The following is a 115343-nucleotide window of genomic DNA, read 5'->3' as shown; positions in this document are numbered from 1 at the left end:
TCAAAAATTTGCGACATGAGCCACCAAACTATAGCAAGCAAATAGCCAAAATACCCCGGTTACTAGCTTATTTTGAGGAAAATAACGAATTTTACCTGGTTCAAGAATTTATTCAGGGACATACCCTCAGTCACGAACTGATTTCCGGTCAGAAATGGACTGAAGGACAAGTGATTTTAATGCTGACTGAAATACTGAGTATTTTAGAAGTAATTCACCACCACGGGGTAATACATCGTGATATTAAACCTGACAATATTATTAGGCGCGAATCTGATGGTCAATTAGTGCTGATTGATTTTGGTGCAATTAAACAGTTACGAAGTCAAACAGCAATTGGACAGGGACAACAACGAGTGACAATTGCTATTGGTACTCCTGGTTACATGCCCTCCGAACAAACCCGACGTTTACCTCGCTCAAGTAGCGATATTTACGCTTTGGGTATGATGGGTATCCAAGCAATTACTGGAGTCAACCCCCGTGAACTTCAGGATGACCCCAATACAGGGGAAATTTTGTGGCAACATCTAACTCCTGTGACTCCAGGATTAACTACGGTTTTGACCAAAATGACTCGCTACCATTTTAAAGACCGCTACCAGACAGCCACAGAAGCACTGCAAGCGCTACAGGAATTGCGGAATTTAGTTGAAGCGCCTACTGTCACCCCCATCACAGCCACACCAATTACAGCAGCAATTAAAACATCAACCAACGAGCCGCAAAACTACCATACGCTGCATGAGTTGACATTGGAATGGCACGAAGACGGCGAAATTAGGACTTGTACAATCGAAGAAAATCAACAAAGTAAAAATTTTGGTCGTATTAGAATTGGACGCGACCCCCAAGTATGCGATATTGTCATTCCCGAAGCAACAGTATCAGCTTTACATGCCGAAATATTTTTTAATGGTTCCCAGAATCGATTCTATATTCGCAATCTCCGCCAAAAAAACCCTCCTATTATTGATGGACAGATGCTATTGGCGGGAGAAATGCCCCTGATATCGGGTAGTCATTTGCGTCTAGGTAGACAAAGATTTATAGTCAGCAACATTAAGATTAAGCAAGTCCCGGTTGAGCGTGTTTACAGCAGCGACAACCAAAATTTACCAGTTGCATCAGCTTCCGAACCCATTACTAAGACACTACCTCCACAACAGGTAATTTACTCCCAACGCCAACGAGTCAGAGCCAAATCAAAACCATCAGTTATTTTACCTATACCCCAACACAAGCCTTTTGTTATGGGAATGGGAATGGCTGCAATTATTAGCATGGTGGGTGGTGTCATTTGTTTGCAAACGGGTACTGTGGGTAAAACTAGCTATTCCGAACAAAACTTTATTGCCCAACAACCAAAACTCTGTCGGGTAATTTCCCCAACAGGTGGTAATTTCATGGCAAAACTACGTCCCGAACCACAAACAGAAATTGGGGCACTCAAACAACTGAGTCCGGGAGAAAAAGTCCTATTTATCAAAATTCGCGGCGATTTTGTGCAAGTGAGACTAGCTGATGGAACCCAAGGTTGGGTATTTGGCGATCAAATACAGCGTTGCAATACTTGAGTCAGGATTTCCAGGAGAAATACGGAGCAATTTGATCTATTGGCACAAAAATTATTATTTACTTCTCAATTTTTATCCGTAGGATACCCCTTGACTGATGAATAATGAATTGTCGGAAGTAATTCTGGACAAAAATGTGACTTTGAGAAGACACAAGATCATAAATTCATCAGAGGGGAATTATGTCTTTAGAACAAGTTGATGCTTTCTATCATGTCGTAGCGTCAGACACAGGAATTTACGAGCAATACTATAATAGTTGCTGTATTCGTGGTTTTTTCGGGATTTGGAATTGGGATACAAAAAAGATTGTCAATTTTGCAGCTTCGCTGGGTTTTGAGTTTACAGAAAGTGACCTAGATATTGCATTATTTGAAAGTGGTGCGGGAGTTGTTCAACGTCCTACAGGTTCGTCTAGTTATGAACATGCCCATAGTTATTGATATTTAGTTGTCAAGCTGTGGGAAAAGATAGACTTTTATATTAGGTTTGCCTCAATCATGACGATAAAACAGTCACGGAAATAGAGGTATAGGGAAGAGACGGAGAAAATTAATGGTGACTGATTAGCCGAACTTGATATCATCGGTTGTTTCATCGATACAACATAATATTGGGAATTATTTAGGGATGTTACCGAGTCGCATCTCGAATTTGTTGTTTTGATTTATATTTCTGAAGACGAACTTAATATAAGGTTAGGGTATTAACCCTAGATGAACACAGATTCGATCGCATGAATGATTTTTTCCTAGTTAAGTATGCACCGGAGATTTTCCAACGTACTGGAGAACATTTATTTTTGGTAGTGGTTTCAATTGGTGTGGCGACAGTTGTGGGAATTCCCTTAGGTATTTTGATTACTCGCAAAGATAGTCTCCGGCAGCCGATTTTAGGAATTGCCAATATTTTACAAACGATTCCCAGTTTAGCTTTATTTGGCTTGTTGATTCCTGTGCCTTACATTGGGGGAATTGGTGCGACTCCGGCAATAGTGGCATTGACTCTGTATTCTCTATTACCGATTATTCGCAATACCTATACAGGTATTACAGGAGTTGATGCGGCGATAGTTGAGGCTGGTAAAGGAATGGGCATGAGCGATCGCCAACTGCTTTTGCAAGTAGAAATACCCTTGGCAATGAGTGTAATTTTGGCAGGTGTACGGGTAGCCACGGTGATTGCAATTGGGATTGCCACAATTGCTGCGGCTATTGGTGCGGGGGGTTTAGGAGTATTTATTTTTCGGGGAATTGCGGTAGTTAATAATAATTTACTGTTGGCGGGTGCAGTTCCCGCAGCTGCGATCGCTTTATGTGCTGATTTGGCGATCGGTTGGTTAGAAAAACGTTTGACAGTGCCGGGGAAATTATTTTAGATGTGATAATAGAAAAGTAAAAATATACTGGTGTAATTATAGAATCAGCGCTGGTATTTCGATTTTATATTAATAGAAAACTGGTTCTGCTGACGACACTAAAGTAAAAATAATTTTTATGATTCAGTTATTATTTCATTCTTTAAAAAAATTGTTTATTATTTTTTTGATTACTTCTACTCTTATTTTAACAACTGCTAGCTGTAATCAGAATCAAACTAGTAACAATAATAGAGATATAATTATCGCTTCAAAAGACTTTACCGAACAAGATATATTAGGAGAATTAATCGCTCAACAAATCGAGACGACCACAAATTTAAAAGTAGAACGTAAACCACGTTTAGGTGGTTCTTTTATTTGCCACGAGGCTCTCATTAAAGGTGCGATCGATGGATATATTGAATATACTGGCACTGCATTTACTAGTATTCTCAAACAACCTGTAATCAATGATCCAAAACAAGTTTATCAACTTCTGAAACAAGGTTATGCCCAAAAATTTAATCTTGAAGTTATGGAACCGTTGGGCTTTGAGAATACCTTTGCGATGATTATACGTGGTGAAGATGCGAAAAAATATAATATCAAAACCCTTTCTGAGGCTGCCAAATATACTCCCCAATGGCGCGGTGGTTTTGGTTATGAATTTACTGAACGTGAGGATGGTTTTCCGGGTTTAGCTAAAACCTACAACTTAAAATTTCGTGAAAGACCAAGTACAATGAGCCTAGATTTAATTTATCGTGCCCTCACTCAAAGACTAGTCGATATGGTTGCCGGAAATTCGACTGATGGGCAAATATCAAGATTGGGTTTAGTTGTACTCGAAGATGATAAAAAATATTTTCCTCCATACGAAGCTGTGCCAATTTTTAGCCGAGAAACATTACAAAAATATCCGCAATTATCTCCAGCCATATCCCAACTAGCCGGAAAAATTACAGCAGATGAAATTCGACAATTAAATTATTTAGTTGAAGGCGAATTACGGGATGTTAAAGAAGTAGTGAGTGAGTTTCGCCAAACCAAAAACTTAAAAGGCTAACTTCAATTGTAAGATTAGGATATGCGATCATCGCCACGGAAGTTGGAACCATATTCCAGTTAGGAGAAGTCTCTCACTATTTGGGAATTAGTTCTGTTGCCAACTTGAGTGGCTGACATACAGATTGACTCGCAAGGCTATAAAACGGTGATTGACTTGATTTATGTCCTGCTCCAAAGGGGAATCAATTCGATGAATCAAAGGTACCTGGAAATCGACGCTTGAGACTTTACAAACCTTGCCCAATTAACAATAAAGCGCGGAGATAAAAGTGTGGAGATAGGAACCTAGCATATCCAAAAAACCGACCTTGATCAATTGGCGCTCCAGCATACAATTATTGTGTCAGGAAAAGCAATCTCGGCGACGTTGCTCCTGAATTCTTAGCCTCGTCACCGGCTGTCCCTGCCCATTGTGATTAAACGTGATTCAAACAGTGAACTTTAGGAGGTTAAACATATGGCACTTGTTCGTTGGCAACCCTTCCGGGAAATTGATACCCTACAACGGCAAATGAACCGCCTATTTGATGAAATTCTGCCTATTACCACGGAAACACGAGATGGTATTACCTTTGTGCCGTCAGCAGAAATCGAAGAAACACCAGATGCAATTCATCTAAAATTGGAAGTTCCAGGTATGGATGCCAAAGACTTAGATGTACAAGTTTCCGCAGAGGCAGTTAGTATTACCGGAGAACGTAAGTCGGAAAGCAAGACTGAAGAAAAAGGTATGACTCGCACCGAATTCCGCTATGGTAGGTTTGAGCGTGTAATTCCTCTATCTACTCGCATTCAAAATGATAAAGTGGAAGCTGAATACAAAGATGGTATTCTCAAACTTACTTTGCCCAAGGCAGAAGCAGAAAAAAACAAAGTAGTAAAAGTTAACTTGGGTTAATGGTTATCTAACCAAAAAAATAGCCTGAACTCGCGTAAGTAGTTTTAAATAGTTATTTGTAGATAAATAAGGGTAAATTTGGCAAAGTCAGTATTGTTTTAGAGACTACTGCCACTTACCCTTTTTTTGAAAAACTCCCTGAATATTCAGAGAATTTGATCACCTGCATTTCCGATTTAATTGGGAATGGCGCGTTAAGCTACGCTAACAGCATCCTACTTTTGCGCCTGATTTCAAAATTTCTTCCTTCGCTTAACCTGCGGGAAACTGCGGGACAGCTTACTCAACCCATCCCTGCTTATTTTACCCTCATAATTGCTTATTTCCCTGTGAATGAATCTAATTTACCTCAACCAACGCCAATTACATTGATTCCATTCATAAATGCCATTAATTTCGTATTCTGTACCGTTTTGGAAGCGAACAATACAGTTAGCAAAACTATCTTCACCATCATTAGTTTCATAAACTTGAATGACATCGCAGGGAAACCATTCGCGCTGACAAGGGCTATTATCTTGCACCCATTCCCATAATGCATTGCAAACTTCGATGCGATCGCCCACTTTTAACCGAATGACATCAAAATGATAGTGTTGGAGTCTGTCTAGCCACTGTACCCCGTAACGCTGGCGAATAAAATGCACCTCACCAGAATCTTCACCATGTAACCAATCGTTAAGTAATTGTATTTTCCAAGGTATATTCTGGGCTTCTTTGGTTTTTACATATCCCAAAAACACCTGCAATTCTTCTGAAGAAAGTTCGTGAAGTGGATTTTGCTCGTAACCATCGTCATAACCATCAAGATGAGAGATTCCTCGATTTTGCTCGACCATTTGCAGTAAAATTTGCTTTTGTTGGTCGGTGAGTGGACAACTTGCTACATCACAACGATTAAATGCTGCTTGCAGGGCTGATTCAATCTCATCTGGTGCCATAAGTTAATTAGTTACTGGGTAAAATTTGACGATGGAAATTGATGGTGAAATTTTACTGAAATTTTACTAAATATTAACGTTATTCTGATGGGAACTAACTCTACCTCTTTTGGGTTCAAAAAGCCTAAAAAATCCAATTTTTGAATATAAAGTAGGACTTTTTAGCCTCTCTCGGCATTTTTGACGAAGTCAGATTTCTCTGCAAATTTGTATCTATCCTTCTATAAAGGTTCCGAAGAGTCATCGTCGCCAAATGCTCCCCATCTGTGTCGGTTTACGCAGAGTTAAGCCGAAGAAGCGCCTTGTTCCCGCAAATGTACTTACGTTAATATTACAAAAGTGCAACACATATATCCAAATCCAAAGGAGTAATTTTCCCGGTCTTGATGGCGGTAAAATTTATCTATTGCTTGGATGTATGATGGTGTTTTATGCAGTTGCGATCGCGTAGACGCAAAGCGACTAGTCTCTCGACATCGCTTGTAGTTTTCCTGTTTACTTGCCTATTTGCTATGCTATCGTGGCTATTTAGTCCTTCAGCAATAGCGCTGACACAAATACGGCTATTTGATATTTCCTACGAGAAGTGCCCCTCCGAACTCGCACAGGGTGCGGTAACAAGCGGTGGTTCTCCAATGGTAGCAAACTGCTTTCTCGTAATTGGTAAAGCTGAAAACGGAACCAATAAATACGTCTATGATGCGGATATATTTGGACGTATATATGATGCCAATAATGATCCTGTATTACAAAACCGAACCCGTCTAGGTTCAATTCCCGAAGTTCCCCCAGGTGTCAGCAATTTTCAACTCAGAATTTCTGTAGCTGCAAATCAACCAGAACCATTGCAACTCAAACAGTTTAAAGCGGCTGGGTTTTCGGCACAAGTGCGAAAGTAAAGTTGGGAAGGAGGGATTGTTTTTATCCCCCCTTTGATAGATGACAAAAGTTAGTCTTTGTAGGATGGATACATATAACTTTGCTCATTGCCTCTCTACAACTAGCAAGATTATGGCTGGGAATTTCTCAAATCTAAGCCTAAATAATCTGAGCCAAAAGTTGCAAAACCAAAATCGCTAACATGGGTGAAAAATCCATTCCACCCAATGGGGGAATAATCGAGCGGAATATGTTTAGATAAGGGTCTGTAATTTGGCTCAGAGCCGAGAATGGTTGATTGTACCAATTTACATTTGGGAACCAAGTTAAAAGAATCCTGATTACCAATAAAGCAATGTAAATACTGAGAAATACTGACAGAGTATTAGTGAGAAAAAAAAGGGTATCGGCTTGAAAAGCAACTGGTGAGGAACTCATAGATGGTTCAACTTCCTGCGAAAATATCGACAAATCTCTTGTAATCGATTGTAAACGAGTTGATATCGTAGTGTGTGGTTAAGTTTTCCACACTTACGAACAATTCATACTATTGTTTCGGCTAGTTTGGCAATTGGGATTGGTTATTGGTTATTTAGTTATTCCTCTTGCCTTTCGCCTTGTCCCTCTTGATTCCCCACTCCCTACAATGAAGTCCGCTCGGAGGAACTAGGAGATGGAGTCCCATTCACACTACCCAACTGCTGCCTGACTTCGTCAATGGTAGCATTGAGCTGGGCAATCTTATCTTCGAGCGATCGCCTGGCAGTTTCCATGCTCTCCGTATCGCTCAATTTCATGGTACGGCGTGAATTGGGGGATTTTTTTGTTTCTGGGGGACGGCTGGCAAGTTGCTGCATTTCTTCTTCGTCGATTTCCTCGCGGCGAGTGGCGATGATTGCACCCAAAACGCCACCAACTACACTACCGACAATTGCTCCAGCTAAAAAGCCTCCAGCAAAACCATCACGTTGACTCATATCTATACCACCTTACAAAACACTGCGACTTCAGCCAAACTAAATTTATCGCCGCTATGATGCTCTAGCTGCATGGTAGCTTATGTCCCGAAGATGCGATCGCCCGCATCTCCCAATCCCGGCACGATAAATCCTTGCTCGTTTAAACCTTCATCAATACAAGCAGTGTAAATAATCAAACCAGGATAAGCTGCACTTAACTTTTGCAAAGCTGGCGGAGCAGCTACCACACTTACTATTCGTGTCAGCGTTGGGTCTATTCCCCGATGTGTCAATTCAGCCATAGCCGCCATAATCGAACCACCCGTTGCTAACATCGGATCGGTAATCAACACCCTTGTCTGGGGATCAAATTTTTCTGGGAGCTTGTTCAAGTAGCATAACGGCTCCAATGTGGCTTCATCCCGTACCAATCCCAGGTGGTAAATCGATGCTAATGGTAGCAAGCCTTGCGCCCCTTCCAGCAGTCCTAAGCCAGCCCGCAAAATCGGCACCACAGCAACCGGAACCTCTGGATTAATTAAGGTTGCTGCTGACTCCGCCAAAGGCGTTTGTATCGTCGTATCAACTGTTGGCAACCATTCTCTGGCTGCCTCATAGGTTAACCATTTCCCTAACTCCGCGATCGCGCTACGAAACAAAACGGAAGGAGTGGAAGCATCGCGAGCAACAGCTAACCAATGCTTAATTAGAGGATGGGGGGGTACATAAACACGTAGTTGTTGTAGCGTCATAGCAGCAAATCTAGCAACTCCTCATTTTATTCGGACTAAAAACTAAGAACTAAAAACAACATCATACTCTTTCCTGCGTACCCCTGACAGCTAAAAACAATACCTTCGCAGTTATCTCCAAATTATTGCCAATAATTTTCATTAGTAGTTGACATTAATTCTCAATCAAGTTATATTATTTTTCAGTGTTCTCCTCTCTTTAAGGATCGGCAGACGGGATTAGCCTCAGCAAAAGTAGGCTTGTCCCGCTTTTTATTGAGGGACTTGTCAATGAAAAATAGCTAAATGATTGCCGGGGTATTGAGAAAAGAAGTGACTTACTTAATTCTGGAAGTTCCGTTAGAAAATAAGGAAATTACGAATTCCGAATTGCAAATTTATGCCTCAATTTGACGCAATTATCATCGGTTCCGGTATCGGTGGTTTAGTCACTGCCACCCAACTGGCGACAAAAGGTGCAAAAGTTCTCGTTCTTGAACGCTATTTAATTCCCGGTGGTAGTGCTGGCTATTTTGAACGGGAAGGCTACCGTTTTGATGTGGGTGCGTCAATGATTTTTGGTTTTGGAGAACGAGGAACAACTAATTTACTCACTCGTGCTTTGGCTGCTGTTGGTGAAAATTTAGAAACAATTCCTGACAATGTACAAATTCATTACCATTTACCCAATGGATTGGAACTCAAGGTAGAACGGGATTATCAGCAATTTTTAGAAAATCTGACTGCACATTTCCCCCACGAAAAACAAGGTATTCGCAGCTTTTATGATGAATGCTGGCGAGTATTTAACTACCTTAATAGTATGGATTTGCTGTCCTTGGAAGAACCTCGCTACTTACTGCGAACATTTTTACAGCATCCTTTGTCTTGCTTGGGTTTAGCCAGATATTTACCGCTAAATGTCGGAGATATTGCCCGAAAATATATCAAAGACCCCAATTTACTTAAATTCATCGATATTGAATGTTATTGTTGGTCAGTGGTTCCAGCAGCCATGACACCAATGATTAATGCGGGAATGGTGTTTTCTGACAGGCATTATGGCGGAGTCAATTACCCCAAAGGTGGTGTCGGACAAATTGCCCAAAGGCTTGTCCAGGGCTTACAAAGATTTTGTGGTAAAATTATTTACCAATCTAGAGTGACGCAGATTTTGCTAGAAAAGGGTTGTGCTGTCGGCGTAAAGCTGGCAAATGGGGATATTTACTACGCCAGAAAAGTGGTGTCAAATGCAACACGCTGGGACACATTTGGGAAGTTACTCTCAGCACCACAAATACCAATTAATGAAAGTAAATGGCAACAAAAATATCAAAAATCTCCCAGCTTTTTAAGCTTACATATGGGAGTCAAAGCTGAAGTTTTGCCTATGGGAACAGAATGCCATCATATTTTGTTGGCAGATTGGCGCAAAATGATGGATGCAGAGGGGACAATTTTTGTCTCAATTCCCACATTACTAGACCCAGATTTAGCACCAAAAGGACATCATATTATTCATGCCTTTACCCCCCATTGGTTCGCTGATTGGCAAGGATTATCCCCAAGTGATTACCAACGCCAAAAAGAACGCATTGCCGCAGGCATAATTGAGCGTTTAGAAAAAATTTTCCCAGGTTTAGATGCAGGATTAGACTATCTGGAAATCGGAACTCCTCGTACCCATCGCCGATATTTAGGGCGAGAAGATGGTACATATGGTCCAATTCCCCGGCGAAAATTATATGGTTTACTGGGAATGCCATTTAATCGCACCGCCATCCCCGGACTTTATTGTGTGGGAGATAGCACTTTTCCGGGACAGGGTTTGAATGCTGTGGCTTTTTCGGGATTTGCCTGTGCCCATCGTATCGCCGTAGATTTGAGGTTATGATATTTTTTTAGCAAAAAAAATTGCGTAACCGAGTAAAAACTGATTTATTCTTTTGGATTAATCTGACACAATACTATAGGCAGTACACTGCTCGGTATTTACAGAACCAGAGGTGAAAAACTAATGGGGCGATTTGAGAACAATCAGTCGAGTCAGCGAGAGAATGGCGAAATTTCGCCAGATATTAGTAATGCTCAAAAGAAAATAATTGAAGAGTTACAGACTCTCCAGCAGAATGTTCTCAAGTCGTTGCAGGAGGATATCACGCAACTGCAAACCGAGAAGCATCGTTTGGCTGAAGATGTGCAAAAATTGCGATCGCAAAAAAATTATTTGCAGCAGGAACAGTTAGCAACTGAACATCAAGTTTTGTTAAGGCAGTTGGTGCAAGTTCTGGCAAATCACGTTTCGCTACAGCTACAGTCTTCCCTGGAAAAGTTGTTTGCAGATGTTGTTTTTCGCACTTCTACCAATAGTAATACGAGTAATGCTCTGTCTGCCGATGAAAGTGCCTTCACAAGTTCATTGATTACACCCGATGCCAATCTCAACCCAACCGAACATTTACTGGCTACCTTTAACGGTAAAATTCTAGCCACTTTTGAACAACTGCAAGCAGAATTAAGCAACTATCAAAGTCATGTTTCTCAGCAGCTTGCTCGCATGTATAGCGAGCAGGAACAAGGGGAAGCCATTCTCGCTGAGTTGGTATTGCGTCTGCGTCGCGAGTTAGAACAATCTACTTCTGTAAACCCGACTGCACAACTTGAGGAAGTTTCCCCATCTGCATCTCCAATTAAATCGGAGGTTGAATCTCCAATTAACCTGGAAGAAATATTTGAGATGGAAAGTAGTGTTTTTCCTCCAGAAAATGCTGTCGAAGCCGTCGAATCTACAGAAATTGTCGTTGCCCATCCCCCCAACCCAGAGGCAGCAGCAGAGGAAAATCCTTTCGTCGAAAAAACTGCAACTTCTTATCGTTTCCCCGATACTGTCATTCCCAATCCCTTAACTCGCGCTCAAATTGACGCTGAGTTAGAAACAAATGAACCAGCACAAGAGCCAAATCTCACTGCAAATCCCGTTCCCAACTACCCAACACGCGCCAGAGAAGCACAAAATCGCCGACAGCTAAATCCCCGACAAACAGCAAACTCTTCCTGGTTCACCAGTGGCTTAGTCATCGTTGTCCTATCGCTTGTCGCTTCTGCACTTTATAATGTCTCCGTAAGAGCCATGTTTTTTCCGAAATCCCAAATTTTAGGGGTTTTCGACGTACAGCAACTAATATCTCCAACTATTGGAAATTGTTTGTTAATTTTAATGCTGAGAATGCTAGTAGTTGTACCGTTAATGCTAGTATTAGCGCCGATAATGCATTCTGGTATTTGGCTTGATATCAAGGCGTTGAGCGACTCACTAAGTCGTCGAAGCAGACGACAAAATCGACAATCATCCAATAATCCGACACAAAATATTACCAAACCATTACTGATACTTGCCGTCACCAGTGGATTTTTCTTATTTTTATCCCAGTTGCTAATTTACCTTGCCATTGGACAGGTAGCAACTGGAGTTGCGATCGCACTTTTCTTTATTTATCCTATCGCCAGTGGCTTCTTAGCTTGGTTACTATTCAAAAGCGAACGCCAAGAACCTCCGACATTATTTAGAATAAGTGCGATCGCTTGTATCTGTTTTGGTGAGTTACTAATTTTTAGCAGTGGGGGAAATGGGAATATAGCTGCTGGGGGAACTACGGCAATCATGTCAGGCATCTCCTTCGCCATTTATATTATCCTTACCCGTATCTGTGCCGCTAAAATCCATCCCGTCACATTTACCTTACTTAATTTCACCACGATGCTGGTGTTCTGTTTCATCGGCTTGATTTTACCTTTACCTAGTAACCTAGGCGTACAAATAAATAACACAAACCTAATAGAATTGATTTTAAGCGCCTTTATTTTAGGTGTACTGACATTATTTGGATATATTCTCAATCACCTGGGTGTGCGTAAATTTGGAGCCAATCGTTCAGCAATTATTGGCGCTACATTACCAGCAATGACAGTAATTTTTGCTGGTTTAATTATCCAAGAAAGTCTGCCCATGCTTCAGGTAATCGCAGTATTGATTGTGACATTAGGAGCCGTAGCCTTGAACTTAGAAAAAATTCGCGATCGCTTGAAAACCCAGAGAAATAATTAAGAGAAACACTTAGGTGATTTGCGAAAAAGAAATTACCCAGCCTACAAATACTAAGGTGAAACTTAAAAACGGTGAAAAGAAAGGCATAGTAATCACATGAGGATTTTGAGCATTGACCGAATGCTGGGACTAAATTGTGATGTAACTGTTACAAAGTCATGAATGAGAATCAAGTAGAGAGACTTGCCCTAATGTATACAGATTTTACCAAATAACAAATTAGGCATAAAATCCTCTAATCTTATCTGTGAAGGCAATTTACAAAATTAAGACTTGGTATATTTACAAGAAAATACTGATAAATTTTTGCTCAAGACTACCAATAATAACCATGTTTAACGCATAATATATTATCTCAAGTGAACACATTGCCTTCAGTCGGGTGTATACTACTTACTTTCATATAACTGAAAACTTGTAAACGTGCTATTCATCTGTCTGTAATATGAGTAACGACATCGATCTGATCAAACGTTTAGGCCCCAGTGCAATGGATCAGATCATGCTTTATCTGGCTTTTAGTGCCATGCGGACGAGTGGGCACAGGCATGGGGCGTTTCTAGATGCAGCCGCAACCGCAGCCAAATGCGCTATTTACATGACTTACTTGGAACAGGGGCAAAACCTGCGAATGACAGGGCACCTACACCACCTGGAACCAAAGCGCGTCAAAGCGATTGTCGAGGAGGTAAGACAAGCACTAACTGAGGGGAAATTGTTGAAGATGCTGGGTTCACAGGAACCACGCTATCTGATTCAATTACCCTATGTGTGGATGGAAAAATATCCTTGGCGACCAGGGCGTTCTCGAATTCCGGGAACCAGTTTAACTAGCGAAGAAAAGAAGCAAATCGAGCAGAAATTGCCCGAAAATCTACCCGACGCTCAGTTAATCAGTTCTTTTGAATTTTTAGAATTGATTGAGTTTTTGCACAAGCGATCGCAAGAAGATTTGCCATTGCAGCACCACATGTTGCTGAGTGAAGCCCTAGCCGAACATATCAAACGTCGTTTACTCTACTCCGGTACTGTCACGCGGATTGATTCGCCTTGGGGAATGCCTTTCTACGCCTTGACTCGCCCTTACTATGCACCTGCGGACGACCAAGAACGTACATACATCATGGTAGAAGACACCGCTCGGTATTTTCGGATGATGCGTGACTGGGCAGAACGTCGTCCCAATGCCATGCGTGTTTTGGAGGAATTAGATATTCCCACCGAAAAGATGCAGCAAGCAATGACAGAATTGGATGAGATTATCCGGGCTTGGGCTGATAAATATCACCAAGAGGATGGTATGCCGATGATTTTACAAATGGTTTTTGGCAAGAAAGAAGACTAAGTAATCAAGTTAAATTTAACCATTAGCTTGACATTAGTTCCCAATAGAAAACTATAACTAACTTTATATATCTAGCCCGAATCCAGCCACGGATTCGGGTTTTGCACTGGAAATTCAATACTACTTGCTGCCGCGAAAAAATTAAAAGTTGAAAAAGCACAATCCTTGTTTGATTAGCATGGGAAGCATTTCCCGTCGTGCTGCTTAATTTCTTTGAGGCACAGGGGCTGGTTGAGGTTGAGGTTGAGGTTTAAGAGGAGTAGTCTCGAAAGTCCGGTTAAATTCGTTTGTGGGCTGGCTAGGAGTTTCAACTGGAGTCTGATTAGCTGGGATAAATGGAGGTAACAAACCCCCTAACTTATCGCTGCCATCGATACAAGTATCCATCGCTTGAAGTGCGGAAAAATCAACCTCACTCCGCAAACCAACTACACATTGAGCAAAACGCACAGGTAATAAACTGCGATTACAGTAGTTTAAAATTGATGGGTCAAAAGCTTCTTTTTTACTCGCGCTAATCCCAACCACACAAGTTCCCAAGTCCTCAGGACGACGAGCCAAACGACAAGAAGGCAAAATGTCAGCAGCAGCTATTTGAGTTTGTTTTTGAATCCGAGTGACGCAGGTGGAAAATTCCCGTGGACGTAATACCTGAGCGCAAGCTTGGGAAGCGTCTTCTGCATTGATTCCTAAGCGTAACAACCTGCCAGCACAGGCACGGTAGTCATTACTCCAATAACTAACTTGGGCGATCGCAGGTAATGACGGTAATGTTAAAGTCATTCCTAAACACCCACTTATTCCGAAAACTACACCAATAACACTTGTATATTTAACTTTTCTCAACATTTTTAATATCTCCAGACACCACAGTAATGCTACCGCATCTTTCATGAGTTATTGGGAGTTATTAGTCAATGGTTCATTTGTCTGAATATCGAGTCTGGTAAGTCAGTTATTATGAGTTTTTCCTCGCGTCCCTCTATCTCCCCATCCCCGCGTCAGTTTTATCCCTCGTATTCAGGCGGACATGATATTACCAGTAGGAGCAAAGGATTGAAAATTTGAAATTGAAAATTTGAAATTCCCCATTAACAATTACCAATTAACATATATAATTAAATGTCTGAGTCAAATTTAAACAGGACTAAAGTAGGAAAACCATGTCCCGATACAGAGGACCCCGCTTAAGAATAACCCGTCGTCTAGGTGAATTACCCGGATTAAGTCGTAAAAGCGCTCGTCGTGCTTATGCTCCCGGACAGCACGGTCAGAACCGCAAGAAGCGTTCTGAATATGCTATCCGTTTGGAAGAAAAACAAAAACTTCGTTTCAATTATGGTGTCAGTGAGAAACAGTTACTACGCTACGTTCGTAAAGCACGTCGTGTAACTGGTTCAACCGGACAAGTGCTATTGCAATTATTAGAAATGCGGTTAGACAATACCGTTTTCCGTTTGGGAATGGCTCCCACCATCCCTGCTGCGCGTCAATTGGTTAACCACGGTCACGTTTTGATTAACGGTCGTGAGGTCAATATTGCTAGTTATCAATGTCGTCCCGGAGACCAAATTGCGGTGCGTAATAACGATCGCTCGAAAAAACTAGTTGAAGCAAACTTGCAGTACCCCGGTTTGGCAAACATTCCTAGCCACTTAGAGTTTGATAAAAATAAACTCGAAGGTAAGGTGAATGGTGTGGTTGAACGTGAATGGGTAGCACTACAAATTAATGAGCTATTGGTTGTTGAGTATTACTCACGTCAAGCTTAAGAAAGTGTTGAGTGTTGATTAGTGAGTATTCTTAACTCATAATTCACAACTCATCACTGCTAATTTAATTATTTTTATCCTCCAATTTGCGACATGGTGCGGCTGTAATTCCCTGTCGTAGTCCCGGAGTAACGCTGTTTAAAATTAATCTCAGATTTTACCGTCAATAATTCTTGTAACTGCTCTCGCAATGTGGTCATACTGACTCCTTGGCGCAGAGCAGTTTTTAAGTCTATTTGCCCTGTTTCATTCAATAAACAAGGACGCAACCAACCATCGGCACTCAAACGCACACGGTTACATTTGTCACAAAAACATTCCGACATTTGACTAATAAATCCTAAAGTGCCTTGTGCCCCAGGAATTTTAAAGATATCCGCAGGACCATTTCCACACACTTCTGCTTCTGTTAATCCCCAGCGATCGCGAATTTGTTGCCGTATTTCTGCGGATGCTATCCAACCTTTGCCAGTAAATAATTCACTGTTGCCAATCGGCATAAATTCAATAAAGCGAACGTGCCATTTTTTGTGGATAGTTAATGCCGCTAAATCTAAAATTTCACAGTCATTAATCCCAGGAATCACGACTACATTTAACTTTAAAGGGTCAAATCCAACCTGGTAAGCTGTTTGAATCCCATCCCAAACATTTTGCCATTGGGAACGTCCCCGATGATCAATCTTTTTATTCCCAATAATTTGATTAAAGGTGTCAGAATCGAGGGAATCTAAACTAATATTAATTCGCCGCAAACCTGCATTGTAGAGATTCTGTGCTACTGGTGCCAGTAAAAATCCATTGGTTGTCATTGAGATGTCTTGGGTTTCTGGAAGTGAAGCCATAGCCTCAACTAATTCCACTAAACCAGGACGCAATAACGGTTCACCTCCAGTTAAACGGAAGCGAGTAAAGCCGACGGGAATAAAGACTTCTTGGATGAGGGTAAGTAATTCTTGGTTCGTTAAGAGATTTTGTTTGAGTATGTAATCTAACTCCGTACCTTCCGGCATACAGTATTGGCAACGGAAGTTACAACGGTCAATCAAGCTGATTCTTAAATAATCTACTTGGTTCATTTTTGGCGATCGCTATGATATTCTTCGCTTTCACGAAGTTGAATTTTTGTCAAGATATCAATATTGGCTCTTGATACAATTTTAGTGTGCAATCAGAAAAAATACTGGCAATATCATGGGAAATGCGATCGTCTGGAATTGCTATTATTAATTTTTATCTTTCTTCTTTTGCTTATTTTTCTTGTGAGAAGTTTTTTCTGTTTCCGTCAATGCGCCATTAATTAATCCATTAAAACCATATACTTGACGACTTCCCACCAAAGGGATTAAAACTACTTCTTTTTCATCACCAGGTTCAAATCTTACGGCAGTTCCCGCAGGTATATCTAAGCGCATTCCTCGTGCTTTGTCTCTCTCAAAATGCAATGATGGATTAACTTCAAAAAAGTGAAAGTGAGAACCTACTTGAATTGGTCTATCTCCTGTATTCGCGATTTTTAAACTTATAGTAGTGCGTCCTACATTGAGTTCAATTTCGCCTGCTTGAGTAATAATTTCACCTGGAATCATAAATTTAGCTGAGTAATTACTGAAAATTAAAGAATAATTGAATGATTAAATATCATGCCTGAATTCGCAAATTTTGATTGTTGTCATTAACTTTTTGAAAAAGTTACTGAATAGGATTATGTACAGTTACTAATTTAGTCCCATCAGGAAAAGTCGCTTCCACCTGGACATCATGAATCATTTCCGGTACGCCTTCCATGACATCATCCCGATTTAATAAAGTAGTACCATAACTCATGAGTTCTGCAACTGTTCTTCCATCTCTTGCACCTTCCAAAATCGCAGCAGAAATAAAAGCCACAGCTTCAGGATAATTTAATTTTAAACCTCTTTCCTTGCGTCTCTCTGCCAATAAAGCAGCAGTAAAAATTAATAACTTGTCTTTTTCCTGCGGCGTAAGTTGCATTATTTAATCCTTTAAACCTAATCCTTTAAACTTAACCCTTAAAACCGAACCCTTTAAAACAATTCGCAATTCGCAATACTCGCTCCGCGAGAAGCTAAAGCTACGCAATTCGCAATACTCGCTCCGCGAGAAGCAAGCTACGCAATTCGCAATTGCGTTTTGTGACGGGGATTTTACCCCAACACAAAACAAGCTGTCTGTAGAGACAGGGGAATTAAACCCCAGGCTTTGTTAAATTTGCCAAACTCTTGGTATGCAATCAGAACGTCCTAAAAAAGATTGACGTACTAAATGCCAGACACTAATAAACCAGTGTCGCACTTCAGTGGTGGAGTTCCCCCGATATCTACACAAAAATCCATGTTCTAATCGTGTAACACCTGTTTCACCTACTCCTGTCCATAAACAACGTGCTTGTGTGATAATGTCGGGCGATACAGGATTGCCAATATAGACTAGAGTAGCTGCGATCGCATTTCCTGCCAACCCGTGAGGACTGTGAAATACTTCTTCGTTACCGGGTATCCATTGTCTATCTATCCATAATGGTTTACCTTCCTGGGAAATCGTGGTGTGGCTGCGCCAGTCCCCTTGTAAAAACTTTTCACCTCTGGCACTGCGTCCAAACCTAGTTATTTCCCAACCAATAAATGTACTACTTTTAGCTAATTCTATTTCTGTATCTTGGCGATAAATTGCACCGTCAAATACAATTGTTTCTTGTGGTAAATATTCTAAACAACCACCGCTACAGACTTTTATCTGAATATTTTGCTGTGCTTGCAAGCCGTTACTACGATAAATTTTGCTGGCTGCGGCTGTAGTGATTAATGCTTGCGAATCCTCTTGCAAACAAAAACTAGAAGATAATTTGTCTCCTCCCACAATCCCGCCAGCAGTATGTAAAATGACGCTATGGCAAATCGATTTTCCTTCTGGATAAAATGGACGTTGGATATTGAGTGGGGCTTGATGGTGGCTATAAATTAGTTGTGTTTTATTCTGACGATACCCATAGATTAAATTTAGTTTGCCGTGCCAGTTCTTGGATGCTTGTATTGTTTCCAGATAGTCAGAAGACATGTTATACCAATTCTCCAAAATAAATTAACAGATGGTGACGCGGAGATGGAGAGACACGGAGATTTATGTGATGTGTTGCCAGATTGTGGAGAAACAATATTAGCGATGCAGAGAGTATATGCTTAGTTTTCCCTACATCTTGTCACATGTGCGTGATAATTAATATTTTTTATAATATTTGTTCCTGGGGCAAATTTTCATCTTGCCTTTGTATTGATGCTAAATACTTATTCGGTAATAATGATGGTGGGATAATGGAAAATCCTGATTAATCCACTGGAAACCATATGAAAAACTTTTTATTAACCTGGATAGGAACCGCGATCGCTTTAATTATAACTGCGAATATTGTTCCTGGATTTTTTGTTACAAGCTTTGTTGCGGCTTTAGTTGCTGCGATTGTGATTGGTTTGGTAAATGCGATCGTGCGCCCAATTTTAGGAATTTTAGCATTTCCGATCACCTTAATCACCTTCGGTTTATTTTCATTTGTCCTCAATGCAATAGCATTGATGATTGCTAGTGCTTTGACTCCTGCCTATGGTTTTAGAATTGACGGCTTCATTGCTGCTCTTCTCGGTTCAATTGTACTATCTATTGTTTCTAGCGTTATTAATCATTTTGTCCGCATCGTGGACTAGTGGTTTGCCTGCTTCTTAGAATCCATATTGTTGATAACCAAGACTTGGGAGATGTTGGGGATTCTACCCCAACATCTCCTATGGGGAGAATGTTCTTCCGTATAACTTCTCATTCCAACTCCAAGATATATTATTGTTTGGCAATCGCAACTGCAACTGTCACATTACCTTGAAGTTTTGAATTTACAGAAGAAAATTTTTGTTTAGGAATTAGAAGATAATTCATTGACTTTTCTAGGTTACTTCTGTAGTTAAGTGAATGATCAAAATAATTTTCCTGATTTGCTGGGAATATGTTCTTTCCGGCATTTTCTATTTCTTGATGCAACTGTACATGAAAAGAATCATAACTAGCAAGAATTGCCGCAGCTTCAGCAACACTAAAAGTTTCCATTTGAGCAGCAACAAATTGTGAAGGATTCGGTACGATAATATTTTGTAAAAGCTGCGATGAGAATAATTTTAATAATAAATTATGGGTTTGACAAAATTGAATTAAACCAATTTCTGACACCTTACTATCGACAGTAGCAATACCAACGATCGCACTTTCTAATAATCCATGTTCTCGAAAAATTTGAGCGATCGCAAACTCAATCAATTCCTGTGAAGTACCTCTTGTACAGCCAATACCAACCCACAATTTATAAATGTAATCCACCGGAGTTACTACTTATTTTTCCGAAATATATTCATAATTTTATCACGCCATAAAGCTGGACTATCTTCAGGGCGATATGTGGTATTGAAGATGGATAGCAATAACGGAAAACCGCCAACTTTTGCACTCATTAATAAATGAAGTGCCAGAGCTAAAATTATGACAGCCCAAGCAATTAAATGCAATGCATAAGCAACATGATTAAAATCACCTAGCGGTAGCCAATTTTCATCTTGAAATTTACCGGAAATAACTGAAAATAGTGCCGCTACAATCATTAAAGTATTAGTAATTCTTTGCAATGCGTACCACCAAATAGGTGTGCCAAAATTACTGATTTGTTGAAAAGTATCTGCTTGTACTAAACGCTTTCTACCCGCTTGCCAACAATAAATTAAAAATAAAGGTAAGGCGACATAAACAATAAAAAAGCCAAATGTACCGTGAATATCAATTAAACTACGATTTCTTGTAGTAATAGATAAAGCGCCAAACCTCCCATCCCAACTGTCATAAACCAAAAAGCCTGTAATTGCCGCACCAATAATTAATAATGCATTAATTCCATGAAGCAAGCGTAATAAAAATGGTTGGTATGGTTGAGAACGAGGCATAACTTTATTTAGCCTAACTTTGATAAAGTACATTGATTCAAAAAACCACATCCTATGAATCTAGGTATTATGAATACAAATATTACAAATACCAATATTACAAATATGGATATGTGGAGTTTTTACTTGTACTTAGTGTAGCAACTTATCAGGATAGTCAATAGGTTATGCTAGTTAAAAATATTGATTGCAGGTTGTGTCCTTGGAGAATATTAGGTAGAGACATTATAGATAACGTCTCTACAATATTTTGGGGATTTGAGGCAGATTCTATAGATATAATTGGGAATGAAATCAGCAGAAATCAGAACTGCATCAATGATTGAAAGCGTTCATCTTGGCGGATAATGTCAAATTCCGAACAGGATTGGATAATTTTGATGTATTTTTCAGGACAAAGACTAATTGCTTGACGTAAATTTTCAATTGCCCGATCGCAATTATTTAATAGTACATAACAACGGGCAAGATTGTAGCAAACAATATCACTATTGGGCACTAATTCCAAGGCTTGAGTATAAGCAAAAATCGCATTCTCGTAGTTTTTCAGTTGTTCCCAAGCAACAGCTTGATGGAACCAAGCTCGATGATATTGTGGTTGAATTTTCAGAACCCGTTCAAAACTCAGAATGGCTTTTTTGTAGTTGCCCCATTCATTTAAATTGATACCTCGATAATACCAAGCTAAAATATTTTTAGGATTAAATTCGATGGCGCGATCGTAACTATTTAACGCATCTTCATAACGTCCTAATTGTTTCAACGCATTTCCCCGGTTGTACCATGCCCAGTAAGCATCCGGTTGTAATTTTAAAGTCCGCTCAAAGCTTTTAATGGCTTTCTCATGCTGCCCTAAATCGCATAAAGTCAAACCACGATTGTGCCAAGCCGTTGCCGCATTGGGATTAAACTCGATTGCCCGCTCAAAACTATTAAGCGCTTCCTCATAAAGCTCCAGTTTGCCAAGAGCGATAGCCCGGTTGTGCCAAACCCAACAATCATCCTGCTTTAACAGTAACATTTCATCAAAGCAAGCGATCGCCAAAGCGTGTTTTCCTAAAGAACCCAGTGCAAAACCTTTCTGAAACATAGCTTCGGGGTATTCTGGCTTACATCTTAGCGCTTTATCGAAACTTGCGATCGCAGCTTCAAATTTTTCTACCTTGTTACGACGCAATCCTTGCTGAAAGAAAAATTCTGCCTCTAGATTTAGAGTAAGCTTAAATGAATTTGGCATCATACCTTAGGAGGATTTTTTCAATTCACATTCCCAAAACAATACCATGACTTCATAGTTAAATTTCTATTAGTCAATAAAAATGCAGAGGTTGGACTAGATAGTTACAATCCAATGTTCTCTGTATGGTAATCATAAGCATTTCCAGGGAATAATATATACAGCTTTTGTAACAAGTCACTTTTTTCATCGATTACCAGTTGTGTTTCGATTACATTCAAAATAATTTATTTTATGCAGGAAAATACTTGCCACAATTCAAAACCACTTCAAAACATCACAGAATCCGAATTATTGGTGAATAATCCCCAAATTTTCCAAGCTATTTGGGCAGCGATGGATTGTGGGATTTATATTTTGGATGTTGTCGAAGCTGGTACTGATTTCCGGTTTGTTGGTTTTAATCCTGCATTTACACGTATGATTCCTGTAGCAATGGAAACTTTGCTTGGAAAAACCCATGCAGAATTATTCCCCGATGAAATCACCAAAATATATTGTCAACGTTATGCTGAGTGCTTTATATCAGGACAGAATATTCGTTTTCAAGAACAATTTTGTGTTAATGGTAAGATTACTTTCCTGGCGGTGACAGTTGCACCTTTAATAGATAAAACTCCAATCCAGCAACTGGTCGCTACAGTTACGTATAGTAGTGAACCAAATATTAGTGAATCAAATATTAGTGAAGTATGTTCACCAAATCCGCAATCACTATTTCAAGTTTTACTCGATAATTCACCTCCAATTATTGACATTAAAGATAACCCTCCAATTATTTCTCCAAAAGCACAAATACCTCAGGCAGATGCGATTCATACATATTTAAATTCAAAATTAAATTTGCAATCAAATTTGCAATCAAATCTGCAATCAAATTTACCATCAAATTTAAGATTTTCCCTCCCAGAAACAATTGGCAATAATCCTCACATCATTAATAGTCAAGATATTAAAGAACATCAAATTTTAGAACAACTACGTGCAGAAGCTGAAAAAGCCCTACAAGCGACTGAAGAACGTTTGCAAACAGTAATTAGTTCTGCTCCTTTAATTTTATATGCACTCAATTGCCAGGGAATATTTACCTTTTCTGATGGTAAAGCTTTGGAGGTATTGGGTTTAAAACCAGGGCAAGTAGTTGGATTATCTGTTTATGAACTATATCAAGACTACCCGGAATTGTTAGATAATATTCGACAGGTTTTAAGTGGTCATGAGTTAACTTGTACTACTGAAACTCTAGGAATTACTTTCGAGCAACATCTTGTGCCTCAACGGGATGAATCAGGTAAGATAATTGGTTTAATTGGAGTTGCACTTGATATTAGCAAACGTCAAGCAGCAGAAATAAAATTACAAGAACAAGAAGAATTTTTACGTACAGTATTTGAAGGTGCAGATAACCCAATTGTCGTAGTCGATATTCACGATGATGGAGAAGTTTACTATAGTGCTTGGAATAGTTCCACGGAAAGAGTTACAGGCTTAAAAAGAACGGAAGTAATTGGCAAAACACTCAAGCAAGTACATGGTGAAATTGAAAGTTTAGCAATGTACAAAAGAGTGACAGAATGCTTACGAACTGGGAAAACAATTTTCGATGAAGAATGCTTAACTTTTAACAGCCAGGTACTTTGGAGTGCAATTACTGTTAGCCCTGTACAAAATAATGATGGTAAAATTCATCGAATTGTTGTCACAACATTGAATATTACTCAGCGTAAACTGATTGAGACTCAATTACAAAAACAAACTGAAGAATTGCAACAAGCCCTGACAGAACTTCAACACGCTCAAGCACAACTTGTTCAAAGTGAAAAAATGTCATCTTTAGGACAACTGGTTGCAGGAGTCGCTCACGAAATCAATAACCCCGTCAGTTTCATCTATAGTAATTTAGAACCAGCAGCAGAATACATCAAAAATTTATTTAACTTACTACAACTTTATCAAGAATATTATCCCAAACCAGTTGCACCAATCCAAGATGAAATTGAAGCAATTGATTTAGAATTTATAGTTCAAGATTTACCAAAATTACTCTCATCAATGAAAATGGGTGCAAATAGAATTAAACAAATTGTTCTCTCTCTTCGCACTTTTTCCAGGATGGATGAAGCTGAATATAAAACAGTGAATATCCATCAAGGAATTGATAGCACTTTGGTAATCTTAGAACATCGGCTCCGAGAAACTAGTTATAGACAACGAATTAATATAATCAAAGAATATGGCAACTTACCAGAAGTTGAGTGCTATGCAGGTCAATTAAATCAAGTATTTATGAATATTTTGAGTAATGCGATCGATGCTTTGGAGGAAAGAATTAGTAATCAAAATATCATCAAAGAAGAAGAGAAAAATTTTATGCCGACAATTTGGATTCAAACTCAAATAATTAATCCAGAAAATATCAATTCAGAAAATATCAATTTAGAAAATATTAATTCAGAACATAATAATCCAGTAAATCCCTCTAATCTTGCCCCAATTATGATTCGGATTGCTGATAATGGTTTCGGGGTTCCAGAATCAGTTCAAAAGCGGCTATTTGACCCATTTTATACAACCAAAGCAGTTGGTAAAGGTACTGGTATGGGTTTATCGATTAGCTATCAAATTATTACCGAAAAACATGGCGGACAATTAAAATGTATTTCCTCTCCCGGTAAAGGAGCAGAATTTATCATTACAATTCCCCACAAACAAAGTAAAGTCACCCATGCTTAACTAAAACCTGTTGATTCTGACTCCGAAATTATGCTAATTTTTGTCAAAATGTAATTAGAGAACATTTATCGAGCAATAATTACCCATGACAACAGCGACTTGGAACGGTGCAGTATTAGCAGAAAGCAATAATACAGTAGTTGTTGAAGGCAATCATTACTTCCCTGCTGAAGCAATTAACAAGCAATACTTCAAAGACAGCGACACCCACACCACTTGTCCTTGGAAGGGAGTGGCTAGCTATTACAGTATTGAAGTAGATGGACAAGTCAACAAAGATGCAGCTTGGTATTATCCCAATACCAAAGAAAAAGCAAAACAGATTGAAGGTTATGTCGCCTTTTGGCGCGGTGTCAAAGTCGAAGCGTAAAAGGACGGAAAATTTAGGTACTTGAAAACAGGGGAATATCTCACATATTCCTTTATTTTCTTCTTTTCCCACTCACTCTCACTCTCTCACTCTCCGCATCTATTACTTACCCACACCAGCGAGGGGAAAAATAATATCCTCCAAAGCTCGTAATAATTCTTGTTCGTTATAGGGTTTTGAGAAATAGGCACGCGCCCCCAATTGTATTGCTAGCTGTCGATGCTTATCACTACTACGTGATGTCAACATAGCAACAGGTATAGCCTTAAAATCATTATTAGATTTAACGCGACCTAAAAATCCATAACCATCAATCCGAGGCATTTCGATATCACAAATCACCGCTTGCACTCTTAAACCAGCTTGCAGTTTTTCCATTGCATCTTGCCCATCTTTGGCTTGTTCGACTAAATAACCAGCCTTTTCCAAAGTTAAAGCTAGGAAACGGCGCACATTAATCGAGTCATCAACAATCAAAATAGTACCTTTTTGATTTCTGGGCGAGGATTCTGGTTTTTCCTCTGGGGGTGTCAGAAAAGCTGTCTTCAAGCGCGTGGAAGATAGTTGTTGTTTCTGAGGATTCGCTTCGTTAGTGGAATTTGGCGAAGTCATCGCACGGCTTATCGCATATAATAATTCCCCGACATTCACCAATGGAACAACACGTCCATCACCAAGAATCGTACAATTATTAAAGCCCGCAGGTAGAGGAATATTCCCCTCAACCAAACGAATTGCAACTTCCTGTTCTCCCCAAGTTCTTTCCACTGAGATTGCCACAGGCTGATTTTTATCCTGGAAAATTAACACCGATTCGGCATTAATTGCCGGTGCTGTTTCCAAATTCGGGTTATCTTGACGAGGGCAGTTAAATTCTAAATATCTACCCAAGCGTATTAATGGCAACATATTTCCTTGCCAATTTAGGAATTCGCCATTCGCCATTGTCACTACAAGTTCCTCTTGCAGCAAGAAGATTTCCTCGACAACATCGGTTGGAAATGCCAGTAACATACGATTGCTTTCTACTAGCAGGACTCTTGCCACAGATAGCGTAAATGGTACAGATAGGATGAATGTTGTTCCTTGACCAAGTTGAGTATCAACTTTGACATCTCCGCGAACTTGCTTGAGGTTATTACGGACAACATCCATGCCGACACCACGACCGGAAAGAGCTGTAACTTGGTTAGAGGTACTAAAACCCGGTTCAAAAATTAATGAGAGTAATTCTTCATCATTGGCTTGGGAAAGCAAAGCTGCATCCAACCCCATCTCTAGAGCGCGATCGCGAATTTTTTCGAGGGAAATTCCTCGTCCGTCATCACGCAGGCTAATAATTGTGCGGTTTCCAATGTGGGTAGCTTTAATTTCAATGGTTCCCTGTTCGGGTTTTCCGGCTGCGATTCTGGCGCTTGGTTCTTCGATGCCGTGGTCGAAGGCATTCCGCACTAAGTGCATTAATGGGTCGTGAAGTAATTCTAAGATACTGCGTTCGATCAGGGTGTTACCACCTTCGATTTTGAGTTGGACGTTTTTGCCATATTCGATACATAGGTCGCGTAAAGCCCGGGGAAAACGGTCAACTACATCTGCCAAGGGACGCATCCGGACTTGGGTGAGTTTGCGTTGGAGTTGTTTGGAGGTTTTATTGAGTTTGCGGGAAATATTGTCGGTGTCATCAAGACTAATTTGCAGGTCTGTGGTGACTTCTTGTACCTGGACAATGGTTTCCATTACTTCCTGTGACAATAGGTTGAGTTCGTTGTATCTATCCATTTCCAAGATATCGAAGCGGTGATTGATACCAGGAATTTCGTTCCCATGACTGATTTCTAATTCGCGATCGCTATAATCGCTATAATCGCCATAATTAAGATTGAGATGATTTTCAGTAGAACTGTGATTATGATTTTCCAAAGCAGTAATGCTTTGAGTCGCAATTTTATCGTAGGCAGTACGCAGATGTTGATTTTCTCGATCTAATACTTGCACCCGTTGGTTCAGGTTGCGAACAAGTTTGCGTAAGCGTTCGAGTTGCAAGTTTAAACCATTGCGCTGGATAATTAATTCGCCAAATAAATCATTGATTTGTTCAAGTTGCTTGCTGGGAACCCGGACTGTATTTTCTTGAGAATCCCGTTCCTTGGGTTTTTCTGCTGGTTCCGCATTAGCTGCGGCGAACTGGCTAAATAAGTAATTGCTGTCTTTAATCTCAAAAGCAGCAACAGGCTCAGATAATTCAACTTCGGCAAACTCCAGATTATTCGCACTTTCTTCCGCAAAAGCAGCTTCCAAAGCTTCAAAATCAGCATTTAATACTTCATCATCAATCCAATTTGCCACAACTTCAGTGACACCATTTGCCGCTAGGTGATTTATTTGTGGTTCTGGTTGAGTCAACTCGGCTGCCGTTGCCATCTCCTCACTTGTGGTAGTCGTGAGTGGTAAATTGGCAATATCAAGCTCCACAGGTAAACTGTCCAATTGGTTAGTTAATACTAAAGCTTGCGATCGCCTCCAAGCATCAAGGGCTGCACGAGCAATTCTATCAACATGAACAGGATCAGCATATGCTAAATGGTGAGTTATAGATTCGCACAGACGGCTAAAAGATTCCAACTGTAACATCTCACCCAATCCACCCAACTCCGCAGCCATAATACTCACTTCTTCCTTCAGACTGCTAGCTGGCTGATGATTAAGCAAAATCGACTGCAATCGTTGCAAAGAAGCTTCAACTTCCGATTCAAACAGTAACGGGACAATATCTTGACCCTCTTCGGATGTCAACATTGTACTGGCATCTTCCGGGTTGGGGTCGCCCAAACGCTGGTGTAGTTCATCAAATACCGGATAGCAAAAAGTCGCTAACCATTCATCCTCCAAAACATTACCTTCCGAATGCAGTGCGACAATTTGACGCAACCAATCAACACTAGCTAAAAGTAAACTCTGCAATTCGGTGTCAATTTCCAACGAATTTCGCTTAGTTTTCAAAACTTTAAACGAATCTTCGATTCGGTGTGCTAAATCGCTGAGAGCGCGAAAACCCATCATGGCTGCACCACCCTTAATCGAGTGGGCAGCTCGCAGTGCTGCATTGATTTTATCTATTTCAATCCCGTGGGTTGTATCGATGTCGAGTAAAACCCCTTCCAAGGTGTTTAGATAGTCTGTCGCTTCTTCCAGAAACTGCATCTGGATTTCATGTTCTTTGTCCTGTGACATGGTTTAGCCCCTCAGCCATTAGTTATTTGTTATGCGTTGGTGTTATTCGTTGTTTGTTTTTCGTTCGATAAATTAGGACTTCTCCCATTTACCCATTTGCTTGGAAATGCGAACCTATTTGAGGAATGTGGGTGGGTATTGGCAAACAATATGACTTAGTGATTAATAATTACTAGTTAAGAGTTAATAGTAACTAACAGTAAGAACTAAAAACTACAAACTAATTAACATGTGTGGCTAAGTTGGACAAGTTAACCTGTAGTTGAGACATAATCATCACCATAAACCTTGCTACATGCCCAATACCCCCTGTCCCCACCAAGCACTCAATAACCACTACCAATAACCAACAAACAACTAACTGACTTTGAACGTACCCACAGTTGCTTGTAGTTGTTGAGACATTACAACAGTTTCCTGTAATGATTCCGAGACATAGCGTGAAGACTCACTAGTACGTTGAGCGATCGCAGCAATTTCCTTCATCAAATTACTCACAGTTTGCGAAGTTTCTACCTGTGATGTCGTCGCATTTGAGATTGATTGCACTAAAGTATCAATTTGACGGGACACTTCCAAAATTTGTCCTAAACTTGACTTCGCATCTTCAACAATCCTGGTTCCTTCGACAACTTGAGTTGTTCCTAACTCCATAGCTTGCACCACCTCTGTAGTTTCACGCTGAATATTTTCGACAATTTGTTCAATTTCCTTGGTTGCCGCCGCCGAACGTGCTGCGAGTTCTCCCACTTCCTCTGCCACAACCACAAAGCCCTGTCCTTCTTCCCCTGCACGGGCGGCTTCAATGCCAGCATTAATCGCCAGTAAGTTAGTTTGCATCGAAATCTGGTTAATTAGTGCTACTACCCGCGAAATTTGCTGTGTAGACTCACCCAGGCGTTTAACTTTTTTGGCAGTTTCCCCCACAGTTTCCCGCAAATTCAAGATGTTTTGCACCGTCATATCCATCGCCTGTCCACTTTTTACCGCCGTGGTTCGGGCTGTATTTGCCACAGTCGCCGCTTGTTGAGCATTTTCCGCCACCAATTGGATTGAGAATGTCATCTTATCCACTGCATCAAGGGTGAGGTTGATTTCTGCGGCTTGTTGGAGTGCTTCATTTGCCAATGTACTAATGGCTCCGGAGTTCTCACCAATTGCCGAGTTGACTTTGGTTGCTGTATCCTTCACCTGTGTGACAATATCACGCAAGCTCTCCACAATGGAATTGAAAAAGTCGGCAACTGTACCAATTTCACCCGCAGTTACATCTGCCCGCACCGTTAAATCTCCACTGGCAGCCCCTTCAACCTCAGTTAGTAGTTCCAACAGTTGCATTTGCAGCGCTTCTTTTTGTTGACGCTCGTCTTCGCTACTTTTTTCTGCCACCATCCGACCTTTTTCCACAACTTCTAACAGTTGCGCTTGTTCGAGGGCGTAACCAATTTGAATCGCCAACTGTTTGAATAAATCAATATCTGCCAAATCCCACTGGCGAGGAGCATCGCATTGATGGGCGACAATCAAACCAAATAGTTGTTCTTGTTTGATAATAGGGGCAATCAAATTTGCTTTGACTGCAAATTTTTCCAGCATTTTGATGTAACAAGCTGCATTCTTCAAAGCCGGGTCTTTGTAAATATCATTTATTACCCGTACTCTGCCGTTTTTATAGCTGTGGACGTGACGTTCCCGGAAGCAAGGATCGTCAATTTCCACATTCGCCATTCTCGGAAAACCTGCCACCACTGATTCGGCGATTACCTTACCATCCCAATTATGGGGATTAAATTGATAGTAAATTACTCGGTCGGTGTTGATTGCTTGACGGGTTTCTCGGACTGCCGTCGCTAATATTTCATCGGCTTTGAGGCTTTTACGAATCCGTAGGGTAATTTCTGTCAGGTTTTTGGCACGTGTGGCATCGAGTGCTTGCTTTTGGAGAAGTTGCTGCAATTGTGATGCCATTTGGTTGATATTAGTGCCTAATTCCCCTAATTCATCACTACGTTCAACTTCTAAGCGTGTATTCAGTTCGCCTTTGCCAAGTCGTGACACCGCAGATGTGGCATTTAATATTGGCTCTGTGGCGCGTTTTGCTAGCAGGTAAGCAATCCCCGCAACGATGATTGCTGCCAATCCAGTAAATAGTGTATTCACAAAAAACAACTGCTGCATGGCGACAAATGCTGTTGTTTTATCTGTCGCTAAAATCGCTTGCCATTTTAAATCTGGCAACCCATCTAGACTTCGCGATACATAACTAACTAATTGTTTCTGATTATTAATTTTATCCGTCGTGACAAAAGTACCAGCTTTATTTGTCATCGATTGCCGATCTAAGCCAGGAAAATCGCTATTTGCCTCCCGACCAATATGTTGTTTTTCCGTTGACAAAAAGAATTTACCACTAGCATCAATTAAGTGATATTCTCTACCAACATCAGAATAGTTAGCAACAATATTTTCTAAGGATTTAACAGGTATACGTGCCTTGACAACAGCAACTACTTCTCCTGTCAGGCTATCTTTGATTGTTGTTGCAGTGAAAATACTTAGTTGCTTTGTGTCTGAAGATACAACTGGCTGACTAATAATGGGACGGTCAGCTTTTAAAGCCTGTTGAAAATAATCACGATCGCTATGATTTGAGAGTGGTTCACCTTGTGATTGTGTTAAAACATCTCCATTGAGATTAAAGACAGCAATACTGTCGTAGATTTTAGAGCTAGAAATAAATTGATCTAAAATGGCTTGTTTTTCTTGTGGAGTTGCACTTTCACGAATACGACGGTTGGAAAACAGTGGTAAGTCTGCCAAAATCTGAATGTCGCTATACCGTTCCATCATAAAACGGTTCACCTTATCAGCAAAGCCATTAGTCTCAGCTTGTTGAATTTGCGTAATCTTTTTTTCTATAGATTGACTGGCGATGACATAGGACAAAGTACCCAGCCCCAAAACTGGAAGAGTACCAATAGCGATCGCCAGAATTGTTGCTTTTGTACGTAAGCTCAAATGCTTGAATGGCGAAGCTAACGATTGATAAATACTGGCAGTGGCGGGTTCGCTGGCGATCGCTGGGGGATGGGAATATACAACTATATTGCTATGATTACTATTATTACTTTTGACGATTGTTTCAGCATTCTGTACCTTCAAAGATGCTTCTTCGCGATCGTTACTACTCTGAGTAGCATCTGTTTTATTCAACATAAAATAATTCCCCTAGATTAAGCGAATGACAAGTTAGTAAACGACAACACAAACAACCTGGACAAATCCTTAATAAAATCATTTATTTTTAGCCAACGTTAAAAGTCACCCTAATGCCTAATCCTTAGTCCCTATTTTTAAGCCCCATGCAAAACCGAAGAATTGATAATTGCTTGTGCATCCAACACTAATAAGGTTTCTTTTTGCTGCACTACACACCCCCGTAGATAAGGAACCAAACTAGAAGCAACCTGCCCTATCGGAGAACGAACTTCATCGGGCATAAACTTTGTTGTCCCAAGAATTTCGCCAACAACTAAACCTAATAACAAAGACTCAACTCGCACGATAATTATGCTGTATTGCCTCAGTCGAGGTTCTAAAGACTCTAAATTCAGCATTCTGGGCAAATCTACAGTCCAAACAATACGACTACGCCAATTCATTAATCCCAAAATACAAGCTGGCATACTTGGCATGGAAGTTATGGACTCAACAGGTACAACAATTGCTTCCTGTGTATACCGCATCGATAACACCGCAGTCGTTTGTCTATTGATCTGAAATTTTAGATAACCATCACTTAAGTGACTGAGATTTTGTGTATTTGCCAGCGCAATTTGAGAACTATCCATAAAAGCTACATTGCCAATGATTTAATCGCACGTACTAACTGTTCACGGGTATAAGGCTTGGTGATGTAAGCATCAGCACCTTGTCGCATTGCCCACAAACGGTCAATTTCCTGATTTTTAGAACTACAAACAATAATGGGTACTTTCTCAGTCGCCGGATTGCGTTTTAGCGCCCGACACAATTCAAAACCACTCATTTCTGGCATCACCACATCAGTCACTACCACATCAAACTTTTGCTCCATTGCTGTTTGCAGTGCTTCTTTAGCTCCAGTGACTGGGATAACGTTAAAACCACTTTCCTGGAGATAATGGCTCATTAACTCTAATTCACTGGGAGAATCTTCTACAATTAAAATTGTGCTTAACAATGTCAGAGTCATTCTTCTATTCCCTCAATAATCGTTAATTAAAGTTGTCTGCTAAAAGGGATGATTTTATTGGCACAACTCCCAAAACTACAGCCAATTACCCATCAAAAACAAGTACACTAACTAATATATTTAAATATCATTTTCAATAATTCCGCTTGAGTAAAGGGTTTAGTTAAATAACCTGAAGACCTCACCATTTTTGCCTTTGCTCTGTCAATAAATCCAGTTCGACCCGTCACCATAATAATTGGCGTATCTTTAAATATTGAATGTCTCCTTAATAAGGAACACAACTCATATCCATCTAAATTTGGCATTTCCACATCCAATAAAATTAAATCTGGTTTGTGGCGGAGAATTTGCATTAATGCTTTTACCGGATCATTAATCATCACCACTGCAAAATTGCTTTCATCCAGAAAGTGCTTGATCGAATTTAAAACAGTCGGACTATCATCTATACATGCAACTGTATAAACTTTTTTAAATTGCTGTGACTGGGGAACTTCTAGATTATTACCGACCGAATTAAATCCAATACTGCTAGATACTTGCTGTGGTAAATGTTGTAATGAACTTGATGACACCTCCACACCTTCGGGAGTCGTAGCCCCTGGAGAATATAATGATTCCTGCTCTTTGCTAGTTGTAGCAGCAATCGAAACTGAGGAAGATGAGTTATAGCGGCTTCGTAGGTGTCGCTGACAATATTCAACTAACACCCTTAAATCTAAATGACAAAACTTTGGTAATTCATCCAAAGCCGTTTCGCGCTGAAATTCATAACTTCCTTCCTTCAATACCAAAAAGGACTCTAATACTTCCTTCGCTAATTCTTCAATTAAATTACTAGCCTGTGCAGAGGTAATGTAGTTACGGTTAACTAACCAGCAGATAGCTTGATAATCTGCCTGGACAATAGATTGGTTATCATGCTTTCCTTCAAACAACAATCGCATTTGCGTCCGGGTGGAACCGCTTAGTGCTGGTATTTGTTTGCTCAAACGCTCAAGATGAGCATCAAGCCAATCAAACAACTGATTGGAATATGAGGCGTAAGTCAACTTACCTTCCTCAAGATAAAGTGACCAAGAAATGACTCCGGTCAAAACTTTTAAGCAACCAGTGGCACGGCGACTTGTTAATTGTGCCAATAACGATAGTGGGTGTAACTTTTGAAAAACCCTGTAGCTATCGAGTGGAGTTGTACTCATTTTGTCTTTTACCTAAACTTCATCCGTAGGTATAACCGAAATTTTTTGACAATAACTTCAGTTGCTCTTAACTCAAGCAATTTAATCATTTTTTGTAAGTTTATATACAACAAACAATACTAATTGAATTGCTATAACTGAGTCATATCAGTATTTGTTAGTAATTGCGAACTCCTGATGAATGTTCTATTTGTAATCAATATACTTGCTTATACTGAGATTACCAAAGATTTCGAGGCTGATGCTGAAAAAAGTATGAAGACTAAATGAAGGCATTTTGTTGAGTTTCAATATTATGTTACATCCTCCAATACGCTTCGGTTAAGCAAAAATGGCTATTGGCGGTTAGCTTTTAGAATCAATTGCGTATAGATGATTAAGTCTTATTTTTACCCTTTTCCTCCCTAACCGAACTGTATTGTTACATCCTCCACAAAAATAGTATTATCAGTAGTAGACATCATTTTGATGCTAAGTATTAATACTTAGTTTGTCTTTAATTTGATAATGCCATTGAACAAATTATACCCTTGTAGATAAGTTAAGTATTGCTACCTGTATACTTTTATTTTTTAAAGCCTTAATTACCCCGTCACACATAAGTAGTAGGTTTAATTATTTTTCAGCAAATATTAATTGAGAAGAATTTATCTTGGTTTTGTTGAAGAGAAAATTGAGTAATATTTAATACTAATTGCTTTTGTTAAAATCTGTTGTGAGAGAATGAAAAGATACTTTTAGCAGGGAACGAAGAGTCTCAAAGAGTTGTAGAGGTCGTTATAGAAGTAACTAACTGCGATCGCACGGAGTTAGCCATATTTTTACTAATACTAAATGTTTTTATTACTACTTTTATATATTTAAGTGTATTTGATTTGACTTAGTAAATAACTAGGTCAGTCTATGCATAATTTTGATCAACCATAAGTTAAAGTTAAAAGCCAGCTTTCTCAAGAAGCTGGCTTTTTGCAAAGTTGATTATTTAAGTTTTTAAATGCGGATGAAAGGACTTGAACCTTCACACCTTACGATACTAGAACCTAAATCTAGCGCGTCTGCCAATTCCGCCACATCCGCATAGACTTAGAGCATAGCAAATTATTACAGTTTTGGGAAGGGGTAAAATCAAATGTCATTTCTCCGAGTCAATCTCAACCCGTAAATTTTAGCTTGGGGAACCACTAGATAATTCATCTGGGCGAAGCTGTAGCGCCATTCAGCATTACATAAGATACGAAGGAAGAATACAGAGTTTAGACTAGCAGAGAGATTTTGATGTTTTTTAACCATCATGTCGCCTGCTGGCATCAGTTCACTTAAAAGATGTATTTTTATTTTTGAGAAAATTAATATACATTAGGAACCAGGTTTTTGTTGCAAAATAATTAGCTGTCGGTAGATTTTCTTTTGCAAACCTTCATTGCTTTGTAAATCAACAGTTATTCTATTAAAACGGTCGATACTTAAACCATTATTTTCGACTATTTGTTGTGAGTCTTTACAATACCTGATAGCAATATCTTTAGCTTTGCCAGGAAGGGCATTAAAGCTATTAGAATCATTACAAATTATTTTGGGTACTTCAGTATTTCCAATAATTTTCTTAATCTCTTCAAATGCTTGCTGTCTGGGTAACTCCATTGCGAGTACCGCTTTAGCATAATTTACTATTTCCGTAGCATTTACATTTTGGTTTTGAGCCTGAGCTTGAGAATTAAACATTACTGTTCCCACAAGTAGGCTAGCTGCGGTAAAGCTACTTAATACAAGAGAACTGCGAAGCATTTGATTAAATTTGAATGACAAAGAACAGTGTAATTTCAGCATTATCATGTGAAAGAAAAACTACAGTACGTATATCGTAATCACCATGAATTATTTTGTGAGTCAGAAGTTCCACAGTGGGAAATATATATCAAATATGTAACTTATTTTTAGCTTCGCTGACATACTTGACAAAGTTGAATAACTTTGGTTTGTAGTGTAGGTAATTCGGGCGCACCTTGCTTTAAACTTACTTCTAATTCTAATAATAGGGGAAGAGTCGAGATTAATTTTGTGAGTGACAGTGATTTTATTTCCTGTTGGAGAAAATAAATTCGCTTGGGGTTTCCAATCTCAGCTGCTTTTGCTATCTCTTGGGGATTTTTCTCGCCACTTTCAACCATCATTTTTACCCATAACCAAGTACGGAATTGTCCAATCAATGTTGCAACTATGCGTAAACTTGGCTCCGATGCACCCAGAAGTTCGGCAACTAAAGTTAAAGCTTTAGCAGTGTCTCCGGTTCTGATTGCTGTGGCTAATTGCAGACTATTTTGAGTTGTATTTCTAACTAGCTGCTGAATAACTTCTACATCTTGCGGTTTGTTGCTACCCTGAGCGTAAAGACGTATTTTTTCTAACTCATTATATAGTAGTCTGGTATCGTTGCCGACTGCATCCGCCAACATCTCTGCGCTTTGGGGAGTAATTTTGACTTCAACTGCTGCGGCTGCTTGATTAACTGCCCGTATTAAAGCATCTTTATCCCATGGGGAAATTAGGGGAAAAGTATTTATTTGGGCAAATTGTTTAAGTAATTTTGTGGATTTGAGACGTTCGTCGGGTTTGTTGGCAAACGTTAATAATAAATATGAAGATTCGGGAATTACTGGCAAGGTGCGCTGTAATTCTGCTAACACGTTATCGGGACATTTTTGGCAAATATCTGTGTTAGTAAGCCATACCAAACGTCCACCAGCGCCAAAAGGTGGTGTCATGGCTTGGTTTAAAGCTTCAATAATGGCATTTGGTTGTTCGGGAGTGAAGGACGTATAGTTAAAGCTGTTCCAAAGTGGATCGAGAATTCGATCGCGCAATTGCACAACTGCTTTTTCCAAGGCATAATTATCTTCGCCCCAATATATGTAAATTGGCATGAAGGGTTAATGGTTGGTGGTGATTGAGTGGAACTGTGTGGCTGAGAAAAAAGTCTATTCAGGGCATGGTTTCCCGATTACAATATTTACCCATCTGCGTATTGTAGAAAATACCAGATGTCGCGATCGCTATCTTTGATTTTGATAACTGCAATATAGTTCCAACAAAAGATTAAGTTCAACAAAAAATTAAAATTTATTGACTCTTAACCAGGGAACATACCCAAAACATGATGAAATTCAGTGAAATTATTGAGAAAATTGGCGATAATGCCAGCAAAAACAGTCTCATCTCCAATCAAGGGCTAAATCCTGATATTTCTGGAGTTGCATCGATAGATGATGCCGGCAAGGGCAATATTAGTTATGTCGAAGGCACAAAGTTTGCTGCCTTTGTCCACAAAACTAATGCTAGTGCTTTAATCTTGCCCAATAATGAGACTCTGCAAGCACAAGCAAGTGAGCGTGGTATTGCCTGGATTGCTACTAGAGAACCGAAATTCATGTTTGCTCAAGTAGTCGCTATCTTTTACCAACCTTGGCAACCAAAACCAGAAATTCACCCGACGGCGGTAATTCATCCGACTGCAAAAATTGGTACAGATGTCTCCATTGGCGCACATGTTGTCATTCAGCCTCATGTCGAGATTGGTAATAATGTTGTCATTCATCCCAATGTTGTCATTTACCCGGATGTTAAAATTGGCGATCGCACAATTCTCCATGCTAACTGTACCATTCATGAACGGACGCAAATCGGTAACGATTGTACAATTCATAGCGGTGCTGTGATTGGTGCGGAGGGATTTGGTTTTGTGCCGACGGCGACAGGCTGGTTAAAAATGCAACAATCTGGATGTACAATTTTAGAAGATAATGTGGAAGTTGGCTGTAATTCTGCAATTGACCGTCCGGCTGTAGGTGAAACCCGCATTGGCAAAAGTACAATTATTGACAATTTAGTACAGGTTGGTCACGGTTGCAAAATTGGTTTTGGTTGTGCATTGGCGGGACAAGTTGGTTTGGCAGGTGGTGTTGAAGTCGGTAATCGGGCAATCTTGGGAGGGCAAACTGGAGTCGCCAACGAAGTAAAAATTGGAGAAGGTGCGATCGCGGCAGCAAAAGCTGGGATATTAGGAAATATAGAACCAGGAGAAGTTGTCTGTGGAAGTCCAGCAATGCCCCACAAACAATTTCTCAAAGTGTCGGCAATTTTAAGACGCTTACCAGAAATGTATCAAAGTCTTAAACAACTACAAAAATCATAAATTCAAGAATAGGGATTTCCCAGTAATTAAACATTCACTTTTTGTTGGGTGTGTTAGGTATAAGGTGTAACACACCGTCATTTCTTTTTCAGCCACTCAGTAGACGCGGAGAAATTAGAATTGAGAAATTCCTCCTATCCCTGTGTCACATCAAGTTTCGACGAATTAGTGATGATTAATTTCTTTCCACGTCCGCCTATCTCACCATCTCCGCGTCTTATCACCCCATCCCCACCATGTTCCCCATTCTCCCCAAACAAACAGCTTGTACCTACACCCGTGATGGAGTACGCTTAGATGCTGATGTCTACCGTCCCGATGTCAAAGGTGATTTTCCCGTATTACTAATGCGTCAACCATATGGGAGAAACATTGCCTCAACTGTCGTTTATGCCCATCCCAGTTGGTACGCTGCACATGGCTACATTGTCGTGATTCAAGACGTGCGTGGTAGGGGTACTTCAGAAGGTGCATTTCAGCTATTTGCCCATGAAATTGCCGATGGTGAAGATAGCGTTAACTGGGCTGCTAATTTACCAGGTAGTAACGGTAATGTCGGTATGTACGGGTTTTCTTATCAAGGAATGACGCAAATATATGCCGCAATCGCCAAACCACCTGCCCTCAAAACCATCTGTCCTGCGATGATTGGCTATGATTTATACAGTGATTGGGCATATGAGGGTAATGCATTCTGCCTACAAACCAACCTCGCATGGGCACTGCAATTAGCAACGGAAACCGCCAGACTAGGAAAAAATGACAAAGCCTATGGGGCACTATCGGCAGCAGCCCGTAATTTACCTTTGCATGATGAGACTCCCAATTATCCCGAAGTTCTCAAGTTGTTTGCGCCAGAATCTTACTACCACGACTGGATAAAATATCCCCAAAATACCCAAGCAGATAATTACTGGCAAAAACTTTCACCAAAAACCTATCTGCAAAATGTTGACTTACCGATGTTTCATATCGGTGGCTGGTTTGATACCTACCTGCGGGGAACGCTGAATTTATATCAAAATATGGCATCTCGTAGTCAATTCCACCAGCAGCTACTAGTTGCACCTTGGGCACATATTCCTTGGGGTCGAAAAGTCGGGGCTGGGGACTTTGGTGTCAATGCCATTAGTCCGGTAGATAAAATGCAAATATCTTGGTTTAACCAATTTCTCAAAGGGGAAAATACAGGCTTGCTCGATTTGGCTCCTGTTTGGTTATTTGAAATGGGGAGTAATATTTGGCATAATTATAGTAGCCTACCAAAAGCATTTCAAAAATCATACTTTTTGTCAAGCACTGGATTAGCAGGAATATGTGAAGACTCAGGAAGTCTGCTGGAAAATCCAGAATCGATCGCAAATACATTTGATGTGATTGTCCATGACCCTTGGCGACCTGTACCTTCATTAGGTGGACATGCGGGAATCCCGGCTGGTGTATTTGAACGCAGTCATATTGATATTCGGGCGGATGTTTTGACTTATACTAGCGAACCATTAGAACAAGACTTACATTTAACAGGTAGCATAATTGTCGAAATATCTTGCTTTGCTGACAAACCGAGCTTTGACTTATCAGCCATATTTTCCGAAGTAAAACCAGATGGGCAAGTCTATAATGTGACACAAGGATATCGTAATTATCAGGATGGCATGAATGAAAGCACACGCAAAATAGAACTACAGCCAACATGCATACGAATTGCCCAAGGAAATTGCTTACGCTTAAGTTTGAGTGCAGCCTGTTTCCCCGCATATGCGATGAATGCGGGAACAGAAGAGGATATTAGCCAGCAAAAATTAATGAATTCAGAAATTATTACGATTACAGTAAATAGTAGTAATTCGCGCATTTTGCTACCTGTAGTCGCGATCACAGAATAATTTCTGGGTTAATTTCTGCAAAAGTATAGGTATAAAATAATTCCAACTTTGGGAATAATAAATATAACGACATGAGGATGGAGAATTGTCAGAGGAACGTGCATACTGGTTAGCTTGGTCACAGATATCGGGAATTGGTCCAGTATTGCTGCAACGCTTACATCAATATTTTGGTTCGCTACAAACTGCATGGGAAGCAAATGCACAGGAATTTGGCGCAATTGATGGCTTTGGCTGGCAAACTATTCAAAAAGTCGCCAATCAGCGCACCATTTTCCAGAAAAACCATCTGCACCCAGAAAACTTCCTGACACAGCACCTAATTCAAAATCCCCATTTCTGGACACCTACAGATAGCCAATACCCACGTTTACTGTTGGAAACAGCTAGTCCTCCCGCAGTTCTATATTATCGTGGTGAAGTAGAACTCCCAGAAAATCTCGGACAAATACCCCTCGTTGGTATAGTTGGAACTCGCCAACCAAGTGAATACGGAATTAAATGGACAAGAAAAATCAGTACCGTGTTAGCAAAAAATGGCTTTACAGTTGTTTCCGGTTTAGCAGAAGGAATAGACACTGAAAGTCATACAGCAACATTACAAGGTGGAGGACGTACCATTGCCATCTTAGGTACTGGTGTTGATGTTGTTTATCCTGCCAAAAACCAAAAACTTTATCAAGAAATCCTCAAGCAAGGATTAGTCATCAGTGAATATTCTAGCAAAACACCACCAGACCGCGCCCATTTTCCTCGCCGCAACCGCATTATTGCCGGTTTATGTCGTGCGGTGCTAGTCATGGAAGCACCTGAAAAATCCGGTGCATTAATCACAGCAGACTACGCGAATGAATTTGGACGGGATGTTTACACCTTACCTGCAAGAATAGACGATATGCGATCGCAAGGTTGTTTAAAATTACTAACCCAAGGTGCCACACCAATCCTCAAAGAGCTTGACGAACTCTTAAAAATGCTGGGCGCAATCCCTCAACTTGATTTTGTACCCGAACCGGAAGTTGCACCACAGATTCCCCCAGACTTAGCACCCGAATTACAACAAGTTATTGCTATACTTTCATCCACATCATTACCTTTTGATACCATAGTTAACCAAACTGGAATAGAACCGGGATTAGTTTCCAGTGCTTTATTACAATTGGAACTCATGGGATTAGTTTCCCAACAGCCGGGAATGCGCTATCAACGTATTTGATAATGCCAACAACTCATTTCCTGCAATCAGGAATGGGAATTTAATAACTGTAATTCTGAACGAATATGAAATGGTGTGTTATGTGCGCTAATGTATTCGCGTAAAAATAAATTGAACAAGTAGTATGGAGAGGAGTTTCCGGGGAGATGTTCTTCACGTAAAACTCCGGGGAATCTTACAAACCTTTGGTAAATAGGAAGCGAGACGCTTGCACTACTTATTTTTACATGATTCCCAACAGCAACCTACCATTGCTTTAACTTAATATTAACTTTTTAATGGCGATCGCCACAATCCATCGTTATTGTATCAAAAAATATTTAAATTTCGTTAAAGCTATTCTTCCTGCGTATCTTTACTCAAGTCAATGTAAAAAAAATAAGATACAACAGTAATCTCACATACTTAGTATTTAGAAACTCAGATAATTTATTAGTCGCTCTCAAGATAGTTGACTAATTATACATATTAGATGACTAAATTCATCTTTAAAAAAAAGTAAATTAATCAGGAATTCATGAGTAAATTCATGAATATGAATATATTGCTATATGCAAGAAATATACGTTATTGATTCTATTTTCACAAGTAGATAACTTTATGCTAAAAATTTTTATTAATAATTCTTTGATGAATATAGTGGGGATAATCGCCTTATCATTTCCACTGACATTATATATGCCGAAAACTTCTATTTCACAAATAGATATAAAACCAGAAAATCCTCGCCAACAGACTAATAGTTTTATCACAATTAAAGCAGTTGGAGATATTGTTCTGGGAACAAATTATCCTGACTATCGTCTCCCTGGAAATCCTCGTGAACTATTTCCCACACCTGTACGTAATCTCCTCCAAGGAGCAGATATTTTATTTGGAAATTATGAAAGTACCTTAACTAAGCATCCTCACAGTTCCAAAGATGTGAGCAAAGGAATGGTATTTGCATTTCGTTCTCCTCCAGAATACGCAAAATTATTGTCCCAAGTTGGTTTTAACATCATGAGTGTGGCAAATAACCATGCAATGGATTTTGGTTCAGTAGGTTTTGAAGACACGATTAAAAATATCAATTCGGTAGGTGTTAAAGCCATCGGTGAAAAAAATAAAATCGTATATTCTCAAGTAAATAATATTCCTGTTGCCTGGATTGGATTTTGCTTTTACAACTATTGTAATCAAGTGCAAGATATTCAAAAAGCCACAGCACTAGTAAAACAGGCGAAAAAAAATGCCCAAATAGTAATTCTTTCTATGCATATTGGTGGAGAAGGTAAAGATGCTCTTCATGTTCGCGATCGCACTGAATTTTTCTATGGTGAAAATCGTGGTAATTCCTTACGTTTTTCTCGCGCAATGATAGATGCAGGTGCAGATTTGATTTTGGGTCATGGACCTCATGTACCCAGGGCAATGGAAGTATATAAAGGTAAACTTATCGCTTATTCCTTAGGAAATTTTTTAGGATATAAAACATTTTCCACAATTGGTGAGAAAGGTAATTCTTTGATTTTAGAAGCTAAGTTAAATCAAGATGGTGATTTTGTTTCCGGTAAGATTACTTCGCTGCGACTCAATAAACAAGGTATACCCCAAGTCGATAAATCTCATCAAACTAGTAAACTAGTCAACTTCTTAACTAAGAATAATTTTCCTAATGGCAAATTGACTATTACTCCTCAGGGTGAAGTAATAGTCAAGAAAAAATAAAGAGAAATATCCAAATTAGAATTAATCCAGTGCCATTCTAACCAGGTAAATTCATAGCAATAAACTGATGTACAGCTAAATTATATAAGTCAAAAACGCAAAATAATTGTAGTGCGGAGAGGAGTTTCCGGGGAGATATTCTTCACGGAAAACTCCGGGGACGGAAAGCCCGCGTCTCATATACTAACCAAAACGTCCTTCAATATAATCTGCTGTTTGTTGTTTTACAGGATTATTAAAAATAATGTTTGTGTAGTCAAACTCAACCAACTCACCCAGGTACATAAAGCCTGTAAAGTCGGACACACGAGCAGCTTGTTGCATATTGTGGGTGACAATGAGAATTGTCACTTGCTCTTTGAGTTCACCAATCAACTCTTCAATACTACCTGTAGCAATCGGGTCAAGGGCAGATGTCGGTTCGTCAAACAATACAATTTCCGGGTCTGTAGCCAAGGCGCGGGCAATACATAAACGTTGCTGCTGCCCTCCGGAAAGGGATGTACCTGGCTCTTGCAAACGGTCTTTAACTTCATTCCATAAAGCTGCCCCACGCAAGGCTGTTTCAACTTTCTCATCAATCACTCTTTTTTTCCTTTCTCCCCTAACCCGTAGCCCATAGGCTACATTCTCATAAATTGATTTGGGGAAAGGGTTAGGTCTTTGGAAAACCATACTAATCCGCATCCGCACTTCAATGGGGTCTACCTTAGGACTGAGGAGATTGACAGCATCAGGTTCTAGGGCAATTTCTCCTTTGTACTTGTTTCCAGGGTAGAGGTCATGCATCCGATTAAAGCAGCGTAGCAGAGTTGTTTTCCCACAGCCAGAAGGACCAATCAATGCCGTCACTTTTTTTTCGTAGACGGGCATCATAATATCCTTCAGGGCATGTACTTTACCACCATAATAAAAATTTAGGTAGTTAACCTCAGCTTTCAAGGAAAATTGTTTGGATGATTCTTTCACTTCTACCATTTGATCTTTTTCCGTAAACGATAGCGAAGATAAATTGCTACACCATTCATCATCAAAGTCATGAACACAAGCACAAGACCCGCAGCAGCAGCAGCAACCTGAAATTCTTCCTGAGGACGATCAGTCCAATTGAACATTTGGATCGGTAAAACTGTGTAAGGGTCAAACAAATGAGTTGGCAAGAAAGCAATAAAAGCAACCGCACCAACCACAATCAGGGGAGCTGTTTCGCCAAATCCTCGCGCTAGTGCAACAATGATTCCCGTCAGAATTGTGCCGAAAGCATAGGGAAGAACATGATCCCAAACGGTTTGCCATTTAGAAGCACCACAAGCATAGGCTGCTTCGCGGATACTACTAGGAATCGCCCGAATTGCTTCGCGGGTGGCAACAATGATTACTGGCAGCACTAAAAGCGCCAACGTCAAACCAGCAGCGATAACACTACGGTCTAGTTTTAAGCCGTAGACAAATAAACCCAAACCTAAAAGACCATAAATAATCGAGGGTATTCCAGCTAAATTGGCTACATTAATCTCGATTAAGTCAGTAAACCAGTTTTTGTAGGCATATTCTTCCAGATAAATACCTGCGGCAATTCCCAGGGGAATCGCGGCTGCCGCAGTCACTAAAATTACAATTGTACTTCCGACCCAAGCCGCATAAATTCCCGCCTCTAAGGGGTCACTACTGGGAAATGAAGTCAAAAATTGTAAATTGAGCCGGGGTAAACCATCAAGAAATAAATCAACTATCAGTGCTAGTAAGGTACCGATCGCAATCAGCATACATAGCAAACCGATAAGGCTAAAAATCTGGTCTGATAGCTTGTTGCGGGCAATGGTTTGGCGAATTTGTTGAATATTTTGACCTGTCATATTAATAGACTTCCCGATAGCGCTTGGTCAGGAAATGACCAATAATATTGAATACTAAAGTCATTAACAGCAAAGTTAAACCAACTGCAAAAATAGTTTGATACTCCAAGCTACCGTAAGGAATATCACCTTTACTTACTGAAACAATATAAGCAGTCATAGTTTGCGATGGCTCCATCGGATTCCAAGTGAGGTTAGGTTGTCCACCAGCTGCGATCGCAACTACCATTGTCTCACCAATTGCACGGGAAATTCCCAAAATATAAGCCGCAGATATCCCAGAAATCGCCGATGGTAATATAACTCGCACTGCCGTTTGGAAGCGGGTAGCACCTGTAGCATAGGAAGCCTCCCGCAAATAATCAGGAACTGAGCGCATCGCATCTTCGGAAAGGGAACTAACGTAAGGAATAACCATTATCCCCATCACCATCCCCGCACTCAACATATTTGAGTAGGGTAAATCGGGTAAAAATTGTTGTAACAGGGGTGTGACAAACAGCAGGGCAAAATAGCCATAAACCACAGTTGGAACACCAGCCAACAATTCCAAAGTTGGTTTGACTATTTCTCGCACTGCCACATGAGCAAATTCGCTCAGGTAAATTGCTGCAATGGTTCCCAGGGGTATGGCTACACACAATGCCACAAAAGTTGTCACCAAAGTCCCAGATACCAAAGTAATAATCCCAAAGTGCTTTTCTTCAAACAAAGGAGTCCACTGGGTGTCTGTTAAAAAATCCCAGACAGATACTTCCTTGAAGAATGAGGCAGACTCGTACAGCAAGATAGAGATAATTCCTACCGTAGTGACGATGGAAGAAAAAGCTGCAAGAAATAAGATCGACTCTATTACCTTTTCTCGCAAGTTTCGCAATACTTTGGGGGATAGCCCTGTCAGTTGAGATTGTTTTGCTAATGTTTTAGTCACTACTCTCCCTTTTGATGTAAATGGTTAGTAAGTAGGAAGGTGCAATTAAATATAAAACCTCTGTAGGATGGGTTAGCGCAGCGTAACCCATGTAGAATAGGACTTTGATGCGTTACGACTATGCCTAATACCATTTCACGAAAAATCTGATACAGATGTAAATCCTGAAAGCTTTGCTGCATCTAAGTTTTTTAATTGCGTTAGCGAAGCTCTTCCGAAGGAAGCATTGCGACTTGCGAATTGTGAATTGGTATAACACATCCTACCTTTGATTAAACCTGGCTACTTATCTGAAGTTTTGATTTCAGAAAAAAACCACAGCAGATGCATCCTCGTATCTAATGAGATAGAAGAAGATTGCTGTGATTTTTGATTAGCTCATAGCCAAAATATAATGCACCCATCACGTTTAATCTTTGACTTTAGTCTTTGGGTGTTGCTAGCAATTCGTTAACTTTCACGCCAATTTTTTCTTTACCGCCAAATACGGAACCCGTTTTTTTCTGGTTGAAACGAGCCAAGACTGAGTTATAAACATTACCAGGTAGAGCTACGTACTTAACTTTTTTGTTGATGGCAGCACCATTTTTCAGGTAATACTGAACAAATTGCTGAACTGCTGGATTACTAGCAGACTTAGCGTTGACATATATAAAGATAGGACGAGATAGAGGGGTGTATTTACCACTTTTAATGGTAGCTTCAGAAGGCTGTACGCCGTTAATAGCTACAGCTTGGAGCTTGTTCTTATTTTCTTCGTAGTAAGCATAACCGAAGTAAGAGATGGCACCCTTATCGCGGAGAACCCCATTTACTAGTACGTTGTCATCTTCAGAAGCTGTGAAATCACCACGACTAGATTTAGACTTACCATTAACTGCTTCAGTGAAGTAGTCGAAGGTTCCAGAAGCAGTTCCAGGAGCAAACAGTCTGATGGGAAGATTGGGAAAACCAGAACGGATTTGATTCCAGTTGGTAATTTTTCCCTGTGCTGTGGGTTCCCACATTTTCTTGAGTTCTGCAACGGTTAGGTTTTTAGCCCAAGTATTTTGCTTGTTGATCACAACTGTCAAACCATCGTAAGCTACAGGAAGCTCAATATATTTGATACCAGCTTTTCTACACTCGTCAATCTCTTTTTGCAGAATGGGACGAGAAGCGTTGGAAATATCAGTTTCCCCACGACAGAATTTTTTGAAACCACCACCAGTTCCAGAAACACCAACGGTAACACGAGCTTTACCACCAGTGGCTTTGGTAAATCCTTCTGCTGCGGCTTCAGTCAAGGGGAAAACTGTGCTAGAACCGTCAACTTTGACTACACTTTGGGAATAAACCGCAGGTATTGCTACAGCTAGAGTAGCTACCGCAGTCAAAGCGCCTAATACCATCGGGGCTTGACGATTAGATTTGATATTCATCTTCATCTTCTAAATGCTCCTCACTTTGGGGTGGCAGGTAAATTTCTCATGATTCCAATCTCAATCAGAATCAGCTTAATACTTGGTAATAAATTATTGTGTTCACCAATCTAAATGACGTGGTGTTGTCGCTGAATGTGAGGCTCTTATTCCTCAAGAATTGTCGTAAACCATACCAACCAAAGTATATTTATTGATGTTTAAGCCCTAATTATCTTTTTTAAGAGAAAAATCATATTTTTGAACAAGACATTGTGGAAAGTACGCTAATAAAAATTTAACTAATACAATATAAAAATAATAGTTGCTATTACTTTCATCTCTAAATACTTGAAAATACTCAAATAAATATAATACTTAAACAAATCATAAAATGCTCTAAAATAGCAGTTTGGCAGGAATAATTTCTAGTTTTTGCTAGAGAAAAATATACATTTATCATGACCAGAATCAAAATTAATCAGATTTTTTTGACAGTACATCTCTGATTAATTAGTATTAATCTCTAAAAAAGATGCAAAATAAACTGCCTGAAAATATATTGATGACCAGATATATCATATTGATTAATATTTCTTTCATGATTCTTTTCACTGCAACGCAGTTGCAAAAAACAATTATTGTCAGTATTTAATCTAATTCTCAAGCTAGGTGTATGTTGTAATACTGAATTCAGAGTTAAAAAAGTAACGTATCTTCCCACGTTAGTTAGTTCCGATAACTTAGAGATAGAAAATTTTGTGCCGATTTTTTAGTGAAGGCTGTGTTGATGTAATAATTAGTATCTGCAACTCAATTTCAAATCGAAATCATTGTTGGTGTTCTCGGAGTGGTAATTGATATGACTGATGTGACAAAACAAATAAAGCTCAAATTACTGCTCTTGCAACCAGCCTTTGCTGTTGGGATAGCCACTTCTCATGTCTGCGCTCAAATTATTCCCGATCGCACGTTGCCAACAAATTCCACTGTCACTGAAATTAATAATGTTGCTAATATTACTGATGGCACTCAAGTTGGCAGTAATCTTTTTCACAGCTTTGAACGCTTTGATATCCCTACAAACACGGGAATATTTTTTAATCATGCAGCAACAGTAGAAAATATACTTACACGAGTTACTGGCGTAAATACTTCTCAAATTGATGGATTTATTGGAGCCGCAGGTAGTGCAAATTTATTTTTGCTCAACCCCAACGGTATTGTTTTTGGTAAAAATGCCAGCCTGAATATTAGTGGTTCATTTGTAGCTAGTAGTGCCAGCGCGATCAAATTTGCTGATGGCGCAGAATTTAGTAGTAATAATACGGGAAATCAAAACACTGGAAATACCGCTCTTTTAACAATCAGTACCCCAATTGGTCTCAGTTTTGGAAACAATCCCGGCACAATTAGTGTTTTCGGTAACGGGTACAATTTAAGCATTGAGCGCCCTGTTACTAGACCCTTGATTCGTAACAGCGTCACAGGCTTGCAGGTGGGGACAGGAAAAACCCTCGCCTTAATAGGTGGCAAAATTAACCTAAATGGGGGAGAATTAACGGCAGCTTCTGGAGATATCGAATTAGGAAGTGTGGGTAGTTCCAGCGAAGTGAGTATTAATCCTAGTTCCAGAGGGTTTAGTTTTGGGTATGCAGGTACAAGCAACTTTGATGATATACAATTGTCGCAAAGAGCAATTGTTGATGTGAGTGGCACGAATGCTGGTTCGATTCAACTATTTGCTCGTCAAGTTAGCCTTAACGATGGCTCAATTTTGTGGATACAGAATCAAGGGAATCAGCGTGCAGGTAATATTAATGTTAATGCTGTAGAACTTCTGCAATTAAACAGCACTTCTGGCGATGGCAGAATTGGTAGTGGTTTAGTTAATGAGACTGTACTATCTGGAGATAGTGGAGATATAAACGTGACTACGTCGCGATTAGAACTACGAGAAGGAAGTTCCATCAGTAACAAAACTTTTAGTTCAGGTGCGAGTGGAAATGTCAATATTAACGCGATCGCCTCAATTCGTCTCAGGGATGTTTCTCCATTTGATAGTGTGAGAACATCTACGATTACTGCTTTGACTCTATCTACAGGTAATGCTGGCAATGTCAGCGTCACAACTAACGATTTATTTGTCCTCGGTGGTAGTAGTGTCGCCTCTTTTACCCAGGGAAGTAGCGGTGCTAGCGGTAATGTGGCAGTTAAAGCAGCCAATATTCAAGTTTCTGGTGTAGCACCAGGAGGAGATAGAAGTACAATTTCTTCTTCGAGTTTGGGTTTAGGTAATGCTGGCAGAGTTAGTATTGATACTCAGAATTTGAGCGTCACAAATGGTGGTTCGGTATCATCTTCTGGTTTTAGTAATGCTTCCGCAGGTAGCGTCACTATTAATGCTGCTGATTCCGTAGAAATTCGTGGGCAGTCAGGAGAGTTAACAAGCGAGATTCGTTCAGCAATTCGAGTCTTCAATTCGGAATTAATCCGACAAATTTTAGGATTACCCGCAATTCCCCAAGGACAAGCAGGAGACGTAGAGATAAATACGCGATCGCTACAAATATCCGATCAAGCGCAGGTAAGCGTAGAAAATTTGGGTATTGGTGATGGTGGTACCCTCAAAATTAATGCGGATTTACTGACATTGGAGCGTCGAGCCAGCATTACTGCGAATACAAAATCTGGTGTCGGAGGAAATATTCTCATTCAGTCTCAAGATATGAGAATGACTAATAATAGTCAGATTACAGCAACTGCACAGGGGAAAACTGGGAATGGGGGTAATATTACAATCGATACTAGTACATTAGTCGCTTTAGAAAACAGCGATATTACAGCCAATGCTCAAACAAGCAATGGAGGCAAAATAATTATTAATGCTACAGGTATTTTGGGTACTAAATTTCGTCCATTTATGACACCGGAGAGCGATATTACCGCCAGTTCTGAGGCAGGTGTAAACGGTATAGTTGATATCAACTCATTTTATTTCGACTCCCACATGACAATTGTCGAATTACCGGAGAACATCATCCCAATCCCCAACAAAATCACTACTGGATGTCCGGCATCAAGCGGCAATAAATTTATCATTACAGGCAGAGGAGGATTACCAGAAAATCCGACAACCACCCTCAGAGGAGAAACAATTTGGCTAGATTGGCGATCGCCTCAATTATCTCATCTACCTGCCAGGAGAACATCTCCAGAAACTACTTCAGAAAAGACATCATCACAATCAGAGATTGTGGAAGCGACAGGGTGGATAACCGATGCACAAGGAAGCATTAACTTAGTTGCCCAGGTAAATCCCCAAATCATCATTCCGACTTGGCGATCGTTTGTTAATTGTAGTAGATGAGATTGCCTAATCCAAAATTGTGTAAGTTTGGGGGCGATCGAATTGGTCAATTATATAAATAAGAAAAACTAGTTGCTAATAGTTGTTTGTTAAAATCGCGTCACATCTAACTTAATCCCCGAATCCAGTTTTGGAACTTGAAAATACTGAATTTTTTCCCCCAATTCTGGAGTCTGATTCTTTTCTACTACCGGACATTGGCGAAAAAACGAGCCGGGATTTTTGAGTATCTCATTGGGATCAATTTTGCGGCAGTCTTCTTCACGAATTATGGAAATGGAACTGACTGAATCGTTCAAACTATTTGTTGTCTCGCTGCTATTATCCCAACGATTATTAATCGTTGCAGCTTCAGTTGTTAAATCAGTCACTTGACTGGACTGCGGTGCTTCTTCTTTCAGATAATTACCTTGATTATTAATTGGGTTGGCAGATACAGATTGCGTCGAGAAAGTTACTGTGATTGTAACCATTGTTATAACTAAGGAAAGCGGCGAACATTTCATAAGTAGAAACCTAAATGCGAAGTCCGGTGCTGATATATAACAACGAGTATAACCACAGCAGAACCAAAGTGTAATGAATCTAACTATTAATCAATGTTTTTAAGTCCACACAGTCAATAATTTATAATTCAGTACGTGACTACAACTAAAACAAAAGAAGGGAGCATCTCACTTTCGTAAAAACACTTACTGAGTAAGCTGAAAATCTCATCCTCTCGTTAACTACAAAAATATATTTGCAAAGATGAGATGCTCCCCAAAAGGAGAAAGTCTATTACTGCGGTGTATACTAACCCTTTAAATATGAGGGTGTTTCTACTAAAAGGTCTTTTTTCAGTTCTTTGCTGTCACGTTGTTTAATTACTCGTGCAGGAACACCTACCGCAATTGAGAAGGGGGGGATATCTTTTGTAACAACGGAGCCAGCGCCAATAACGCAACCTTTACCGACAGTAACTCCATCTAATATTTTAACCCCGGAACCTAACCAACAATCATCACCAATAACAATACCTTGACAAGTTACACCTTGAGAATTAATTGGTTGCATTGGATTTGTATAGATATGATTATTTGCAAATATGCCTGAATGTGCGGCAATTAAACAGTCTTTACCAATTGTGACATTTCCAGGACCAGCAATACAAACATAAGGACCAATAAAAGTACCCTTATCTATAAAAATAGAAGTATTATTTAGCGCCCTAATATCGACACCATAACTCAGAGACACTTCATCTGCCAAAGAAATTCTGTTATTTTTATGTCCGCTAGCATCGAGATTAACACCCCGTTCAATCTGTACACTATTACCGATTTGAATACAAGAAGGATTTATGAATTCAACGCCATATTGAATATAAACTGATTGGCCGATACCTGCAAAAATATTACGATATAGTAAATTGCGTAATTTACTACCTATAAATTTTGTAGGTATACCTCTGAATAAATTAAACAGAATAGTTTCCTTCAGGCGCGTCCATTTTGAGACATTTATTTGTTCATTCATAAGTAGATGACTAATCCTTATTTTATAGACTAAAATACAAAACGTTTACTTGATACAAAACACATTCTTCAAAAGGGAAGAGATTTAGAGATTAGCAATCAGGGCAAATAGTATACTTGTAGTTAAATGATGTACTTGTAACAAATTGCTAGTATATTTCCTAGTTAATTCATTCAAAGTTTAACTAAAAAAATGCCTTGATTTGCCAATTCAATCGGACATTCATTATTTAATAATCATCAAAAAATGTATTTCGGAATGAAAATTTAATAACCTAAAAATTTCGATTTGAGTTGGAATGGTGCATTATGTACTGCTAAAAGCACCCTATCTTTTGCGCTTTATTTAATCCACATTCCTTAATGAAAATCTAAGATATTGTGTGCAATTGATAAAGGTTAAACAGTATGTCACTATCTATCACTTATACATCGACAGAATTGGCAAAACAAAAAATATTTATAGAGCGTCTATTTTCAGTTTTGCTTGCTAACAACAACACGTAATCTATATACGACTAATAAAGAATAGTCGATATAAAAACAAAATCATTTACCTAAAATTAATGCAATAACCTGTTTTCTCTACCTAAAAGTCCTACTTGTCAGTAATTTTAATAAAGCAACTAACTGCTATATAAACTTAGACTTAAGTAGTTAGAAACACAGTTATTTAAAAAAACATTTGTATGGCGATTCTCTTTAGTTGGGAGTCAAGTCTCCCACTTTTGCCATATATATAGTTCAATGATTTTCTTATATGATTTCCCGTGACATACCCTGCACGCTAGGGTGGAGCGTCACCAACTTCAGCCATCACATTAAACTCTACCATCGGAGCAAACAAGTAAATACTTCCCCGATTGCGATAACGGCTCATTTGCAAGCTACTTGTAAATTGTGTAGATTGTGCCTTGGCAATCATGATTTACGGAGGTTGTTTACGTTTTTGCCGAATTGCTTCTATGTCAAAAGCAAACGGCTTACATTTCCTATTAAACAATCAAATGGTAAAGTATTTTTAAATTAGTGATATCTTTTTTCATCATAATTATGAAGATTGTGTGAACTTTTGTACTGGTACACAGCAAAAATACGGAAAAAATTGTATTGCAATGTAAAGTCTATAATTTTCTTTTTTTTAAGAAGCGACTTTTTCTCAAGACATACACAACTCTTAATCTTGCTAAACTATTTATATAAGCCATTGGATAAGGTATTGCTTGGACAGATGTGCCGCAGAAAGAAATTTAGTCATAGTATTAAAAATTACATCCTGTACTTCATGCACTTGTATCAAGACAATCCTCAATATTTGGCTGATTGGCTGATGTGCAAGATTTATTTGTGAAATTTACACAGAGCTATAATTCTGTTAGCTATTGCCAAAAAAATCAAAGTGGTTCACGATGCTAAAACTGTTAGGTTGAGATTGACTCCTCTTGACTAGGGTAATCCTAAATCAATCGGGAGAAAGAAAATGGCGAAAATACTTATAAATTCATACTTTTAATCTACATATTTTCTTCTGTTTTATTTTTGATTGCTATACTAGTACGTGAAGGCAGAAGAAGGAAAGAAAGAGTATTTTATAAGCTTTTCAAGCATTTTAGATGGTGGCTTTATTTCCGCCGTTGTGTACTAGATATATAAATTTTAAGTAATCCAAAGATAAAAATAATACCTTAAGTTTATTGTAGATTTTGAAATTGATGTAATCAAATTGATGGTAAATTATCACACGGATAAGAGGACAAGTGATTGATAAATTAAATAATAGTATTGAACAGATAAAAGATTCATTTGCTCAAGCCTTACAAGTTGCAGAACAAATGAAACAATCAACATCAGTAGCAATTCAAGCTTCTGTGAGTTCACCTCTAAATGATTTACTGCTTCAACATCCTGCTTTAGTTCAAACTTTGAAATTTATTGGCTGGATGTTAAATCATCCTATACGGGGTGTTTTTATTATTTTACTAGTGATTGCTATAATTTGGAGTATCATTCGTGCGATTGTTCGCTTGATTGAAGCTGCAAGCTTATCTATTTTAAAGACACCACTGAAATTGATTTGGCTTTTTATGAAGAATATTGGGAAACTATTTAGTAATTTCACAATTACTAGTTGGACAAAATCCCAAGATATCCGTAATCGAGGCATCCCATCTTTAGGAGATATTAATTCCGAATTAACAGAAAATAATCAATGTAATCATCAATGTCAAAGGCTAGTGGAAATTTCCAGCAGATTAGCTGAAATTCAACGAGAACAAAATACTCTGTTGCAAGAAGCTTCGGAATTGATAATTTCTGGGAAATTAGATAATAATTTTTTAAAATAGTTCAATAAATTACTAAAAATTACTTATTTTGAAAACCGACTTGGAGATAACTGATGAATAATTTCATCTTGATTTCCTGATATAAAGTTAGCAAATCGTTGTGCTAATGGAGGTATAAATACTAAAGGATTGCTAAAACCTGAGAATATATGAATATTTTTTTGCTCTGGAATTGCGCCAATTAAAGGCAGGCTATCTTGACTAAAAGCAACTAAACAATGATACCAAGTTGCAGGTAGATTAGCTAGCGTGGGTAGGATTTGAGAAAGATGCGATCGCAATATTTTTTCACTGTTACTAGAGTCAATTTTCGCATTTGCATTAGTTAAAATTCGACTAATTTGTCCTAGTTTTAGTCGCCCATCTAAAAATTGCACTGCCCCTGTATCTAGTATTATGTTGTTTACCATATTTTCTCTCTCATTCTTATTGTTTTCAGACCATATTTCATCATTTTTAGTGGCATCTATTTCTAATTGAAAACGTTGTAATCTTGCTGGCATAACTAAGGTATTTAGTTGAATATTAGTTGGTGGAGTTTCTAATATCTCTGCATGGGTAAAATATACTGGTATTGAAATACCTGATTGTTTTAATAAATCTCGACTAATTCCACCAGTACAAATCGCAATATTTGCAGATTGATATATGCCAGTATTGGTTTGAACTGTAGTTGATGTATCGAAAGAATTAAATTGCAGAACTTGGCAAATTTCCAGTTCTCCAGCTAAACGTAAAAAAGCTTGGATATAAGCTTGCGCCGTTTTTTCGGGTTGGATATGCCCATGTTTAACAGTTAAAGCAGCCGATATTGCATTTTGATTTAATAAAGGTTCTAATTCACATGCTTCTTGAATAGACAGTAACTTTGGTGTTTTCGTGAAGTGCTGGTATGACTGAAAAACAGTTTCTGGTTCATTTTCAGTATCTATAGTTAATAGTAAATCTAACTCACGAAACTCAATATCTACATCTAACTCTGACGATAAAATTTCATAACGTGCCCTGCCTTCATCGCACAGTTGACGAGTTAAGACTGTATTTCCCGCCCAAAATGCTAAACCACCGTAACTATAGCGCGTAGCATTATCAGGCTGAAGATTTTGTTCTAACAACAGTACCTTATAGCCTTTTTTGACAATTTCGTAAGCCAGTGCTGCACCTGTAAATCCGGCACCCACAACTATCCAGTCGTAACTTTTTAACATTTTACTGCTCACTGCGATCGCAATACATCTAAAATTTATTGTAGAGGTTATGGGTGAGTCGCAGCATTAATTTACTAAATTAACTTTCCGAGTTTATGACTCTAGTTTTACGCCTGGGAAAACCGATAACAGCAATAATTAGTAGCAAGAAAATAAATGCTATTCTGAAGGAAGATTCAGGAACTTTGACTTGAGATTTGCTACGCCGAATTGCGATTAAAGTGACATTACTTGTATTGGCAAAATTTCGTTGTAGTGAGCCTCGAATTAATATCGAAGCATTTTCTTGATTCCCGCCAAAATCAGTCTCTTTATTTTCATTTTTGAAAACTATGCTTTGACTACTTTGGTAATTAATAAAATCCTGGAAGCCAATCGTATTTAAACTACCACCTAACCTAAATGTATCTAAAGGATTATATTTAAATTTAATATTTTCGCTCGATATATTAGATATTACATGAGCAAAAAAATCTTGAATCTCAACTGGGGAAATATTTGTGGTATCAAACAAAAAGAAAGAAATATCACCCCTGGCATTTGCTTTTTCTATTCCTGGATTATCAACTGCTGTTTGTAAATTCACAGTTGTACTAAAATCAAAGGAAAATAATTCACCCGCACCTACATCAAAGTTAGCCAAAATTCCAGCTTGAGTTTGGGCGCTACCGATGTAGTCACGACTTTCACCAAAAGCCAGACTAAAAGCTGAAGAATTTACTTCTGGAGGTGATGCCGTAAAATTATTTGTCGCATTATTTTGTCCTCCAAATAAACCTCCGTTTGTTTCACCTGAGATATCGGCTTGGTTGACAAGTTCAATTGTTGCAGTGCTTTGACTAAAATTTGTAAATTGCACATCTACTTGCGAAAAAGCTAATGTCGCAGCATTGCTGGGTACGCTGGTTGTTAGCACAGAGGTAGCGAGAAAAGGTGGAATTATCAGCAACCACTGTCGCGTTTTTGGCAAGTTGAGATTCATCATAATCCTTTTTATCAGGGTGTTGAGTCTTGATTTTTATTAGTTTGACAGTAATATCTAGCTTAATACATTGAATACACGTAAGTATTAAGAGAATAATTAAGACTTCAACACGTCACTGAAAATTTCGGAAATTAGCAAAGAATAATTTAGTAATTAGTATAATTTTTATAAGTTTTATAAGTTTTATAAAATTTTGTTAAAAGCTGAATTTGAGGATAAGATTCTAGCCTAATAATTATGACTCTCCCAGACTAGATAGGTTAATTGATATTAAATCATATGAATGAGTCAGATTTAATTAGAAAAGTTATTGATTTTTGTCTTCTCATTTATGAGTTCAGAATTGGGGGGAAATGCTTAGTAGTTAGTAATTAATAACTTGGATATTTGTCAGTTAATAAATAGCATTGCCTAATAATAAAAAGGTGAAAGTCTAGAAAATTTTAGAAAACATTGGTTGCACTTTACCAATTTCAGATTATTAACCGTTACCCAATATTATACCGATTCAAAAAATGTTTGCAACATATCCAGAATATGAGAAATGATATAGCCCCTTACCCTTCGGGAACGCTAAGAGCGAACAGAGGAACTGAGTCGCAAAGCGACACGCTAACGCATCTCTACAAAATTCATCTATCGCATTCTTTTTTGCAATTGGTATTAAATATTACATATTAATATTCACTACTAAATACTAACCACTAAGCTAAAAATTAAGCGCTAGTTCGGAATAACATTACATCACCTTCTTTGACGATATATTCTTTCCCTTCGCTGCGAACTAATCCTTTTTCTTTTGCACCACCCATGGAACCAGTGGTGACTAAATCATTATAAGATACAGTTTCCGCGCGGATAAAACAACGCTCAAAATCAGAGTGAATTACACCTGCTGCTTGAGGTGCAGACATTCCCGCTTTAATTGTCCAAGCACGGGTTTCTTTTTCGCCAGTGGTAAAGTAAGTACGTAAACCTAAGAGTGTATAAGTAGCACGAATTAAAGATTTTAAACCACCTTCTTCTACTCCTAAAGATGCTAAAAAATCGGCTCTTTCTGCGGCTGGTAATTCAATTAATTCTGACTCCACTTGGGCAGAAACTACGACAACTTGTGCTTTATCTTGTTGAGCAATTGCTCTCACTTTTTCGACATATGCATTTCCTGTCGCCAAGTCATCTTCCGAGACATTTGCAGCATAAATAATCGGTTTAGCAGTCAGTAAACCTAAGAATTTAATTGCTTCTTTTTCTTCGTCACTTAAATCAATCTGACGTACAGATTTCCCTTCATTTAATTCCGCCGCCACTTTTTCCAAAACTACTAATTCTGCTTGTGCTTCCTTACTCGCACGTGCTTGCTTTTTGGTACGTTCAATTCGCTTTTCGACTTGCGACAAATCAGCTAAAGCTAATTCTAAATTAATAGTTTCGATATCACGCACTGGATCAACCGAACCATCAACGTGAATAATATCATCATTCTCGAAACATCTTACCATATGAGCGATCGCATCGACTTCGCGAATATTAGACAAGAAAGCATTACCCATCCCTTCACCCTTGCTTGCTCCTTTAATCAAGCCAGCAATATCGACAAATTCAACCTGTGCTGGGACAATTTGTTTCGAGCCTGAAATTTTTGAGAGAACCTCTAACCGTTCGTCAGGAACCGAAACAATACCGATATTCGGGTCTTTAGTGCAAAATGGAAAGTTAGCAGCTTCTGCTTTGGCATTTTCAACCAAAGCGTTAAATAGAGTTGATTTTCCTACATTCGGTAGTCCGACAATCCCAGCTCTGAGCATATCAACAATCAGCGTGTTTACTCTTGTCAGGATATCAAAAGGAACGCACTGTTGTGTGGAGAATGGAAGAATCGGGAATTTTGGGTAGCAGGAGAGATGTTGAGGTGGGAATTATCTAGAGGAGTTGGCACTTAAAAATTGCGTTAGTGATGACAATTTACGTAGACAAATTACGTAGCTTTTTTCATTTTCAAATACGGTTATATAAGAGTGATAAGCGACTTTATGTAAATGTCAATTGAGTATTACAAAGAGCAAATATTTTCTGTATTTAATTTAGCGATCGCTTAACTTATACTATTTTATAAATAATTAATTTTGCTTTTAATCAAACTTCGATAAAGTGATTTTATCCCAAAATGATAGCGCCACAATCACATCAATAAATATGGGGAAATTTATTTTGCGTACATCACTGAGTCGGCTGTTATTCTCAAGTATTACATTACCTATTTTTGTCTTCACTTCCCAAGCTGCGATCGCCGAAGAATGTCGCGTCCAACTACATAATAATAGTAGCTTCAAAATACGTGAAGTACGGATGTCGCATGTTGGTAAAGATAGGTGGGGCAAAAATCTAGTTGATCACATTGAAGATAAAACTGTTTGGCAAGGTCAATCTGTAAATCTTGAATTTGAAGATGAACGAAATCAATGTGAATATGATATGAAAGTTGTTGATGAGCACCACAACAAAGAAAAATATCGTGTCAATATTTGTGATGGTTCTGATTTTGAAATTACGGATAATTAATGGTTAAAAATAAATTGGGGACTAGTAGTCTGTCAGGGTTGAAATGAGGGACTGTAGTGTGAGCGTCTCGCTCACGCGGGCAAGATGCCCCAGAGTTTTCCGTGAATAATATCTCCCCGGAAACTCCTCTACCAAAAACCTCTCAAAACAAAATTTACAGACTACTAGAAGTTAATATTAATTTGGTTTTAGGCAATGGCTTAATTAATTAAGTAATATCTAATACCCAATAACTAATACCCATTAAGGAACTGTCTGCGGAATCGGTGCTGGTACTGGTTGCGGTATTGGTGCTGGCACTGGTTCCGGGATTGGCGCTGGTACTGGTTGCGGTACTGGTTCTCGCGGTAATGGGTTGGGATTGGGTGTGGGAGTTGGCGGTTCAGGGATGATAATCAGTTTAGACATGATTTTTAGGGAAAGAGTAATATTCGTTAACATCTTTGGGCAAACAACTGCGCCTACATATATCCTTTAAACTTCAGAATGTAGCTGTTGCCATCTGTCGAATGACGAATCCTCTCTCGCAAGCGGAAACCCCTCTTCTAACTATGCTTTGCAAATGTGCTAGGGAAAATCATGCACCTTTCTATACCCCTGGGCATAAGCGGGGTGTGGGAATATCGGAAAAATTAGTAGATGTTTTGGGGAAAGCAGTATTTACTGCTGATTTAGCTGAGTTGACTGAGTTAGATAACTTATTTGCACCGTCAGGTGTCATTGCTCAAGCACAACAATTAGCATCCGAGGCTTTTGGTGCAGCCCGTACATGGTTTTTGGTGAATGGTTCGACTTGCGGGGTAGAAGCGGCGATTTTGGCAACTTGCAGTACAGGGGATAAGATTATTCTCCCTCGCAATGTCCATTCTTCAGTAATTGCTGGTTTGGTTTTGTCGGGCGCAATGCCAATTTTTATCAATCCCGAATATGATGCTGTTTTAGATATTGCCCATAGTATTACTCCAGACAGTGTTGCTGCTGCTCTCCAACAACACCCCGACGCAAAAGCAGTCTTGATGATTTACCCGACATATTACGGTGTTTGTGGGGATGTTGCCGCAATTGCCAATATTACACATCGTTACAATATTCCTCTACTTGTAGATGAAGCCCATGGGGCACATTTTGCATTTCATCATCAATTACCGATGCCAGCATTACAAGCAGGTGCAGATATATGTATACAATCGATTCATAAAACCCTGGGTGCAATGACACAAGCTTCAATGTTACATGTTCAAGGTGACAGGGTAAATTATCACCGCGTCAGTAAAGCCCTACAACTGTTGCAGTCTACAAGTCCCAGTTATATATTAATGGCAAGTTTGGATGCCGCGCGATCGCATATTGCCCTACATGGTAAAGAATTACTCTCACGCACTTTACAGCTTGCGGATACAGCCCGAAAACGTATTCAGCAAATACCTGGTTTATCAGTTTTAGATTTCAGTAATTTAAGTAAATTCAATAAATTCAATATTACACAAGACTTAACTCGTCTAACTGTAAGGGTATGGGAACTAGGTTTAACAGGCTTTGCGGCAGATGAAATTTTAGAAACAGAATTTGGTGTGAGAAGTGAGTTGGCATCCTGGCAAAATGTTACTTTTATTATTAGCTTAGGTAATACCCAAGAAGATATCGAGAAGTTAGTGCAAGGGTTTATTAAATTAGCTCAAAGGTTTATTACCTCAGCCCTGGATATAAATCATCAAAAGTGTGAAATAATTAGCCTTTTTGATGTTACTAATCAAATCGCCATGTCCCCGCGTCAGGCTTTTTTTGCGGCAACAGAAACCGTAGAAATTGACAAAAGTTGCGATCGCATTTGTGCCGAAATTATTTGCCCCTATCCTCCGGGTATTCCTATACTTATGCCAGGAGAAATTATTACTGAAAGCTCTTTAAATTACTTACAAAAAATTCAAGTATTGGGTGGAACTATCACAGGATGTCAGGATACTAGCCTACAAACATTAAAAGTTGTAGCAATTCCATCATCTCTGCTTGATTCATGACAACATTTATTTCCTTGACATTATTGATAAAAATCTCATACCATTTCACGAAAAATCTGATACAGATGTAAATCCTGAAAGCTTTGCTGCATCTAAGTTTTTTAATTGCGAATTGCGAATTGCGAATTGTGAATTGGTATCACACCCCCTACGGCGATAAAATCCGCCAGGTTGCTACTAGAAATAGTTTTTATCTATAGTCTGTATAGACAAAAATTCAGATTATGCGATTACAATACTTAAAGTATATTGTCAAAACTTTATATATACTTGTAGCAAATAATTAGCGATAAGAATTGAAATAACTTTCATCAATGCTGATTGAGAATATTTTTATCGCGGGGATCGTATTGACTTTGAGCCGGATTGACTTGCCTTGAGGACTCTTGGAAGACTTTAGTAAAAATTATCAATAAAATGGACTTGTTGCAACTTGCTCTAATTATTTGCTATATTCTCAACTGACAGCCTTTGTTGAGAAAGATTAGTATGTCTGTCTACACAACTGCTTCACTGAAGGCAGAATTAAACGAGCGAGGTTGGCGTTTAACTCCCCAAAGAGAAGTTATCCTACATATCTTTCAAGAGCTTCCACAGGGCGAACATTTGAGCGCTGAGGATTTATTTGAAAGATTGGATGCTCAAGGGGAGGGAATCAGCCTATCTACTATTTACCGCACTCTCAAATTGATGGCGCGGATGGGTATTTTGCGGGAGTTGGAACTGGGAGAAGGTCATAAACATTATGAAATCAACCAGCCTTACCCACATCACCATCATCATCTAATTTGCGTGCGGTGTAATTCTACGATTGAGTTTAAGAATGATTCAATCTTGAAAATCGGTTCCAAAACAGCGCAAAAAGAAGGTTTTCATCTACTTGATTGTCAAATGACAATTCATGCTGTTTGTCCCAAGTGTCAGCGAGCATTAACAGCTCTTTAACAGTTGGGTCGTATTTGGGGAATTTCTTGTATTAAACCACCCATAATAAATATATACGAATATATTTTAGATATATTTTATATATCAATATGAGTGGTGACTGATTTACATCAACAGTTGACAGGTAACTCTTGGATACAGAAATTATGGGTATGATGAAGCGGATACTAAAAGCGTCCGCTTCTCACATCGTTAAGACTAATGCCATAAAAATCTTGTGCCTGTCTGATTGCTCGCTTAGTGTCATTCCCCATGACACCATTCAAGGGACCTTTGTAAAAACCTTTTGCCATCAGTCTGCGTTGGATTTCCAGAGTATTAAACTCATTCCGATTTCCTGTGTTCACAGAAGTGTATAGTTTGGCACGAGTAGTTGGTCCAGCGATGCCGCTAGCTGCCAGGTAATTTTCAGCTTGGAAACGTTTGACTGCATCCGCAGTAAAAGGTCCAAAATAACCGTTTGGTTGTCCTTCTAAGTATCCAGCTTTAATTAATTGCTCTTGCAGAAGACGCACAGCTTCTCCGCGATCGCCTAGTTGCAATCTATCACTAGTCGTTCTGCGTGTGGGGGCAACATCTTCGCCATAGCCAACCCCAATTGGAGGTAAACGGCGAATAGTTGCAGGTCCTACTAAACCGTCGGATTCTAAATTATAAGCAGTTTGGAAGCGCTTGACTGATGCTTCAGTGATGGGTCCAAAAATTCCAGTGGCATTACCATAGTAGTAACCAGCAACACGCAGACGCTCTTGTAAAATCCGTACTTCCTCACCTTCGTCACCTCTGCCTAAAATACCAACATTACGGCGCTTGGTGGTTGCAGTCGTTGTGGTATTTGTGGTGGTAACTTTGTTAGCAACCTTTTGGACTACTGGTTTTTTGGCTGGGGTTGTGGCAACAGTGGTTTTTTTGGCTGGAGGTTTCCAATTCTCTAGTTTCTCGACGGTTGTATTTCCCGCAACACCACTAACTTGCAATCCCGCAGCCTTTTGGAAGCGTTTAACTGCATCTTCCGTACGGACATCATATACTTGGGTGATGGGAGCTTGATAAAAACCAGCTCTTCTCAAATCTTTTTGCAGTGCGAGAACGGATGGTCCTTGATCGCCTTTTTGTAATGCCATTGCACTGCTCATGGCTGTCATCAGAGACAAAGTCAAAGCTAGGGGTAACATATACCGCCAAGCTCGACTCGACAACCGTTGCCAGTTTGGTGATGCTCCCCTGTCTAGCAAAAAGCTAAATGCTGCTAGTTCAGTGGATGGGCAGTCTTCGTAATCGAAAGCTAGGTGTAAATACGCAAGGTTTTCCATAGTTGTTTTCCTAAATATTTTCCTACACCACTTGTTCTTATTCGATAGCTGCTTCGGCTTGATGTACTAAGTTTCGCAGATTTTCCAGTGTTTGTATATTTACATCTTCCCATAAATTGCGCTGGTATGCTTCGAGTAATCTCTCAGCAATATCACGCAGAGCGTAGGGGTTTTTCTGCTGAAGAAATTCACAAACTCTTGAATCAAATAAGTATGTTTTTGCAATTCCTTCATACATATGGTCTTCTACACATTGGGCAGTTGCATCATAGGCGAACAAATAGTCTACCGTCGCAGCCATCTCAAATGCACCTTTATAACCGTGGCGCATCACTCCAGCAATCCATTTAGGATTAATTACCCGCGATCGATATACTCTGGCTATTTCTTCTTGAAGCTTGCGGATTCGTGGTTTAGCCGGAATCGAATTATCGCCAAAGTAGGTTTGGGGGTTTTTGCCTTGTACAGAGCGAATTGCTGCGGTTAAACCACCTTGAAATTGATAATAATCGTCGGAGTCAAGTAAGTCATGTTCGCGATTATCTTGATTTTGGAGAACGATTTGCATTGATTTTAGTCGTTGTTCAAAAGCTTCAGGGGCTGAACGTCCAATTCCGTTTCCTGTATAAGCGTAAGAACTCCAATTTATGTAAGCACGCGCTAAATCCTCATCTGTTGACCAGTTTTGTGACTCGATTAATCCCTGGAGTCCAGCACCGTATGCACCTGGTTTTGAGCCGAAGATGCGGTAGCGCGATCGCACTTTTGCCTCTTCGATATCTAATCCCGTTTGTTGCCAAAACTCAGTTTCTTGATGCACTTGAAAAGCTAGGGGATTTTGTTCTTGAGGTTCATCCAATGCTGCCACAGCTGTTACTGCTTGGTCAAACAAGTCTATCAAATTCCCAAATGCATCGCGGAAAAATCCTGAAGCTCTTAATGTTACATCAACCCGTGGTCTACCCAATACTGAAAGCGGTAAAATTTCGACATCGACTACACGTCTGGCGGCACCATCCCACACTGGCTGTACCCCCAGCAATGCCAAGGCTTGGGCAATGTCATCGCCTCCAGTTCGCATTGTTGCTGTTCCCCACAGAGAGATTGCTAGTGTTTTTGGATACTCACCATTTTCTTGGGTATAGCACTCTATGAGTGTTTCTGCGGCTTTTCTGCCTACATCCCAAGCGGATTCTGTCGGTACGGCACGTAGGTCTACTGAGTAAAAGTTTTTGCCAGTTGGCAGCACTTCTGGGCGACCTCGCGTGGGTGCGCCGGAGGGGGCACTAGGTATATATTTGCCATCAAGCCCACGTAATAAATTGGTAATTTCTTCTTCAGTTTTCAGGAGGGAGGGGAGGAGGCGAGATTGTATCCAGGTGAGGGATTGGGAAATGGGAGAAGTGACAATGTTTACTGGATGTTGTTCAAGTATTTTCTCTACTAGTTGGGCTGCATATTCTTCCATTACTTCGACTGCATCCCCGACAGTGCGACAGGGATGTTGAGTTTTGGTGACTAAAATTTCTACCTGGGCGATCGCTAATTTTGTACTGAAGTCATCTGTCAGAGGGTTGATATCTAAACCCCAATCTTGGGATATGGCATGGGTAATACCGATTTGGTGGCGGTTGGGATGACGAGCAATGGCAATAATTAAATCACGCAGTTGTCTATTGGCGGGACATTGTCCAAAAATATGCAAACCATCACGAATTTGGGCTTCTTTGAGTTCGCAAAGATAGCCATCAAGTTTGTTGATTGGTAGTTGGGTATGAGAGGTAATTCTCGATTTTGAGGGGGGGAAGCCTTCCATACCCAAATCCAGGTGTAAATTCTCTTGGCTAATGAGTTCGGAAATGCGATCGCAAATTATTGGTAATCTACTGGGGTTTAAACTTTCGGCTTCGTAATATTCATCAATCAGATTTTCTAAATTGTGTAACGAACCATATAGTTCGGCACGGGTTAAGGGTGGTGTCAGGTGGTCTAAAATTACGGCTTGAGCGCGACGTTTGGCTTGCGAACCTTCGCCAGGATCGTTAACAATGAAGGGATATAAATGCGGCATTGCCCCTAAGGCGACTTCTGGGTAACAATTACTCGATAAAGCGGTACTTTTACCTGGTAGCCATTCCAAATTCCCATGCTTACCAACGTGAACAATTGCATCCGCCCCAAATTTTTCCCGCACCCAATAATAAAAGGCTAAATAATTATGGGTTGGCTCTAAGTCGGGGGCGTGATAATTCAAACTTGGGTCAAGTTCATATCCCCGTGAGGGTTGAACGCCGATGAAGATGTTGCCTAGTTGGATACCGGGAATCGGGAATGGAGGATTTGGGGAACATATCTCTTCATTTCTTTTAGTCTCCCCCTCCCCCTCATCTTCTTCCCAGCGCTGTAAAATACCCTGTTGGACATCTTCAGGTAGGGATGTGAAATAATCTTGATATTCTTCCCATGCCAAGCTTTGACGAATTGGGCGTAGTTCTCTACCTTCGGGATCATTAGTGATACTTTCAGTCAGTACCTTGATTAATTCGTCACCATTTTCTGGAAGATTATCTAAGCTATAACCTTGACTATGTAAAGCTTTTAAAATTTCTACGCAACTTTGAGGTGTATCCAAACCAACTCCGTTCGCCAAACGAGCATCACGGGTAGGATAATTTGCCAAAATTAGGGCAATACGACGTGCTTGAGGCGGTTTTGTCCGTAAGCGCAACCAATTGGCAGCTAGTTGAGCCACAAAATCGATGCGACTGGGTTCCGGTTCATACAAGACGACATCAGTCTCTAAAGCTGGATGGCGTTGTTGCAAGGCTTTAAATGAAACCGCACGGGTGATAATTCTGCCATCAACTTCAGGAAGCGCCACATTCATGGCAATATCGCGGGGGGAAAGCCCTGAAAATTGCGATCGCCATTGTTCTATAGAACCACCACTAAGAATAACTTGCAATACGGGTACATCTAATTTTTGCCAAAGTTCAATTTGTGGCGTTTCCGTTTCTAGACGTGCCAGAGAAAAGCTAGTGGTATTTAGCAGTAGAGAAATTGGTTGACAAGCTTGGGGTTGAAACAGTGCGGCGATTTCACTTTGAACATCGCGATCGCGCAATGATGATACAAATATAGGTACAGGTTTGATATTTTGCCTGACTAAAGCTGCACATAAGGCATCGATAACTTTAGTGTTTCCCGCCAAATAATGAGCGCGATAGAAGAGAATCGCACATTTGGATATTGAACATGGGCAAGGGGAAAGGCAGGCGCAAGGGGAAGCATAAAGACAGATTTTCCCGGCATCTTCACATCCCCCCGTCTGCAAATTTCTATTTCCCTGATTCCATTCATATATACCCACACGGGGTACTGCCTGGGGTGGAGGCGGGTTAAATGCTGTTGATAAACAGTTATCTGATATATATTCCAGAGCGTTAACAAAATTATCAATACCGCCTTCATTGAAATAACGCCAGATTTGATTGACTTTTGCCAGAGGGAGGGTGGAATGGGAAATCAAATCGGGATCGAGAGCGTCATCTCCTGGCATTACAATTAAGTGTATGTGATTAAGTTCGACGATTTCCTGGACTAATTCCCAACCATACGCCCAGTAGGAACGTCCACCTAATAGGCGCAGGATGATTACTTGGGCATGTTCTAAAACTTGTTCAGCATAGGTATCAATACTAATTTGCTGCTGTAATTGTAATAAGTTGGCAACCCGAAATTCAGGAAATGTTTTTGGTAATTTGGAAGCTGCTGCTGCTAAGGTTTGAATGTCTGTATCAGCAGCCGTAAGCATGACAACGGGGGCTGGTGTTTGTTCTACAAAAATAATACCTTCAGATTGAGAAGTCCATCCGACCGATGTGGTACTAATACGATGCATAATCCTGTATTACCGCTTTAAACTGTTGGTTAGAATACATTTTTTGTTTCTATATTGCTAATTGTTAAGCAAGTCTACCCGCTCCTCTCACCCTTTTTTTGAAAATGCTGAGTTCTCCCAATCTGAGTTTTTCTCGAACCTTACCTACTAGTATGTTTAATAAGCTTGGGGAATTGTTAGAGCAAATGACTCAAGCAGTTGAAAGTTCAGCTTTAGTATTGACAGAAGCTATTGTCGCCAGGGTTCCCATTTCTAGTGAATGGCAACAGCAACGCTTTACTGTGGTGGTTTCTCAAGGGTTTAGCGCTCTTTTGCTGGGTAAGCTAAGGGAGACGGAGATGGCAGTTTTGCTTGTGGGCGAGGGGCAATTAGAACAGACATACGAACTTGCGAATGGCTGGGAGGACGGGGAAAATAATCGTACCATTAATGCAAGTTTGACATTTGATGTCAATGCGATCGCATCTTTTTTATCAGAACTACAGCAATTATTTGTCAGTGATTCTCAAATTTATCGAGATTTAGCACATTATTCTCAAATTCTGGCACCAAATAACAATAGTCTCCAAGAAAAATTTACACTGTTGTTACTCGAATCTCTGCTGACACAATCCGCATCAATGGCAACTACGGAGATTCCAGTCAGCAACTCGCATCACTCAGTATACAAGCAAGTTGAAGCCGCATTACAAAAACAAATTGCTCAGGAGCGTCTTTTAAATCAAGTCACAACCCAAATCCGTAAAAGTTTGGATTTGTCGGTAATCATGAAAACTGCAATTGCTCAAGTACGGGAATTTTTAAAATTGGATCGATTGGTAATCTATAAATTTCCAGAATCAAAAATTAAAAAGCCGGATACATCAATTGCACCTGCTCATGCTTCTACATCAATCACCCTGGAATTATCGCCGCCAAAAGTTATTGATTATGGAGGCTGCATTATCTATGAGGTGTTAGCTAATGATACGATTCCTTCGGTTTTAAATTATCAAGAAGAAAATTGTTTTACACCAACAACAAAATGTTGGCAAAAATACTCTCAAGGATTTACTTTAGCTGTAAATGATATTGAAAAAACCTACATTTTAGAACAATGTTTGGTAAGGTTTTTACAAGAAATTCAAGTTCGTGCCAAACTAGTAGCCCCAATTATCTTTGAAAATAAACTTTGGGGCTTACTCATCGCCCATCAATGCCATGTGGCTCGAAATTGGCATCAGAGCGAAGTTAATTTAATCACTGCCGTGGCTGAACAATTAGCGATCGCGATTCACCAATCTGAGTTAATGTGTTATTTGACTCAAGAAAAGCAATCTCTCGAACAACGAGTCGCCGAACGCACAATCGCCTTACATGATGCCCTGGAAGCTGCTGAAGTTGCCCGTCGCATCCGTAGTCAGTTCCTTGCCACCATTAGCCATGAACTCAAAACTCCGTTAACATACGTAATTGGCATGTCTTCAACATTACTAAGATGGTCATTTGGAGAACTCACACAAAGACAGCGCGATTACTTACAAACAATCCATGATAGCGGCGAACATTTGCTAGACATGATTGACGATATCCTTGACTTATCACAAATTGAAGCTGGGAAGGCAGTATTAGATATTACAGAATTTTCATTAATAGAAATAGTCAAAACATCAATTAATGAATTGCAGAAAAAAGCTACAACTCAACAGGTAGAATTAAAATTAGATTTACAGTTGCATGAAAGATGCGATCGTTTTTCTGCCGATGTACGTAGAGTTCAGCAAATATTGGGAAACCTCCTCAGTAATGCCATCAAATTTACTCCTGAAAATGGAACTGTCACCCTGCGTTTATGGTGGGAAGAGAGTACAGCAGTATTTCAAGTTGAAGATACAGGGATTGGGATACCTGAAGAACAATTACCCCTATTGTTTGAAAAGTTCCACCAACTTGATACACCCTATCGTCGTCGCTATGAAGGTACAGGTTTAGGATTAGCTCTCACCAAACAGCTTGTAGATATGCATCGCGGCAGAATCGAAGTAGAATCTACAGTTGGTATGGGTTCAATTTTTACTGTATCGATACCAGCACAGCCGATGGATAATAGATGAGCAATTTTGCTCGTAATTTATAGAATATTTAACTCTTTTACATGATGTTGAATATGTTCTTCAATAAAAGTTGCAATAAAACAATAACTATGATCATAACCTTCTTGATATCTTAAAATTAAAGGCTGATTAACTTCTTGACAAGCTTGCTTAAATAATTCCGGTTTTAACTGTTCTAATAAAAATTTATCTGCCGTACCTTGGTCAATCAAAATATTACCATCATATCTGTGTTTTTTCACTAATTCACTAGCATCATAATCATACCAAGTTTCTTGATTCTCCCCCAAATATCCACTCAATGCTTTTTTACCCCAAGGACAACGCATTGGCGCTACAATTGGCGCAAATACAGAAACTGACTTAAATTTTTCTGGATTTCTCAAAGCACAAACAAGCGCCCCATGCCCACCCATTGAATGTCCAAAAATTCCCTGTTTCTCTGCTTGTATCGCAAAGTTTTCAGCAATTAAATTAGGTAATTCATCAACCACATAACTATACATTTGATAGTGAGTATTCCAAGGTTCTTGGATTGCATCCACATAAAAACCTGCACCCGTACCAAAATCCCAATTGTCATCTTCGCCTGCTATCCCAGTATTTCTAGGGCTAGTGTCAGGAGCAACCAGCATTAATCCATATTCTGCCGCATATTTTTGAACTCCTGCTTTCACCATAAAGTTTTCTTCACTACAGGTTAATCCAGATAAAAAATACAATACTGGAACTGATTGAAATTTAACTTGTGGTGGATGATAAACTGCAAAACGCATATTAGTTTTGCATGTAGTTGATAAATGAGAATAAAAATTCAGCTTGCCACCAAAAAGCTTATATTCGTTGATGATATCTGGAGTAGACATAAGCCATTTTCCTTTTTTTAAATTGATATTCCAAAACTAAAACACATTTTATCAAGTGAGCTTCAAGCTTAATCATGTAGGAATAAACCTACTTTCTCACCACTTCAATTCAAAAAAACAGGTTTCTTTGAACTGAAGCTTTAATTTATAAATAGCCTCTAATAGATAAAGCTAATATTTGATTTTTTGAAATATACATAACCTACTATAGGAGTCCGATTTGATTATTGAAAATATACGCAGAGTGCATTAGCGACGGCGTAACGCACCATTTGCGGGTATTTGCTGCGTTACAAACAACCTTCTAACACACCCTACAATACAAGATTGTGTAAGTGCAAAGCACAGGCTACGCCAACAATAATCAAACATGATTCCTATCTAAATACAAAGATTAGCTGGGGTTAAGCATATTTATTATTACAGAAAATTGGTGAAGAGTAAAAAATCAGCTAATTATTCTTACTAAATCAAGGTTCAATTTGATAATCTCGCTTCAAAAGTGAAAAAATGTGTAAATTATGAAACTCTCCTTTCCAAAAACCATATTCTCTAAGAATACCTTCTTGCATAAAACCTAGTTTCTCTAATAATTTCATTGAGGGAATATTTTCCAGCATTACTGTTGCTTCGATTCGGTTTAATTCTGTATATTCAAAAGCAAATTTTAAAATGCTACTTAATGCTTCTGACATAATTCCTTGCTGCCAATAAGCTTTTGTCAATTCGTAACCAATTTCTGCACAAAAAAACGGTTTTCCCCAAAAACGATAACCGCAAGTTCCAATAATTAAGTTATCATCTTTTTTAGCAATTCCCCAACGAATACCTTTGCGATTTAAAAAACGTTCATCCCAGTTATGAATTAATCTTCTTACTCTAGAAATATTTGTAAATGGTTCGGCATCATAATACTTTAAAACTTCTCGATCTGAAAAAAAATTAAATATTGCTTCTGTATCTGATAAAGTAATTTCTCTTAGGATGAGATTCTTGGTTTCAAGTTGAGGAAATCTATCTAACATATTATTTAATGACTAATTCATTCCTAAGGGTAAGAAAATTATTACTCGTTGCTGTCACTGCTGAATGAATAATCGCAATTAATAATATTTCTTAACTTAAGTTAATTTTTTTTTAGGCTAAAAATTTTAATGTTGACTTAATTTATTTAAGTTAATCATAGTCATCATATTGGTGAGTATTTACTTGAATTGAATAAAGAATTGTATATGTTTCCGAAGTAATAGATATTGTGTTCGTATACTGGAAATTATTCAAGCGATCGCACGTAGTGTGCGACAATAATAGGGAGGTGCTGAAATGGTTCACACTTATGAAGTATTTGTCGATATCTGTGAATCTGCCGACGTATCCAATAATAGATATAACAATACATTTCAACGTGGAACGGAAAGGTATGAGATTGCCACTGAGTCTAGAGATAAACTGGATGAGATGGCTTTTTCACAAGCTCGAAGTGATCATCCCAAAGGTATAGAATTTGATGTGAGAGTCACAAGAATAATTAAATAAAGCTAGGCTTGAATTCCGTTAATTTTATTTTATTTACATAGTTGTAAACTTCATTTGCAAATTTACAACTTATCAACTCAAAAATATGGCTTGCTAGGCTGAATAGAACTACTGCACCATATATTTGTGTTTGCAAACAGTAACAACAAATAATATTAAACTGTAGGGGTTTTAGATAATATTCCCCTACACTTTCTTGTAGTTAACAACCCTGAAGCAACTCTGAGTCATTTATATATCCCATATTCAATTATTGTTTGATTTTCCATGTTTGAACTCAGTCAGCAAGGCTAAATTAGACAACGCCTGAGTAAATTGCGAATCAAATTGTCTTTAACCATGAGCAAGCGAGATACTTGAACTAATGTTTCCAGTATTTCTTCACGTGTCATATTATGTGCAGATTCTTCCATCATCCGCATCTGGAATTCCTGTTCTAAAGTTAATTGAAAAGCTTCGCTATCCATAATCTTCTCCTATTTAACACTTTAATTAATGATCTGTCTCCACACCACATTAGTGGATTTAATTCAAGGTACATCAGCGAATTCGTGGATTACGGACTTTATTGCGAATATTTTGCACATGTATGAATAGACATCAGGAGATGACTGAGTGCTAACGGAGGAACTACAGATATACAGCTACATCAAAATCTAAAATTGTTGTGGGAATCGGAATTACTTATTTACTTTTACAATCGCTTGTAATAATTCACTAGCAGTACAAGGTTTTGATAAAAATTCTTTGACTCCCATTTCCGTGGCTTGGTTAACTGTGTGACTCAGTGCTAACCCAGCGATCGCAATAATTTTAACTTGGGGATTGATATTTTTCAACATGCGAATCACTTTTTCACCATCCATCACGGGCATCATCATATCCAGTAAAATAATCCGAATATCCTGTTGATATTGGCTATAAATTGATACAGCATCTCTCCCATTACCGGCTGTTAACACTTTATAATTAAAGACTTCTAAAGTGGATTGAGTCACTTTACGAATTGGAGCCTCATCATCCACTACTAAAATTAACTCGCCCTCTCCAGCCATCATTTCAATTTCTGGAATGACTTTAACTAATGGTTTTTTTGTTTCTGTTACTGGTAAGTACACCTTAAAGGTAGTACCTTTACCGACTTCACTATAGACATTGACAAAACCACCGTGATTTTTGGCGATAGATAGTACCGTTGAAAGTCCTAAACCTGTACCTTTTCCAGCTTCTTTGGTGGTAAAAAAAGGTTCAAAAATTCGCTCTTGGATATTTGGAGACATGCCAATACCTGTATCTGTAACAGTGATACAGATGTAATGAATTTCGTGAGGCGCATTTTGATTTAACTGCACATTTTCGGCAGCTAAAGTGAGATTACCACCATTTGGCATCGCATCACGGGCATTGATGACTAAATTCATTAATATTTGGTGAATTTGAGTCGTATCTCCACAAAGATGAGCAAGATTTTTGTCAATATCTTGCTGAAAAATAATTAATTTAGGGAATGTTTCGACAATTATTTGTTCAATTTCGCTAAAAATTTGCTTCAAGTCTACATTTCCCCGTTTGCTATCTATACCGTTGGCAAAGGATAAGACTTGTTTTACTAAATTTGCGGCTCTTTTGACGTTATTTTCTAGGGTTTTTAATAACTGTTGCTGCTCATTCTGGCGTAATTTCATCTGTAATAATTGTACCGACATCAAAATTGGTGACAGCACATTATTTAAATCATGAGCAATACCCCCTGCCAGATTACCAATACTTTCGAGACGCTGCGATCGCAACAATTGCGTTTCTAATAGTTTATAATCACTAATATCCCGCATCACTGCTAAGTGCAGAAAAGTACCGTCAGATTCGTGAGGAAGGGGTACTGCATGGGATTCTACCCACCTACGTCTACCTTGAAAACTAACAATCTCAAACTCCAATTTTCCTCTGATTCCCCGACAAGCATTGTGATGTAATGCCAAGAATTTTTCTAAATATTCGGGTGCGATTCTGATTCCCACATATCTACCAAGCAATTCTTCCCTGGTTTCTACTTCCATTATCGCCAGTCCCGATGCATTAATGTCCAATAGTATTCCATCTGGGGAAATTAACTGAATGCATTCGGGTTCCGCATCCATGATTATTTTTAATTTTTGTTCACTATAAATTAACCGTTGTTCAGTCAGCTTTAAACGGGTAATATATCTTCTCAGTAAAATATATAATAACCCTAATAAACCCACATCCCCAAATGTGGCGATGGAGAAGGTGGCAATTGTTGTTGTCAAACGAGAATTAGAACGATGAATCTGTTGTTGTAATAAATTTTGCTCGCCAATTTGAATTTTATTAAGTAGTGCAGGAATTTCGTTAACTAAGTGATTTGGAGAGTTATGTAAACTGAATATCGCTTCTGGAGATAATTCTGGCTGATTTTTGCTTTCTTGAAGCCTGCTATCAAAGCGTTGAAAAATGTCAGTAATTTGCTGATTGAGGAGAGTAATATCTTTTTGCGCTTGTGATTCCTGAAGTTTTAAATTTTGTAATAGGTGGAGATTTATCTTTGTTTGCTCTAAGGCTGTATTATAATCCTGAAGATAATGTTTTTCAGCCGTCAGTCTATAGCCTGTGTTCGCAGTTTCAGTCTGCTTAAATGCCAGCAAGGTTCGTTCTAATTGGGTAATTACTTGCATAGATTGCATTACCCAATTTTGATGATGCGTAAGTTGAATTGTATTGCTATAGGAAATTAAGGCATTGATGATGACAACTGCTAATGCGACTCCAAAAACAGCCGTCAACTTTTTTGTAAAAGACAACTTCTTCATGCGTGTGTGTGAAAAACCTCTCAGGTGAGGTGTGATTTCTTGCTTGATGCTGTCATTCTTGTCAAAAACTGAACAAATCTGAGAATTAATTCAGTTAGCTTCAGAGATTCAAAATTCAAAATCGAGGGAAGATAACAATAGCGACTTCCTGATTCTGATTGCTGTATCAAGTTACTCAATAATTAAAAATTGATTTGTTAAGCAGTTACTTGCTATTTAGGATAATTAACACATAAGTTCTCATTCAGTGACTATCTTGTAGACAACAAGCTATGGCAATCATCCACGGAGAAAGATACGAGTTATTTTTTACTTCCGCTCGGAAATAACAACATCTAATTCCATTTATAAAAATTAATCAAATTCTGAGAATAACTTATAGCTGAGAAAATCTTTGATAATGAAGGGAAGAAATGCCAAAAACCCAAGAAATTCAGCAGTTTATACTATCAGACTAAGTAAATTTTTCCTAAGATATTGTTGATTAACCTTGACATTATTGACTAAATCTGTAAATAATTATTCTTTGTGGAAACTTTAGCTTAATAGAAATAAACACTTGGCTAACGTCATTGTCATAGGTGCCCAGTGGGGCGATGAAGGGAAAGGTAAAATCACCGATTTACTTAGCCGCTCCGCAGATGTAGTTGTACGTTACCAAGGGGGTGTCAACGCTGGACACACAATTGTAGTCAAAGGTCAAACTTTTAAACTACATTTGATTCCCTCTGGTATTTTGTATGCAGATACCGAATGTATTATCGGTTCTGGAACGGTAATTGACCCGAAGGTTTTAATTGCCGAACTTGACCAGCTCCAAGAACTCGGAATATCTACAGAGAATCTGTATATTTCTGAGACAGCCCACGTGACGATGCCATATCATCGATTAATCGATCTTGCATCTGAAGAACGTCGGGGAAATCACAAGATTGGAACCACAGGTCGAGGAATCGGTCCAACTTATGCTGACAAATCGGAGCGAACAGGAATCAGGATATTAGACCTGATGGATGCTGAAGGGCTGCGAGAACAGCTAGAGTGGACGATTAATTATAAAAACGTCATTTTAGAAAAGCTATATAACCTACCGCCGTTAAATGTCCAAGAAGTAATAGAAGAATACTTGGGATATGCAGATCGGTTGCGGCGGTATGTTGTGGATGCATCTTTAAAAATATACGATGCCATACAGCGACGGCGCAATATTTTATTTGAAGGGGCGCAGGGGACATTACTCGACCTCGATCATGGAACATATCCGTTTGTAACTTCATCGAATCCGGTGGCTGGGGGAGCCTGTGTGGGTACAGGATTGGGACCAACTGCCATAGATAGAGCGATCGGTGTCGCCAAAGCTTATACTACCCGTGTTGGCGAGGGACCATTCCCAACCGAATTGGATGGGGAAATGGGGGAACTACTCTGTGCTAAAGGTGCAGAATTTGGTACAACCACTGGTAGAAAACGACGTTGCGGCTGGTTTGATGCTGTAATTGGGCGTTACGCAGTGCGTATCAACGGCTTAGATTGTTTGGCGATTACCAAACTTGATGTTCTCGACGAACTCGACGAAATCAAAGTTTGCGTCGCTTACGAAATTGATGGGGAACGTTGCGAGCATTTCCCCACAAGTTCACGCCGTTTTCAGCAATGTCAGCCCATTTACAAAACCTTGCCTGGTTGGAAAGTGCCAACAACTAACTGTCGTTCCTGGGAAGAATTACCCAAACAAGCGCAGGATTATTTGAAATACCTGGCTGAGTTGATGGCGGTTCCCATTGCGATCGTTTCTTTAGGGGCGAGTCGCGACCAGACAATCATTCTCGAAGACCCAATTCACGGACCAAAACGAGCTTTATTACATGCTGATGGGACTCCAGCTTCGTTATTGAGCGCGTAATTTTCAAGTTCTGAGCAAATGCTTGCCTGTCTTTGTTGCTGTGGGTAGATAAATTCAGGACTGAATTATTAACACTTAAGCTTGGGCACTGATACACTAGAAAAGCTGCAAAAATCGTCAAGAAAAGTAATCTAAGATATGGCAATCACAGTTGAATGTAAAACGCGACCCGAAGGCAGCAAACCCAATGCCCTACGTCGTTCTGGAATATTACCAGCAAATTTGTACGGTCACAAAGGTCGTGAGTCTATTTCTCTCGTTGTTGATGCAAAAACCGTCGAGCGTTTACTCAAACAAGCCCGCGTTGACAAAACTGAAATCGAACTGAGCATTTCTGATATTAATTGGAATGGGAAAGCTGTAATTAAAGAAGTGCAAACTCATCCAGCTAAAGGCACAATATATCATTTGAGCTTTTATTCGATCGCCAAGGATTAATATAGGTCAATCAATGGTGTGTATCTTACACTATTTGAATTTTTTACTGAGTAATAAATTTAACCTAGATTTCACCAGGGTTTCACCCTGGTTTTTTTGTGGGGCTATCAAGGTTTGTCAAAAAATAGTAGTCTAGGTGGTTGAAGAAAGGGTGGAGGCACGCAGATTATTTGTAATTGTCACCTTTTTTCACCTTAAACCATTTCACTAAAATCGTGAAACATATTCAAATTCTGAAATCCCTGTCAAGTCAGGATTTCTTAATTATGAATTACGAATTGCGAATTGCGAATTGCGAATTGGTATTACCCACTTACCATTAACTATACCGAATACCAAATATTTAAATTATGACAGACATATCCCTTCCCACTTTAATTCAGCAAATGCTACAACCTGGTTTCTACCCACACTCAGTAAAGGAACCAATTCGACTTATTCAGACCCATTGTTCTTATGTTCTCTTAACTGGGGATGTCGTATATAAGTTGAAAAAACCTGTAAATTTTGGCTTTTTAAACTATTCGACCTTGGAATTACGGCGTAACTTTTGCTATGAAGAATTACGCTTAAACCAACGCGGTGCAGCCGAATTATATTTGGAAGTATTACCAATCACTCAAACTGACGGAAAATATCAACTGGGTGGCACAGAAACAGCCGTAGAATATGCCCTAAAAATGCGTGAATTTCCCGAAGAAAATCTATTCAGTACCATGTTTGAAGCTGGAAAACTGAATGAATCACATATCAAAGATTTAGGACGGGTAGTTGCGCTTTACCATGCGAAAACGGAAACAAACGAATATATCAGTAGTTTTGGTGAAGTTCCTCAAGCTCGAGCTTCGATTGACCAAAACTACGAACAAACAGTTAATTATATTGGGGGACCACAAACTCAACAACAATTTGACGAAACCAAACAATATACCGATCGCTTTTTTGCCGAACGTCAACAATTATTTCGCGATCGCATCACTAACCACTTTATCCGTGAATGTCACGGTGACTTACATACCCGCAACATTTGCATCTGGAATGAGCAAATATTACTATTTGACTGCATTGAATTTAATGAACCCTTCCGCTTTGTTGATGTCATGTATGACGTAGCTTTTACTGTTATGGATTTGGAAGCTCGTCAACGCCCAGATTTCGCCAATATATTTCTGAATACCTATATCGAACAAACAGGTGATTGGGAAGGCTTACAATTATTACCTTTATATATGAGTCGTCAATCATATGTGAGAGCAAAAGTCAACTCTTTTTTGCTTGATGATCCCGGTGTTCCCGCAGAAGTCAAAGCCGAATCAGCAAAGGTTGCAGCTACTTATTACACCCAAGCTTGGCAGTACACTCAGCCCTCCCAAGGACAATTAATTGTGATGTCAGGTTTATCTGGTTCTGGTAAAAGTACAACAGCCAAATATCTGGCGCAGAAAATTGGTGCGATTCACCTACGTTCTGATGCTGTACGCAAGCATTTAGCAGGCGTACCTTTGTACGATCGCGGCAGTAGCGAAATATATACCCCGGAAATGACGGAGAAAACCTATGCTAAGTTGTTAGACTTGGGAATCTTACTCGCAAGCCAAGGTTTTCAGGTAATTTTAGATGCTAAGTATGACCGAGTCCAGTTACGGAGTGACGTAATTAGTCGGGCGAAAGCAGAGCAAATACCAATTAAGATTATCCAATGTACTGCGCCTGTGGAAGTGTTGCAGTCAAGATTAAAAAACCGTACAGGTGATATAGCCGATGCTACAGCCGATTTACTGGCATCACAATTAGAAAATGCCGAAGCTTTTGTTGCAAATGAAAAACCTTATGTCACAATCTTAGACACAACTCAGCCACTAACGGCACAATTAGATGATGTTGTAATCTGCCAATAATCCCATAGATTTTGTTATCATGGCACAACAAAAAAACAATAATCCGTTTCCTATTTCTCCTAACTTTTCCAACCAACTGATATTTGGTTTATTTCTCACCTTCCTGTTTTTAATGATTGGTTGGGATCGTACTTGGAGTATTTTTCTCGGTATCCTGGGTGGTTTTCTCATCGGTTGGATTAGCGAAGCCACGAAATCTGGACCTCAACCATCAAATGTAGCCACCTCAGAAGGTATTGATGCAGGATTGAAATATTGGTTATTCTTCCTTGCAGGTTTTATGTTGTTAAGGATATATCCAGCACCTCTGAGTATTTTATTAGGTGCATTAGGTGGTTTAGGTGGGGGTTTAATTATCGCTTGGTGGGGAAGTAAAGAAGCAACTCAAGCTGACTTACCAACAACATTGACTGAAGGTGAAGAGGTGGAACTACCCAAACAAGTATCTGGGAGGAAAAGAAGAGCTACTCGCCGTTTTCGCCGCCCCCGTGGCAGAATAAATTTCCGGTTTTGGCAATAGTTGAGTTGTTAATAGTTAATGGTGAATTGGTAATAGTGAATTATTAATAGTTTTTGATTAAGTAAAACTATTAAAATGTTGCTATTACTAAAATTCTGTCAGAAAATAGATATTTAGATATTCAAATACACCTAAAAAACTCAAGATAATTTGTAATTTATGATTAACTATTCAATATTAACTACTAAATATGTTTCTCTATCTTTCTAAATTACTACCATTGTTTTTTTATCCGTTAGGACTAGCTTGTGTTGTCTTAATCATTGCTTTAATCACAATGAAAAGACGACCAAGAACATCTGTATTTTGTATTATCTTAGCTTTAATTTTATTAATTGGTAGTAGTAATGGTTGGGCTGCGCGTTATTTTGTCAAATCCCTAGAATGGCAAAATACTCCATCTCAATTACCAAATGCTGAGGCGATCGTTGTTTTGGGTGGTGCAACTCGTTCAGCTTTTTTACCCCGACCAACAGTAGACTTACAAGAAGCTGGAGATCGAGTTATTTATGGTGCCCAATTGTACCGTCAAAAAAAAGCACCTTATATTATTTTAAGTGGTGGACGGATTGAATGGTTTGGTAAAGGAAGCTCAGAAGCCACCGATATGGCAAGTATTCTCACTTCAATTGGTATTCCCTCAGAAGCGATTATCGAAGAACCTAATTCCTTAAATACTTACGAAAACGCTGTTAACGTCAAGAAAATTCTCGAACAACGGGGAATCAAAAAAATATTACTAGTCACATCAGCTATACATATGCCGCGATCGCTGTTAATTTTTCAAAAGCAAAAGATTGATGCAATCCCTGCACCTACCGATTTTCTCGTGAGTTATGGTGAACTCCAAGAACTTACTAGCACTCCGAAAGCGGCTATCCTGAATTTAATTCCCGATACCGATAATATTCATAATTTTACTAGTGCCTTGAAAGAATATATTGGTCTTGTTATTTATCGCTTGCGAGGTTGGTTATAAAAACTTTCTCTAAATTCCCCATCTTTCCTCTGATAGTGATGTGGATAAAACTGACAAAACTCCTGAATAAATAGGTAATAATTGATGAAGGTGATTAAGCTGGTTGAGATTTTAATTACTACACCTTCACTTTGAATATAAATTTTTATGTCAAAAGATTTTACCTACATTATTCCTACCCCGCCACCGGAGGTGGAAGAAGTGTTTGCCGCAGTAGAGGTGACAAAGGAATATTACAATGAAGTGCAAATACGCTCAGAACACAAACTGTACTGTGAATGGTATCGCACCACAGCCACAAGGCATCGTCAAGAACTGGAAAAAATGCGCGGCGAACTGAATTTATTTGCGTGGTTTCGCCGCCAATAAGGTTTGGAGACTGTGAAATGTAAGTTTTGAATTGGATAAATGGGTTAAATAAGTTCAAACTCTAAATCAGTTCAAGCTCATTCTCACGCAAGTGTGCCTTAAATTTCTTACTAAACTTAACCAGAATTGGCAAATTCGCGCTAACAGGTCTACCTTGCCACTCAGTTACAATACCAGCAACTTCCCCTTCCGTGCCTTTGAGGTCAAAAGCTTGACCGCGATGTTCGGGGTTATGATATACCACAACAGATTCTTTAACTCGAACGCGATCGCCAACTTTCATAATAGCGCTTACACCTAACTTTGATTGTTCCACAAGTGTTTCCACACCCATCCCTCTCTTTAACAGGCTAATCTTTTAATCTTTACTCCAGATGGGGACTTAGGTCAATATTTTGTTGGGGAGACAATAGTTAACCTGAGGGCTAGGTTGATTTCAGCTTACCCCAATCAAAAAAGCCCAGTTCTTATTCCCATCTCTTGCTTTCCCCAGCCTAGGGGACTCATCCTAGCATTTTCGGGGAAGTCAGCAACACCGCATCATGAGGGATTTTAGATGATTTTTAGGTGGTTTTAGATATTTATACATCTTGAACTTATGCAACTAATTTCCTCTTTGCCGCGATCGTCATCATTTCTCACCCGGACATACGCGCTGTAAACTTGGTGGCAGTTGACGACAGATTTGCTGAAAATGACGGGGATTGTAACGCCACCAAACATATAATCCCAAACTGATGCCTCCTAACAGTAGCACCAGTAACCCAACGAGTCGAACTAAAGATTTGCCCCCTTTTCGATTTTGTTTTTGAGTGGTTGCGGATACAGGAGTAGTTTCAGAAATGGGTGCTTCCTCAGGAAGCTCTAAATCCAAATCTAAATCAAGTAAAGCTTGCGAGCTATCAGTAATCTGGGATTCTTCCTCTGTAACCTCTACCTCAACTTCTGGAACGGTTACAATTTTTTCCTCCATCTCCAGTGTGGACTCTTCATCAGCAGGTGTCGCCACAATATATTCTGGAGAGACGCGACAATAAGTCATAACTAGGGAAATATTATCATGTCCATTGGTTTGATTTGCCAGACGGATCCAAGCATATAGTGCATCTTCCAGCGTCATGATTCCATTAAGTACAGGCAAAGCAAAATCTTGCCAACTTCTCTCCACCAAATGATTATCACTCAAACCATCCGAACACAATAACAACACGCCATCTTCATCGATAATCAATCGCTGTACATCAATACGTAGACTTTCACCCTCCTTTGTCCCCAAAGCTTGTGTCAGGGCTGTGGCATCGGGACGCTGAAGTGCTTGACGATACATACTCCGACACGATCGCACTTCTCGCGCCACCACATCATCATCTACAGTTAGCTGCTGACAGCTATCACGTGTAATCCAGTAAACGCGACTGTCACCAATACTGGCAATATATAACTCATGAGAATTTTCCGCATCCCAACCCATTATTGATCCCACAGGTTGGGGAATTTGTATCCCCATTACCAAGGTTGTACCCATACGTTGGGTTCCTTCGCGCTTTTGCTGGTTGTTGGCGTTGCAAATTAAGTTATTGATAACCCGCAGGCTCGCTTCAATTTGTTGTTGGAGTAAGTTCGGGGGCACTGGTTCGCTGGAGAGTGCAACTTCTGTTAACAAAGCCCGCATCTGTAACTTCATTGATTGCACAGCGAGTTGACTCGCTACCTCTCCACCTTCATGCCCACCAATGCCATCGCAGACAATTGATACCCGTGGTAATAAGGGGTCTTCAATTGAGTCAGTATTGGTGGGGAAGCAAGAGTCTTCGTTTTGCCGAGGTTCGATGCCAATATCTGTTGCCCCTGCTACTGTCAGATTCAGGGGAAATTCGGATGCGGCTGAAAGTAACAACAAATTCAGTTGCTGACTAATTTCTGCTAATTTTCCAGTACCTTGGAGAACTGGGCGCAGAATATTTTGCAAATGTTCGGCAATTGATGGGTGTGCTTTTTCGACTAAGGGTTGCCAAGATGCAGCTAATCTTTGTAGCGAGGTTGTAGGAGTATGAAGGCGTGATGTGTTCATTAATTCGATTAAGCGTACACACCAACCTTGTACCCGCAGATTATTGGGTAAAAATAAACTCGCTTCTACATGTACATCTGATAATGGTTGCCAAAGTTGCAGAATTTGCCACAACCAGTACACTTGACGCACGGGGGTTGCCTCTTCCCATACTTCGTTGATTGATGGATAGAGTTTGCCACTCTCATCAATAGGGGTATTTTCCAGTAAAGTAATTTTGCCGGGACTCTCTGTCGGCGAATCAACAAAACCATATACTTGGGGAAGATGCGATCGCATTCTATATAACCGCAGATAGGGAATAATTTCATCTGCTACTTCGTCCTTGGTTTCCGGCATTTCCCCCGGTTTTTGATCCAGCCAAATTTGTGAGCCAAGCACTTCATAGCGATCGGCTATAATTTCCCCCACAGGGATTTTAGATAAGTTTTCCCCAATTGCCCAAATATGCCGATACACAATCGGAGTTTGACAATTAGCACAAATACGACTGCCGGCAAAATTGATGGGGTGGGAACAGGTGGGGTTAACACAATTAATTATTCGCTCGGTTGTAATCATGATTTTTGTAACTTTTTAGACAGTGAAATACGTAAAAAGATTGCAACTACCTTTCAAAAATATGATTTTTAGGATAGATTAAACTCAGGTATATGCATGTTTTGTTTCTAAAAATTGACATTTGTAATAAGTAATATTACTGAATTGTTTTTCCAGGAAATAGCGAGAACATGAGTGTATCTAAGCATAGAAATGTATTTTCGGGAATGTAGTGTCTAAGACGGCATTATATTGAGTGCAATGTCAATGAGTGCAATGTCAATTTGGCTAATCATCGGAGTATTGCTGTGTTTGAGTGAACTAGTTTTTCCGACTGCGTTTGTGGAATTGATGATGGGAGTGAGCGCTTTTATCGTGGCGCTGTTGTCGGGAGTAATAGGAACACTGTGGTTACAGGTGGTGCTTTGGTTAGTAATTTCGGTGCTGTTGATTTTTATTTCCCAGCGCTTGCTACCAAAACCTCGCCGCCGCACAAAAATACAAGATGCAGTAATTGCCGAAACTATCAGCGAAATTCAACCTGGACAACCAGGGAGGGTTTTATACGAAGGAAATTCTTGGCGGGCAAGGTGTGACGATGAAAAATTGCACATTGATGCCCACGAACCAGTTTATATAGTTCGACGCGAAGGTACGACATTAATTGTCATGCCGCAAAATGTTTTAAACGGGTAGTCGGAGGGGAAGAGTGACGGAGAGAAAAAGAGAGGGAAAGACACGGAGATGTATTCGGATCAATAAATCATCCCTTTTCCTCATCTCTATATTCCCACCTTCCCACATCTCCCCATTCCTCTTTCCCTCGTGAATATTTGGAGATTAAAAAATGGAAGGTTTTGCTTTTCTCATATCATTAGTTTTAGGTGGTTCGGTTTTAGCAAGTTCGGTAAAAGTAATCAACCAAGGTGATGAAGCTTTGGTGGAAAGATTGGGAAGTTATAATAAGAAGCTCGATCCGGGTTTAAATTTCATTACGCCCTTCGTAGATAAAATTGTTTATAAGCAAACGATTCGCGAAAAAGTTTTAGATGTTCCTCCACAACAATGTATTACCCGCGACAACGTGGGGATTACTGCTGATGCTGTAGTCTATTGGCGTATTGTCGATATGGAAAAGGCTTACTATAAAGTTGAAAATCTGCAATCGGCAATGATAAATTTGGTTCTCACCCAAATTCGGGCAGAAATGGGGCAATTAGAACTCGATCAAACATTTACAGCCCGATCAGAAATTAATGAAACTTTGTTACGCGAGCTTGACATTTCTACTGACCCTTGGGGCGTAAAAGTAACGCGGGTAGAATTGCGGGATATTGTCCCTTCCCAAGCGGTGCGGGAATCGATGGAATTGCAAATGTCAGCCGAACGTCGCAAGCGTGCCTCTATTTTAACTTCCGAAGGCGATCGCGAATCTGCTGTCAATTCAGCCCGTGGTAAAGCTGATGCTCAAATTTTAGATGCGGAAGCGCGACAAAAATCCGTAGTGTTGGCTGCTGAAGCTGAACAAAAAGCAATTATATTAAAAGCCCAAGCCGAACGCCAACAGCAAGTTCTCAAAGCCCAAGCAATAGCCGAATCAACCGATATTATTTCCCAAAAAATCCAAAATGACCCCACAGCAAAGCAAGCCTTAGAAATCTTGTTAGCACTGGGTTATCTGGATATGGCTTCGGTAATTGGTAAAAGCGACAGCAGCAAAGTTATGTTTATGGACCCGCGCACAATTCCTGCTACTCTGGAAGGAATACGTGCAATCGCTGGCAATACATCAACCGAAGCAAATGGAGTACAATTTCCCATCAATAAGTAACTAGTACGTGAAGGCAGAAGTAAGAAGGCAGAAGGCAGAAGGAATAAAGCTTATTTCAGAAGCTTTTTGTCATTTGAGAATGGTTGCTTCATTTCCGCCGTACTGTACTAGGCAGTCAGATGTAAGTCAGTATAACTAGTACGTGAACGGTAAAAGTCAAAAGGCAAAAGAAAGAAACAGGGTTTTATCAGCTTTTCAACCATTTTAGATGGTAGCCTTATTTCTGCCGTTGTGTACTAGATCAAGGGTTGATTCGTTTCCGGTATTTTGTACTACTAGTATAGTAAAGCAACTTTGCGAGAATATAAATCTCTGGGTCAAGACTGACTCGGAGATTTTAGTTTGGGAAGCGACTAAGCTGCACATCCGCTTATACAAACTAAATGCGCCACAGTTCATTACAAAAAGGCAAAATTAAAATGGTCAATTATCAAAGGTCGTCCTGTGTTTAGTAACTTATAGACAAATGTTTGTCAGCAGCAAATACTATCAATTTCCAGGTAAAGAGCGATCGCTCTCTCTTTCTTTCTGCAATAACCAAAATCCTGTATAAGTCATTTCCGAATCATCGGGTTGAACTAGCAAAAAATGCAGCCCTCTAGCTTCCTGCTTTCTCTGCTCGTAGTTTTTAGCTGCTTTAGTAACTTCCTCATCTTCAAAAGTCGCCACAACCCACCTTTCAGCTAACCCAGCTTCCAATACGACACCATCGGGCGCACCTGCAATATAATTTAATGTTACAGGCTTGACTTCTTGTAACCAACGTGAAATTTGCATCGATCGCCTTCCACCATAAATCACAATACCTGGAATTGCTTGGGCTGAGGATAAACCTAAGCTCATGGGAAGAAGAAAATCCGGTGCGTCACGAATAGGAATGGGACGACTAATAAATTCTCTGATATCTCCTGCTGGTATTGTCCCAAATCGCCACTGTTCACCCCAAAGATTTTCTGGTAATGGTATGGGAGGAGGACTATCTATAACAATTGAATAGCCTTTTTCCTGCAACCATTTTTTTAATTCTGGAGTACGGCGAGTCGCTTCAAGTTCAATTTTTATATTTGAATTATTTGAATTATTGGCATTATTTAAATTACTAATTAAATTCTTTGTTGCAGTTTGAATTAAACTGAGAGACTGGGGACGAAATACTTGAATGGTAGTTGGTAATTGCCCGATATTAGCTTTTTGAATGGCTTTTTCTAATTCCGAAGTCAACCAGTTTGAATTCGCTTGCGACTGTGGACAAGAAGCCTCATATCTAAAACTTCCCGTGACATCACAAATAAATAAATCCCAGAAAATTAAGGAATCAGACTTATGATCAGGACGGCGATAAAAATCTACTTGCCAAGTCAACATATTTTTAGAAATTTTTACATTTAGCTATCTTCAAATTTCCACCCTCGGCGCAAAAAACATGCTAACAAACCTTCAACTTCAAACCGAGATTCATTAACATCAAAAAATAGCCCCTTCTCGCCAAAAACAAGAAGGAGTTGAATTTGATGAAGCTTTTCCTGCTTGCCTATAATTCTGGCTCGTTGGGTTCATCCTTCTGGACTCGGCAACGGACAGAATTCGCATGAGAAGGTAAACCTTCGGCTGTAGCTAAAGTATCTATTGCACTGGCAACCTTTTCGAGTGCTGTTTGCGAATACTGAATAATACTAGAGTGCTTGAGGAAAGTTTCAACCCCCAATGCGGAAGCATATCGAGCAGCACCAGAAGTTGGTAAAGTATGATTAGGACCAGCGAGATAATCGCCCACAGCTTCGGGTGTAGAATGTCCCAAGAAAATCGCCCCTGCATGGCGTATATGAGGCAATAACCCCCACGGGTCTTTAACTTCTAACTCCAAATGTTCGGGTGCGAATTCATTTGAGAACTCGGCAGCTATTTCGAGCGATTCAACGACAACAATCAAACCATAATGCGCGATCGCCTTGGAAGTATCCAGTTGACGTGGATGGTCTACTAACTGCCTTTCTACAGCAACTTGGACATTTTTGGCTAACGCTGCATCGGTTGTTAGTAATATTGCCGCCGCCATTGGATCATGTTCGGCTTGTGCCAACAAATCGGTCGCAATATGCACGGGATTTGCTGTTTCATCCGCAATAATTAATACTTCGCTGGGTCCCGCCAATGAATCAATGCCCACAGTACCGTACACCAACTTCTTCGCGAGGGTGACGTAAATATTTCCCGGTCCTGTAATCACATCGACTTTTGGTATTGTTTCCGTCCCGTATGCTAACGCTCCAACCGCCTGTGCGCCGCCAATACGATAAATTTCTTTGACCCCAACTTCATTTGCCGCTACCAATACGGCAGGACTGATGCCTTTGCTAGTTCCTGGTGGTGTCACCATGACTATACGCGGCACACCAGCTACTTTTGCTGGGATTGCATTCATCAGCACCGTACTGGGGTAAGATGCACGACCACCGGGGACGTACAATCCTGCACGGTCTACGGGGGTATAACGCTTGCCAAGTACAACTTCATCATCACCAAAATGTACCCAACTTTTTGGGATTCTTTGGCGATGAAAGGCTTCGATTTGCTTGCAGGCTAGCTGAATACTAGCTATTAGTGGTTTAGATACTTGCTGGTAGGCAGCATCAATTTCCGCAGCAGTAACCCGCAATTCATCTGCTTTAAAACTGTGATGGTCGAATTCGGCAGTGTAGTGCAATACAGCCTTATCGCCTTGGCGTTGGACTGCTTGCAACACTTCCCGTACTGTTGCTTCTTTGTGAAGCACCTGTTCGTCGTGAGTGCGATCGCAGATGCGTTGAAGTTCTGCTCGAACGTCTGCCTGCTGATTAATGATTCGCAGCATGGAGTAAGGACAATGCCAACTTGAAGAATATTCCCGTTTGAGATGTAAGATGTCAGCTTTTTGTCTCACGGAGACAAGAGAGCCACAACTATTTCTCTTTTCTAGCTTAACCTGGATTTTTTTGATACTCCCACGACTTTTTTGTGCATGATTGTATCTGGAAATGATTCTCAGCTAGTAATTAGTTCTCAACAATCAACAATCATTTGTTCAAATCAGTGGTTTAAACATCAAGTTCTCACTTGCAGATGAAACTTAAAGCCCAAACTCAAATAATCAATTTCAGTTGCTGCAATTGATGCAAAACTACAAACACAACCATGAGAGCGATCGCGGATGAGTATCCAGCAGCTTTGCGACTTATAGATTCGAGAGAGCATTATCAGTTGCTGATTTTCCCAAATTAACTAGTTCAGAGTTGCACAGATGTGACATTTTTAATTTCTAGCTTTTTTATTCTGATACTTCAGCCGTTTACATATGCTTACCTCTGGCAATGCATCGCCTTTATTGGGATGAACTACATTTTTACAACTGACACCAATTGGGTGCAGATTGCAAGAAGAAGTAATGTTTTACTATGATAATTAATTCTAACCTATTTCCAGGTTAGTTAACACATTCAACATACGGGCTTAATAATTACTTGCAAAAATTAGGCAAATCCTTTCTATCTTCTCAGCTCTACTATGAGACATTCTCATTTTTCTCCTGAAGTAAACAGAGAAAATCACTATTTTTCGGCTAGTGACGGTAGTAAATCAAGAGAATAATAGTTGGCTGATTATAATACTAATCACAGCTATGTAAATAGTTGGCGATTTAGTTTTTATGTACCGCATTTTTGCCTCTTAAAATAGCTATTCATCATGGTTAATCTTGTCGCTATGGTTCTAGAGATGTATCACTTTTATTTCCTCTAAGAGCTATATGTAAAATAGACAGAAGCGAATAAATTGAAAATTATTTTTCATATTTGCAGATGGAAACAGTTTTCCAAATCTCTGCGTCTATTGAGATATGTTTGTCTCAAACAACTTATGGTTTACTGCACGGTTCAGCATCAATATTATATCTACTGACTATCTGATTGAGGAAATTTAATATCTATCTGTTTGAGATACTCCCGGTTGGTTTTGCCTACCGAATCAATGGCATGTTTACTATTCTAAGTTTTCCTGGCAATAAAAGCGATGACAAAAAATACTTTATTTGTTATGTAAGTAACTAATTGTTGGCAATATATTTTACCTATTGGAAACTGAATTAGTATCAACTCATCAGACAATGATGCTTTATTCTACCAAGAAAAATTTATAAATCAAGGTGAAGTTTGGTTATTTTACATGAGAGATAGGTATTTAGCTAGAAAAATAAGTTGCTCAGAGAAAAAATCCCAATTCCATTCATTCTCAATTGTGCCAATTCGACAATAATTTCCAATTATCGACAGCTTAAATACTTCAAAGATGACGACTGTAAATGTGACGCATATGATGGGAAAAGAATTGCAGATAGATTGAGTAATCAATGCAATAAGCATGTTCCCTGAAAAAATTTTTCCACAAGCAAAGTAAAAATTTATGCCATTTATCCCAAAAATGAAACGGCGAAGAATTCAGTTTTACCAACGCCTGTTTTTACTTGTTGTCGCGTTAGTTGTGTTCTTGGGCGGATTTTTGCTAAGATTAGCGATCGCTAATCAAAATGATGCAGTATTTGCATATCAAGGTATTCAGCCACCATTATCAACCAGTGCCGCCAACATTATTGATGCTCAAGGCAACAGATTATTATTCCGAGGTGTGAACTGGTTTGGGATGGAAAGTGAGACACATGCACCTCACGGATTATGGAAACGCGACTATAAAGAAATGCTTTCCCAAATCAAAAGCTTGGGATATAACACAATTCGTTTACCTTACTCAGTTGAGGCTTTACGCAGCACAAACACCTCTGGAATCGACTACACTATCGGCAGCAACAAAGAACTTGAGGGAAAAACACCCCTAGAAATCATGGACTTGGTAGTTAAAGAAGCCGAGCGCCAGGGATTGCTAGTAATACTGGATAGTCATCGTCTCAGCGACAAGCGTATTCCGGAATTGTGGTATGGTGACGGTTTTAGCGAAGCCGACTGGATTGATACTTGGCAAATGTTAGCAAAACATTATAGAAACCAAAGAAATATAGTTGGTGCAGATTTGAAAAATGAACCCCACGGTAAAGCTAGTTGGGGGACTAATGATTTGGCAACTGATTGGCGACTCGCAGCAGAGCGTGCCGGAAATGCAATTCTCAGTATCAATCCTAACTGGCTAATTATTGTCGAAGGGATTGAGAACAACGTTCCCGGACAAAAACTTACCCATCATTGGTGGGGTGGCAACTTAGAAGGTGTCAAGCGCTACCCAGTTCGTTTATCACGACGCAATAAATTAGTTTATTCCCCCCATGAGTATGGCGAAGGTGTATTTAAAAAACCGTATTTTGATGATAAAAACTTTCCCCAAAATTTGACACAACGTTGGGAAACAGGTTTTTATTATATTGCTCGGCAAAAAATTGCTCCCATCTGGATTGGCGAATTTGGTGGTAGACAAGTAGATAGTAAATCCAAAGAAGGGATTTGGCAAAATAAGTTTGTTAATTATATTCGTGAAAAAAATTTAAGTTTTGCTTATTGGAGTTGGAATCCTAACAGTTCAGATACAGGTGGAATTTTACTTGATGATTGGCAATCAATCGATGTCCCAAAACAAGTATTACTTTCCAAAATTTTGCCCGTCAAGTTTTCTCCCCCATCGGCACCACCAGTAGCAACGATATTACCCAGCCAAACCAATACACCAGTAGTCAATAGTTCCCCTACTTTGTCTCCTGCTTCCCCATTGGCTTTATCTCAGCCAATAAAAGTGGTGACTAATATCGATTCTGATTGGGAATCTGGATTTTGTGTTACTTTCAAAGTGGCAAATTCTGGCAATCGTCAAATTAAGAATTGGCAGATGAGATTTAGTATGAGTAATGCTGCAATTAATCAGTCTTGGAATGCAACTTTTAAACAAGAAGGAAAGAGCCAATATATTGTTACTCCCTTAGATTGGGGCAAAGCAATTGAGCCAAAGCAAGGCTTTGATATTGGTTTTTGTGCCCAGAAATTAAATAGTGGTGATTACCTGCCAAAACAGGTGGAAATTAATATTAATTAAAAGATAAAAAGCGTTCTTAAGTTAAATTAAGAACGCTTGATTTACTGGAAATTAAGACTATGAAAACTGCTAGTTGCTAGTAGTGAGTATTAGAAATAAAATCCTTACTCCTAACTTCTAGTTAATAATCATCATCTTCATCATCTTCATCAACTTCATCGACTTCATCAACTTCCTCGTAATCATCTTCATCAACGAGGTCGCTAACTTCAGGAACTATGTAATCATCATCAATGATAGAACCATTAGTTCTAGCGGTAAAACTAGAATCGCTAACTGCAAGGCTTGGAGAATCTAAGTTGTAGCTGCGAGCGGTGCGATCGTCAAGTACCATATCGAGTGGGTCGTCCACTTCGTCCAAAACGCTGCTAGTTAATTCCGTGGAGTAGTCATCAACTATACCCGGTTCTTCATAGGCATTGAAACCTGTACCAGCAGGAATTAAACGTCCGATAATCACGTTTTCCTTCAAACCGCGTAGCCAATCTGATTTTCCTTCGATCGCAGCTTCGGTAAGTACCCTTGTGGTTTCTTGGAATGATGCTGCTGAAATGAAGCTATCAGTATTCAAAGATGCCTTGGTGATACCGAGTAGCATGGGTGTATATTGTGCCCTAGCCCCACCAGTAATTGCCATTGCTTCATTGACTTGTTCGATTTGGCGTAATTCCACTAACTCGCCTGGAAGCATAGTCGTGTCCCCACCATCATCAACGCGCACCTTCGAGGTCATTTGCCGCACGATTACTTCGATGTGCTTGTCGGCTACGTCGATACCTTGGGATTGGTATACGGATTGCACTTCGTTAACCAGGAAGCTTTGTACCTGCTGTAAAGCGACACTCGCACAAGCATAAATACCATCTTCGTGACCGAGATTAAAGAAGAGTTCTAAAATCTCGTGGGGGTTAGAAGGACCGTCGGTCATTACCTGTCCGGCTTCCACTTGTTGTCCATCGGAGATAATCAAGTTTTGTCCTGGTCCAAGATTATAGTCAGTGACAACGCCATTTGCTTCCATAACTTTAATGGCGATCGCCTCATCTCCATCGCTGTAAACGACTTTCACCTCGCCACTGCGTCTTGCCAAAATACAAGCTTCTTTTGGTTTGCGGGCTTCGAGTAATTCTTCGATTCTCGGCAAACCTTGGATAATGTCCCCAGTTTTGGCTCGTTCAAATACCAGTAATACTAAGTTATCACCCCGTTGTACCAAGCCAGCATCTTCGATTTGCAGCACTGCACCGGGACTGACGCGGTAAGGACGACCAATCCGTACTTTCACTGCATATCCTTGTGTTGCCAAAGCTGAGTCACTTGTAGCAGCACCTGCACCACTCAAAACCTCTACAACTTGACCTGATTCTTCTGCAAAGACACCTGGGGCAATTTCGCTACCCTCAACAATCAAGTCGCCTTTTTTGACTTTGGGTTGGTCTTTACTGTTGGCAATAAACACGTCACTATTTCGTAACACCAAACAACGGCGTACTGCTTCCGTGCCCTTTTGTATGCCTCGAACTACACCACCTTCTTTACATAGGATTTGAGTTCGTGCCACAACTGACCCTGGAGTGATTGTGTGCCCATCTTCAACTTCCAGGTTGGTTTGGGTACTGCCTTGGGTCGCATCTGCGGAAATATCACGACGAATTACCAGTGATTCCAAAATTACCAATTGTAAGCGTTGAATATCTGGGTCATTGTCATCGACAACTAACTCGATATCGGCTGCTAAGGGCGAGGCATTATGGTCATGTTCAGCTTCTTGCTCAATTTCTAATACTAGCTGAGTCCGGAGTAATTCTACCCCTTCAACCGACTTAACTCGCTCAGAATCTTTATATGGTAAGCGTTGTACTGCCCGCAATTGAATCGAACGTCCTGTTTGCTGACTTACAGATGTAGTTGATGGCACATCTGGCTGTTCAGGGACGGCAAACTCAACTACAGGACGGCTCAACAGTGCTGGACCTTCGGGAGATTCTACGTACTCAATGTAACGTAGTTCGGTGGCAACTTGTCCCATCAACTCTTCGCCTGGTTGGATAAAAGTTCCATCGCGTCCCATGACTGCTTCCGGATCATCAACCATTAGCAATTCGCCTGGTTTGACCACAACTTCACGCAAAATGTCGTTTTTCTGGGTGACTTCAATGACACCACTATTTTGACAGAAGATATCTTTGACAACTTCGTCGCCAGCATTAACAAACTGACCATCTTCCACCAATAGCAGTGAAATATCTTTGTTGACTTCATGGGTTTCTTCGGGAATCCACAACAAGCTACCAGCTTGGACAACCTCATACCCTTGTTTTGCTTTACCTTTTTTCTGAACTTCTACACCGGCAAACTTCAGCAAACCACCTGTCGTAGTACGGTAGCGATCATCAATTAATTCGGCAACCACCTGACCATTTTGTACTTTTGTTCCTGGTGTAGCTCGTAAGTTGAAAGCTTGGTTATTCAGTGTCGTTACCAAGTAGTTATTACGACCTTGAGTGCTTTGCGCTGTCACCGTTGCTTGGTCGAGTACCACCGATGCGGTAATAATCTCAATTTCTCTGGTACTCTTGCCAGGTTGCACTTCCGGTAAACGAACTACACCACCGTGGACTGTTGTTAGTTGAGTTTCCGCCAATACACCGTTAGTAACGACACTATCGCCTTCTTTCACAACCAGTTCCGCACCAGGTGGTAAATTATATACATCACCTGAAAGTATCCAAATCAGTCCACCTCTGGTAGCTGTAGTCGTTGTATTACCTTGACGATCGGTTTTTTGTTCGGCAACTACTTCCGAAAATTTTACTTCCCCAGCCAAATCTGATGCTACATCTTTTACTGCTTTCTCTGTATTTACACGAGTAGTCTTACCACCCAATGCCACTTCTGCGATTAACTGCCCTTGTTTAACCTTCTGACCGTCAGTAATATATAGTGTCGAACCTTGGGTAAGATCAATTTGTTCCGTACCAGTTTCGCTATTCTCGACGGTCATAGTACCGTTCATTTCTACATACAGAGCATCTTCCCCGTGGCGTGTCCGGTAAGGACGGGTACGTAGTTTACGAGGAATTTTCACAGTCCCATTAGTTTGCGATCGCACTTGTTTGGCGACTTCGCCTGTAAATACCCCCCCAGTGTGGAAGGTACGCATGGTTAACTGGGTTCCTGGTTCCCCAATACTTTGGGCAGCAATAATACCTACCGCTTCCCCTAAGTCAACCATCTTGGCATGTGCCAGACTCCAACCATAACAATGTTGACAAACTGATCGCGCCGCTTCACAAGTTAGAGGCGATCGGACAATCACTTCTTCAACCCCAGCTTTTTGGATTTCTTTGGCTAAATCATCAGAAATCGGGGTGTTACGAGGGGCAATAATTTCGCCGGTTTTGGGATGTACAACATCTACATTTACTACCCTTCCCATCAACCGAGTTGCCAGGTTCATCAAAACCTTAGAACCATCTTTCATTGATTGGATGGGAATACCTCGTGTTGTACCGCAATCAAATTCCCGAATAATTACATCCTGAGATACGTCCACCAGACGGCGAGTGAGATAACCGGAGTCGGCTGTACGTAACGCCGTATCTACTAAGCCTTTACGCGCGCCATAGGAAGAAATAATATACTCAGTTACTGTTAAACCTTCACGGAAATTGGTTTTAATTGGTAAGTCAATAATTTCCCCTTGAGGATTCGCCATCAGTCCGCGCATTCCTACCAACTGACGTACTTGAGAGATGTTACCCCGCGCCCCAGAGAACGCCATCATGTATACCGAGTTAAGGGGGTTAGTGCTCTTGAAGTGACGCACCACTTCATCTTTGAGGGCTTCCGAAGTACCATTCCAGGTATCAATTACTTTTTGGAAACGTTCAACCTCAGTAATCTCACCCCGTTGGTAACGCTCCTCTGTCGCCCGAATTTCTGCTTCCGCCGCATCCAATAAACTTCGCTTCGATGGAGGTACCATCAAATCATCGACACTGATGGAAACCCCGGCTCTTGTCGCATAACGGAAACCTAAATCTTTGAGCTTATCCGCCATTACCGCCGTCCGCGCTGTTCCATAATGGATAAACGCCCAAGAAATCAAATTTCGCAATTGACCTTTATCAACTACGCGATTCCGGAAAACATGTTGTTCATTAGTCATACTTTAAATTCGTGCTGAGTTATGAGTTATGAGTGTTGAGTAGCGTACATAGTTTTTGATGAATTTGAGTGCGGAATACTGAGTAAAATAATACTCAGCACTCAACAACCAGCATTCATCCCTAAGTTGCTAATGCTTCCTGAATCGCCTTATTGTAGATAACACGACCGGGTGTAGTACGTATGTATTGCGACAATAAATTTCCTTGAGCATCTTCACGGACACGGCGGAATTTATACATTTTGGTGATAGTGCCATCGTCGTTTTTAGTCTCTTCCAATGGCTCTAGATCAGCTTCGGGGGATTCTACCTCACCATCAAATCGCACGAATACGTAGGCATGTAAGTCAATTTGACCCTGTTCAAATGCCATAATTGCATCGTCTAATGAGGCAAAATACTTGCCTGCACCTTTGCTTGCCTCAGGATTTTCGGCTGTCAGGTAATAAGCTCCCAAAACCATGTCTTGACTGGGGGTAATAATCGGCTTACCAGTAGCAGGAGACAAGATATTATTGGAAGCCAACATCAACAATCGAGCTTCGGCTTGCGATTCCAATGACAGGGGCACATGTACTGCCATTTGGTCTCCATCAAAGTCTGCGTTAAACGCCGGACATACGAGGGGATGTAATTGAATCGCGCGACCTTCTACTAAAATCGGCTCGAATGCTTGAATACCTAAACGGTGTAGTGTTGGCGCACGGTTGAGCATGACTGGGTGTCCTTCGATTACTTCTTCGAGAACATCCCAAACCTGCGGATCAGCACGGGAAATTAATTTTTTTGCAGCTTTAATATTGTTCACCATGCCACTGCGAATCAACCGATTAATCACAAACGGTTGGAACAATTCGATCGCCATTTCTCTTGGCAATCCACACTGGTGGATGTGTAATTTGGGTCCAACGACAATTACAGAACGACCGGAGTAGTCTACCCGTTTACCAAGCAAGTTTTGACGGAAACGACCTTGTTTACCTTCGATAATGTCAGACAGGGATTTCAAGGGACGGTTATTTGCGCCAACTACAGTCCGCCCACGACGACCATTATCAATCAGTGCGTCAACGGCTTCTTGTAGCATCCGTTTTTCATTGCGGACAATAATCTCCGGAGCGAGAATTTCCTGTAAACGTGCCAAACGGTTGTTACGGTTAATCACGCGGCGATATAAGTCATTTAAATCGCTAGTGGCAAATCGTCCCCCATCTAACTGCACCATCGGGCGTAAATCGGGAGGAATTACGGGAATAACTGTCATTACCATCCATTCTGGTTTGGAGCCAGTCGCAATAAAATTGTCAATTACGCGCAATCGCTTAATTAACTTCGCCCGTTTTTGACCCTTCGCAGTACCAATTTCCTCACGGAGATTTTCTGCTTCCTGCTCTAAATTAATATCAGCTAGCAAGCGTAGTAATGCTTCTGCTCCAATCCCCACCTCAACCCCAACTAATTGGGAATCTTCAGCGTAAATTTGATCTTCAATCTCCAACCACTGGTCTTCACTCAGTAATTGCTTGTAAGTTAATGTATCCGCATTGCCGGAACTGAGAACAACATAGGAGTTGAAATATACAATTTGTTCTACATCCCGCAAAGGCATATCGAGCAGGATGGCAATATAACTGGGAATACCTTTGAGATACCAAACATGGGCAACTGGAGCCGCCAGTTTAATGTAACCCATGCGGTGGCGGCGCACTCGTGATTCCGTAACTTCCACACCGCAACGTTCGCAAACAATACCACGGTGGCGGACTCGTTTGTATTTACCGCAATGACATTCCCAGTCCTTGGCGGGACCAAAAATACGCTCACAGAAAAGCCCATCCATTTCGGGCTTTAAAGTCCGGTAATTAATAGTTTCTGGCTTGGTAACTTCTCCAACTACCTGACCATTAGGTAAGGTTCTCTCGCCCCAGACACGAATCCGTTCGGGCGATGCCAAGCCGATTTTTACGTAATCAAATTGGTTGCTTTGACCTGGTCTCATATTTTGTATTACTGATTTCTTACTTACTTAGATAAGTTCTTTAAGCACACGCTAAATAGCGTGTTGTGAGGAGTATTTAGTTGTTTCAGTAGGTGGACGTAATCAACCGTAACCGCTTTGTAAGTGTGATTTAGTACATATTGACAGCACTAAAGTTTAATTACAGAACTCTTCACTATATATTTAGTTACATAGTTTGGTTTTATCTTACCCATCTACAATCTCAGTGCTAAGTTCTGAGTCTTGAGGGTTGAGTATCAACAATTTTTACTCAACACTCAATACTCACTACTCACTACTCTTCTTCGTCCATAGATTCGCGCGACAGCGACTCATAGGTAGGACGAGGTGGTGTTCGACGAGCGTTATTATCTGCCATCAAATCAACTTCTACGTCTAGCGAACTACCATCATTTTGTGTTTCCACCTTATGGACGGCAATATCTAAACCTAAGGATTGCAATTCACGCATCAAGACTTTGAAAGATTCAGGTGTTCCTGGACGCGGAATTGCTTTACCTTTGACGATCGCATTTAAGGCTTCGTTACGCCCTTGCATATCGTCGGATTTCACTGTCAGCAACTCCTGTAAAGTATAAGCTGCACCGAAAGCTTCCAGTGCCCATACTTCCATTTCTCCAAAACGCTGACCACCTTGCTGTGCTTTTCCACCCAAGGGTTGTTGTGTCACCAACGAGTAAGGACCAGTAGAACGAGCGTGAATTTTATCGTCTACTAGGTGGACGAGTTTGAGCATGTAAGCTACGCCAATTGTCACTGCACGGTCAAAGGGTTCCCCTGTCCGACCGTCGTAAACCATAATTTTCCCAGCATTGTCGGGGTTATATAACCAATCTTTACCTGTCTCGTCTCTCGCCTCTTGCAGTTTCCCATGCACGATCGCCCGCGAAGATTCTTCCCCATACATTTCATCGAATGGGGTAATCTTGAAGCGCACGCCTAAGTTATGACCTGCCCAACCTAACAAACACTCAAATACCTGTCCCACGTTCATCCGGCTAGGTACACCCAGGGGATTGAGAACAATATCAACAGTGCCGCCATCGGGGAGGTAAGGCATATCTTCCACTGGCAAGATTTTGGAAATAATCCCTTTATTTCCGTGACGACCAGCCATTTTATCGCCGACTTGGATTTTCCGTTTCTGGGCTACATATACCCGTACCACCATGTTGGCTCCCGGTGGTAATTCGTCACCCTGTTCACGGGTAAATAAGCGCACGTCAACGACTCTACCTTTTTCACCGTTGGGTACACGCAAGGAGTTATCGCGTACGTCCCGTGCTTTTTCACCGAAAATTGCCCTTAATAGCTTTTCTTCTGGTGGTTGGTCGGATTCTCCTTTGGGGGTAACTTTACCAACCAAAATATCTCCGGCTTCCACCCAAGCACCAATGCGGATAATACCCTGCTCATCGAGCTGGCGTAACGCATCTTCACCGACGTTGGGAATTTCGCGAGTGATTTCTTCAGGACCCAGTTTTGTTTGTCTGGCTTCGATTTCGTATTTCTCAATGTGAATCGAAGTATAAATGTCGTCCTGTACTAAGCGTTCCGAAATGAGAATCGCGTCTTCATAGTTGTATCCTTCCCAAGGCATGTAGGCGACAATAATATTTTGTCCTAATGCCAATTCTCCACCTTCGGTAGAAGAACCATCAGCTAGCACTTGTCCGGCAACAACTTTTTCTCCCATCCGCACCAAGGGCTTCTGATTCAAACAGGTGTCTTGGTTCGATCGCTGATATTTGGAGAGGAAATATTTAATCTCTCTTATTTCTGCGGGATTTTTCGGGGGTTGTCCTGCCACTACCTTGGCTCGTGGACGTACGCGAATTTCTGTCGCGTCAACGTAAGTTACGTCCCCATCGGTACGGGAGACAATTACCATGCCGGAGTCCCTTGCTGCCTGTGCTTCTAACCCAGTTCCCACTAAAGGACGTTCGGGTTTGAGCAAAGGTACTGCCTGCCGTTGCATGTTGGAACCCATTAGTGCCCGGTTCGCGTCGTCATGCTCCAAGAAGGGAATCATACTGGTAGCAACAGAAACGATTTGTACTGGGGATACGGCTACACAGTCTACCTGTTCGGGAGTGGTGGTCGAGAATTCTTGACGGTAACGAATAGGTACTATTCCCTTCAAATAACCGTTTTCATCGGTCATTGCGTCCCCGGCTGCCACCCGCAAGTCATCTTCTTCGTCGGCAGTCATGTAAATTACCGGGAGGTCGCGACGTACCTTGGCATTCTCAACTTGACGGTAAGGTGTCTCCAAAAAGCCGTATTGGTTCACCCTGGCGTGGGTTGCTAAGGAACCAATCAAACCCGCGTTCGGTCCTTCTGGTGTTTCAATCGGACAAATGCGTCCGTAGTGGGATGGGTGAATATCTCGCACTGCAAACCCTGCCCGTTCGCGAGTTAAACCACCAGGTCCCAGGGCTGATAAGCGGCGTTTGTGGGTTAATTCCGCTAAAGGATTGGTTTGATCCATGAATTGGGACAATTGGCTAGAACCAAAAAATTCCTTAATGGCGGCAACCAAGGGCTTGGGGTTAACCAAGGAGGCTGGTGTCAGCACTTCGGCATCGGATACGGTCATCCGTTCCCGAATAATTCTTTCTAAGCGGTTTAAGCCGACTCGAACTTGGTTTTGCAACAACTCGCCCACACTGCGGACACGACGATTTCCTAAGTGGTCGATGTCGTCGGTATTACCAATATCAAATTCCAGGTTGATTAGGTAATCGACTGCTGCTAAGATGTCGGTAGGAGTTAAGACGCGGAGCGTGTCTGGTACTTGTAGGCGTAGCTTCTTGTTGAGTTTGTATCTGCCAACTCTGCCTAAGTCGTATCGTTTGGCATCGAAGAAACGCGAGTCGAGTAACTGTTGTCCACCGAGTACGGTTGGTGGTTCACCGGGGCGTAACTTACGATACAATTCCATCAAGGCTTCTTCTTCAGAAAATTGACCTTCTTTCTCGATGGTTTTCTCGAAGTATTCAGGGTGACGCAGGGCATCGAATATTTCGTTATCTGACAAGCCTAGAGCTTTGAGCAGCACTTGTGCCGACAGCTTGCGAGTTTTGTCAATACGTACCCAAACTAAGTCATTACGGTCAGTTTCAAACTTTAACCAAGCACCTCGGTTAGGAATTAAGCTGGCTGAGTAAGTTCTCCGTCCGTTTTTATCAATTTCTGATTTATAGTAAACCCCAGGCGATCGCACGATTTGATTGACGATTACCCGTTCGGCTCCGTTAATAATAAATGTGCCGCGATCTGTCATTAAGGGCAAGTCGCCGATAAACACATCTTGCTCTTTAATTTCGCCAGTTTCTTTATTAATTAAGCGTGTGGGTACGTACATTTGTACGGCGTAGGTACTGTCCCGGCGTTTGGCTTCATCAACACCGTACTTGGGTTCCTTCATTTTGTAGTTGTGACCCAAGAAATGCAGTTCGAGTTTGCCTGTGTAATCTGTAATTGGACTAAATGAATTTAGCTCTTCTATTAACCCTTCTTCCAAAAACCAGCGAAAACTGGAACGCTGGATGGCAATTAAGTCGGGTAGTAGAAAGGCTGATTCCATAATCGAGTCGTCGTTAGTCATGCCTCTACCTTTGTCACCTGGTTAAACTTGTTGAGAATACTACTTCTAGCAGTAATCGCTAATGGCTAGTATCCATGCTGCTTTACTTTTCAAATTTTCCTATTGCTAACAGCAGTTAAATCACAGCATAGGAGTCAAAATCTGCTGATTCAAAAGGGAATTGGAGAAATATTAGCTTGCTAATATCAACCTCCTCTGTTGGCAGTAAATAATGCCAAAAACTAGCTCTGAGCTTGATTCCTCTGAGTAGATGATGCAAATGTGCCTGTATTTTTTTTGCTTTGCTCACTTCCCCTCCAAAAAGCGCGTTGTTTCGCTTACACAGACTGCCACTAGCCCTTGCTAGAAACTCCAGCAGTTTCACGGCTTCTCTGTGATGTTTTGCTACAAATGTGTGAGAGTTATGTTTAAAAATAATGTTTAGCTAGTCAAGGTCGTGTTGGAATTGATGGTTGTGAAAATAATGCTTTCTTGCAGGCTCAATCATAATTGCAAGACTGACTTAAATACAAAAAAAGCCAAAGAATTTGATGACTTGTATACTAAACTGCTTCATAACGCTAGGTGTTACGGATGAATCTAACTTTTGATTGGAAAGGTTATTCATGAAACTTAGTAACATCCGCTTGTAGAGATGCTGAAGACAATTAAATAAAATTAAGTTAGCTAAAAATTTGCCTCCTTAACTATTATGACGCAAGCAAGCCTTTTTGGAGGAAATAATTTTAGCATATTTTTGTTCCTCCAAAGTTTTATTTTTTTTATGTCTGTACCATGCTGAATAACTGCGATCGCTCTGGAAAATTGGAGTCTTAAAGTTTTAAACCAAATAATTTACAAGCATTTGCAGTTGTTTGCTGGGCGATCGCTTCTAAGGTCTCACCTCGAAGATTGGCAACATGTTCGGCAACATAACGAACATAAGCTGGTTCATTACGCCGTTCACCGCGTTTAGGAACAGGAGCTAGAAACGGACAGTCAGTTTCTACCAATAGGCGATCGCGACTAACCATTGCTGCGCTTGCTTGGATGTTTTTCGCATTTTTAAAAGTGACTGTGCCGCTAAAACTGATGTAGAAACCTAAGTCTAGAAACCATTGAGTTTCCTGTGGGTCTCCACCCCAGCAATGCATCACACCCCGAACTCGACCCCTTTTTTGGTCTTGCCATTTTTGCAGAACTTCTTTAACTTTTGAAGCTGCATCGCGACAATGGATAATTACAGGTAAGTCAAGTGCAGATGCGATTGCTAATTGCGACTCAAACACCATCACCTGATGTTCGTAATTATCGGCTTTATAAAAATCAAGCCCCATTTCCCCGATGGCAACAACTCGCAAATCGGAGCGTGCAAATGCTTCGATCTCATCTGCCGTTTGGCTACTCCATTTATCTGCATCAAGTGGATGCAAACCTACAGCAAAACTCAATTCAGGAATTTGCTGACCTATGGCTTGAATGCTGGAAAACTCTGATGGTTCGACGCAGGAATGGACTAAATGCACTACTCCTGCCTCTTGCCATCGCGATCGCACCATTGCTAAGTCCTGCTGGAAAGCCTCAAAGTTGAGGTGAACGTGGGTATCAATCAGCTGCATCTTGTTTTGGGAAATTACTCAGCTACTTTCCATTCATGTCAAACCATGTCACACAATTAAGCAAGACAGGGTTTTGCTTAGGCTGCCGTTGGCACCAATGTCTTTAAACGTTGAGCTAATTTGGATTTCTTCCTCGCACCATTGTTTGTGTGCAGCACACCACGTTTTACAGCTTTATCAATTTTGCTATAAGCATCTGACATCCGAGCTTCTACTTCTTGCTTTGACTCGTCTGTGGGATTAGCAGCATATGTTTCTAGTGCTGCATAATATTTCTTCATCAAAGTTTTCACAGCCGACTTATAGGCTTTGTTACGTAGTCGGTTGCGTTCTGCAATTTGGGCGCGTTTGAGAGCTGACTTATTATTTGCCACTGTTAACTTCCGGAGATAACTATCTATAAGATGTACACACACTACTAGATTTACTAATATAGCACCCATCTTGCCAATATAAAGATTCGCAAGAAAAATACAAAAATCTTAATATCTAGAGATTAATAATCATAAGTCTCTGCATCCTGACTAAATCATTAACATCTGTCTTTAGATAACTAAATGTACATCTATACATATATCTATCTATAAAATCTCAATTTCTTCAGGATGGAATCGGATACAAATCTCGGGGAAAATAGAGATTTTTGGTGTTGCCCGCAAAGTAATGAATTTGCCTGGCACAGTGAGCATTAGCTAAAGTGGCAAAGCTCCAGGAAACGCGATGAACTGAGTCGGCGATGTCAGTTTCTACTCCATGGTAAGCTGATGTGCAGCTAAATTACATAAGTCAAAAACCCAAAATAATTGTAGTGCAGGCATCTTGCCCGCGTCTCATATACAAATTAAATACGCAACAGCTTAGCTTGCATTCTCGAAGGAAGTCGTCGAGGGTAATAGTTTTACATCCCTGACTTAGGTGATTTGCGAACAAGAAATTACCCATCTTGATTGTAGTGTGGGCATCTTGCCCCGGAGTTTTCCGTGAAGAATATCTCCCCGGAAACTCCTCTCCACACTACAACAATTTTCGGTACATTATTTCCTGGAAATCTCCTTAATGCGAGCAACAGGGATTCTTCCCGGAAATCTTTGTCTGAAATCTTTGTACGTTTCGTCAAGATTCAGGGTGAAAACCTTTATACTCATTCTGTCTTCCGGCTCCTCACCTGAGAATGTTCTATTTCATCGAAACTTCTAACTAATGAACTAAAGTCTTGTTGCCAATTTAACCAAAATATGTAGTGTCTTGAAGGTTACAAATACACTTGAACTCACTAAATCTTTATTTTTAAGTAGTAGTAATACTGAGTTAAAAACAATATATAGATTCTGATTAAGCATTATCTCTAGATTATGGTGATTTCTAAAAATCAAAGCATTACTAGGATGTACGTAAAGTCGCAGATGCGAATATAGTGAAAATGTTGGCGATCGCTAGTAAAAAGCTGGCGAATAGGAGCTTATAATGACTATTTATGAAGACATCTTACGTTTTCTCAGTTTATTAAAGTCATTTATTACCAGTAGATTACAGAAACATCATTTATAAGTGGAAATACAATTTTGATACAATTTACTTGATAAAAAATTCATAAAAATTTTAATCATATCTCCGATTTCTTCACAGGCTACCTGTTGAAAATCAAACATTTAAAGATTAAATTAGAGATTAGCGCAGTCATCATATTCACTGAGTAGCATTGGATGCTATATATACTCTTTATAAGACTAATGTCAGGTGCTGCGTCAGACAGATGTATACTCTTGTAGCAAGTAATTTCACTTGAATTAAATATGAGCCTATCAGCACTGCGAAAATTTGTTTTACCACCAGTTATTGTTTCCGCAGCAGTTTTTTCAGTAACGAGTTGTCCTCTAGCAGTGCTAGGGGATAAACCCATAAACATTAGATTTGAGGAAGAACCTGTTTTTGATGGCAGGCTCAGAGATATTGCTCCTCCTTATGTGGTGGCAATAACAGCTTTGAGTTTAGGAGCAGGTATTGCCACTGCTGCTATTTGCGGGTGGCGAAATTCTTCTCGGAAATCATTGGTGTTTGAGCAACAACTAACAGCCCTGGAAGAACATCTTGAAGACAAAGATAAATTAATTAAAGAATTGAAGCTATCGGAATCACGAATACAATTGGCTGGGTTAAATAATTTCTTAGATGAAGAAATTCCTTTTGACGACGATAAAAATCATCAAGCTTCACCAGCAGCAGTAACTCAACCCGTCGTGGCACAAACTCAAGTCCAAAAATATCAACTATCTCCAAATACCTTGCCCCCAGCTGCAAAACCAACTGTAGACAAGCCCATAGTCAGTCAACCAACAGTTGCAAATGCAGCATCAGCTTTTACATCAGGACAAACTTATATGGCGAGGCACACACAGCCACCAACTGGAAATAAAGCTACTGCTCAAAGTAATATTACAGCCCAAGAATTTGAAATGTTGCAGATTCAACTCCGAGAAATGATGGCTCGGATGCAGATGATGCAAAATAGCTTAAAACAACCAGAGACTGTGGGTAGCATAGCGATGACAGATAGATTTCAAGTATATTACGACACTCCAAATACTGAAGAAGTGCAATTTTAGTCAATTACTACATGCAATTTAAGAATTCAATTTGAGAAATTACCAACCGAGCAAAATGTCGGAAACTTGCTCGGTTTTTGCATATATATGTATAGGCAAATTCCTGATTAGGTATGGGAGTGGGTTAACTTGCGTTGTGCTGTACTAGTATAATGGTACTAGTAATCAGCATATCTCTACATTTTGATTGCTTGATTTAGCGTAAAAACTCGGAAGCAGAAAGAGGCGCAGTTGTTTGTCTTGACTTTGTTGGTGGGGATGGAGCAAAACCAGAAGCCACAGTTTCTGGCTTAATTAAGTATCTGTCTCCCCATCCACCATTAATATCTTCTGCTTGGGGAATCGGTGGTACAGTTTTAGCCGCAGGTAATGAAATAGATTGAGACAGACTCGCTTGTACGTATTTTTCACCTAGCTCACTAAAACGTAGTGATTTGCCTTCAAGTTCAGGAATCTTTAGTTGAGTTGCCTGAGATTGTTGTTCATTAGGTTTATCAATAGTTATTTCAGCCATGTTAGCCTGACTTTCTAAATCGAAAGTAGCAGTGAAAGTCACATCGTTTTGGGGAATCAGGGCTGTTTGTGATTGATTTACTTGCCAAACTTCCTGGTAGCTACCATCGGGTGCGACTTGCCAAAGATTTAGATCAGCTTCCCATTCTCCTTTGTCATTTACCTGAACAATTCGCCGATCAAGAATTGAGCGGTTGATATTCAGATCGACATTTGAACCAATATTTTCCTGTTTATTATTTGGGCGCAGATAGCGAACCGCAGCGATCGCAATGCGACTGGATTTGGGTAGACTAGTGCTACCAATTACCTTGTATTCTCCGTTACTGCCTACTGATTGTATGTTTTTTATCTCTAAGCTCACTTCGCTTTGTGGCTTTTGAGTGCAACCATAACTTGTCGTCAGTAATACTAATGAAACCCAAGTAAGTACAGTTATAGTAGAAGATTTTTGAAAGCTGTTGCCAATGTGTCTTTGATAGAGACGGAACATAAAAGAATTACGTAAACTGCAAATTAAATAAATATCTAGATTATATTGTGCCCGATTTCTGCCAAAAATATCGGTTTCCCAGGAAAAGCTTTAAGCTCTCTTGATGTGTAAATATTATCTGTGAAAGATAAGTATTTTGAATGCAAACTAGAGTTGATTGTCTGGGAGAAAATATGTACACTGTCCTCGAATATACTTTTATTATTTGCTAAAGTGGCGACATCTACTAACTAACTAACAACTTATACAACGTGAAGTAGGCTAATGAAGCCCAAAATATTTGATTGCCACAAATTTGCGTCTCCAGGAGATTCCTCTCAGCTTTGTCTGTTGCTGTCTGCTGCTTCCACCTCCATATTCTGGGTGTTAGCAGTTACTCAACCTACTTTTGCACAGGCAAGTTTTCTCAACCAACAAACTGATAATTCTCAGTTTGATACAGCTGGATTACTACCCGTACCTAAGTTGCCAGCAGCAAGCGATCGCACAACTTCAGGTTTGCCAGTAGTCCCACCACCGGGAGAATCACTTTTAAATCCAGAACCGACGGCTACTAATAATTTTGCGGCTTCAGGTTTCGCTGTGAAGCAAGGATTACCCTCAACTCAAAATATTAATCAGTTAGAAAATTCATTTATTAATCAGGGAAGGCAAAGACAAACAAGTAAATCAAAATCTAGTCCAGCTTTATTAAGTCAAACAGCGATTCAGTCACGCCAGCCAAATCCTGGTAATCCATCGGCGATGGGTGGAGATAGTGTGGATGCTGATTTTAGTAATACTGGGTTGGGATTAAGATCACAAGTTAATCGCAGTTCAACTTCGACATCAACTAAAGGGCAACTCAATGCCCAAGCTGCCCCATTGTCTAATTTCGGTACACCGACTACACAGGAATTTACCGCTCCTGGGACACCACCAACCTTCAATCAATTATTGAATAACTCCCAGTCGGGAATTGCCCCCCTACCTCCCCTAGTAGGTGAAACACCACAGCCACAGTTTGGCGCAAATGCCACACCAACATTCAATCAACTACTAAATGCTTCAACGACAACGCCAGGGAGTATAGCTTCCGGTAGCGTGCCGACTTTCAACCAATTGCTGAATAACCCGCAAGCTGCGAATTCTGGATTTGGACAAACATCGGCAAATAACGTGGCTGCATCGGAATTTGAAAGAATTCTGAATACACCCCTGGAAATGCGATCGCCATTTCCTATAGGTGACAATTCGCCATCGTTTAATCAAATTCTCAATTCTCCCTTGGGAACGCAATCATCACTTGTTGAATCAACTCCGCCCACATTTAACCAGATTTTCAATTCTCAAGGTGGCAGCCTACCATCCCCGAATGACCCCCAAATTCAGTCGCAATTACCTACAAATACTTCCCAACGCCCAGCCACAGAACGGGGACCCATTATCAAGAGTACGGCTTTATCAGAACCATCTCTGAGATTACAAGGTGTATATGTCACCCAAGATGAAACATCTGCACGGGCGAGATTAACGGGTACTTATCCTTTAACTCCTCAAGCCTTGTTTGGAGCAACCTTGGATTTGGTGAGTGACGGTAGTACCTTCGATGATTCTCGTAACGAAGGTTTGAATATTAATGAATTGTATTTTGCGACTTCCTTGGCAGGTTTGCCGAACCTGCGATTTGTAATTGGGCAGATGGATTTGACATCCTACTTTGACCGTAATAGTTTCGCAAAAGATGGAGCGAGTCAGTTTTTCAATCCCGTATTCCAAACCAATCCGGCGTTATCAGCAACGGGAATATCTTCGCGTCCTGGTCTACTCGTAAATTGGAGTGTGACTGATAATATAGATGCCAAAGCGGCGGTATTTTCCTCCGCCAATAGTTTAAGTAATTTTGCCCTAGATGGCTTTGCTGGGGAAGTTGGAGTGCGTTTTGGGAATGCGATCGTCCGGGGGACTTATTCTACCGCTCGTGACGCAGGCAACCGCGATACCTTTCCAGAGAGTTTTAGTTTAGCTAGGGGCGATAATCGTTTTGGTATACTGCGTGATGACCGCGAAGAAGCATATGGTCTGAATGCAGAAGTGTTTGTCCCGAATTTAAAATTGGGTCTTTTCGGTCGTTATGGTCGCTACGAAAACCGTGACTTAGGAAGGGGTGCTGATACTTACGTATTAGGTGCGACTTTGTTAGACCTATTTACCGCCGATGACCGACTGGGATTGGCTTATGGACAAGCTTTAACAAATGATAGTCTGCGTCGGACTAGTAATCGTCCGGATGTGGTGGAACTGTACTACGATTTTCCCTTGCTGGAAAATTTGAGGCTGGGATTTACAGTACAAGGACGGGATAGTTTCGAGGAAACTGTCTTAGGTGTCAGGGTGAAAACAGAGTTTGATGTTACCCCAAGAGGGAGAGTTGCTAGATGAGTCCCAAGCAAAAAGGCAAAAGAATTTTGCGGCGAAACCAGGAAGACAGGGTGGTAAGTGCAGCAATTAAACCTTTATCACTTTTTCCTTTTTACTTATTTTTGTGTACTTTGGTTGCCACCCTCTCGCCTTTGAGTGTGGTTGCCCCGGCTACTGCTCAAAGTTCGGGTTCGGCAGTCCAAAAGGGTTTTAATCTACTTAAAAAAGGTTGGGTAAATGATGCGATCGCGGCTTTTCGGCAAGCTCTGAGAAGCAATCCCCAATCCTTACAAGCCAAGTTAGGTTTGGCAATTGGTTACAAACGTGCCGGACGCATTGATGAAGCTTGGAATGCCTACCAGCAGGTGTTAGCACAAGACCCTAATAATCAACTGGCATTAAAAACGGTAGGATTGCTAGGTACTTATAAACCGCAGTGGCAAACAGGTGGTATCCGAGCGCTAACGACTCTGTTACAACAGAATCCCAATGATTTGGAGGCACGCAACCTACGTGCCCTACTCTACTTCTACCAAGGTCGTCAGACTGAAGCTGTGGCAGACTACCGGATTGTCTTAGCAAGTAATCCAACGGCGGAAACTTTGCTGAATGCAGCCCAGGCATATACATATGCTGGGGATGCAACTAAGGCGGTGGAGTTATTTAATCGCTACCGTTCGAGTGGGAAACCGATTGTTGGAGATGCGGCGATCGCCTATGGTAAGGCATTGCGGGAAAATGGAGATGCGGCTGGCTCTGTCAGGGTGCTGGAGGCACAGTTACAGCGTTCTCAAGCTCTTGATCGTACTGGTATTGAAACTCGCAAGGAATTGGCGGTGGCTTATCTTGCTAATCAGCAACCAGACCGGGCAGTGGCAACATTGCAGCCATTACAAGGGAGACCAGATGCCGTATTACCCTTGGCGCGTTCTTTGAATGATATTCGTAAGCGATCGACTAATCCGGCATTGGCACAGCAAGTGGCAACGCTGTATCGTCAAGCTTTGGCAGCCAACCCTAATCCATCTCCATCATTAGTTCGGGAAGTTGCAGATGTATTTACAGGTTTGCCCAATGGGGAAGCCACTGCTCTGCAACTCTACCGTCAATTGGCGGTACAGCAACCCAACGATAAAAGTTTGTTAGTGCGACAATTAGCACTGGAGAATAAATTGGGTTTGCTATCCCGGAGTGATATGCGCCAGCGTTTGAGTACGGTATTGCAACCGTTACCTTCAGACCCTGTGCAGCTACAACAATTGGCAGTGGCGATAGCAGAAATTAATACACCCGATCCAGAGTTTTTACCTGCATACCAAAACCTGCTGCAAAGTCGGGTGGATGTACCGATGTTGTATTTCCGAGTTGCACAGATTTATTTGCAACTGGGCGATATGGTAGGGGCAAGACAGGCATTAGCTGGGTATACCTCTACCCCGATTGGGAGTAAAGATTTAGCGCACCAGCTTTTAGCAGCAGAAATTGAACGTCGTGAAGGCAACTTTAATGCTAGTGCAAAAAGATACCAAGCATTGATTAAAAGCAAGCCCGATCGCACCGATATTATGGATGCCGGATTACAAGGATTTGCGGGATTATTGCGGCAGCAAAAGCGTTACGAAGATGCTTTAGTTGTTTACGACCAACTTTTCCAACGCAACCCCCAAAGCTTGAATTTGCAGTTGGGGCGGACTGTAATTGCTTATCAGGCAAAACGGATTTCGGAAGCGGAAGCCAAAGCTGTTTTGGAAAATTGGTTAGCAACGCAGCCAGCGACGAATACACCCCCGGAACTATATAACTTAGTGGAAGTTCTGCCTTTGTATCCAGAGCGAGAAACACTTTATACCTACTTAGCGGAGGTTGACCCAGGTAATATTCCCATGCAGTTACGGGTTGTGGAAGCGATCGCCAAACGTAATCCGGCTCAAGCCCGTGCCAGAGTCAAACAGTTAATGGCACGCTTGCCGCAGAATGCCAACTCCTTTGACTTGCAAGCACAGCTAGCTAGAGCAGCAGGCGACTTAAGTCTGGCGGGGAAAATTTACGAGAGTATTTTGGCACAGCAGCCTGATAATCTCACTGCTTTGACAGCATTAGGGGGAATTAGATTTGAGCAACAACGCTTTAGCGATGCTGAAAACATCTATGGCAGAGTTTTAGAACAGAAGCCAGAGGATCAAGAAGCACGTCGAGCAGTTGCTGACTTGACGGCAATTTTAGATAAACCCCTAGCAGCACTTGGGCAGATGGAAGATTTACAAGTCGAACAAATGCGCCAAGGCTCTAGTGATGCAGATTTGTCGCGGCGAATGCAGCAAATTCAGGAGGAGTTTTTGCAAAGGCGAGGTTTTCAACCAGCTTGGGAAGATTACCAAAGAAGGGGTGGTAATTAAGCTTAATTTCCAGATTAAGTTAATTGCGACTATTGAACGGGAACAATAGTAAAAACAAGGGCAAAATTTATGAATTAAGAGATCACCAAGAAAAAGCAGAGAATAGGTAATTTCCCCTTTCCCCTTTTTCTTTTCTCTTTGCCCATGACTCCCAATAACTATGAATCTTAGAATGCAGCACCTTCCCAAAATAGCGGCGATCGCCATTGCAATTGGTCTTTGTGCTTGTTTCTCTGGTTACTCGGTTGTGAAGAAAGAAGCAGAGGATGTCAAAGTCCCAGGGAAAAACTTGCCGACAATAGCAGTTACGCCGTTGCCAGGTCAGGATAACAGCGCAACTTTCCTAGCAGCTTTACCCCCAGCAACCCCCAATCGGGAATTACTGGCACAAAGTTGGGATAGTTATCGCCGCAGATTTATTCAAAATGATGGGCGAGTGATTGACTACGAAGCGAGCGATCGCTCCACTAGTGAAGGTCAAGCATATGCAATGTTGCGGGCTGTCTTGATTGATGATGCTGACACTTTTGCCAGGACTCTGGATTGGGGTGAAAAAAACCTCCAACGCCGGGAAAATGGTCAACCCCTTGATAGCTTATGGGCTTGGAAATGGGGTCAGCGAAATGATGGAACTTGGGGGGCGATCGATAATAATTTTGCTAGCGATGGCGATATTGATGCGATTACCGCTTTGATTTTGGCATCACGACGTTGGCAGCGTCCCGAATATCTAGACTTGGCTCGTACCAAGCTCAAAGATTTGTGGAACTATTCAACGGCGATCGGATTTGCTGGTAAAAGGTATTTGCTACCTGGACCCAGTAAGGCATTCATTCCCAATTCATCCACACTTTACCTGAATCCCTCCTATCTGGCGACCTATGCATTTCGCATCTTTGCGACAGTAGACCCCGACAGAGATTGGTTGAGTTTAGTTGATACTAGCTACCAAGTTCTCGAAAAATCTGCCCAGCTCTCCAATGTTGGTTTACCAAGTGATTGGGTTGCCTTGGATATCCCAACAGGGAAATACGAAACCTTGCCACAGACAAGTCAGATTCAAAGTTTATACAGCTTTGATGCCTATCGAGTCTGGTGGCGTGTGGCTTTAGATGCCGCTTGGTTTAATGCACCCCAAGCAAAACAATATCTCCAAACTTCGACCAAACATTTACAACAAATCTGGCGTGAACAAAAGCGCTTGCCAGCACGCATTGATTTACAAGGGAAGCAATTGGTTGATTATGAAGCAACATCACAATATGCAATGCTCTATGCCGCTTGGAGTTTAATTGAACCCCAACTAGGTAAAGAAATTCTGGAGCAGAAATTGTTACCTCAATACAAACAGGGTATTTGGGATGATCACTCGGCATATTATACTCAGAATCTAGCTTGGCTAGGGTTAATCGAACCCTCAGTTTTACCAAGAAAATTGTTGCAACCCAATTAAATATAAGCCTTCTTCGTGATGTCTTTAAATAAGCATCAAATAATGATGCTCATTTTGAGTTATAAAAAGAACAAATTTCCGATTAGTAATTATAACTAATAGCAAGCAGAAAATTAAAACTCGCATACCTCTATCAATCTACTATCTACCTACTATTTTCCTCATGAAACAGTTGTTTCTTCTTTCCCAAATCAGTAAAAAAGCGTTTGTTCTTACTTTCTGCTGTTTACTCTTCCCCAATTCATTCCCCAGCGCCTACGCGATCGCTAATGAAGGACAAGGTACTTTAATTGCCCAAGCGACTACATCAAAGAAGACTGCAACTACCGCAGATGAAGGGGAAAAAGCCGAAACTGCTGATGCCAAAAGCTTAAACACCTATAATTTAGAGTTCAATCGCAGTCCAATTGTCGGCAATAGAATGCGCTTACGCGGCGTTTACTCCGAAGCTCGTCTTGGTTTTACCCGTCCCCGTGGTTGGAAAATTGACAAACAAACAGGAGCAATCCAAGCGCTGATTCGCTTTCAACATTCACCATCCTTATATGCAAGCCGCTCCAATTTGACTGTGATGGTGAACGGAACCAGTGTTGGCAGTGCCCCACTCAACCGGAAACAATCCCAAGTTGGTCAATTACTAGTAAATATTCCCCCTAATCTCCTTCAGGATTACAACGAACTCACAGTAGTTGCCCAACAAAATAACCACCCCGAATGTAGTGACCCCAATAGCCCTGACTTGTGGACTGAGGTTTTACCCGATTCTAAAATTATTTTTAAATACCAACGGCAACCACTTGCACTTAACTTCAGTCGCTATCCCTATCCAGTTTTTGACGATTTAGGTATAGAAGCCAGCAAACTTACTTTTTTGCAGCCTCGACAAGTTAGCGAATCCTGGCTCACTGCTGCGGGTAGATTCCAAGCTGCATTAGGTCGTCTCGCTGATTTCCGTCCGATTGAAACCAATATAGTCACTAGTATTACTAGTGTTAAAGATGACGAGCGCTTAGTTATTATTGGTACACCCAGCGAACAACCGGAACTAGCAGCGTTAAAAGAATTACCTCTGAACATTAGTGGCGGTCGGATTCTCGATAGCAGTAATAATCCAGTCCCCGAAGATCGGGGTGTACTAGTTCTCGCTACTAGTAAAAAAGAAGGTGGCGCACCGATTCTGATTGTTACAGGTAATAGCCCTAAAGGTGTAGAAAAGGCAGCCAAGTTTTTGACGCAGCCAGATTTACGCAAAATGGGTACAGGTCAAGTGGTATTTGTTGACCAAATCAAAGATTCCACCACTCCCGGCATCCGTCAATGGCCTCGACATTTACCCGATCGCAATTCATTTCAACTCAATGAACTCAAAACTCCGGTTAATAACGAACCATTTAAAGATATTACTGTGCGTGGTGCTGGCGCACCAGGAATAGACATCGATTTCCGCGCTTTACCTGATGATCGGTTTATTCGTGGTAGTTCAATGAATTTGGTTTACAGTTATGGTCCACAGATTAATCCACGTACCTCCGCCGTACAGGTATTTTTGGATGGTAACTTTATTGGTGGTGCCAGATTAACCAATGAGTCAGGGGAAACACGTAAGTCTTTAAAAGTTGATTTGCCTGCAAATTTGGTGAAACCAGATTCTAAACTGCAAGTGTTCTTCCGCATGAATGCACGGGAAGGTTTTGATAAACAACGTTGTCTACAACCCCCCGACCAACAACTAACAGGTACGGTACATTCAGATACCAGCTTTGATTTAAAGCGGGAGACTTCTGTACAGTTGCCGGATTTGAATTTGCTCAAGTTTGGCTATCCTTTTGCAGCCCCCCAGGATTTATCGCGCACGGCAATCGTAATGTCAAAAACTCCATCGGCAACGGACATTTTGACATTTTTAGAGTTTAGCGAACGCTTGGGACGTTTAAGTCAAGCTGATGCAGTCAAACTCAATGTTTATAACAGAGATAGTTTACCGGAGGCAGTTCGTAAGGAAGACAACTTAGTCGCCATCGGCGTACTCAATCAATTTCCCTTACCAGATGCTTTAAATAAATCCCCCGGTATTAACTTGAGTCAGGCATTTACACGGACATCCAGCGACGGGAATGTGCAAACCCCACAAGATAATCAGGGGATGATTAAACAGGTGATTTCGCCTTGGAATAGCGATCGCGTTGTTTTGGCGTTGACGGCACAAACAGAGACTGGCTTGGAAAAGGTACGTCAGGTTCTCAACCAAGACCCTTGGTTTTTCCAACTCAAACAGGACACGGTACTTATTAGTAGTGATAAAAAAGACCCTGCTGCCTATGATCCAGATGCATATCAGTTAACTTTCTCCCAAAGTGCCCCCCGTGTGAGTCGCGTGGAAGAGATAACTTTACTGAGCAAAATTTCGCGCTTAATTCAAGATAATTGGCTGTTATTACCTTTGGGAATTGTCGGTGTGTCGCTGTTACTTTACGGGATTGTGCAAATATATCTAAAACGCTTAACTACAGGTCAAAGGAAGTAACTAATTTGCATCTCGGCAACATGAATTGCATCTCTAGAAAATATCAAAAAGCGAAAACCGAAAATGTCTTCTTCCTCATTTAAAACACCTCCTGGACAAAGACCCCGTAGTCAGCTTGGCAGGGTTATTACAGACCTAACTCCACAATTTTTCGATCGCGCTCTGGAACGGGTGGGAATTAAACAATTTAAATGGCTGGTATTGCTGTTTTTATTTTTGTCAATTCCCTTGATTGTTACGCCCCTGGAAGTTTGGCAACAAGGTGCGATCGCGGTATTTTTTGTATTGTTGGGTCAGCTAATTGTCACCGCAGAAGAACAAGAATCTGCGCCGGAAGTTAGCCAATACTATCACCTGTTTATGGTGTGGTTGAGTTTGGTGACAACGCTACGATATTTATATTACCGAGTTAGTTACACCCTCAACTTTGATACTTTAATTAATGGAATTGCCTGTGGTCTGCTATTGGCTGCCGAGCTATATGCGATTTTGACCTTGGTGTTGGCATACTTCCAAACCTTAAAAATTAAAGAGCGTCAACCTGTTAACCTGGGGACAATTCCCGAAGAGCAATGGTATTCGGTCGATATTTATATTCCCACCTTTAATGAAGATGTGGAAATTGTTCGCAAGACT

85 protein-coding genes, 1 tRNA gene and 1 pseudogene (1 of these 87 running past the window's edge) are annotated in these 115343 nt (G+C 40.3%); 39 read left to right on the top strand and 48 right to left on the bottom strand.

Going from position 1 to position 115343, the window contains the following annotated elements; translation table 11 throughout:
• The 5 genes from VB733_RS03935 to VB733_RS03915 form a co-directional block, all read left to right on the top strand.
• On the top strand, positions 1-1577 hold the 3' portion of the coding sequence (locus VB733_RS03935; RefSeq protein WP_323338810.1) for a protein kinase domain-containing protein. It extends 220 nt beyond the left edge of the window; 1577 of the gene's 1797 nt are visible here — the last part of the coding sequence; the start codon falls outside the window, past its left edge; the stop codon is at positions 1575-1577.
• 182 nt (positions 1578-1759) lie between these two features.
• Positions 1760-2020: a Nif11-like leader peptide family natural product precursor gene (locus tag VB733_RS03930; RefSeq protein ID WP_323338809.1), complete on the top strand. Its 261-nt coding sequence runs from the start codon at positions 1760-1762 to the stop codon at positions 2018-2020.
• Between the two features lie 293 nt (positions 2021-2313).
• Entirely contained in the window at positions 2314-2955 is a 642-nt protein-coding gene (locus VB733_RS03925) for an ABC transporter permease (RefSeq protein WP_323338808.1), read from the top strand.
• Between the two features lie 118 nt (positions 2956-3073).
• The gene (locus VB733_RS03920; protein WP_323338807.1) at positions 3074-4003 is read left to right on the top strand and encodes a glycine betaine ABC transporter substrate-binding protein; all 930 of its coding nucleotides are present in this window, start codon (positions 3074-3076) and stop codon (positions 4001-4003) included.
• A gap of 459 nt (positions 4004-4462) precedes the next feature.
• On the top strand, positions 4463-4903 hold the full coding sequence (locus VB733_RS03915; protein ID WP_323338806.1) for an Hsp20/alpha crystallin family protein: 441 nt from the start codon (positions 4463-4465) through the stop codon (positions 4901-4903).
• A 344-nt stretch (positions 4904-5247) separates the two neighbouring features.
• On the opposite strand, the gene VB733_RS03910 is transcribed toward VB733_RS03915, so the two are convergent.
• Positions 5248-5844, bottom strand: coding sequence for a hypothetical protein (locus VB733_RS03910; protein ID WP_323338805.1), 597 nt, complete (start codon positions 5842-5844; stop codon positions 5248-5250).
• A 512-nt stretch (positions 5845-6356) separates the two neighbouring features.
• On the opposite strand from VB733_RS03910, the gene VB733_RS03905 reads away from it, so the two are divergent.
• A complete protein-coding gene (locus tag VB733_RS03905; RefSeq protein ID WP_323338922.1) occupies positions 6357-6743 on the top strand; it encodes a hypothetical protein in 387 nt (128 codons plus the stop codon).
• A 139-nt stretch (positions 6744-6882) separates the two neighbouring features.
• On the opposite strand, the gene VB733_RS03900 is transcribed toward VB733_RS03905, so the two are convergent.
• The 3 genes from VB733_RS03900 to upp all read right to left on the bottom strand — a co-directional run bounded on the left by VB733_RS03900 (position 6883) and on the right by upp (position 8434).
• Complete coding sequence (locus VB733_RS03900; RefSeq protein WP_323338804.1) at positions 6883-7161, bottom strand: YggT family protein; 279 nt, start codon at positions 7159-7161, stop codon at positions 6883-6885.
• Positions 7162-7364: 203 nt separating this feature from the next.
• Complete coding sequence (locus VB733_RS03895; RefSeq protein WP_323338803.1) at positions 7365-7700, bottom strand: hypothetical protein; 336 nt, start codon at positions 7698-7700, stop codon at positions 7365-7367.
• 80 nt (positions 7701-7780) lie between these two features.
• Complete coding sequence (gene upp, locus VB733_RS03890) at positions 7781-8434, bottom strand: uracil phosphoribosyltransferase (RefSeq protein WP_323338802.1); 654 nt, start codon at positions 8432-8434, stop codon at positions 7781-7783.
• 379 nt (positions 8435-8813) lie between these two features.
• Between upp and crtH the strand changes: the two genes are divergently transcribed.
• From crtH to hetR, 3 genes are all read left to right on the top strand, one after another.
• Positions 8814-10307: a carotenoid isomerase gene (gene crtH, locus VB733_RS03885; protein ID WP_323338801.1), complete on the top strand. Its 1494-nt coding sequence runs from the start codon at positions 8814-8816 to the stop codon at positions 10305-10307.
• Between the two features lie 123 nt (positions 10308-10430).
• Positions 10431-12518 carry an EamA family transporter gene (locus tag VB733_RS03880; protein WP_323338800.1) on the top strand — a complete coding sequence of 696 codons (2088 nt, stop codon included), beginning with the start codon at positions 10431-10433 and terminating at the stop codon, positions 12516-12518.
• 445 nt (positions 12519-12963) lie between these two features.
• The gene (gene hetR, locus VB733_RS03875) at positions 12964-13863 is read left to right on the top strand and encodes a heterocyst differentiation master regulator HetR (RefSeq protein ID WP_323338799.1); all 900 of its coding nucleotides are present in this window, start codon (positions 12964-12966) and stop codon (positions 13861-13863) included.
• 204 nt (positions 13864-14067) lie between these two features.
• On the opposite strand, the gene VB733_RS03870 is transcribed toward hetR, so the two are convergent.
• On the bottom strand, positions 14068-14757 hold the full coding sequence (locus VB733_RS03870; RefSeq protein WP_323338798.1) for a hypothetical protein: 690 nt from the start codon (positions 14755-14757) through the stop codon (positions 14068-14070).
• A 269-nt stretch (positions 14758-15026) separates the two neighbouring features.
• Here VB733_RS03870 and rpsD point away from each other — a divergent pair, with 269 nt between their 5' ends.
• The gene (gene rpsD / locus VB733_RS03865) at positions 15027-15635 is read left to right on the top strand and encodes a 30S ribosomal protein S4 (RefSeq protein ID WP_096615901.1); all 609 of its coding nucleotides are present in this window, start codon (positions 15027-15029) and stop codon (positions 15633-15635) included.
• Between the two features lie 74 nt (positions 15636-15709).
• Here rpsD and moaA read toward each other — a convergent pair whose 3' ends face one another.
• From moaA to VB733_RS03845, 4 genes are all read right to left on the bottom strand, one after another.
• Complete coding sequence (moaA, locus tag VB733_RS03860) at positions 15710-16714, bottom strand: GTP 3',8-cyclase MoaA (protein WP_323338797.1); 1005 nt, start codon at positions 16712-16714, stop codon at positions 15710-15712.
• A 147-nt stretch (positions 16715-16861) separates the two neighbouring features.
• Positions 16862-17224, bottom strand: a complete 363-nt coding sequence (locus VB733_RS03855; protein WP_323338796.1) for an urease subunit beta — start codon at positions 17222-17224, stop codon at positions 16862-16864.
• Positions 17225-17327: 103 nt separating this feature from the next.
• The gene (gene ureA / locus VB733_RS03850; RefSeq protein ID WP_323338795.1) at positions 17328-17630 is read right to left on the bottom strand and encodes an urease subunit gamma; all 303 of its coding nucleotides are present in this window, start codon (positions 17628-17630) and stop codon (positions 17328-17330) included.
• A gap of 231 nt (positions 17631-17861) precedes the next feature.
• Positions 17862-18713, bottom strand: coding sequence for an urease accessory protein UreD (locus VB733_RS03845; RefSeq protein WP_323338794.1), 852 nt, complete (start codon positions 18711-18713; stop codon positions 17862-17864).
• A 287-nt stretch (positions 18714-19000) separates the two neighbouring features.
• Between VB733_RS03845 and VB733_RS03840 the strand changes: the two genes are divergently transcribed.
• Positions 19001-19354, top strand: a complete 354-nt coding sequence (locus VB733_RS03840; protein WP_323338793.1) for a phage holin family protein — start codon at positions 19001-19003, stop codon at positions 19352-19354.
• Positions 19355-19484: 130 nt separating this feature from the next.
• On the opposite strand, the gene VB733_RS03835 is transcribed toward VB733_RS03840, so the two are convergent.
• The 3 genes from VB733_RS03835 to VB733_RS03825 all read right to left on the bottom strand — a co-directional run bounded on the left by VB733_RS03835 (position 19485) and on the right by VB733_RS03825 (position 21866).
• On the bottom strand, positions 19485-20015 hold the full coding sequence (locus tag VB733_RS03835) for a cobalamin biosynthesis protein (protein WP_323338792.1): 531 nt from the start codon (positions 20013-20015) through the stop codon (positions 19485-19487).
• Between the two features lie 8 nt (positions 20016-20023).
• Positions 20024-20629 carry a cytochrome b/b6 domain-containing protein gene (locus tag VB733_RS03830; protein WP_323338791.1) on the bottom strand — a complete coding sequence of 202 codons (606 nt, stop codon included), beginning with the start codon at positions 20627-20629 and terminating at the stop codon, positions 20024-20026.
• Positions 20630-20933: 304 nt separating this feature from the next.
• A complete protein-coding gene (locus VB733_RS03825) occupies positions 20934-21866 on the bottom strand; it encodes a tetratricopeptide repeat protein (RefSeq protein WP_323338921.1) in 933 nt (310 codons plus the stop codon).
• A gap of 234 nt (positions 21867-22100) precedes the next feature.
• Between VB733_RS03825 and VB733_RS03820 the strand changes: the two genes are divergently transcribed.
• Positions 22101-24599, top strand: a complete 2499-nt coding sequence (locus VB733_RS03820; protein ID WP_323338790.1) for a PAS domain-containing sensor histidine kinase — start codon at positions 22101-22103, stop codon at positions 24597-24599.
• A gap of 85 nt (positions 24600-24684) precedes the next feature.
• Positions 24685-24969, top strand: a complete 285-nt coding sequence (locus VB733_RS03815) for a DUF427 domain-containing protein (protein WP_323338789.1) — start codon at positions 24685-24687, stop codon at positions 24967-24969.
• Positions 24970-25071: 102 nt separating this feature from the next.
• Here the strand turns inward: VB733_RS03815 and VB733_RS03810 are convergent, their stop codons facing one another.
• The 8 genes from VB733_RS03810 to holA form a co-directional block, all read right to left on the bottom strand.
• Positions 25072-28200: a hybrid sensor histidine kinase/response regulator gene (locus VB733_RS03810; RefSeq protein ID WP_323338788.1), complete on the bottom strand. Its 3129-nt coding sequence runs from the start codon at positions 28198-28200 to the stop codon at positions 25072-25074.
• Between the two features lie 357 nt (positions 28201-28557).
• Positions 28558-31416, bottom strand: a complete 2859-nt coding sequence (locus tag VB733_RS03805; protein ID WP_323338787.1) for a methyl-accepting chemotaxis protein — start codon at positions 31414-31416, stop codon at positions 28558-28560.
• A gap of 137 nt (positions 31417-31553) precedes the next feature.
• Complete coding sequence (locus VB733_RS03800) at positions 31554-32051, bottom strand: chemotaxis protein CheW (RefSeq protein WP_323338786.1); 498 nt, start codon at positions 32049-32051, stop codon at positions 31554-31556.
• A 5-nt stretch (positions 32052-32056) separates the two neighbouring features.
• Positions 32057-32434, bottom strand: a complete 378-nt coding sequence (locus VB733_RS03795) for a response regulator (protein WP_323338785.1) — start codon at positions 32432-32434, stop codon at positions 32057-32059.
• A 107-nt stretch (positions 32435-32541) separates the two neighbouring features.
• Positions 32542-33639: a response regulator gene (locus tag VB733_RS03790; RefSeq protein ID WP_323338784.1), complete on the bottom strand. Its 1098-nt coding sequence runs from the start codon at positions 33637-33639 to the stop codon at positions 32542-32544.
• Positions 33640-34634: 995 nt separating this feature from the next.
• Positions 34635-34716 (bottom strand) — tRNA-Leu (locus VB733_RS03785).
• Between the two features lie 279 nt (positions 34717-34995).
• Positions 34996-35424, bottom strand: a complete 429-nt coding sequence (locus VB733_RS03780; RefSeq protein WP_323338783.1) for a DUF4168 domain-containing protein — start codon at positions 35422-35424, stop codon at positions 34996-34998.
• 149 nt (positions 35425-35573) lie between these two features.
• Positions 35574-36560 carry a DNA polymerase III subunit delta gene (gene holA, locus VB733_RS03775; protein WP_323338782.1) on the bottom strand — a complete coding sequence of 329 codons (987 nt, stop codon included), beginning with the start codon at positions 36558-36560 and terminating at the stop codon, positions 35574-35576.
• Between the two features lie 233 nt (positions 36561-36793).
• Between holA and lpxD the strand changes: the two genes are divergently transcribed.
• From lpxD to VB733_RS03755, 4 genes are all read left to right on the top strand, one after another.
• Entirely contained in the window at positions 36794-37828 is a 1035-nt protein-coding gene (gene lpxD, locus VB733_RS03770) for a UDP-3-O-(3-hydroxymyristoyl)glucosamine N-acyltransferase (protein ID WP_323338920.1), read from the top strand.
• Positions 37829-38064: 236 nt separating this feature from the next.
• Positions 38065-39714 carry a CocE/NonD family hydrolase gene (locus VB733_RS03765; RefSeq protein WP_323338781.1) on the top strand — a complete coding sequence of 550 codons (1650 nt, stop codon included), beginning with the start codon at positions 38065-38067 and terminating at the stop codon, positions 39712-39714.
• Between the two features lie 85 nt (positions 39715-39799).
• On the top strand, positions 39800-40930 hold the full coding sequence (gene dprA, locus VB733_RS03760) for a DNA-processing protein DprA (RefSeq protein WP_323338780.1): 1131 nt from the start codon (positions 39800-39802) through the stop codon (positions 40928-40930).
• Between the two features lie 600 nt (positions 40931-41530).
• Positions 41531-42640 carry a CapA family protein gene (locus VB733_RS03755; protein WP_323338779.1) on the top strand — a complete coding sequence of 370 codons (1110 nt, stop codon included), beginning with the start codon at positions 41531-41533 and terminating at the stop codon, positions 42638-42640.
• A gap of 183 nt (positions 42641-42823) precedes the next feature.
• Here the strand turns inward: VB733_RS03755 and pstB are convergent, their stop codons facing one another.
• The 4 genes from pstB to VB733_RS03735 all read right to left on the bottom strand — a co-directional run bounded on the left by pstB (position 42824) and on the right by VB733_RS03735 (position 46848).
• A complete protein-coding gene (pstB, locus tag VB733_RS03750; RefSeq protein WP_323338778.1) occupies positions 42824-43618 on the bottom strand; it encodes a phosphate ABC transporter ATP-binding protein PstB in 795 nt (264 codons plus the stop codon).
• The gene (gene pstA, locus VB733_RS03745; protein ID WP_323338777.1) at positions 43612-44496 is read right to left on the bottom strand and encodes a phosphate ABC transporter permease PstA; all 885 of its coding nucleotides are present in this window, start codon (positions 44494-44496) and stop codon (positions 43612-43614) included. The genes pstB and pstA overlap by 7 nt, the downstream gene beginning before the upstream one ends.
• A gap of 1 nt (position 44497) precedes the next feature.
• Positions 44498-45427, bottom strand: coding sequence for a phosphate ABC transporter permease subunit PstC (pstC, locus tag VB733_RS03740; RefSeq protein WP_323338776.1), 930 nt, complete (start codon positions 45425-45427; stop codon positions 44498-44500).
• Between the two features lie 422 nt (positions 45428-45849).
• A complete protein-coding gene (locus tag VB733_RS03735; RefSeq protein ID WP_416336287.1) occupies positions 45850-46848 on the bottom strand; it encodes a PstS family phosphate ABC transporter substrate-binding protein in 999 nt (332 codons plus the stop codon).
• A gap of 841 nt (positions 46849-47689) precedes the next feature.
• Between VB733_RS03735 and VB733_RS03730 the strand changes: the two genes are divergently transcribed.
• Positions 47690-50197, top strand: a complete 2508-nt coding sequence (locus VB733_RS03730; protein WP_323338774.1) for a filamentous hemagglutinin N-terminal domain-containing protein — start codon at positions 47690-47692, stop codon at positions 50195-50197.
• Positions 50198-50286: 89 nt separating this feature from the next.
• On the opposite strand, the gene VB733_RS03725 is transcribed toward VB733_RS03730, so the two are convergent.
• The 3 genes from VB733_RS03725 to VB733_RS03715 all read right to left on the bottom strand — a co-directional run bounded on the left by VB733_RS03725 (position 50287) and on the right by VB733_RS03715 (position 52639).
• Positions 50287-50670, bottom strand: coding sequence for a hypothetical protein (locus VB733_RS03725; RefSeq protein ID WP_323338773.1), 384 nt, complete (start codon positions 50668-50670; stop codon positions 50287-50289).
• Positions 50671-50992: 322 nt separating this feature from the next.
• Positions 50993-51715, bottom strand: coding sequence for an acyltransferase (locus tag VB733_RS03720; protein WP_323338772.1), 723 nt, complete (start codon positions 51713-51715; stop codon positions 50993-50995).
• 786 nt (positions 51716-52501) lie between these two features.
• Positions 52502-52639, bottom strand: a complete 138-nt coding sequence (locus tag VB733_RS03715) for a hypothetical protein (RefSeq protein ID WP_323338771.1) — start codon at positions 52637-52639, stop codon at positions 52502-52504.
• Positions 52640-53471: 832 nt separating this feature from the next.
• On the opposite strand from VB733_RS03715, the gene VB733_RS03710 reads away from it, so the two are divergent.
• On the top strand, positions 53472-54059 hold the full coding sequence (locus VB733_RS03710) for a hypothetical protein (RefSeq protein ID WP_323338770.1): 588 nt from the start codon (positions 53472-53474) through the stop codon (positions 54057-54059).
• 23 nt (positions 54060-54082) lie between these two features.
• Here the strand turns inward: VB733_RS03710 and VB733_RS03705 are convergent, their stop codons facing one another.
• From VB733_RS03705 to ychF, 3 genes are all read right to left on the bottom strand, one after another.
• The gene (locus VB733_RS03705) at positions 54083-55267 is read right to left on the bottom strand and encodes an FAD-binding oxidoreductase (protein WP_323338769.1); all 1185 of its coding nucleotides are present in this window, start codon (positions 55265-55267) and stop codon (positions 54083-54085) included.
• A gap of 79 nt (positions 55268-55346) precedes the next feature.
• Positions 55347-56252, bottom strand: a complete 906-nt coding sequence (locus VB733_RS03700) for a hypothetical protein (RefSeq protein WP_323338768.1) — start codon at positions 56250-56252, stop codon at positions 55347-55349.
• 716 nt (positions 56253-56968) lie between these two features.
• Positions 56969-58060, bottom strand: coding sequence for a redox-regulated ATPase YchF (gene ychF / locus VB733_RS03695; protein WP_323338767.1), 1092 nt, complete (start codon positions 58058-58060; stop codon positions 56969-56971).
• A 388-nt stretch (positions 58061-58448) separates the two neighbouring features.
• On the opposite strand from ychF, the gene VB733_RS03690 reads away from it, so the two are divergent.
• Entirely contained in the window at positions 58449-58814 is a 366-nt protein-coding gene (locus VB733_RS03690) for a hypothetical protein (protein WP_323338766.1), read from the top strand.
• A 243-nt stretch (positions 58815-59057) separates the two neighbouring features.
• Here VB733_RS03690 and VB733_RS03685 read toward each other — a convergent pair whose 3' ends face one another.
• Positions 59058-59222 carry a hypothetical protein gene (locus VB733_RS03685; protein ID WP_323338765.1) on the bottom strand — a complete coding sequence of 55 codons (165 nt, stop codon included), beginning with the start codon at positions 59220-59222 and terminating at the stop codon, positions 59058-59060.
• 101 nt (positions 59223-59323) lie between these two features.
• Between VB733_RS03685 and VB733_RS03680 the strand changes: the two genes are divergently transcribed.
• Both VB733_RS03680 and VB733_RS03675 read left to right on the top strand, forming a co-directional pair.
• A complete protein-coding gene (locus tag VB733_RS03680; protein WP_323338764.1) occupies positions 59324-60832 on the top strand; it encodes an aminotransferase class I/II-fold pyridoxal phosphate-dependent enzyme in 1509 nt (502 codons plus the stop codon).
• Between the two features lie 489 nt (positions 60833-61321).
• Positions 61322-61777 carry a Fur family transcriptional regulator gene (locus VB733_RS03675; protein WP_096615725.1) on the top strand — a complete coding sequence of 152 codons (456 nt, stop codon included), beginning with the start codon at positions 61322-61324 and terminating at the stop codon, positions 61775-61777.
• Positions 61778-61944: 167 nt separating this feature from the next.
• Here VB733_RS03675 and VB733_RS03670 read toward each other — a convergent pair whose 3' ends face one another.
• Together VB733_RS03670 and cobN are read right to left on the bottom strand one after the other, a co-directional pair.
• Positions 61945-63090, bottom strand: a complete 1146-nt coding sequence (locus VB733_RS03670; protein WP_323338763.1) for a peptidoglycan-binding protein — start codon at positions 63088-63090, stop codon at positions 61945-61947.
• Positions 63091-63127: 37 nt separating this feature from the next.
• Positions 63128-66991, bottom strand: coding sequence for a cobaltochelatase subunit CobN (cobN, locus tag VB733_RS03665; RefSeq protein ID WP_323338762.1), 3864 nt, complete (start codon positions 66989-66991; stop codon positions 63128-63130).
• A gap of 104 nt (positions 66992-67095) precedes the next feature.
• Between cobN and VB733_RS03660 the strand changes: the two genes are divergently transcribed.
• Positions 67096-69084 carry a GAF domain-containing sensor histidine kinase gene (locus VB733_RS03660; protein ID WP_323338761.1) on the top strand — a complete coding sequence of 663 codons (1989 nt, stop codon included), beginning with the start codon at positions 67096-67098 and terminating at the stop codon, positions 69082-69084.
• 17 nt (positions 69085-69101) lie between these two features.
• On the opposite strand, the gene fghA is transcribed toward VB733_RS03660, so the two are convergent.
• Positions 69102-69950, bottom strand: a complete 849-nt coding sequence (gene fghA / locus VB733_RS03655) for an S-formylglutathione hydrolase (protein ID WP_323338760.1) — start codon at positions 69948-69950, stop codon at positions 69102-69104.
• A 470-nt stretch (positions 69951-70420) separates the two neighbouring features.
• Positions 70421-70975 (bottom strand): GNAT family protein, encoded by a 555-nt coding sequence (locus tag VB733_RS03650; RefSeq protein ID WP_323338759.1) that lies wholly within the window; start codon positions 70973-70975, stop codon positions 70421-70423.
• 298 nt (positions 70976-71273) lie between these two features.
• Between VB733_RS03650 and VB733_RS03645 the strand changes: the two genes are divergently transcribed.
• The gene (locus VB733_RS03645) at positions 71274-71486 is read left to right on the top strand and encodes a hypothetical protein (RefSeq protein WP_323338758.1); all 213 of its coding nucleotides are present in this window, start codon (positions 71274-71276) and stop codon (positions 71484-71486) included.
• Positions 71487-71776: 290 nt separating this feature from the next.
• Here VB733_RS03645 and VB733_RS03640 read toward each other — a convergent pair whose 3' ends face one another.
• Positions 71777-71953, bottom strand: coding sequence for an NblA/ycf18 family protein (locus VB733_RS03640; protein WP_323338757.1), 177 nt, complete (start codon positions 71951-71953; stop codon positions 71777-71779).
• A 213-nt stretch (positions 71954-72166) separates the two neighbouring features.
• On the bottom strand, positions 72167-74314 hold the full coding sequence (locus tag VB733_RS03635) for an ATP-binding protein (protein ID WP_323338756.1): 2148 nt from the start codon (positions 74312-74314) through the stop codon (positions 72167-72169).
• Between the two features lie 559 nt (positions 74315-74873).
• Between VB733_RS03635 and VB733_RS03630 the strand changes: the two genes are divergently transcribed.
• The 6 genes from VB733_RS03630 (at position 74874) to VB733_RS03605 (ending at position 80421) form a co-directional block, all read left to right on the top strand.
• Positions 74874-76217, top strand: a complete 1344-nt coding sequence (locus VB733_RS03630; protein ID WP_323338755.1) for an adenylosuccinate synthase — start codon at positions 74874-74876, stop codon at positions 76215-76217.
• Between the two features lie 138 nt (positions 76218-76355).
• Positions 76356-76655: a 50S ribosomal protein L25 gene (rplY, locus tag VB733_RS03625; protein ID WP_096615735.1), complete on the top strand. Its 300-nt coding sequence runs from the start codon at positions 76356-76358 to the stop codon at positions 76653-76655.
• Between the two features lie 350 nt (positions 76656-77005).
• A complete protein-coding gene (locus VB733_RS03620; protein WP_323338754.1) occupies positions 77006-78553 on the top strand; it encodes an AAA family ATPase in 1548 nt (515 codons plus the stop codon).
• Positions 78554-78572: 19 nt separating this feature from the next.
• Positions 78573-79073, top strand: a complete 501-nt coding sequence (locus VB733_RS03615; protein WP_323338753.1) for a hypothetical protein — start codon at positions 78573-78575, stop codon at positions 79071-79073.
• Between the two features lie 190 nt (positions 79074-79263).
• Positions 79264-80052 carry a YdcF family protein gene (locus VB733_RS03610; protein WP_323338752.1) on the top strand — a complete coding sequence of 263 codons (789 nt, stop codon included), beginning with the start codon at positions 79264-79266 and terminating at the stop codon, positions 80050-80052.
• A gap of 147 nt (positions 80053-80199) precedes the next feature.
• The gene (locus VB733_RS03605) at positions 80200-80421 is read left to right on the top strand and encodes a hypothetical protein (protein ID WP_323338751.1); all 222 of its coding nucleotides are present in this window, start codon (positions 80200-80202) and stop codon (positions 80419-80421) included.
• Positions 80422-80482: 61 nt separating this feature from the next.
• On the opposite strand, the gene VB733_RS03600 is transcribed toward VB733_RS03605, so the two are convergent.
• Both VB733_RS03600 and VB733_RS03595 read right to left on the bottom strand, forming a co-directional pair.
• Positions 80483-80755 (bottom strand): ferredoxin-thioredoxin reductase variable chain, encoded by a 273-nt coding sequence (locus tag VB733_RS03600; protein ID WP_323338750.1) that lies wholly within the window; start codon positions 80753-80755, stop codon positions 80483-80485.
• A gap of 297 nt (positions 80756-81052) precedes the next feature.
• On the bottom strand, positions 81053-83053 hold the full coding sequence (locus VB733_RS03595) for a protein phosphatase 2C domain-containing protein (protein WP_323338749.1): 2001 nt from the start codon (positions 83051-83053) through the stop codon (positions 81053-81055).
• A 246-nt stretch (positions 83054-83299) separates the two neighbouring features.
• On the opposite strand from VB733_RS03595, the gene VB733_RS03590 reads away from it, so the two are divergent.
• Complete coding sequence (locus VB733_RS03590; protein WP_416336286.1) at positions 83300-83728, top strand: NfeD family protein; 429 nt, start codon at positions 83300-83302, stop codon at positions 83726-83728.
• Positions 83729-83879: 151 nt separating this feature from the next.
• Complete coding sequence (locus tag VB733_RS03585; RefSeq protein ID WP_323338747.1) at positions 83880-84863, top strand: SPFH domain-containing protein; 984 nt, start codon at positions 83880-83882, stop codon at positions 84861-84863.
• A 489-nt stretch (positions 84864-85352) separates the two neighbouring features.
• On the opposite strand, the gene VB733_RS03580 is transcribed toward VB733_RS03585, so the two are convergent.
• The 3 genes from VB733_RS03580 to VB733_RS03570 all read right to left on the bottom strand — a co-directional run bounded on the left by VB733_RS03580 (position 85353) and on the right by VB733_RS03570 (position 88094).
• The gene (locus VB733_RS03580) at positions 85353-86228 is read right to left on the bottom strand and encodes a Tab2/Atab2 family RNA-binding protein (protein ID WP_323338746.1); all 876 of its coding nucleotides are present in this window, start codon (positions 86226-86228) and stop codon (positions 85353-85355) included.
• Between the two features lie 166 nt (positions 86229-86394).
• On the bottom strand, positions 86395-87714 hold the full coding sequence (gene hisD / locus VB733_RS03575; RefSeq protein WP_323338919.1) for a histidinol dehydrogenase: 1320 nt from the start codon (positions 87712-87714) through the stop codon (positions 86395-86397).
• 230 nt (positions 87715-87944) lie between these two features.
• A complete protein-coding gene (locus VB733_RS03570) occupies positions 87945-88094 on the bottom strand; it encodes a hypothetical protein (RefSeq protein ID WP_323338745.1) in 150 nt (49 codons plus the stop codon).
• Positions 88095-89297: 1203 nt separating this feature from the next.
• Between VB733_RS03570 and VB733_RS03565 the strand changes: the two genes are divergently transcribed.
• A complete protein-coding gene (locus tag VB733_RS03565; RefSeq protein ID WP_323338744.1) occupies positions 89298-90926 on the top strand; it encodes a cellulase family glycosylhydrolase in 1629 nt (542 codons plus the stop codon).
• 121 nt (positions 90927-91047) lie between these two features.
• On the opposite strand, the gene VB733_RS03560 is transcribed toward VB733_RS03565, so the two are convergent.
• The 5 genes from VB733_RS03560 to rpsT all read right to left on the bottom strand — a co-directional run bounded on the left by VB733_RS03560 (position 91048) and on the right by rpsT (position 102699).
• Positions 91048-95097: a DNA-directed RNA polymerase subunit beta'' gene (locus tag VB733_RS03560; RefSeq protein ID WP_323338743.1), complete on the bottom strand. Its 4050-nt coding sequence runs from the start codon at positions 95095-95097 to the stop codon at positions 91048-91050.
• Between the two features lie 121 nt (positions 95098-95218).
• Positions 95219-97096 carry a DNA-directed RNA polymerase subunit gamma gene (locus VB733_RS03555; RefSeq protein WP_323338742.1) on the bottom strand — a complete coding sequence of 626 codons (1878 nt, stop codon included), beginning with the start codon at positions 97094-97096 and terminating at the stop codon, positions 95219-95221.
• Between the two features lie 295 nt (positions 97097-97391).
• Positions 97392-100706, bottom strand: a complete 3315-nt coding sequence (gene rpoB, locus VB733_RS03550; RefSeq protein WP_416336288.1) for a DNA-directed RNA polymerase subunit beta — start codon at positions 100704-100706, stop codon at positions 97392-97394.
• Positions 100707-101539: 833 nt separating this feature from the next.
• Positions 101540-102325, bottom strand: a complete 786-nt coding sequence (locus tag VB733_RS03545) for a TatD family hydrolase (protein WP_323338740.1) — start codon at positions 102323-102325, stop codon at positions 101540-101542.
• A 77-nt stretch (positions 102326-102402) separates the two neighbouring features.
• Positions 102403-102699 carry a 30S ribosomal protein S20 gene (gene rpsT / locus VB733_RS03540; RefSeq protein WP_323338739.1) on the bottom strand — a complete coding sequence of 99 codons (297 nt, stop codon included), beginning with the start codon at positions 102697-102699 and terminating at the stop codon, positions 102403-102405.
• 1419 nt (positions 102700-104118) lie between these two features.
• Between rpsT and VB733_RS03535 the strand changes: the two genes are divergently transcribed.
• The gene (locus tag VB733_RS03535; RefSeq protein WP_323338738.1) at positions 104119-104928 is read left to right on the top strand and encodes a hypothetical protein; all 810 of its coding nucleotides are present in this window, start codon (positions 104119-104121) and stop codon (positions 104926-104928) included.
• 196 nt (positions 104929-105124) lie between these two features.
• On the opposite strand, the gene VB733_RS03530 is transcribed toward VB733_RS03535, so the two are convergent.
• Entirely contained in the window at positions 105125-105934 is an 810-nt protein-coding gene (locus VB733_RS03530) for a hypothetical protein (RefSeq protein WP_323338737.1), read from the bottom strand.
• 264 nt (positions 105935-106198) lie between these two features.
• On the opposite strand from VB733_RS03530, the gene VB733_RS03525 reads away from it, so the two are divergent.
• The 5 genes and pseudogenes from VB733_RS03525 to VB733_RS03505 all read left to right on the top strand — a co-directional run.
• The gene (locus tag VB733_RS03525; RefSeq protein WP_323338736.1) at positions 106199-108355 is read left to right on the top strand and encodes a porin; all 2157 of its coding nucleotides are present in this window, start codon (positions 106199-106201) and stop codon (positions 108353-108355) included.
• Positions 108352-110730 carry a tetratricopeptide repeat protein gene (locus tag VB733_RS03520; protein WP_323338734.1) on the top strand — a complete coding sequence of 793 codons (2379 nt, stop codon included), beginning with the start codon at positions 108352-108354 and terminating at the stop codon, positions 110728-110730. Before VB733_RS03525 ends, VB733_RS03520 begins: the two co-directional genes overlap by 4 nt.
• 160 nt (positions 110731-110890) lie before the next feature.
• Complete coding sequence (locus VB733_RS03515) at positions 110891-112183, top strand: glycosyl hydrolase family 8 (RefSeq protein WP_323338733.1); 1293 nt, start codon at positions 110891-110893, stop codon at positions 112181-112183.
• A gap of 163 nt (positions 112184-112346) precedes the next feature.
• Positions 112347-114707 (top strand): cellulose biosynthesis cyclic di-GMP-binding regulatory protein BcsB, encoded by a 2361-nt coding sequence (locus VB733_RS03510; RefSeq protein ID WP_323338731.1) that lies wholly within the window; start codon positions 112347-112349, stop codon positions 114705-114707.
• Positions 114708-114770: 63 nt separating this feature from the next.
• Positions 114771-115343, top strand: a pseudogene (locus VB733_RS03505) (cellulose synthase); the annotation flags it as partial.

The organism is Calothrix sp. UHCC 0171, assembly GCF_034931845.1.
Lineage (GTDB): Bacteria > Cyanobacteriota > Cyanobacteriia > Cyanobacteriales > Nostocaceae > Brunnivagina.
Note: the sequence above shows the minus strand (reverse complement) of the source record. Positions and strands in the feature narration are given on the sequence as shown.

Coding starts and splice junctions, on each gene's coding strand:
- VB733_RS03930 (WP_323338809.1), top strand. CDS start 1,760: ATGTCTTTAGAACAAGTTGATGCTTTCTATCATGTCGTAGCGTCAGAC.
- VB733_RS03925 (WP_323338808.1), top strand. CDS start 2,314: ATGAATGATTTTTTCCTAGTTAAGTATGCACCGGAGATTTTCCAACGT.
- VB733_RS03920 (WP_323338807.1), top strand. CDS start 3,074: ATGATTCAGTTATTATTTCATTCTTTAAAAAAATTGTTTATTATTTTT.
- VB733_RS03915 (WP_323338806.1), top strand. CDS start 4,463: ATGGCACTTGTTCGTTGGCAACCCTTCCGGGAAATTGATACCCTACAA.
- VB733_RS03910 (WP_323338805.1), bottom strand. CDS start 5,844: ATGGCACCAGATGAGATTGAATCAGCCCTGCAAGCAGCATTTAATCGT.
- VB733_RS03905 (WP_323338922.1), top strand. CDS start 6,357: ATGCTATCGTGGCTATTTAGTCCTTCAGCAATAGCGCTGACACAAATA.
- VB733_RS03900 (WP_323338804.1), bottom strand. CDS start 7,161: ATGAGTTCCTCACCAGTTGCTTTTCAAGCCGATACCCTTTTTTTTCTC.
- VB733_RS03895 (WP_323338803.1), bottom strand. CDS start 7,700: ATGAGTCAACGTGATGGTTTTGCTGGAGGCTTTTTAGCTGGAGCAATT.
- upp (WP_323338802.1), bottom strand. CDS start 8,434: ATGACGCTACAACAACTACGTGTTTATGTACCCCCCCATCCTCTAATT.
- crtH (WP_323338801.1), top strand. CDS start 8,814: ATGCCTCAATTTGACGCAATTATCATCGGTTCCGGTATCGGTGGTTTA.
- VB733_RS03880 (WP_323338800.1), top strand. CDS start 10,431: ATGGGGCGATTTGAGAACAATCAGTCGAGTCAGCGAGAGAATGGCGAA.
- hetR (WP_323338799.1), top strand. CDS start 12,964: ATGAGTAACGACATCGATCTGATCAAACGTTTAGGCCCCAGTGCAATG.
- VB733_RS03870 (WP_323338798.1), bottom strand. CDS start 14,757: ATGAAAGATGCGGTAGCATTACTGTGGTGTCTGGAGATATTAAAAATG.
- rpsD (WP_096615901.1), top strand. CDS start 15,027: ATGTCCCGATACAGAGGACCCCGCTTAAGAATAACCCGTCGTCTAGGT.
- moaA (WP_323338797.1), bottom strand. CDS start 16,714: ATGAACCAAGTAGATTATTTAAGAATCAGCTTGATTGACCGTTGTAAC.
- VB733_RS03855 (WP_323338796.1), bottom strand. CDS start 17,224: ATGATTCCAGGTGAAATTATTACTCAAGCAGGCGAAATTGAACTCAAT.
- ureA (WP_323338795.1), bottom strand. CDS start 17,630: ATGCAACTTACGCCGCAGGAAAAAGACAAGTTATTAATTTTTACTGCT.
- VB733_RS03845 (WP_323338794.1), bottom strand. CDS start 18,713: ATGTCTTCTGACTATCTGGAAACAATACAAGCATCCAAGAACTGGCAC.
- VB733_RS03840 (WP_323338793.1), top strand. CDS start 19,001: ATGAAAAACTTTTTATTAACCTGGATAGGAACCGCGATCGCTTTAATT.
- VB733_RS03830 (WP_323338791.1), bottom strand. CDS start 20,629: ATGCCTCGTTCTCAACCATACCAACCATTTTTATTACGCTTGCTTCAT.
- VB733_RS03825 (WP_323338921.1), bottom strand. CDS start 21,866: ATGCCAAATTCATTTAAGCTTACTCTAAATCTAGAGGCAGAATTTTTC.
- VB733_RS03820 (WP_323338790.1), top strand. CDS start 22,101: ATGCAGGAAAATACTTGCCACAATTCAAAACCACTTCAAAACATCACA.
- VB733_RS03815 (WP_323338789.1), top strand. CDS start 24,685: ATGACAACAGCGACTTGGAACGGTGCAGTATTAGCAGAAAGCAATAAT.
- VB733_RS03810 (WP_323338788.1), bottom strand. CDS start 28,200: ATGTCACAGGACAAAGAACATGAAATCCAGATGCAGTTTCTGGAAGAA.
- VB733_RS03805 (WP_323338787.1), bottom strand. CDS start 31,416: ATGTTGAATAAAACAGATGCTACTCAGAGTAGTAACGATCGCGAAGAA.
- VB733_RS03800 (WP_323338786.1), bottom strand. CDS start 32,051: ATGGATAGTTCTCAAATTGCGCTGGCAAATACACAAAATCTCAGTCAC.
- VB733_RS03795 (WP_323338785.1), bottom strand. CDS start 32,434: ATGACTCTGACATTGTTAAGCACAATTTTAATTGTAGAAGATTCTCCC.
- VB733_RS03790 (WP_323338784.1), bottom strand. CDS start 33,639: ATGAGTACAACTCCACTCGATAGCTACAGGGTTTTTCAAAAGTTACAC.
- VB733_RS03780 (WP_323338783.1), bottom strand. CDS start 35,424: ATGCTTCGCAGTTCTCTTGTATTAAGTAGCTTTACCGCAGCTAGCCTA.
- holA (WP_323338782.1), bottom strand. CDS start 36,560: ATGCCAATTTACATATATTGGGGCGAAGATAATTATGCCTTGGAAAAA.
- lpxD (WP_323338920.1), top strand. CDS start 36,794: ATGAAATTCAGTGAAATTATTGAGAAAATTGGCGATAATGCCAGCAAA.
- VB733_RS03765 (WP_323338781.1), top strand. CDS start 38,065: ATGTTCCCCATTCTCCCCAAACAAACAGCTTGTACCTACACCCGTGAT.
- VB733_RS03755 (WP_323338779.1), top strand. CDS start 41,531: ATGCTAAAAATTTTTATTAATAATTCTTTGATGAATATAGTGGGGATA.
- pstB (WP_323338778.1), bottom strand. CDS start 43,618: ATGGTAGAAGTGAAAGAATCATCCAAACAATTTTCCTTGAAAGCTGAG.
- pstA (WP_323338777.1), bottom strand. CDS start 44,496: ATGACAGGTCAAAATATTCAACAAATTCGCCAAACCATTGCCCGCAAC.
- VB733_RS03735 (WP_416336287.1), bottom strand. CDS start 46,848: ATGAATATCAAATCTAATCGTCAAGCCCCGATGGTATTAGGCGCTTTG.
- VB733_RS03730 (WP_323338774.1), top strand. CDS start 47,690: ATGACTGATGTGACAAAACAAATAAAGCTCAAATTACTGCTCTTGCAA.
- VB733_RS03725 (WP_323338773.1), bottom strand. CDS start 50,670: ATGGTTACAATCACAGTAACTTTCTCGACGCAATCTGTATCTGCCAAC.
- VB733_RS03720 (WP_323338772.1), bottom strand. CDS start 51,715: ATGAATGAACAAATAAATGTCTCAAAATGGACGCGCCTGAAGGAAACT.
- VB733_RS03715 (WP_323338771.1), bottom strand. CDS start 52,639: ATGATTGCCAAGGCACAATCTACACAATTTACAAGTAGCTTGCAAATG.
- VB733_RS03705 (WP_323338769.1), bottom strand. CDS start 55,267: ATGTTAAAAAGTTACGACTGGATAGTTGTGGGTGCCGGATTTACAGGT.
- VB733_RS03700 (WP_323338768.1), bottom strand. CDS start 56,252: ATGATGAATCTCAACTTGCCAAAAACGCGACAGTGGTTGCTGATAATT.
- ychF (WP_323338767.1), bottom strand. CDS start 58,060: ATGCTCAGAGCTGGGATTGTCGGACTACCGAATGTAGGAAAATCAACT.
- VB733_RS03690 (WP_323338766.1), top strand. CDS start 58,449: ATGGGGAAATTTATTTTGCGTACATCACTGAGTCGGCTGTTATTCTCA.
- VB733_RS03685 (WP_323338765.1), bottom strand. CDS start 59,222: ATGTCTAAACTGATTATCATCCCTGAACCGCCAACTCCCACACCCAAT.
- VB733_RS03680 (WP_323338764.1), top strand. CDS start 59,324: ATGACGAATCCTCTCTCGCAAGCGGAAACCCCTCTTCTAACTATGCTT.
- VB733_RS03675 (WP_096615725.1), top strand. CDS start 61,322: ATGTCTGTCTACACAACTGCTTCACTGAAGGCAGAATTAAACGAGCGA.
- VB733_RS03670 (WP_323338763.1), bottom strand. CDS start 63,090: ATGGAAAACCTTGCGTATTTACACCTAGCTTTCGATTACGAAGACTGC.
- cobN (WP_323338762.1), bottom strand. CDS start 66,991: ATGCATCGTATTAGTACCACATCGGTCGGATGGACTTCTCAATCTGAA.
- VB733_RS03660 (WP_323338761.1), top strand. CDS start 67,096: ATGCTGAGTTCTCCCAATCTGAGTTTTTCTCGAACCTTACCTACTAGT.
- fghA (WP_323338760.1), bottom strand. CDS start 69,950: ATGTCTACTCCAGATATCATCAACGAATATAAGCTTTTTGGTGGCAAG.
- VB733_RS03650 (WP_323338759.1), bottom strand. CDS start 70,975: ATGTTAGATAGATTTCCTCAACTTGAAACCAAGAATCTCATCCTAAGA.
- VB733_RS03645 (WP_323338758.1), top strand. CDS start 71,274: ATGGTTCACACTTATGAAGTATTTGTCGATATCTGTGAATCTGCCGAC.
- VB733_RS03640 (WP_323338757.1), bottom strand. CDS start 71,953: ATGGATAGCGAAGCTTTTCAATTAACTTTAGAACAGGAATTCCAGATG.
- VB733_RS03635 (WP_323338756.1), bottom strand. CDS start 74,314: ATGAAGAAGTTGTCTTTTACAAAAAAGTTGACGGCTGTTTTTGGAGTC.
- rplY (WP_096615735.1), top strand. CDS start 76,356: ATGGCAATCACAGTTGAATGTAAAACGCGACCCGAAGGCAGCAAACCC.
- VB733_RS03620 (WP_323338754.1), top strand. CDS start 77,006: ATGACAGACATATCCCTTCCCACTTTAATTCAGCAAATGCTACAACCT.
- VB733_RS03615 (WP_323338753.1), top strand. CDS start 78,573: ATGGCACAACAAAAAAACAATAATCCGTTTCCTATTTCTCCTAACTTT.
- VB733_RS03610 (WP_323338752.1), top strand. CDS start 79,264: ATGTTTCTCTATCTTTCTAAATTACTACCATTGTTTTTTTATCCGTTA.
- VB733_RS03605 (WP_323338751.1), top strand. CDS start 80,200: ATGTCAAAAGATTTTACCTACATTATTCCTACCCCGCCACCGGAGGTG.
- VB733_RS03600 (WP_323338750.1), bottom strand. CDS start 80,755: ATGGGTGTGGAAACACTTGTGGAACAATCAAAGTTAGGTGTAAGCGCT.
- VB733_RS03595 (WP_323338749.1), bottom strand. CDS start 83,053: ATGATTACAACCGAGCGAATAATTAATTGTGTTAACCCCACCTGTTCC.
- VB733_RS03590 (WP_416336286.1), top strand. CDS start 83,300: ATGAGTGCAATGTCAATTTGGCTAATCATCGGAGTATTGCTGTGTTTG.
- VB733_RS03585 (WP_323338747.1), top strand. CDS start 83,880: ATGGAAGGTTTTGCTTTTCTCATATCATTAGTTTTAGGTGGTTCGGTT.
- VB733_RS03580 (WP_323338746.1), bottom strand. CDS start 86,228: ATGTTGACTTGGCAAGTAGATTTTTATCGCCGTCCTGATCATAAGTCT.
- hisD (WP_323338919.1), bottom strand. CDS start 87,714: ATGCTGCGAATCATTAATCAGCAGGCAGACGTTCGAGCAGAACTTCAA.
- VB733_RS03570 (WP_323338745.1), bottom strand. CDS start 88,094: ATGCTCTCTCGAATCTATAAGTCGCAAAGCTGCTGGATACTCATCCGC.
- VB733_RS03565 (WP_323338744.1), top strand. CDS start 89,298: ATGCCATTTATCCCAAAAATGAAACGGCGAAGAATTCAGTTTTACCAA.
- VB733_RS03560 (WP_323338743.1), bottom strand. CDS start 95,097: ATGACTAATGAACAACATGTTTTCCGGAATCGCGTAGTTGATAAAGGT.
- VB733_RS03555 (WP_323338742.1), bottom strand. CDS start 97,096: ATGAGACCAGGTCAAAGCAACCAATTTGATTACGTAAAAATCGGCTTG.
- rpoB (WP_416336288.1), bottom strand. CDS start 100,706: ATGGAATCAGCCTTTCTACTACCCGACTTAATTGCCATCCAGCGTTCC.
- VB733_RS03545 (WP_323338740.1), bottom strand. CDS start 102,325: ATGCAGCTGATTGATACCCACGTTCACCTCAACTTTGAGGCTTTCCAG.
- VB733_RS03535 (WP_323338738.1), top strand. CDS start 104,119: ATGAGCCTATCAGCACTGCGAAAATTTGTTTTACCACCAGTTATTGTT.
- VB733_RS03530 (WP_323338737.1), bottom strand. CDS start 105,934: ATGTTCCGTCTCTATCAAAGACACATTGGCAACAGCTTTCAAAAATCT.
- VB733_RS03525 (WP_323338736.1), top strand. CDS start 106,199: ATGAAGCCCAAAATATTTGATTGCCACAAATTTGCGTCTCCAGGAGAT.
- VB733_RS03520 (WP_323338734.1), top strand. CDS start 108,352: ATGAGTCCCAAGCAAAAAGGCAAAAGAATTTTGCGGCGAAACCAGGAA.
- VB733_RS03515 (WP_323338733.1), top strand. CDS start 110,891: ATGAATCTTAGAATGCAGCACCTTCCCAAAATAGCGGCGATCGCCATT.
- VB733_RS03510 (WP_323338731.1), top strand. CDS start 112,347: ATGAAACAGTTGTTTCTTCTTTCCCAAATCAGTAAAAAAGCGTTTGTT.